The sequence below is a fragment of the Xanthomonas sp. XNM01 genome, from assembly GCF_014851915.1.
In the GTDB taxonomy this organism is placed as follows: Bacteria; Pseudomonadota; Gammaproteobacteria; order Xanthomonadales; family Xanthomonadaceae; genus Pseudoxanthomonas.
Genome location: NZ_JACVAP010000003.1, coordinates 167,080 through 282,422, shown reverse-complemented (window position 1 = coordinate 282,422; position 115,343 = coordinate 167,080). Strand labels below are relative to the sequence as shown.

The 115,343-nt window shown below is 70.0% G+C and carries 93 protein-coding genes, 1 tRNA gene, 1 other RNA gene, 2 pseudogenes and 1 riboswitch (2 of these 98 only partly in view); of the genes and pseudogenes, 79 read left to right on the top strand and 18 right to left on the bottom strand.

The annotated features are described in order from the left end of the window. The 7 genes from IB242_RS12580 to IB242_RS12550 all read left to right on the top strand — a co-directional run. Window positions 1–1,462 carry the 3' portion of a TonB-dependent receptor gene (locus tag IB242_RS12580; RefSeq protein WP_192279809.1) on the top strand. The gene continues 1,676 nt to the left of window position 1, outside the view, so the window shows 1,462 of its 3,138 coding nt (coding positions 1,677–3,138); its start codon lies beyond the left edge, outside the window; the stop codon is at window positions 1,460–1,462. A 102-nt stretch (window positions 1,463–1,564) separates the two neighbouring features. Further along, complete coding sequence (locus tag IB242_RS12575) at window positions 1,565–2,311, top strand: SapC family protein (RefSeq protein WP_192279807.1); 747 nt, start codon at window positions 1,565–1,567, stop codon at window positions 2,309–2,311. Window positions 2,312–2,318: 7 nt separating this feature from the next. Beyond that, a complete protein-coding gene (locus IB242_RS12570) occupies window positions 2,319–3,341 on the top strand; it encodes a cupin-like domain-containing protein (RefSeq protein ID WP_192279805.1) in 1,023 nt (340 codons plus the stop codon). A gap of 94 nt (window positions 3,342–3,435) precedes the next feature. Beyond that, entirely contained in the window at window positions 3,436–5,022 is a 1,587-nt protein-coding gene (locus IB242_RS12565; RefSeq protein ID WP_192279803.1) for a tryptophan halogenase family protein, read from the top strand. Window positions 5,023–5,152: 130 nt separating this feature from the next. Further along, a complete protein-coding gene (locus tag IB242_RS12560; protein ID WP_192279801.1) occupies window positions 5,153–6,412 on the top strand; it encodes a cation:proton antiporter in 1,260 nt (419 codons plus the stop codon). Window positions 6,413–6,492: 80 nt separating this feature from the next. Continuing rightward, window positions 6,493–7,020, top strand: a complete 528-nt coding sequence (def, locus tag IB242_RS12555; RefSeq protein WP_192279799.1) for a peptide deformylase — start codon at window positions 6,493–6,495, stop codon at window positions 7,018–7,020. Between the two features lie 300 nt (window positions 7,021–7,320). Continuing rightward, window positions 7,321–7,971, top strand: a complete 651-nt coding sequence (locus tag IB242_RS12550; protein ID WP_192279797.1) for a DUF3667 domain-containing protein — start codon at window positions 7,321–7,323, stop codon at window positions 7,969–7,971. A gap of 102 nt (window positions 7,972–8,073) precedes the next feature. Here IB242_RS12550 and ettA read toward each other — a convergent pair whose 3' ends face one another. Further along, on the bottom strand, window positions 8,074–9,738 hold the full coding sequence (gene ettA, locus IB242_RS12545; RefSeq protein WP_192279795.1) for an energy-dependent translational throttle protein EttA: 1,665 nt from the start codon (window positions 9,736–9,738) through the stop codon (window positions 8,074–8,076). Window positions 9,739–10,096: 358 nt separating this feature from the next. Here ettA and IB242_RS12540 point away from each other — a divergent pair, with 358 nt between their 5' ends. The 6 genes and pseudogenes from IB242_RS12540 to ribD all read left to right on the top strand — a co-directional run bounded on the left by IB242_RS12540 (window position 10,097) and on the right by ribD (window position 14,864). After that, on the top strand, window positions 10,097–10,609 hold the full coding sequence (locus IB242_RS12540; protein WP_192279793.1) for an RcnB family protein: 513 nt from the start codon (window positions 10,097–10,099) through the stop codon (window positions 10,607–10,609). A gap of 167 nt (window positions 10,610–10,776) precedes the next feature. Further along, entirely contained in the window at window positions 10,777–12,030 is a 1,254-nt protein-coding gene (glyA, locus tag IB242_RS12535) for a serine hydroxymethyltransferase (RefSeq protein WP_192279791.1), read from the top strand. Window positions 12,031–12,113: 83 nt separating this feature from the next. Further along, on the top strand, window positions 12,114–12,611 hold the full coding sequence (locus tag IB242_RS12530) for an energy transducer TonB (RefSeq protein ID WP_192279789.1): 498 nt from the start codon (window positions 12,114–12,116) through the stop codon (window positions 12,609–12,611). A 9-nt stretch (window positions 12,612–12,620) separates the two neighbouring features. Then, window positions 12,621–13,160, top strand: coding sequence for a transcriptional regulator NrdR (nrdR, locus tag IB242_RS12525; protein ID WP_192279787.1), 540 nt, complete (start codon window positions 12,621–12,623; stop codon window positions 13,158–13,160). Between the two features lie 7 nt (window positions 13,161–13,167). Next, window positions 13,168–13,620: pseudogene (locus IB242_RS12520) on the top strand (GNAT family N-acetyltransferase); the annotation flags it as partial. Between the two features lie 152 nt (window positions 13,621–13,772). After that, window positions 13,773–14,864, top strand: coding sequence for a bifunctional diaminohydroxyphosphoribosylaminopyrimidine deaminase/5-amino-6-(5-phosphoribosylamino)uracil reductase RibD (gene ribD / locus IB242_RS12515; protein ID WP_192279783.1), 1,092 nt, complete (start codon window positions 13,773–13,775; stop codon window positions 14,862–14,864). Between the two features lie 141 nt (window positions 14,865–15,005). Here the strand turns inward: ribD and IB242_RS12510 are convergent, their stop codons facing one another. Next, window positions 15,006–15,635, bottom strand: a complete 630-nt coding sequence (locus IB242_RS12510) for a hypothetical protein (protein WP_192279781.1) — start codon at window positions 15,633–15,635, stop codon at window positions 15,006–15,008. 158 nt (window positions 15,636–15,793) lie between these two features. Beyond that, a riboswitch (FMN riboswitch) is annotated at window positions 15,794–15,992 on the top strand. A gap of 161 nt (window positions 15,993–16,153) precedes the next feature. Between IB242_RS12510 and IB242_RS12505 the strand changes: the two genes are divergently transcribed. From IB242_RS12505 to IB242_RS12475, 7 genes are all read left to right on the top strand, one after another. Further along, on the top strand, window positions 16,154–16,774 hold the full coding sequence (locus tag IB242_RS12505; RefSeq protein ID WP_192279779.1) for a riboflavin synthase: 621 nt from the start codon (window positions 16,154–16,156) through the stop codon (window positions 16,772–16,774). Further along, a complete protein-coding gene (gene ribB / locus IB242_RS12500; protein WP_192279777.1) occupies window positions 16,771–17,871 on the top strand; it encodes a 3,4-dihydroxy-2-butanone-4-phosphate synthase in 1,101 nt (366 codons plus the stop codon). Before IB242_RS12505 ends, ribB begins: the two co-directional genes overlap by 4 nt. 79 nt (window positions 17,872–17,950) lie before the next feature. Further along, a complete protein-coding gene (ribH, locus tag IB242_RS12495; protein WP_192279775.1) occupies window positions 17,951–18,418 on the top strand; it encodes a 6,7-dimethyl-8-ribityllumazine synthase in 468 nt (155 codons plus the stop codon). Beyond that, window positions 18,415–18,879, top strand: a complete 465-nt coding sequence (gene nusB / locus IB242_RS12490; RefSeq protein ID WP_192279773.1) for a transcription antitermination factor NusB — start codon at window positions 18,415–18,417, stop codon at window positions 18,877–18,879. Before ribH ends, nusB begins: the two co-directional genes overlap by 4 nt. A 22-nt stretch (window positions 18,880–18,901) precedes the next feature. Beyond that, a complete protein-coding gene (thiL, locus tag IB242_RS12485; RefSeq protein WP_192279771.1) occupies window positions 18,902–19,876 on the top strand; it encodes a thiamine-phosphate kinase in 975 nt (324 codons plus the stop codon). Between the two features lie 100 nt (window positions 19,877–19,976). Further along, a complete protein-coding gene (locus tag IB242_RS12480) occupies window positions 19,977–20,288 on the top strand; it encodes a hypothetical protein (RefSeq protein WP_225540554.1) in 312 nt (103 codons plus the stop codon). A gap of 167 nt (window positions 20,289–20,455) precedes the next feature. Beyond that, window positions 20,456–22,651 (top strand): EAL domain-containing protein, encoded by a 2,196-nt coding sequence (locus IB242_RS12475; RefSeq protein ID WP_192279769.1) that lies wholly within the window; start codon window positions 20,456–20,458, stop codon window positions 22,649–22,651. Between the two features lie 69 nt (window positions 22,652–22,720). Here IB242_RS12475 and IB242_RS12470 read toward each other — a convergent pair whose 3' ends face one another. From IB242_RS12470 to IB242_RS12455, 4 genes are all read right to left on the bottom strand, one after another. Beyond that, complete coding sequence (locus IB242_RS12470) at window positions 22,721–23,887, bottom strand: aminotransferase class I/II-fold pyridoxal phosphate-dependent enzyme (protein ID WP_192279767.1); 1,167 nt, start codon at window positions 23,885–23,887, stop codon at window positions 22,721–22,723. Between the two features lie 424 nt (window positions 23,888–24,311). Further along, a complete protein-coding gene (locus tag IB242_RS12465; protein ID WP_192279765.1) occupies window positions 24,312–25,712 on the bottom strand; it encodes an FAD-linked oxidase C-terminal domain-containing protein in 1,401 nt (466 codons plus the stop codon). Window positions 25,713–25,838: 126 nt separating this feature from the next. Further along, complete coding sequence (locus IB242_RS12460) at window positions 25,839–26,219, bottom strand: YraN family protein (RefSeq protein WP_192279763.1); 381 nt, start codon at window positions 26,217–26,219, stop codon at window positions 25,839–25,841. After that, window positions 26,209–27,870: a penicillin-binding protein activator gene (locus tag IB242_RS12455; RefSeq protein ID WP_225540619.1), complete on the bottom strand. Its 1,662-nt coding sequence runs from the start codon at window positions 27,868–27,870 to the stop codon at window positions 26,209–26,211. Before IB242_RS12455 ends, IB242_RS12460 begins: the two co-directional genes overlap by 11 nt. Window positions 27,871–28,032: 162 nt before the next feature. On the opposite strand from IB242_RS12455, the gene rsmI reads away from it, so the two are divergent. From rsmI to lpxC, 18 genes and pseudogenes are all read left to right on the top strand, one after another. Further along, on the top strand, window positions 28,033–28,887 hold the full coding sequence (gene rsmI, locus IB242_RS12450; RefSeq protein WP_192279759.1) for a 16S rRNA (cytidine(1402)-2'-O)-methyltransferase: 855 nt from the start codon (window positions 28,033–28,035) through the stop codon (window positions 28,885–28,887). 206 nt (window positions 28,888–29,093) lie between these two features. Continuing rightward, entirely contained in the window at window positions 29,094–30,227 is a 1,134-nt protein-coding gene (locus IB242_RS12445; protein ID WP_192279757.1) for a hypothetical protein, read from the top strand. A 42-nt stretch (window positions 30,228–30,269) separates the two neighbouring features. Next, an RNA gene (gene rnpB / locus IB242_RS12440) (RNase P RNA component class A) lies at window positions 30,270–30,621 on the top strand. 379 nt (window positions 30,622–31,000) lie between these two features. Further along, a complete protein-coding gene (gene mraZ / locus IB242_RS12435; protein ID WP_192279755.1) occupies window positions 31,001–31,477 on the top strand; it encodes a division/cell wall cluster transcriptional repressor MraZ in 477 nt (158 codons plus the stop codon). A 14-nt stretch (window positions 31,478–31,491) separates the two neighbouring features. Further along, window positions 31,492–32,442 (top strand): annotated as a pseudogene (gene rsmH / locus IB242_RS12430) (16S rRNA (cytosine(1402)-N(4))-methyltransferase RsmH); the annotation flags it as partial. A gap of 17 nt (window positions 32,443–32,459) precedes the next feature. Further along, on the top strand, window positions 32,460–32,723 hold the full coding sequence (gene ftsL / locus IB242_RS12425; RefSeq protein ID WP_192279754.1) for a cell division protein FtsL: 264 nt from the start codon (window positions 32,460–32,462) through the stop codon (window positions 32,721–32,723). A 47-nt stretch (window positions 32,724–32,770) separates the two neighbouring features. Continuing rightward, on the top strand, window positions 32,771–34,561 hold the full coding sequence (locus tag IB242_RS12420) for a penicillin-binding protein 2 (protein WP_192280551.1): 1,791 nt from the start codon (window positions 32,771–32,773) through the stop codon (window positions 34,559–34,561). After that, window positions 34,558–36,048, top strand: coding sequence for a UDP-N-acetylmuramoyl-L-alanyl-D-glutamate--2,6-diaminopimelate ligase (locus tag IB242_RS12415; protein WP_192279752.1), 1,491 nt, complete (start codon window positions 34,558–34,560; stop codon window positions 36,046–36,048). Before IB242_RS12420 ends, IB242_RS12415 begins: the two co-directional genes overlap by 4 nt. Further along, window positions 36,045–37,439 (top strand): UDP-N-acetylmuramoyl-tripeptide--D-alanyl-D-alanine ligase, encoded by a 1,395-nt coding sequence (gene murF / locus IB242_RS12410; RefSeq protein WP_192279750.1) that lies wholly within the window; start codon window positions 36,045–36,047, stop codon window positions 37,437–37,439. The genes IB242_RS12415 and murF overlap by 4 nt, the downstream gene beginning before the upstream one ends. Then, window positions 37,429–38,514, top strand: a complete 1,086-nt coding sequence (mraY, locus tag IB242_RS12405; RefSeq protein ID WP_192279748.1) for a phospho-N-acetylmuramoyl-pentapeptide-transferase — start codon at window positions 37,429–37,431, stop codon at window positions 38,512–38,514. The genes murF and mraY overlap by 11 nt, the downstream gene beginning before the upstream one ends. Then, window positions 38,514–39,845: a putative lipid II flippase FtsW gene (gene ftsW / locus IB242_RS12400; protein WP_192279746.1), complete on the top strand. Its 1,332-nt coding sequence runs from the start codon at window positions 38,514–38,516 to the stop codon at window positions 39,843–39,845. The genes mraY and ftsW overlap by 1 nt, the downstream gene beginning before the upstream one ends. Then, window positions 39,842–40,963 carry an undecaprenyldiphospho-muramoylpentapeptide beta-N-acetylglucosaminyltransferase gene (murG, locus tag IB242_RS12395; protein WP_192279744.1) on the top strand — a complete coding sequence of 374 codons (1,122 nt, stop codon included), beginning with the start codon at window positions 39,842–39,844 and terminating at the stop codon, window positions 40,961–40,963. Before ftsW ends, murG begins: the two co-directional genes overlap by 4 nt. Then, the gene (gene murC, locus IB242_RS12390; protein WP_192279742.1) at window positions 40,960–42,405 is read left to right on the top strand and encodes a UDP-N-acetylmuramate--L-alanine ligase; all 1,446 of its coding nucleotides are present in this window, start codon (window positions 40,960–40,962) and stop codon (window positions 42,403–42,405) included. The genes murG and murC overlap by 4 nt, the downstream gene beginning before the upstream one ends. Beyond that, a complete protein-coding gene (locus tag IB242_RS12385) occupies window positions 42,402–43,382 on the top strand; it encodes a D-alanine--D-alanine ligase (protein ID WP_192279740.1) in 981 nt (326 codons plus the stop codon). The genes murC and IB242_RS12385 overlap by 4 nt, the downstream gene beginning before the upstream one ends. Then, window positions 43,379–44,152: a cell division protein FtsQ/DivIB gene (locus IB242_RS12380; protein ID WP_192279738.1), complete on the top strand. Its 774-nt coding sequence runs from the start codon at window positions 43,379–43,381 to the stop codon at window positions 44,150–44,152. The genes IB242_RS12385 and IB242_RS12380 overlap by 4 nt, the downstream gene beginning before the upstream one ends. Further along, complete coding sequence (gene ftsA, locus IB242_RS12375; protein ID WP_192279736.1) at window positions 44,149–45,384, top strand: cell division protein FtsA; 1,236 nt, start codon at window positions 44,149–44,151, stop codon at window positions 45,382–45,384. Before IB242_RS12380 ends, ftsA begins: the two co-directional genes overlap by 4 nt. Window positions 45,385–45,556: 172 nt before the next feature. Further along, window positions 45,557–46,789 (top strand): cell division protein FtsZ, encoded by a 1,233-nt coding sequence (gene ftsZ, locus IB242_RS12370; RefSeq protein ID WP_192279734.1) that lies wholly within the window; start codon window positions 45,557–45,559, stop codon window positions 46,787–46,789. 341 nt (window positions 46,790–47,130) lie between these two features. Further along, window positions 47,131–48,042 (top strand): UDP-3-O-acyl-N-acetylglucosamine deacetylase, encoded by a 912-nt coding sequence (gene lpxC, locus IB242_RS12365; protein ID WP_192279732.1) that lies wholly within the window; start codon window positions 47,131–47,133, stop codon window positions 48,040–48,042. Between the two features lie 448 nt (window positions 48,043–48,490). On the opposite strand, the gene IB242_RS12360 is transcribed toward lpxC, so the two are convergent. Beyond that, window positions 48,491–48,973, bottom strand: coding sequence for a DUF721 domain-containing protein (locus IB242_RS12360; RefSeq protein WP_192279730.1), 483 nt, complete (start codon window positions 48,971–48,973; stop codon window positions 48,491–48,493). A 10-nt stretch (window positions 48,974–48,983) separates the two neighbouring features. Between IB242_RS12360 and IB242_RS12355 the strand changes: the two genes are divergently transcribed. The 3 genes from IB242_RS12355 (at window position 48,984) to IB242_RS12345 (ending at window position 54,935) form a co-directional block, all read left to right on the top strand. Next, entirely contained in the window at window positions 48,984–49,925 is a 942-nt protein-coding gene (locus IB242_RS12355; protein ID WP_192279728.1) for a M23 family metallopeptidase, read from the top strand. A 602-nt stretch (window positions 49,926–50,527) separates the two neighbouring features. Beyond that, window positions 50,528–53,263 (top strand): preprotein translocase subunit SecA, encoded by a 2,736-nt coding sequence (gene secA, locus IB242_RS12350; RefSeq protein ID WP_192279726.1) that lies wholly within the window; start codon window positions 50,528–50,530, stop codon window positions 53,261–53,263. Window positions 53,264–53,987: 724 nt separating this feature from the next. Next, window positions 53,988–54,935 (top strand): Nudix family hydrolase, encoded by a 948-nt coding sequence (locus IB242_RS12345; protein WP_192279724.1) that lies wholly within the window; start codon window positions 53,988–53,990, stop codon window positions 54,933–54,935. A 367-nt stretch (window positions 54,936–55,302) separates the two neighbouring features. Here the strand turns inward: IB242_RS12345 and coaE are convergent, their stop codons facing one another. The 3 genes from coaE to IB242_RS12330 all read right to left on the bottom strand — a co-directional run bounded on the left by coaE (window position 55,303) and on the right by IB242_RS12330 (window position 58,354). Then, entirely contained in the window at window positions 55,303–55,932 is a 630-nt protein-coding gene (gene coaE / locus IB242_RS12340; protein ID WP_192279722.1) for a dephospho-CoA kinase, read from the bottom strand. Between the two features lie 276 nt (window positions 55,933–56,208). After that, window positions 56,209–57,072 (bottom strand): A24 family peptidase, encoded by an 864-nt coding sequence (locus IB242_RS12335; RefSeq protein WP_192279720.1) that lies wholly within the window; start codon window positions 57,070–57,072, stop codon window positions 56,209–56,211. Window positions 57,073–57,091: 19 nt separating this feature from the next. After that, on the bottom strand, window positions 57,092–58,354 hold the full coding sequence (locus tag IB242_RS12330) for a type II secretion system F family protein (protein WP_192279718.1): 1,263 nt from the start codon (window positions 58,352–58,354) through the stop codon (window positions 57,092–57,094). A 416-nt stretch (window positions 58,355–58,770) separates the two neighbouring features. Here IB242_RS12330 and IB242_RS12325 point away from each other — a divergent pair, with 416 nt between their 5' ends. The 22 genes from IB242_RS12325 to IB242_RS12220 all read left to right on the top strand — a co-directional run bounded on the left by IB242_RS12325 (window position 58,771) and on the right by IB242_RS12220 (window position 83,055). Next, the gene (locus IB242_RS12325; RefSeq protein WP_192279716.1) at window positions 58,771–59,238 is read left to right on the top strand and encodes a pilin; all 468 of its coding nucleotides are present in this window, start codon (window positions 58,771–58,773) and stop codon (window positions 59,236–59,238) included. An 18-nt stretch (window positions 59,239–59,256) separates the two neighbouring features. Continuing rightward, window positions 59,257–60,780: a sulfatase-like hydrolase/transferase gene (locus IB242_RS12320; protein WP_192279715.1), complete on the top strand. Its 1,524-nt coding sequence runs from the start codon at window positions 59,257–59,259 to the stop codon at window positions 60,778–60,780. Window positions 60,781–60,849: 69 nt separating this feature from the next. Further along, the gene (locus tag IB242_RS12315; RefSeq protein ID WP_192279713.1) at window positions 60,850–62,358 is read left to right on the top strand and encodes a sulfatase-like hydrolase/transferase; all 1,509 of its coding nucleotides are present in this window, start codon (window positions 60,850–60,852) and stop codon (window positions 62,356–62,358) included. A 5-nt stretch (window positions 62,359–62,363) separates the two neighbouring features. Further along, window positions 62,364–63,734 carry a CDP-glycerol glycerophosphotransferase family protein gene (locus IB242_RS12310; protein WP_192279711.1) on the top strand — a complete coding sequence of 457 codons (1,371 nt, stop codon included), beginning with the start codon at window positions 62,364–62,366 and terminating at the stop codon, window positions 63,732–63,734. After that, a complete protein-coding gene (locus tag IB242_RS12305) occupies window positions 63,731–64,429 on the top strand; it encodes a YidC/Oxa1 family membrane protein insertase (RefSeq protein ID WP_192279709.1) in 699 nt (232 codons plus the stop codon). Before IB242_RS12310 ends, IB242_RS12305 begins: the two co-directional genes overlap by 4 nt. Beyond that, window positions 64,417–66,471 carry a hypothetical protein gene (locus IB242_RS12300; RefSeq protein ID WP_192279707.1) on the top strand — a complete coding sequence of 685 codons (2,055 nt, stop codon included), beginning with the start codon at window positions 64,417–64,419 and terminating at the stop codon, window positions 66,469–66,471. The genes IB242_RS12305 and IB242_RS12300 overlap by 13 nt, the downstream gene beginning before the upstream one ends. Window positions 66,472–66,530: 59 nt before the next feature. Beyond that, the gene (locus IB242_RS12295; protein ID WP_192279705.1) at window positions 66,531–66,932 is read left to right on the top strand and encodes a hypothetical protein; all 402 of its coding nucleotides are present in this window, start codon (window positions 66,531–66,533) and stop codon (window positions 66,930–66,932) included. A 164-nt stretch (window positions 66,933–67,096) separates the two neighbouring features. Next, window positions 67,097–69,331: an EAL domain-containing protein gene (locus tag IB242_RS12290; RefSeq protein ID WP_192279703.1), complete on the top strand. Its 2,235-nt coding sequence runs from the start codon at window positions 67,097–67,099 to the stop codon at window positions 69,329–69,331. A gap of 78 nt (window positions 69,332–69,409) precedes the next feature. Further along, complete coding sequence (locus IB242_RS20845) at window positions 69,410–71,251, top strand: ATP-binding protein (protein ID WP_192279701.1); 1,842 nt, start codon at window positions 69,410–69,412, stop codon at window positions 71,249–71,251. 183 nt (window positions 71,252–71,434) lie between these two features. Beyond that, window positions 71,435–73,168: a type IV-A pilus assembly ATPase PilB gene (gene pilB / locus IB242_RS12280; protein WP_192279699.1), complete on the top strand. Its 1,734-nt coding sequence runs from the start codon at window positions 71,435–71,437 to the stop codon at window positions 73,166–73,168. A gap of 696 nt (window positions 73,169–73,864) precedes the next feature. Continuing rightward, a complete protein-coding gene (locus IB242_RS12275; protein ID WP_225540553.1) occupies window positions 73,865–74,341 on the top strand; it encodes a transposase in 477 nt (158 codons plus the stop codon). Window positions 74,342–74,990: 649 nt separating this feature from the next. Continuing rightward, entirely contained in the window at window positions 74,991–75,461 is a 471-nt protein-coding gene (gene ybgC / locus IB242_RS12270) for a tol-pal system-associated acyl-CoA thioesterase (RefSeq protein ID WP_225540551.1), read from the top strand. Next, window positions 75,458–76,234 (top strand): protein TolQ, encoded by a 777-nt coding sequence (gene tolQ, locus IB242_RS12265; protein WP_192279697.1) that lies wholly within the window; start codon window positions 75,458–75,460, stop codon window positions 76,232–76,234. Before ybgC ends, tolQ begins: the two co-directional genes overlap by 4 nt. A 28-nt stretch (window positions 76,235–76,262) precedes the next feature. Next, a complete protein-coding gene (gene tolR / locus IB242_RS12260; RefSeq protein ID WP_192279695.1) occupies window positions 76,263–76,700 on the top strand; it encodes a protein TolR in 438 nt (145 codons plus the stop codon). Continuing rightward, window positions 76,690–77,685: a cell envelope integrity protein TolA gene (gene tolA / locus IB242_RS12255; RefSeq protein ID WP_192280542.1), complete on the top strand. Its 996-nt coding sequence runs from the start codon at window positions 76,690–76,692 to the stop codon at window positions 77,683–77,685. The genes tolR and tolA overlap by 11 nt, the downstream gene beginning before the upstream one ends. Before the next feature lie 74 nt (window positions 77,686–77,759). Then, window positions 77,760–78,128 carry a cell envelope integrity protein TolA gene (locus IB242_RS12250; RefSeq protein ID WP_225540550.1) on the top strand — a complete coding sequence of 123 codons (369 nt, stop codon included), beginning with the start codon at window positions 77,760–77,762 and terminating at the stop codon, window positions 78,126–78,128. A 169-nt stretch (window positions 78,129–78,297) separates the two neighbouring features. Further along, window positions 78,298–79,620 (top strand): Tol-Pal system beta propeller repeat protein TolB, encoded by a 1,323-nt coding sequence (tolB, locus tag IB242_RS12245; RefSeq protein ID WP_192279691.1) that lies wholly within the window; start codon window positions 78,298–78,300, stop codon window positions 79,618–79,620. A 77-nt stretch (window positions 79,621–79,697) separates the two neighbouring features. Further along, on the top strand, window positions 79,698–80,210 hold the full coding sequence (pal, locus tag IB242_RS12240; protein ID WP_192279689.1) for a peptidoglycan-associated lipoprotein Pal: 513 nt from the start codon (window positions 79,698–79,700) through the stop codon (window positions 80,208–80,210). A 5-nt stretch (window positions 80,211–80,215) separates the two neighbouring features. Then, window positions 80,216–81,037 carry a tol-pal system protein YbgF gene (gene ybgF, locus IB242_RS12235; RefSeq protein ID WP_192279687.1) on the top strand — a complete coding sequence of 274 codons (822 nt, stop codon included), beginning with the start codon at window positions 80,216–80,218 and terminating at the stop codon, window positions 81,035–81,037. A 53-nt stretch (window positions 81,038–81,090) separates the two neighbouring features. Then, window positions 81,091–81,750 (top strand): 7-carboxy-7-deazaguanine synthase QueE, encoded by a 660-nt coding sequence (gene queE, locus IB242_RS12230; protein WP_192279685.1) that lies wholly within the window; start codon window positions 81,091–81,093, stop codon window positions 81,748–81,750. 337 nt (window positions 81,751–82,087) lie between these two features. Beyond that, window positions 82,088–82,753 carry a 7-cyano-7-deazaguanine synthase QueC gene (gene queC, locus IB242_RS12225; protein WP_192279683.1) on the top strand — a complete coding sequence of 222 codons (666 nt, stop codon included), beginning with the start codon at window positions 82,088–82,090 and terminating at the stop codon, window positions 82,751–82,753. Between the two features lie 226 nt (window positions 82,754–82,979). Beyond that, window positions 82,980–83,055: transfer RNA gene (locus tag IB242_RS12220), tRNA-Lys, on the top strand. A 371-nt stretch (window positions 83,056–83,426) separates the two neighbouring features. Here IB242_RS12220 and IB242_RS12215 read toward each other — a convergent pair. The 4 genes from IB242_RS12215 to IB242_RS12200 form a co-directional block, all read right to left on the bottom strand. Beyond that, the gene (locus tag IB242_RS12215; protein WP_192279681.1) at window positions 83,427–83,924 is read right to left on the bottom strand and encodes a DUF892 family protein; all 498 of its coding nucleotides are present in this window, start codon (window positions 83,922–83,924) and stop codon (window positions 83,427–83,429) included. Further along, window positions 83,887–84,405 carry a hypothetical protein gene (locus IB242_RS12210; RefSeq protein ID WP_192279679.1) on the bottom strand — a complete coding sequence of 173 codons (519 nt, stop codon included), beginning with the start codon at window positions 84,403–84,405 and terminating at the stop codon, window positions 83,887–83,889. Before IB242_RS12210 ends, IB242_RS12215 begins: the two co-directional genes overlap by 38 nt. A gap of 610 nt (window positions 84,406–85,015) precedes the next feature. Then, window positions 85,016–86,827 carry a DNA helicase RecQ gene (gene recQ / locus IB242_RS12205; protein ID WP_192279678.1) on the bottom strand — a complete coding sequence of 604 codons (1,812 nt, stop codon included), beginning with the start codon at window positions 86,825–86,827 and terminating at the stop codon, window positions 85,016–85,018. Between the two features lie 687 nt (window positions 86,828–87,514). Beyond that, the gene (locus IB242_RS12200; protein WP_192279676.1) at window positions 87,515–88,066 is read right to left on the bottom strand and encodes a Dps family protein; all 552 of its coding nucleotides are present in this window, start codon (window positions 88,064–88,066) and stop codon (window positions 87,515–87,517) included. A 100-nt stretch (window positions 88,067–88,166) separates the two neighbouring features. Here IB242_RS12200 and hrpA point away from each other — a divergent pair, with 100 nt between their 5' ends. Beyond that, window positions 88,167–92,381: an ATP-dependent RNA helicase HrpA gene (gene hrpA / locus IB242_RS12195; protein ID WP_192279674.1), complete on the top strand. Its 4,215-nt coding sequence runs from the start codon at window positions 88,167–88,169 to the stop codon at window positions 92,379–92,381. A gap of 72 nt (window positions 92,382–92,453) precedes the next feature. Here hrpA and IB242_RS12190 read toward each other — a convergent pair whose 3' ends face one another. After that, on the bottom strand, window positions 92,454–93,002 hold the full coding sequence (locus IB242_RS12190; RefSeq protein ID WP_192279672.1) for a hypothetical protein: 549 nt from the start codon (window positions 93,000–93,002) through the stop codon (window positions 92,454–92,456). Window positions 93,003–93,061: 59 nt separating this feature from the next. On the opposite strand from IB242_RS12190, the gene IB242_RS12185 reads away from it, so the two are divergent. The 7 genes from IB242_RS12185 to IB242_RS12155 all read left to right on the top strand — a co-directional run bounded on the left by IB242_RS12185 (window position 93,062) and on the right by IB242_RS12155 (window position 103,728). Beyond that, window positions 93,062–95,242: a bifunctional (p)ppGpp synthetase/guanosine-3',5'-bis(diphosphate) 3'-pyrophosphohydrolase gene (locus IB242_RS12185; protein ID WP_192279670.1), complete on the top strand. Its 2,181-nt coding sequence runs from the start codon at window positions 93,062–93,064 to the stop codon at window positions 95,240–95,242. A 95-nt stretch (window positions 95,243–95,337) separates the two neighbouring features. Continuing rightward, a complete protein-coding gene (locus IB242_RS12180; protein WP_192279668.1) occupies window positions 95,338–97,509 on the top strand; it encodes a bifunctional (p)ppGpp synthetase/guanosine-3',5'-bis(diphosphate) 3'-pyrophosphohydrolase in 2,172 nt (723 codons plus the stop codon). A 548-nt stretch (window positions 97,510–98,057) separates the two neighbouring features. Continuing rightward, complete coding sequence (locus IB242_RS12175; protein WP_192279666.1) at window positions 98,058–98,438, top strand: RidA family protein; 381 nt, start codon at window positions 98,058–98,060, stop codon at window positions 98,436–98,438. 8 nt (window positions 98,439–98,446) lie between these two features. Next, the gene (gene recG, locus IB242_RS12170) at window positions 98,447–100,585 is read left to right on the top strand and encodes an ATP-dependent DNA helicase RecG (protein ID WP_192279664.1); all 2,139 of its coding nucleotides are present in this window, start codon (window positions 98,447–98,449) and stop codon (window positions 100,583–100,585) included. 355 nt (window positions 100,586–100,940) lie between these two features. Continuing rightward, complete coding sequence (locus IB242_RS12165) at window positions 100,941–101,879, top strand: nucleoside hydrolase (protein ID WP_192279662.1); 939 nt, start codon at window positions 100,941–100,943, stop codon at window positions 101,877–101,879. A gap of 87 nt (window positions 101,880–101,966) precedes the next feature. Next, on the top strand, window positions 101,967–102,215 hold the full coding sequence (locus tag IB242_RS12160; protein WP_192279660.1) for a type B 50S ribosomal protein L31: 249 nt from the start codon (window positions 101,967–101,969) through the stop codon (window positions 102,213–102,215). Between the two features lie 241 nt (window positions 102,216–102,456). Then, window positions 102,457–103,728: a citrate synthase gene (locus IB242_RS12155; protein ID WP_192279658.1), complete on the top strand. Its 1,272-nt coding sequence runs from the start codon at window positions 102,457–102,459 to the stop codon at window positions 103,726–103,728. A gap of 77 nt (window positions 103,729–103,805) precedes the next feature. Here IB242_RS12155 and IB242_RS12150 read toward each other — a convergent pair whose 3' ends face one another. From IB242_RS12150 to IB242_RS12140, 3 genes are all read right to left on the bottom strand, one after another. Continuing rightward, window positions 103,806–104,822, bottom strand: a complete 1,017-nt coding sequence (locus tag IB242_RS12150) for an alpha/beta hydrolase (protein WP_192279649.1) — start codon at window positions 104,820–104,822, stop codon at window positions 103,806–103,808. 95 nt (window positions 104,823–104,917) lie between these two features. After that, window positions 104,918–105,562 carry a hypothetical protein gene (locus IB242_RS12145; RefSeq protein WP_192279648.1) on the bottom strand — a complete coding sequence of 215 codons (645 nt, stop codon included), beginning with the start codon at window positions 105,560–105,562 and terminating at the stop codon, window positions 104,918–104,920. Between the two features lie 111 nt (window positions 105,563–105,673). Further along, window positions 105,674–108,133 (bottom strand): penicillin-binding protein 1A, encoded by a 2,460-nt coding sequence (locus IB242_RS12140; protein WP_192279646.1) that lies wholly within the window; start codon window positions 108,131–108,133, stop codon window positions 105,674–105,676. A 221-nt stretch (window positions 108,134–108,354) separates the two neighbouring features. On the opposite strand from IB242_RS12140, the gene IB242_RS12135 reads away from it, so the two are divergent. The 8 genes from IB242_RS12135 to IB242_RS20480 all read left to right on the top strand — a co-directional run. Then, on the top strand, window positions 108,355–109,413 hold the full coding sequence (locus tag IB242_RS12135) for a pilus assembly protein PilM (RefSeq protein ID WP_343237140.1): 1,059 nt from the start codon (window positions 108,355–108,357) through the stop codon (window positions 109,411–109,413). Beyond that, window positions 109,413–110,141: a PilN domain-containing protein gene (locus IB242_RS12130; RefSeq protein WP_192279642.1), complete on the top strand. Its 729-nt coding sequence runs from the start codon at window positions 109,413–109,415 to the stop codon at window positions 110,139–110,141. Before IB242_RS12135 ends, IB242_RS12130 begins: the two co-directional genes overlap by 1 nt. Then, window positions 110,138–110,803, top strand: coding sequence for a type 4a pilus biogenesis protein PilO (gene pilO, locus IB242_RS12125; protein ID WP_192279640.1), 666 nt, complete (start codon window positions 110,138–110,140; stop codon window positions 110,801–110,803). Before IB242_RS12130 ends, pilO begins: the two co-directional genes overlap by 4 nt. A 14-nt stretch (window positions 110,804–110,817) precedes the next feature. Continuing rightward, window positions 110,818–111,351 (top strand): pilus assembly protein PilP, encoded by a 534-nt coding sequence (locus IB242_RS12120; RefSeq protein ID WP_192280539.1) that lies wholly within the window; start codon window positions 110,818–110,820, stop codon window positions 111,349–111,351. Window positions 111,352–111,366: 15 nt separating this feature from the next. Then, entirely contained in the window at window positions 111,367–113,250 is a 1,884-nt protein-coding gene (locus tag IB242_RS12115) for a type IV pilus secretin PilQ family protein (protein ID WP_192279638.1), read from the top strand. Between the two features lie 109 nt (window positions 113,251–113,359). After that, window positions 113,360–114,358, top strand: coding sequence for a MoxR family ATPase (locus IB242_RS12110; protein WP_192279636.1), 999 nt, complete (start codon window positions 113,360–113,362; stop codon window positions 114,356–114,358). Window positions 114,359–114,389: 31 nt separating this feature from the next. Beyond that, window positions 114,390–115,274 carry a DUF58 domain-containing protein gene (locus IB242_RS12105; protein ID WP_192279634.1) on the top strand — a complete coding sequence of 295 codons (885 nt, stop codon included), beginning with the start codon at window positions 114,390–114,392 and terminating at the stop codon, window positions 115,272–115,274. After that, window positions 115,271–115,343, top strand: the start of a protein-coding gene (locus tag IB242_RS20480) for a DUF4381 family protein (protein ID WP_225540548.1). Its footprint extends 377 nt past the window's final position; only the first 73 of its 450 coding nucleotides appear in the window; it begins with the start codon at window positions 115,271–115,273; its stop codon lies off the right edge, out of view. The genes IB242_RS12105 and IB242_RS20480 overlap by 4 nt, the downstream gene beginning before the upstream one ends.

The window sequence follows — 115,343 nt, the reverse complement described above, 5'->3', positions numbered from 1 at the left end:
GATCAACATCGTCGGGCTGTTCGACGACTACAACGCACCGGGCGCGCCGACCCGCGCCTGGATGGGCGACACCACCGCGCTGGCGCAGTGGGCGGTCGATGCCTACGGCGCCAACCTCAGCGTCAACCCGATCAACAACGCCAACAACCTGGTGGAGGAGAAGACCAACTCCGCCTACATGCAGGTGGAGCTGGACGGCACGCTGGGCGGCATGAGCACCAGCACCCGCATCGGCGTGCGTTACGAGACGACCGACCTGACCTCGACGTCGGTCATCGCGGTGCCGAGCGCGATCGAGTGGCAGTCCAACAACGACTTCCGCGTGCTGCCGTCGGATAACCGCCAGACCTTCACCGAAAACCACAGCTACAGCCACATCCTGCCCAACGTCGACTTCAGCGTGGACCTGACCGGCGACATCAAGGCCCGCGCCTCGTTCAGCCAGACCATCGCGCGCGCGCCCTACGGCAACCTGTACGTCGGCGCCACGCCGAACCAGCCCAGCGGTTCGGTGCTGATCAGCGAGGCGGGCCGGGCGACCGGCAACTCCAACTCGCCGAGCCTGGATCCGATCGAGTCGAGCAACCTCGATCTGGCCGTGGAATGGTACTTCGCCGACGCCAGCTACCTGTCGGTGACCTACTGGAACAAGCGCGTCGACAACTTCATCGGCAACACCGTCGTCCGCGAGAACCTGTATGGCCTGACCGACCCGACCTCCGGTCCCGATGCGCAGGCCGCCCTGGCGTTCCTCAACAGCGCCGCCTGCATCGCGCAGGTGACCGCTGCGGGCAACGATGCCGGATCGGCCTGTGCCGCCAACGACACGGCGCTGTTCTCCGCGCTGGCCCTGTACCGCAACGCCGCGGCGACCGGTGGACTGGCGGCCTACAACGGCAGCGGCGCGCAGGTGCAGGCGCTCGAGAACGCCTACGACCTCTACGGCGAAGCCGACGACCCGCTGTACATGTTCAACGTCAACACGCCGATCAACCAGAACAAGGCCAAGCTGCGTGGCTGGGAAATCGGCGGGCAGTACTTCTTCGGCGATACCGGCTTCGGCATCTACGCCAACTACACCATCGTCGATGGCGACGTTGGCTTCGACAACGCGGGCGATCCGAACGTCGACCAGTTCGCGCTGCTGGGCCTGAGCGACACCGCCAACCTGATGCTGATGTACGAGAAGTACGGCTGGTCGGCCCGTCTGGCCTGGAACTGGCGCGACGAGTACCTGATCCTGGCCAACCAGGGCGGCAGCAAGAACCCGTTCTACGTCGAGGACTACTACCAGCTCGACCTGAGCGTGGGTTACGCGTTCAACGACCGCTGGTCGGTGGGCTTCGAGGCGATCAACCTGACCGGTGAGGACGTGCGCTGGCATGCACGCAGCGCCAGCCAGATCGTGCGTCTGGTCGACCAGAGTCCGCGCTACACTCTGGGCGTGCGCTACAAGTTCTGATGCAGTCGCAATGACCGGGGCCGCCCAGCCGGGCGGCCCCGGTGTGATGTTCACCGGCGGCGCGTGCAGGCACGCGTCGCCCTACCGGATACCGCAACACGCATGGCGCGATACGAACTGCTCAACAACGTGGCGCACAAGGATCTGCGCGTCGTCACCCGCTTCGGCCAGGAGTTCGGCGACGCCACCGGCCTGGTCAGCGCGTTTCCCACCGAATTCGCCGAGCTGCAACGCGAGTATCCGATCTTCTTCCGCAAGCCGGCCGGCAGCGACACGTTCGAGTCGGTCGCGCTGCTGGGCTTCGAGCCGGGCGAGAACCTGTTCCTGCAGGATGACCGCTGGAACGCGAGCTACCTGCCGGGCGCGATCGCGCGCGGGCCGTTCCTGATCGGGTTCCAGGAGCAGCAGGTCGATGGCGCGCTGCGCACCGAGCCGGTCATCCATGTCGACCTGGACCATGTCCGCGTCACCACCGATGGCGGCGAGGCGGTGTTCATGCCGCAGGGCGGGCACAGCCCCTACCTGCAGCACATCGTCACCGTGCTGCGCGGCATCAACGACGGCGTCGAGGCGGGCAAGGCGATGTTCGCCATGCTCGAGCGTCATGGGCTGATCCAGCCGGTGAACCTCGAGATCCGTTTCGACGAGAGCAGCACCGCCAACCTCACCGGCCTGTACGGCATCGACCGCGAGCGGCTGGCCGCCCTCGACGCCGAAGCGCTGCACGAGCTGCACCGCGCCGGCTGGCTGGAGGGCGTGTACCTGGTCCTGTCCTCGCTGCACAACATCCGGCGCCTGATCGCCGAGAAGCAGCGCCGCCTGCGCGAGCAGGCCGGGCGCGACGCCTGACCGGGAGATGGGCCTGGCCGGCGCCAGCATCCGCAGCGTCGATGGCAGCAGCCTGCAGGCGCTGCCGCTGGAGGCGCTGCTGGCCGGGGTCGAGCCGGTCGTCCTGCGCGGGCTGGTCCGCGACTGGGATCTGGTCCGCCACGGACGCGATGGCGCCGATGTGGCGATCGCGTACCTGGGAGCGCATTACAACGGCCGTCCGGTGCAGTACTCCCATGGCGGCCCCGAGGTCGCCGGCCGCCCGTTCTACCAGCCCGGCTACACCGCGCTGAACTGCGAGGTGCGGCGCGGCCAGCTCGACCAGGTGATGGAGCAGATCGCCGCGCATGCGGACGATCCGCGACCGCCGACCTTCTACGTGGCCTCGCAGGCGGTCGATGCGATCCTGCCGACGCTGCGCGACGGCAACGACCTGGATCTGGCCGCACTCGGCGTGCAGGCGCCACCGACCATCTGGATCGGCAACCGGGTCACCGCGTCCTGCCACTACGACGCCCCCAACAACATCGCCTGCTGCGCGGTCGGCCAGCGGCGCTTCACGCTGTTTCCGCCGGAGCAGATCGACAACCTCTATCCGGGTCCGCTCGATCCGACGCCGGGCGGGCAGGCGGTCAGCGTGGTCGATTTCGAGGATCCGGATTTCGAGCGGTTCCCGCGCTTCCGCCAGGCGCTGGACGCCGCGCGCAGCGCGACGCTGGAGCCGGGCGACGCGATCTTCATTCCCAGCATGTGGTGGCACCACGTCGAGGCCTTGTCGCCGTTCAACGTGCTGGTCAATTACTGGTGGTCCAGCGTGCCGGCCTGGATGCCGACGCCGATGCATGCGCTGCAGCATGCGCTGTGGACCATCCGCGACCGGCCCGCATCCGAGAAGCAGGCCTGGCGCGCGGTGTTCGACTACTACGTGTTCGGCCCGGCCGACCGCGCGGGTGCGCATCTGCCGGAGGCCGCGCGCGGCGTGCTCGCGACGCTGGACGAGATGGATGCGCGCCGGCTGCGCGCGCTGTTGATCGGACGGCTCAACCGCTGACGCGGCTGGACCGTGCAGGTGCCGCAGGCCGCGGGGGGCGGTCGTCGGCGTGGGGTGGCCAGGCCGCCGTCATGCAGGGAAGGGGAGGAGCAGTGTGACTACCGAAGGCAACAGGGTGCGCAGGGTCGTGATCGCCGGCGGCGGGACCGCAGGCTGGGTGGCCGCGTGCGCATTGACCCACCAGTTCCGCGATCTGCTGGAGATCACGCTGATCGAGTCCGAGCAGATCGGCACGGTCGGCGTCGGCGAATCGACCATCCCGACCATCCGCACGTTCCATCGCCTGCTGGGCATCGACGAGCGCGAGTTCATGAGCGCGGTGGCCGGCAGCTTCAAGCTGTCGATCTCGTTCGAGAACTGGACCCGGCCGGGCGACCGCTATTTCCATCCGTTCGGCTACACCGGCGCCGGCACCTGGTCGTGCGAGTTCCACCATTTCTGGCTCGACAGCCTGCGCCGCGGCATGGACTCGCAGCTGGGCGACTACTGCCTGGAGTCGGTGGCCTCGCGCGGCGACCGCTTCGCGCTGTTCGACCGCGAGGTCGCCGGCGCGCCGCAGTGGTCGCTGCGCTGGGCCCGCAACCCGAATGCACCGGGACGGCCCGAACTCAGCTACGCCTATCACTTCGATGCGGCGCTGTATGCGGCGTTCCTGCGCGGCAAGGCCGAAGGGCGCGGGCTGACCCGGATCGAGGGCAAGGTCCGCGAGGTGCGCCAGCACGCCGATGGCGACATCAGCGCGCTGGTGATGGAGGACGGGCAGGTGGTCGAGGGCGACCTGTTCATCGACTGCACCGGCTTCCGCGGGCTGCTGATCGAGCAGACGCTCAAGACCGGCTACGAGGACTGGAACGACTGGCTGCCCTGCAACCGCGCGGTCGCGCTGCAGACCGAATCGGTCGCACCGGCGGTGCCGTACACGCGTGCGATCGCGCATGAGGCCGGCTGGCGCTGGCACATCGCGCTGCAGCACCGGGTGGGCTGCGGCTGGGTGTTCTCCAGCGCGCACATGTCCGACGACGAAGCGGCGGCCAGGCTCACCGCCGCGGTCGACGCGCCGGTCGTGCGCGAGGCCTGGGTGGTGCCGTTCCGCACCGGGCGCCGGCTAAAGGCCTGGAACCGCAACGTGGTGTCGCTGGGCCTGGCCAGTGGCTTCATCGAGCCGCTGGAATCGACCAGCATCCATCTGACGCTGAGCGCGGTGGCGCGGCTGATCCACCTGTTCCCGCACACCGGCATCGACGCCTCGCTGGTGGACCGCTACAACGAGGTCAGCCGGGCCGAGATGGAGCATGTGCGCGACTTCATCATCCTGCACTACCACCTCAACCAGCGCGACGAGCCGCTGTGGCGCGACTGCCGCGCGATGACGCTGCCCGATGCGCTGGCCCAGCGCATCGCGCTGTTCCGCGACCGTGGCTATGCGTGGCAGGGCGAGGACGAGCTGTTCCGCCTGGATTCGTGGACACACGTGATGCTGGGCCAGGGCGTCAGGCCGAAGGCGCACCACCCGCTGGCGCAGGCGCTCTCGGATGCCGATCTGGAGCGCCTGTTCAGCGCGATCCGGCAGCCGATCGACCAGGCGGTGGCGCAGATGCCGACCCACCAGCAGTTCCTGGAGCGGTATTGTCCGGCCGACCCATCGGTCTGGAGCGGGCGCCGGCGCATGGCGGTCGGCTAGCGCGTGTGGGGTTGCGCGCAGGCCGGGCAGGCCCGCGTGCCGGCACGATCGCGGTGAGCCCGGCGCTGGCGCATGATGGCACCAGCGGCGGCCATCGCCGGGATTTCCCCAGCACCAACGGAGACCGCTCTTGAACGCCACGCTGTTGCTGCTGGTCCAGCTCACGCTGATCCTGACCGTCGCGCGGCTGTGCGGCCTGCTGCTGCGGCGGCTGGGGCAGCCGTCGGTGATCGGCGAGATGACCGCCGGCCTGCTGCTGGGTCCCATCGTGTTCGGGCACTGGATGCCGGACCTGCACGGCACGCTCTTCGCCCGCCCGTCGTTGCCGGCGCTGTCCGGGCTGTCGACGCTGGGCGTCGCGTTGTTCATGTTCATCGTCGGGGTCGAGCTGCGGGCGCCGGAAGGCACACGCGCACAGCTGCGCTCGGCCTTCTCGGTCGGCCTGCTGGGCATCGTGCTGCCGCTGTGTCTGGGCGTGGCGATCGCGCCGGTGCTGTACCCGGCCCTGGCACCGGCGGGCGTGGCGTTCTGGCCATTCGCGCTGTTCATCGCCGCGGCGATGTCGGTCACCGCGTTTCCGGTGCTGGCGCGCATCCTCAAGGACCGGCAGATGACCAACACCGTGCCGGGCCGCCTGGCCCTGAGCGCGGCGGTGATCGACGACGGCTGCGTCTGGGTGTTCCTGGCGCTGGTGCTGAGCCTGGCCAGCGGCGGCCGGAGCGGCGGGGTGATGCTGGCGGTCGTGGGCGCGCTGGCGCTGGTCGCCATCGCCTTCCTCGTGCTCAAGCCCTTCTATGCGCGCCTGCTGCGCCCGGCCGGCCTCGACGGCGAGCCACCACAGGGTTGCCTGGTCTGGATCCTGATCGGCGTGCTGGCGTGTTCGGCGTTCGCCGAGTGGATCGGCCTGCATGCGGTGTTCGGCGCGTTCCTGTTCGGCGTCTGCCTGCCGCGCGACGATCGGCTGCTGCACTTCCTGGCCAAGCGCATCGAGCCGGTCGCGATCGTGCTGCTGATGCCGGTGCTGTTCGCGCTGGCCGGGCAGAACACCACGCTGGAGGCGTTCACCGGCGCAGGTCTCGGCGCCTTCGTGCTGATCCTGCTGGTGGCCGTGCTGGGGAAGGTGGTCGGCTGCGCCACCGGGGCGCGTCTGAACGGGCACGGCTGGCGCGAGAGCCTGTCGGTGGGCGCGCTGATGAACGCACGCGGCCTGATGGAGCTGATCGTGATCAAGATCGGGTTCGACGCGGGACTGATCGGGCCGGAGCTGTTCACCATGCTGTTCGCGATGACTCTGGTGACCACGCTGATGGCCTCGCCGATGCTGAGTCTGTTCTACGGTCAGGGCCGGGGGCGCACGCTGCCGGGCGGCTCGGCGGCCGGTCCGCTGTAGGCCACCGGGTGCGAGAGTGCGGGCGGCGGAGCGCGAGGTGACGCTGCGCGCAACACACCGGAGACGAAGGAGCTGGACGGATGATCCGCAGGATCGTGAGGATGGGCGAACCGGTGCTGCTGCGCCACGCCGACCCGGTCGAGCACTTCGACACAGGCGAACTGCGCGACCTGGTCGAGGACATGTTCCAGACGATAGATCAGGCCGACGGCGTCGGCCTGGCTGCACCGCAGATCGCGCGCAGCCTGCGCCTGATCGTGTTCGGCTTCGAACGCAGTGCCCGCTATCCCGACGCGCCGGAAGTGCCGCGCATCGCGCTGGCCAATCCGCAGGTCACCCCGCTGGACGACGCGATCGAGGAGGGCTGGGAAGGCTGCCTGTCGATCCCCGGTCTGCGCGCGAAGGTGCCGCGCTGGACGCGCATCCGCTACAGCGGCTACGACCCCTCGGGGCGCTGGATCGAGCATGACGCCGAGGGTTTCCACGCGCGCGTGGTCCAGCACGAGGTCGATCACCTGGATGGCATCCTGTACCCGTCGCGGATCCGGGACTTTTCCAGCTTCGGCTTCACCGACGTGCTGTTCCCCGGACTCGACGACGGGCGCTGAGGCCTTGCCCACCCGCGTCCGACGGCCACGTCCCGCGCGAGCGTCCGGGCGGGTGAGCCTGCCGGACGCGACCGCCGGCGGCCCGGGCAACCGGCCGACGGACAGGTGCCGGCTTCCCGGTAAGATGCGCCGCTTGGCAGCCAGGGGATGTCGATGTCGGATGTGAGCGGGTGTGCGGGGTGTGGTCGTGCGGTCGACGTGCCCGGGCAGAAGTTCTGTCCGTCCTGCGGACAGCCCACGCCGGTGCATCGGATCGACTGGCATTTCATGGCGCACGAGCTCGAGCACAGCGTGCTGCACATGGATCGCGGCCTGCTGTACTCGCTGAAGGAACTGATGCTCCGGCCCGGGCGGCTGATGCGCGATTACCTGGAGGGACGCCGGGCGCGCCAGGCCAAGCCGTTCCTGCTGCTGATGGTGAGCGCGGCGGCAATCGTGTTTCTCGGCAAGTATGTCTCCGCGCCATGGGCGATGAGTGCGGGTCTGCAGGCCAGCGATTTCCCGGCCATGGCGACGGATGCACGGACGCAGGCGATGCTGGTGGCAATGGCGGATGCCAACGCGCAGGTGCAGGGTTGGATCGGCCGCAATTTCGCGCTGTCCACGCTGTTGCTGATTCCGCTGGAAGCGCTGGCTTTCCGGATCGCCTTCATCGGCACCCGACGGCTGAACTATCCCGAATGGCTGGTGGTGACGGCCTTCCTGACGGTGCAGACCTTCGTCTTCATGGGCATCGCGCTGCTGCTGCAGCGCTGGGTGCCGGCAGCACCCGGCATCGCGATCGGCGTGGCCCTCTGCTACGGCGTGTACTCGCTGGTCCGCCTGTTCGCAGGGGCGTCGCGGCTGATCAGCACACTGCGCGCAATGGTCGGCTTCGGGCTCTATCTCGTCGCGAGTGCCGTGCTGACGTCCGCGGCGGTGGTCGTGTTGATCAAGCTGCAGCCGGCCTGATCTTCATCGCGGGGTGCGGCCGTTGCAGCGCGAGCCTCGCTGCGGGACGGACGAGCGCCACGAACGAAACGCCCGCCGGATGGCGGGCGTTTCTGCTTCTGCTTACTTCAGCGCCTTGAAGCGCAGGCGCTTCGGGCCGGCATCGTCGCCGAGGCGACGCTTCTTGTCTTCCTCGTACTCGCGGTAGTTGCCCTGGAAGAACTCGACGTGCGAGTCGCCCTCGAAGGCGATGATGTGCGTGGCGATGCGGTCCAGGAACCAGCGGTCGTGCGAAATCACGAAGGTGTTGCCCGGGAACTCCAGCAGCGCATCTTCCAGCGCACGCAGGGTCTCGATGTCCAGATCGTTGGACGGTTCGTCGAGCAGCAGCACGTTGCCGCCCTGCAGCAGGGTCTTGGCCATGTGCAGGCGGCCACGCTCACCACCGGACAGCGAGCCGACCATCTTCTGCTGGTCCTGGCCCTTGAAGTTGAAGCGGCCGATGTAGGCGCGCGACTGGATCTCGATGCCGTTGATGTTGAGGATGTCCAGGCCACCGGCGATTTCCTGGAAGACGTTGTGGTTGCCTTCCAGCTTGTCGCGGCTCTGGTCCACGTAGGACAGCTGCACGGTCGGGCCGATCACGATTTCGCCCGAATCGGGCTTCTCGGCGCCGGTGATCATCTTGAACAGGGTCGACTTGCCGGCGCCGTTCGGGCCGATGATGCCGACGATCGCGCCGGACGGGATCAGCATCGACAGGTTGTCGATCAGCAGACGCTCGCCGAAGCGCTTGGAGACGTTCTTGAACTCGATCACCGAGTTGCCCAGGCGCTCGCCCGGCGGAATGAAGATCTCGTTGGTCTCGTTGCGCTTCTGGTAATCGACCGACTGCAGCTCTTCCAGGCGCGCCAGGCGGGCCTTGCCCTTGGAACGGCCACCCTTGGCGTTCTGCCGCGACCACTCCAGTTCCTTCTGGATCGCCTTCTGGCGGGCCTTTTCCTGGTTGTCTTCCTGCTTGAGGCGCTCGTCCTTCTGGGTCAGCCACTCGGTGTAGTTGCCCTTCCACGGAATGCCGCGGCCGCGGTCGAGCTCGAGGATCCACTCGGCGGCGTTGTCGAGGAAGTAGCGGTCATGGGTGACGGCCACGACGGTGCCGGTGTAGCGGGCCAGGAACTGCTCCAGCCACTCCACGGACTCGGCGTCCAGGTGGTTGGTCGGTTCGTCGAGCAGCAGCATGTCCGGCTTCTGCAGCAGCAGGCGGCACAGCGCGACGCGGCGCTTCTCGCCACCGGACAGATTGGAGATCTTCGCGTCCCACGGCGGCAGGCGCAGCGCGTCGGCGGCCACGTCCAGCTGGTTCTCCAGGGTGTGCGCATCGCCGGCGGCGAGGATCGCCTCCAGGCGCTCCTGTTCCTTGGCCAGCGCGTCGAAGTCCGCGCCTTCCTCGGCGTAGGCGTCGTAGATCTTGTCCAGCGCGGCCTGGGCCTGCAGCACCTCGCCCACGCCTTCCTCGACCGCTTCGCGCACGGTCTGCTCCGGGTTCAGGCGCGGCTCCTGCTCCAGGTAGCCGACCTTGATGCCGGGCTGCGGGCGGGCCTCGCCCTCGAAATCGGTGTCCACGCCGGCCATGATCTTCAGCACGGTCGACTTGCCGGCGCCGTTCAGGCCCAGCAGGCCGATCTTCGCGCCCGGGAAGAAGCTCAGCGAGATGTCCTTGATGATCTGCCGCTTCGGCGGGACCACCTTGGACACGCGGTTCATGGTGTAGATGTATTGCGACGACATGCGGGCTCCGGTGGCGCGTGTCCGACCCGGCCGGGCGGGCCGGCGGGAAGGCAGGTGGGGAAAGCGGCGATTATACCGGGTCGCCAAGGGCGGTTCCGGCAGCGAGGGAGCGCTCCAGACTGTGGCGGCTGTCTCCGATGCCGACGGGGGAAGAGACGGGCAGCAGGGTGTCAGGGGCTCCCCTCGTGCTCGAGGCACGGGACGTCGCGTCCGCGCGCCACGCCTCACGATCGTCAACGCCGGATGAACGCGCGGGCTCCGTCCTGAAAGCGCTCAGGCCTGCAATCGTTTCCAGTCGGAATGGATTCAGGCCGCGAATCGATGATGGGAAGCGTCGTCACCCAGCCGGAGAACTCCCATGCATCTGCGTCGCATCGCTGTCATCACCCTCGCGTCGCTGCTCGCCGCCGGCACCGTCGCGGCCCCGGCGCTGGCCCGCGACCACCATGGCGATCGCGGGCATGATCGCCGCGGCCACCAGCACGACCGGGGCCGGCACGACGACCGCCGCAGCGGCTGGGACCAGCGTCGTGGCGACCGCGGGCGCGACTACCGCGATCACCGCGACCGTCGTGGCGACGACCGCTACTACCACGACCGCCACCGTGGCCATGCGCCGGTGGTGGTCTATCGCCCGGCACCGCCGCGCCCGGTCGTGGTCCACCACCATCATGCGCGCCCGCACCACTGGGCACGCGGCCAGCGCTACCGCGACTACTACCAGGGCCCGGTCTACGTGGTCCACGACTACCCGCGCTACCACCTGCGCCAGCCGCCGCGCGGGTATCACTGGGTCCGCGACGACCGCGGCAACATGCTGATGGTGGCCATCGCCACCGGCATCATCGCCGACCTGCTGCTGCACCACTGAGCGGGAGGCCACGCGGCATCGAGGGAGGGCGCCGGCATCGACCGGCGCCTTTTCGTTTCCGGCGGACCCGGGCCGGCCGCACGCGCCCGTATGGCGCGCCGGCAGGGCCCGGCGGGCGGGAAGCGCTACAATCGCGATCCCCTCAGTCTTCCTGCTTCGGAGCCACGATGTTCCCGCGCGACGCACGTATCGAAGGTTATGACCCTGAACTGGCCGCGGCGATTGCCGCCGAGGTGCAGCGCCAGGAGGATCACGTCGAGCTGATCGCCAGCGAGAACTACGCCAGTCCGCGGGTGATGGAAGCCCAGGGCAGCCAGCTCACCAACAAGTACGCCGAGGGCTACCCGCACAAGCGTTACTACGGTGGCTGCGAGTACGTAGACATCGCCGAACAGCTGGCGATCGACCGCCTGAAGCAGCTGTTCGGCGCCGATTACGCCAACGTGCAGCCGCACAGCGGCTCGCAGGCCAACCAGGCGGTGTATTTCGCGCTGCTGCAGCCGGGCGACACCATCCTGGGCATGAGCCTGGCCCACGGCGGCCACCTGACCCACGGTGCCAAGGTCAATGCCTCGGGCAAGCTGTTCAACGCCGTCCAGTACGGCGTGGACGAGCAGGGCCTGATCGACTATGACGAAGTCGAGCGCCTGGCCCTGGAGCACAAGCCGAAGATGGTCGTGGCCGGGTTCTCGGCCTACTCGCAGCAGATCGACTGGGCGCGCTTCCGCGCCATCGCCGACAAGGTCGGCGCGATCTTCTTCGTCGACATGGCGCATGTGGCCGGTCTGGTCGCCGCCGGCGTCTATCCGAGCCCGATCGAGCACGCGCACGTGGTCACCTCGACCACCCACAAGACCCTGCGCGGCCCGCGCGGCGGCATCATCCTGGCCAAGGGCGCCGGCGAGGAGATCGAGAAGAAGCTGCAGTCGATCGTGTTCCCCGGCATCCAGGGCGGTCCGCTGATGCACGTGATCGCAGCCAAGGCCGTGGCCTTCAAGGAAGCGCTGGAGCCGGAGTTCAAGGCCTACCAGCAGCAGGTGGTCAAGAACGCGCAGGCGATGGCCACCGCGCTGATCGCACGCGGCTACAAGATCGTGTCCGGCGGCACCCAGAACCACCTGATGCTGGTGGACATGATCGGCAAGGACGTGTCCGGCAAGGACGCGGAGGCCGCGCTGGGCAAGGCCCACATCACCGTCAACAAGAACTCGGTGCCCAACGACCCGCGTTCGCCGTTCGTGACCTCGGGCCTGCGCCTGGGCACGCCGGCGGTGACCACCCGAGGCTACACCGAACAGGACTGCACCGACCTGGCGCACTGGATCGCCGACGTGCTCGACGCGCCGACCGACGAGTCGGTGATCGCCGCGGTGCGCGAGAAGGTCGCCGCGCAGTGCAGGAAGTATCCGGTCTACGGCTGACGGCGATGACGGCCCGGCAGATGCTGCAGGCAGGCGCGGCGCCAAACGGCGCACGGCTGCCGGCGGCCTGCCTGGCGGCAGTGATGGCGTTGCCGCTTTCCGCGCAGGAGCAGGGCGGCGCCCTGCTTCTGGAGGGGCCGGTCGCCGGTGATGCGGCGCGTTACGACCAGGCCAGCGGCCGCTGCAGCGCGGGTGCCGAGCAGCTGCTGGAGGCGGCCGACCTGCGTCGTCTCGCTGGCACGTGGTCCACGCCGGCCGCGCGCCCGGGATGCACGGCCGGCGCCAGGCGCCAGGCCACGGGGACGGCCGGATACCCGCGCTGGTTCGCCGAACTCGGCATCTCAGGCAGCGCGCAGGTGCTGGTGATGCTCGAGGCCGACGGCACGGTGGCCGACGTGCATGCGGTCTGCGCCAGTGGCCGGCCATTCGCCGAGGCGGCGGTCCGTACCGCGCGCGTGCTTGAGTACGTGCCCGCGACCTGCGACGGTAGGCCGGTGAGAAGCAGTTTCCTGTTGCCATTCCAGTACGACGCACCACCGCCGCCTCCGCAGCAGCTGCGGACGGCAGGCCTGCCACGCTGAGGCTCCGCCATGCACTGCCCGTTCTGCCAGAACAGCGATACCCGTGTCATCGATTCCCGCGTGTCCGAGGATGGCGCGACGATCCGTCGTCGGCGCGAATGCGAAGCCTGTGGCGAGCGCTTCAGCACGCTGGAGACCATCGAGCTCAAGCTGCCGACCCTGATCAAGGGCGACGGCACCCGCCAGGCCTTCGACGCGCGCAAGCTGCGGATCGGCTTCGACCGCGCGCTGCAGAAGCGCCCGGTGTCCGAGGAGCAGATCGAGGCGGCGGTGCGCTCGGTGGTGCACCAGCTGCGGATGTCCGGCGAGCGCGAGATCCCCTCGATCCGGGTCGGCGAATTCGTGATGGCCGAGCTGCGCAAGCTGGACCACGTGGGCTACGTCCGCTTCGCCTCGGTCTACCGCAGTTTCCAGGACGTGGCCGATTTCCGCGAGGAAATCGAGAAGCTGGAGCGCGGCGACATGCCCGACCCGGATACCCAGCTGCCGCTGCTGGCGGCCGAGGTCGTGCCGATCGGCAAGAAGGCCGACCGCGAGCGCAAGCGCTGACCAGGCCATGCGCATCGCCTGCCTGAGCGCGTGGCCACAGCACGTGGACGCGCTGGCCGCCGCGCATGTGGCCGCGTTCGGCGCACTCGAGCCGGGTTGGGACGCGGCGGCCGCCGCCGCTGAATTGCGCGCGCATCGTGCCGATGGCCTGCCGGCCACGCTGCTGGCGCTGGACCGCGCCGGCGGCTGGCTCGGTTCGGTCAGCCTGCTGCATGAGGACCACCCGCAGATCCGCCAGTACACGCCGTGGCTGGCCAGCCTCTACGTGCAGCCGCAGGCCCGCGCCGAGGGTCTGGGTGCGAGGCTGGTCGGGCAGGCCGTCGCCCGGGCCGCAGAACTCGGCCATCCCTGGCTGCACCTGTACTGCACCGACGACCTGCGCGGGTACTACGCGCGGCTGGGCTGGGACGTCTGCGACCGGGGCGATCTGGGCATGCTGCAGGTCTGGGTGATGCGCGTCGCCTGCGCCGTGCCGGACCTGCATTCCGGCGTGGACGCCGCGTCCAGGCCGGTGGCGCGCATCGGTGCGCGTGCCGGTGCCGGCGCACTGCCGCCCCCTGCCGGCCGTGACCACGGTCAGGGGGACGTCCACCCTGGGTCCGGAGACATCGGATGAGCACCTTCAGCGCCCTCGACCACGCGATGATGGCCCGCGCCCTGGCCCTGGCCGAGCGTGCCGCGTTCACCTCGCGTCCCAATCCGATGGTCGGCTGCGTGGTCGTGCGCGAGGGCGAGGTGGTCGGCGAGGGCTTCCACCAGCGCGCCGGTGGCCCGCATGCCGAGGTGTTCGCGCTGCGGGAGGCGGGCGAGCGCGCGCGCGGCGCCACCGCCTACGTCACCCTCGAACCCTGCGCGCATTTCGGGCGTACGCCACCGTGCGCCGACGCGCTGGTGGCTGCCGGCGTGGCGCGCGTGGTCGCGGCGATGCACGACCCGTTTCCGCAGGTCGATGGCGCCGGCTTCGACCGCCTGCGCGGCGCCGGCATCGTCGCCGAGTCCGGCCTGATGGAGGCGCAGGCACGCGCGCTGAACCGCGGGTTCCTGTCGCGGATCGAGCGCGGACGGCCATGGCTGCGGATCAAGCTGGCCGCCAGCCTGGACGGGCGCACCGCGATGGCCAGCGGCGAGTCGAAATGGATCACCGGCGAGGCCGCGCGTGCCGACGTGCAGCGCTGGCGCGCACGCGCTGGCGCGATCCTCACCGGCGCCGATACCGTGCTGGCCGACGATCCGGCGCTGACCGTGCGCCTGGGCGAGGATGATGAGGTCGTCCCAGCCGTACGCGTGGTGGTCGACTCGCGGCTACGCAGCCTGGCGCGCGCGCGTGTCCGCGATGGCGCCGCGCCGACCCTCTATCTGCATGCGCCGGACGCGACGCCGCCCGATGGCCTGCAGGCCGGGTTCGCGGCGGTGCCGGTGCGCGATGGCCGGCTCGACCTCGCCGCTGCGCTCACCCTGCTGGCCGGACGCGGGATCAACGAGGTGCATACCGAGGCCGGCCCCGGCCTGTGCGGCGCACTGCTGCGCGCGGGGCTGGTCGACGAACTGCTGCTGTACCAGGCGCCGGTGCTGCTGGGCGACGGCGCACGGCCGCTGCTGGCCGGTCTGGGCATCGAACGGATGGACGCGAAGATCGCGCTTGAGACGCTGGAATCGGTGATGGTCGGTGTCGACCGGCGCCTGCTGCTGCGTCCGCGCGGCTGAGCCGGGCTCTGCGCCGACTGGCGCCGCGGCGCTGCGGGCGGAGTCCGGAAGCGGCGGGCCGCCGCGGGCGTCGTCATCCGCAGTGGCCGGCAACGACGACGGGCCCCGCAGGGCCCGTCGCGGACAACGCTGAAGCCGCGATCAGAAGCTGGCGCGGACGCCGGCGCGGTACTGGTTCACGTCCTCGATCACCTCGACCTCGGCAACCAGGCCCCAGGTCGGGGTCAGGTTGACCTGGCCACCCAGCTGACCGACGAACGAGCCGTCCAGGTCGCTGCCGTCGATCCAGCCGCCCTTGATCCACAGCTCGGTGCGGGCCGAGGGCTTGCCACGCAGGCCGACGGTGGCGCGGCCGGCATTGACGTGGTCCTTGTAGCGGCCATCCAGGCCCGGGACGCCGGTGCCCGACAGCTTCTCTTCCAGTTCCAGCCGGGTCCAGGCCAGGTCGGCGGTGAAGTCCATGCGGTCGGTGAACTGCTGGTGGTAGCCGATGCCGAACTCCGGGCGGTCCAGCGTGATCTTAGCGCTGGTGCCGCCGATGCGGTAGGTCTTGGACGCCGTGGCGTAGCTGGCGAACACGTGGACCTGGTCGGCGATGGCGAACGAGCCGCGCAGATAGGCGCCGTCGCCCTTCGGGTCGTTGAGCCAGTCGTCGTTGATCTCGACCTGGTTCCAGCCGCCTTCGACGTAGGTGTAGCTCATGCCGGTCTCGGCAGCGGTCGCGGCAACGGGCAGTGCGGCCAGCAGGGCCGCAGCAAGGAGGGTACGCATGGTTGAAACTCCTGAGTGAAATCCGTATCGCCGGCCCCGTTGCGGGGCGGCACGTACGATCACGTCCTGATCGCGGCGCGCATCTTAACGACGTTTTCACACTTTGGGGAGCCTTCGCGGCGGGTGGTAGAATCCGCGCGCCGGTTCGCCGGCCCAATGAACGTCTTCAGGGCGGGGTGGAATTCCCCACCGGCGGTAGGCGCGGTCCGTTTCCAGGCCGTGCGAGCCCGCGAGCGCCTTCCGGTTGCCGCCGGAAGGGTCAGCAGATCCGGTCCGATGCCGGAGCCGACGGTTGCGGTGCGGCAGTCCGCCATGGCGGGCCGCCGCACCCCAGAGTCCGGATGAAAGAAGACGGCCCGACGGGCGACGCCCTGCGTCGTGCGTGGGCCATGCCTTGCGGCGTTTTTCGCTCACCACTGCGGGAAACGTTCAAATGAAAAGCCTTGTTGTTCCTCGGTCCGGCCGCACCGTCGCGGCGCGTCGTGCCGTCCGCCTCGTCGTTGCGGGGGGGCGCTGACATGTTCACCGGCATCATCGAAGGCGTCGGCCGCCTGGCCGCCGCACAGCCGCTGGGCGGCGATACCCGCTTCACCTTCGAGGTCGGCACGCTGCCGTTCGACGCGGTGCAGCTGGGCGAGAGCATCGCGGTCAACGGCGTCTGCCTGACCGTGATCGCATCCGACGCCACCAGCTTCCAGGCCGATGCGTCCACCGAAACCCTGTCGCTGACCACGCTCGGCTCACTGCAGATCGGCGCCGCACTGAACCTCGAACGCGCGATGCGCCCGACCGACCGCCTTGGCGGGCACCTGGTCAGCGGTCATGTCGACGGCCTCGGCCGCGTGCTGTCCGTGCACGAGGACGCACGCGCGCAGCGCTGGCGGATCAAAGCGCCTACCGCGCTGCTGAAGTACATCGCGAAGAAGGGCTCGATCTGCGTCGACGGCGTCAGCCTGACCGTCAACGAGGTCGATGCCGAAGGCTTCGAGGTCGCGTTGATTCCGCACACCGTCGCGCACACGCGGTTCGCGCAGACCGGCGTCGGCGATGCGGTGAACCTGGAGATCGACCTGGTCGCACGCTACGTCGAGCGCCTGCTTGGCGCGCGTGCCGATGGAAGCGACGAGGTGGCGGCATGAACTTCGCCCCCGTCCCCGAACTGCTGGAAGAGATCCGCCAGGGCCGCATGGTGGTCATCGTCGACGACGAAGACCGCGAGAACGAAGGCGACCTGATCATGGCCGCCGAGCTGGTCAAACCGGCCGACATCAATTTCATGGTCACCCACGGCCGTGGCCTGGTCTGCCTGCCGGTGACCGCCAGCCGTGCCACCCAGCTCGGTCTGGCGCCGATGGTCCGCGCCAACACCGCGCAGTTCCAGACCAACTTCACGGTCAGCATCGAGGCGGCCGAGGGCGTGACCACCGGCATCTCGGCGCACGACCGCGCGCATACGATCCGCACCGCGGTAAAGACCAATGCTCGGCCCGAGGACCTGCACCAGCCGGGCCACATCTTCCCGCTGATCGCCCAGCCCGGCGGCGTGCTGACCCGCGCCGGCCACACCGAGGCCGGCGTCGACCTGGCGATGCTGGCCGGGCTGGAGCCGGCCGGCGTGCTGGTCGAGATCCTCAACCCGGACGGCAGCATGGCCCGCCGCCCGGAGCTGGAGGTGTTCGCGCGCGAGCATGGCCTGAAGATGGGCTCGATCGCCGACCTGATCGCCTACCGCCTGGCCACCGAGCACACCGTCGAGCGCATCGACGCGCGCGAGATCGAGACCGAGTTCGGCCCGTTCCAGCTGGTCACCTACCGCGACAGGATCGCCCACGACCTGCACTTCGCGCTGGTCCGCGGCACCCCGGATGCGCAGACCCCGACCCTGGTCCGGGTCCAGGTCGAGAACCCGCTGGCCGACCTGCTGCACTGGCGGCGCGACGATTTCGGCGTGGCCGGCAGCGACGCGCTGCGGGCGATCGCCGCCGAAGGGCAGGGCGTGATGGTGGTGCTGTCGGCGCCGCGCGACTCCGAGGCCCTGCTGGGCCGCCTGCGCCAGCAGCCGGTCACCCGCCCGCCGGGCAAGGACAAGGACGTGGGCCAGTGGCGCCGCAACGGCGCCGGCGCGCAGATCCTGGCCGAGCTCGGCCTCGGCAAGCTGCGCGTGCTGGGCACGCCGCGCCGGCAGGTCGGCCTGTCCGGCTTCGGCCTGGACGTGGTCGAGTACGTGGCGCCCTGAGCAGGCGTTCATGGTCGCCCGGCCCGCGCCGGGCGGCCCATGCACTAAACTGTGCGATCCCCGAGGACCCCCTGATCCCATGACCCACTACGAAGGCGACCTCCGGCTGCCTGCCGGCGCCCGCATCGCGATCCTGGCCAGCCGCTGGAACGCGCGCATCACCGACACCCTGGTCGCCGGCGCCCGCAAGTGCCTGGCCGACAACGGCGTGGCCGACGATGCGGTCGACGTGGTGCGCCTGCCCGGCGCCTGGGAGCTGCCGGTGGTCGCCCAGCAGCTGGCCGCGGCCGGCAGCCATGCCGCGATCGTCGCGCTGGGCTGCGTGATCCGGGGCGATACCCGGCATTACGAGCACGTCGCCGACCTCTGCGCCGAAGGCCTGATGAGCGTGCAGCTGCAGACCGGCGTGCCGGTGCTCAACGGCGTGCTGGCGGTGGAGCGCTTCGAGGATGCCGAGGCCCGCGCTGGCGGCAGCCACGGCAACAAGGGCGAGGAAGCGGCGCTGGCCGCGCTGGAAATGGTCAATCTGCTGGAGCGTCTGCCATGAATCGTCCGCACCGTCAGCGCACCGGCGTCGATCCGGTCCTGCGCGCCCGCGCCCGTCGCCGCGCGCTGCAGGCGATCTACGCCTGGCAGATCTCCGGCGGCTACGCGCAGCAGGTGATCGCCCAGTTCGCGCATGAGCAGGCGCACGAGATCGCCGACCTCACCTATTTCGAGGACCTCGTCAACGGCGTGCTGACCCATCGCGCCCAGCTCGATGCCGCGCTGCTGCCGCACCTGGACCGTGGCGTGGAAGAAGTCGACGCGATCGAGCGCGCGGTGCTGCGCCTGTCCGCGTACGAGCTGCTGCACCGGATGGACGTGCCGTACCGGGTGGTGATCAACGAGGCGATCGAGATCGCCAAGCGCTTCGGTTCCGAGCACGGCCACACCTACGTCAACGGCGTGCTCGACCGCGCCAGCGCCGAATGGCGCGCCAACGAGATGCGCGCCGCGCGCGGCTGAGCGCACGCCGGCGCCGCGCGCGATGGCCGAATTCGACCTGATCGCGCGGATCCGCGCCCGCGTCGCCAGCCGCGACGACGTGGTGCTGGGCATCGGCGACGATGCGGCGCTGCTGGCGCCGCCGCCCGGTCACCAGCTGGTGGTCACCGCCGACACGCTCAACGACGGCGTGCATTTCCCGTCCGGCACCGCCGCCGCCCACATCGGCTGGAAGGCGCTGGCGGTGAACCTGTCCGACCTGGCCGCGATGGGCGCGCGCCCGGCCTGGTGCACGCTGTCGCTGTCGCTGCCTGCGCCCGACGCGGACTGGGTCGACGGCTTTCTCGATGGGTTCCTCGCGCTGGCCGGCCAGCACGGCATCGCCCTGGTCGGCGGCGACACCACCCGCGGTCCGCTGGCGATCTCGGTGACCGCGATGGGCCTGGTCGAAACCGGCGCGGCACTGCGCCGCGACCGTGCGCGGACCGGCGACGACATCTGGGTCACTGGCACCCTGGGCGATGCGGCCGCCGCGCTGGCGCTGCTGGGGCACCTGCCATGGCCTGCGGAGCTGGCCCATCCGACCGACGCCGCCGCGCGCGCGCTGCAGTGCCGTCTGGACCGGCCAACGCCGCGGGTGGACGCCGGGCGTGCGCTGCTCGGCCTGGCCAGCGCCTGCATCGACGTCTCCGACGGCCTGCTCGCCGACCTGGGCCACATCTGTGCGCGCAGCGGCGTCGCGGCCGTGATCGAACTGGCGGCGCTGCCGGCCTCGCCGGCGCTGGCGCAGCTTCCCGCCGCGGTCCGGCACGGCCTGCAGGCCGGCGGTGGCGACGACTACGAGCTGTGTTTCCTGGCGCCGCCGCGCCTGCGCGACCAGGTCGCGCAGGCGCTGGAACTGGTCGGCGTGCAGGCCACGCGCATCGGCCGCATCGAGGCCGGTAGCGGCGTCGTCGCGCGTGATCCGGACGGCGCTCTCTGGGCCGGGACGCGCGTCGGCTACCAGCATTTCGGCTGAGCTCGCCGGCGCCCCCCGGCGAAGGTCGAAGGTGATGCGCATCACGAACTGTGACAGCATGTGCGCCGGGGCGGACAGCTCCCGACTGGATGCGACGCAGATGGCCGCGGGAGCGGAAACGCGGGTGATGGTGATACGCGCCGATGCGGCGCAGCTGGCGCGGGTCCGGCAGGTGCTCGGGCAGGCGCAGCTGGCCTGCGAGGTGCTCCACGAGCCGACCGACTGCGCGCAGGCGCCGGTCTGCCGCTGGTTCGATCCGGACCAGCTCACTCCGCCGGCGCAGGCGCATGCGGCGCTGGCCGATGCGATCGAGGTGCTGGAACGCAGCAGGCACGCATTCCGCTCGCGCGAGCTGGGCAGTCTGCGGCGGCGCCTGGAGAACGTGCTGCGGGAGTTGTCGGCCGACGACTGACTGGGTGTAATACGCCAGAAAACACGCGGTTCCGGTACGGCCGGAACCGGCTATGCCGGGCAGGACGCAGGGGCCTGCAAGACACAGCGCCACGGTGCGGACGCGATCATCGCGTCCGCACCGTGGCGCTTTCTTTTTGCGCGGCTTCTGCTGCGGGGGACAACGCGATGGACAGCGAAGTGGAGTGGCCGGATCTGTTCGCACAGATCGGGCTGGACCGGGCCGAACTCGAACAGCGGTGCCGCTACCTGGAATGGGATGCCGCCGATGCCGAGCGCCTGCGCGCCGGCGCCGAGGGCATGGAGCAGGCGCATGTGGCCTTCATCGATCGCCTGTACGCCCATCTGTGGCGTTTCGAGACGCCTGCGCGGATCCTGCGCGACGAGGACACGGTTGAGCGCCTCAAGCGCAAGCAGCGCGCCCACTACCGGCGGCTGTGGTCGGGCCCGTACGACGCCGACTATCTGCGCGAACGGCTGCGCGTGGGCATGATCCACGACCAGGCCGGCGTCGACCTGAAGTGGTACCTGGGCGGGTACCGGCTGTACCTGGACAGCGTGCTGCAGCGCAGTTTCGGCACCGTCGGGGAGGCCGCGACCTACCGCAGCCTGCTCAAGGCGGTGTTCCTGGACATGGCGCTGACCATCGATACCTACGGCGCCGCGCAGCGCCGCGCGCTCCAGGCGAGCGAGGCGCGTTACGCGCGCGCGCTGCGGGGCGCCAACGATGGCCTGTGGGAATGGGATGTCGACCACGACCGCCTGTACGTGTCCGACCGCTGGGCGGGCATGCTCGGCCATGCCCGCGAGGCCATCGGCACCTCCAGCGCCGACTGGCATGCGCGCGTGCATCCGGCCGATCTGCCCGACCTGCGTGCGGCCATCGACGCGCATCTGCGCGGCGGCGCGCCCTCGCTCGATCACGAGTACAGGATCCGGCATGCGTCCGGCGAGTACGTGTGGGTGCTGACCCGCGGCGTGGCCGAACGCGAGAACGGCGTACTGCGCATGGCCGGCTCGCAGAGCGACATCGGCGGCCGCAAACGCACCGAGGAACGGCTGCGGCATGCGGCGCGGCACGATCCGCTGACCGGCCTGGCCAACCGCGCGCGGCTGGAAGAACTCCTGCATGGCACCACCCAGCGGCTGGCGCGGCCCGGCGCGCGCGAGGCGGCGCTGCTGTTCATCGATCTGGACCGCTTCAAGCTGATCAACGACAGCCTCGGCCACACCGTCGGCGACCAGGTGCTGGTGGCGGTGGCCGAACGCCTGTCGCGCTGCCTGCGCAAGGGCGATCAGCTGGTGCGGTTCGGCGGCGACGAGTTCGTGGTCCTGCTCGACGATCTGGCGACCCAGTCCGACGCCGAGCACGTGGCCGAGCAGCTGCTCAAGGCCGTGCACCAGCCGCTGCACGTGGACGAGCGCACCCTGGTCATCAGTGCCAGCGTCGGCATCGCGCCGCTGGGCCGCGACGATGGCGCACTCGACGCGCTGCAGGCGGCCGATGCCGCGCTGTATCGGGCCAAGGCGGCGGGCAAGGCGCGCTTCGCACGTTTCAGCGACGAACTGCGCCTGGTCGCGCAGCGCCAGCTGGAGCTGGAGAACGCGCTGGCGCAGGCACTGGAGCGCGGCGAGTTCCAGCTGCACTACCAGCCGATCTGCCGCTGGCGCGAGGGGCGCCTGCAGTGCGACGGCGTCGAGGCGCTGCTGCGCTGGACCCGCGATGGCCAGCCGGTCCCGCCGCAGGAGTTCATCCCGGTGCTGGAGGAGTCCGGCGGCATCGTCGCCGTTGGCGAGTGGGCGCTGGCCGAATCCTGCCGGCAGCTGGCTGCGTGGCAGCGGTCCGGACTGGCCGGCCTGCGCTGCGCGGTCAACCTGTCCGGGCGGCAGCTGCAGCGTGGCGAGTTTCCGGCGCGGGTCGCGTCGATCCTGGCCGGGACGGGGCTGTCGCCATCGAGCCTGGTGCTGGAGATCACCGAAAGCCTGCTGATGCAGGACAGCGCCGACGTGCTGTCCTCGCTGCGCGAACTCGAACGCCTCGGCGTGCGGCTGGCGCTGGACGATTTCGGCAGCGGCTACTCCTCGCTCGGCTACCTGCGCCGTTTCCCGCTGCACATCCTCAAGGTCGACCGCAGCTTCGTCGGCCGCGGCGAGGACGATCCGCAGCAGGATGCGATCCGCCGCGCGATCATCGCGCTCGGCAACAGCCTGGGCCTGGATGTGGTGGCCGAGGGGGTGGAGACGGAGGAGCAGCTGCACGCGCTGGACGCCGAGGGCTGCGCGCTGTTCCAGGGGTACTGGATCGCGCGGCCGATGCCTGCAGACGCGCTGGAGCCGGTGCTGCGCCGGCTGTGTGCGGGCTGATCGAAGGCGGCGCGACGCCGGTCCGCCCGCACGGCGGCGCGCCGGTTTCTTCCCGCGCCGCCGTGGACATCAGGCGTGCCGCTCCAGCGCCCGCGCCATGCGCTCGAGCGCTTCGCGCAGCACCGGCCGCGGCATCGCGAAGTTGATGCGCACGTGCTGTTCGCCGCCCGGGCCGCAGTCGCCGCCATCGGTCAGCGCGACCTGCGCGTGGCGGCGGAAGAACGCGGCCGGCGACCCGTCCAGCCGCAACCCGCTGCAGTCGATCCAGCCCAGGTACGTGCCTTCGGGCGCGATCCAGGACAACGGCGCCAGCCGCGCGGCCAGCATCGTGTCCAGCAGGTCGCGGTTGCCCTGCAGGTAACCGCGCACGTGCGCCAGCCACGCGTCGCCCTGCCGCCAGGCGGCGGTGTGCGCGACCACGCCGGGCGTGGCGGTGCTGTGTCCGGCCAGCAGGCCGATCCGCTGCCAGCGCTGCAGGTCCGGCGCGTGGCTGAAGATCATCTGCGCGCACTTCAGGCCGGCCAGGTTCCAGGCCTTGGACGCCGACACCGCGGTGATCGCCTGCGCCGCCGCCGCGTCGCCCAGCGCGGCATAGGGCATGTGGCGATGGCCGTCGAACACCAGCGGCGCATGGATCTCGTCGGAAAACACGCGCCCGCCGTGACGGCCGACGATGTCGGCCACGCGCGCCAGTTCATCGCGCGTGTAGACCCGGCCCAGCGGATTGTGCGGATTGCACAGGATCAACAGCCGTGCGCCGCCGGCGAATGCGTCCTCGAGTGCGTCCTCGTCCAGCCGCCAGTGCCCGTCGATGCGTCGCATCGGCACCGGGATGGCCGGATTGCCGAGCAGCCGCAGCATCGGCAGGAACGGCATGTAGTTCGGCGTCGGCACCGCGACCGGCGCGCCGGCCGGCAGGTAATGGCGCAGCGCGATCTCCAGCGCGCCGAGCACGTCGGGAACCGCGCGCACCGTGGCCGGATCGACCTCCCAGCCGTGATGGCGCCGCTGCCAGTCGGCGCAGGCCTCGGCCAGCACGCGCAGTGGCGGCGTCGACAGGTAGCCGACATTGCCGGCGTCGATCGAGGCGTGCAGGGCCTGGCGGATCTCCGGCGCCAGGCCGAAGTCCATCTCGGCCACGAAGGCGCCGATGCAGTCGGGGAACGCATTCCATTTCAGCCCACCGCCGGCACGCAGCGTCTCCACGGTGATCGCATCGAAATCCAGCGGGTCCACGCATCCACTCCAGGCCGGCGACGCCGGTGTCAGGGCACAGGGTGGCATGGACCTGGTCGATGCGCAGTGGCCGTGGTCGAAGTTGCGGCGGCTTCGGCTGTCGCGCCGCGCTCGGGATCGCGGCGGCGCGCTCGCGCCATGCCGGCATCCGCGTGCGATGGATGCTGCGTCCTGTCCGGGCACCAGGGCCCCCGCTGGCGCGACCGACCCGATTCCGGTGCCCGCGACCAACGCAGGGCCATCGCGTGCGCTCTGCATCGACGGCATGCCGGTGCGTCAGGCGAGACGGCCGGGCGCAGGTTCCACGCCGCATCCGCGCTGGCCGGTGCACGGGAGACGCAGCGGCGATGTCGCCGGCCGCGTTCGAGCGGACGCCATCAGGACATCGTTGATCGCGGCCATGCGCGGTGGGGCTGAACCCGGGTCAGGCCCGCGGCGGCAGCACCTTGCCCGGGTTGAGGATGCCGTCCGGGTCGAGCGCGGCCTTGACCGCACGCATCGCGGCCAGCGTGGGCGCATCGAACGCCTGGTGCATGTAGTCGCGCTTGGCCACGCCGATGCCATGCTCGCCCGACAGCGTGCCTTCGAGCGCCAGCACCAGCGCGAACAGGCGCGGCAGCGCGGCTTGGGCGCGCGCGGTCTCGGCTGGATCAGTGTCGTCGTACATGATGTTGACGTGCAGGTTGCCGTTGCCGGCGTGGCCGAACACGACGATCGGCAGCGCGGATTCGAGCGACAGCGCCTCCACGCCTGCGACAAGGTCGGGGATGCGCGACACCGGCACCACCACGTCCTCGTTGATCTTGCCGGGTTTGATGGTCCGCAGTGCCGGCGACAGCGCCTTGCGCGCGGCCCACAGGCGGTCGCGCGCGGCGCCGTCGGCGGCCACGTCGAGATCGAGCAGGCCGTCCTGCGCGCCGTCTCCTTCTGCCGCCGTCGCCAGCGCCTGCAGGCTGTCGGGCAGGGTGTCGTGGCTGCCGTCGGCCTCGATCAGCAGCATCGCGCCGGCGTCGGGCACATCGCTGCCGTTGCGGCGGAGCAGGGCGATGGCGCTGGCGTCCATGAACTCCAGCATCGCCGGCGTCGCCGGCTGCGCCATGATCCGCGACACCGCCGCCGCCGCGCTGGCCGCATCCCGGTAGAACGCGCGCAGCCCCGCCTGCGCCTGCGGCCGCGGCGCCAGCTTCAGCGTGGCCTCGACGATGATCGCCAGGGTGCCTTCGCTGCCGACGATCAGGTGGGTCAGGTCGTAGCCGGTGGCGTCCTTGGTCCACGGGCCGCCGCAGCGGATCACGTCGCCGGTGCCGGTGACCGCGACCAGGCCGAGCACGTTGTCGCGGGTGGCGCCGTACTTCACCGCGCGCGGGCCGCCGGCGTTCGTCGCCAGGTTGCCGCCGATGCTGCACAGCGCGGCGCTGGACGGGTCCGGCGGCCAGAATAGCCCGTGCGGCTGCAGCGCCTGCTGCAACTCATCGTTGAGCACGCCGGGCTCGACCACCGCGCAGCGGTCGGCCGGGCGCAGCGCCAGGATCCGGTTCATCCGCGCCAGCGACAGCACCACGCCGCCGTCGAACGGCACCGCCGCCGCGGCGGTGCCGGTGCCCGAGCCGCGCGCGACCAGCGGCACGCGGTGCGCGCGGCATGCGCGGACGATGGCGACCACCTCGTCGACGCTGCGCGGCAGCACCACCGCGTCGGCCAGCGCCCAGCGCCGCGAATCGTCCTCGCCGTAGGCGCGTCGGCTGTCGGCATCGGTGCGCCAGCCATCCGGCCCGAGCAGGGTGGACAGGGTGGAAACGAGGGCGTCGGGCAGCGGCGTCGGCATCGGGCAATTGTAGGCGTGCCGGCCAACTGGCATGCCGGCGGCTGGTTCAGGCTGGCCGGCGGACCTGGGCCGAGCATCGTCCGACCGCGTCCGCATGGCAGCGGCACACCGCGGCCGTGGGCGCGATCAGACGTCGTCGAGGCGGAAGGCGTCGACGATCCAGTCGATACGGGGTGCGTCCGGATCGCCGCTGGCAGCGGCCACGTCGAAACGGCAGGGCGCCAGCGCCAGCGCCGGGTGCGCGGCCAGGTACAGCTGCGCGGCCTGGATCAGGCGCCGGCGCTTGGCCCGGTCGACCGAAGCGGCGCCGCCGCCGAACGTGCGCGAGGCGCGGTAGCGCACCTCGACGAACACCACCGTGCCGCTGCGGTCGTCCTGCATCACCAGGTCGAGTTCGCCACCGCGATAGCCCACATTGCCGGCGAGGAAGCGCAGCCCGGCGCGCTGCAGGTGCTGGCGGGCGGCGGCTTCGATCCGCTGCCCGCGTTCGCGGCGATCAGCCGCCATCGCGCAGCGGCACCGGGGCGCCGCCGCTGAAGGTCGCCCAGGCGGGGCTGCGCAGGATGTTGCCGAAGCCGTCCAGGCGCAGCGTGCCGGTCGCTCCGTCCAGCTTGCCGTCGGCACGCGTCGCCAGCTGTTCGAGGTAGCCGGTGATGCGCCAGGCGTCGTAGCCGAACGCGAACAGGCGTGCCGCCGCACCGCGCGCGGTCGGCACCATCTCGGCCGCCTGCCCGCCCGAAGGCAGGCCGGCGACGCTGCGCGCCGGCCAGGCTTCGGTCGGGAACACGATGCCGTCCAGCACCAGGTCCTCGTCGGCCTTGCCGGTGCCGCTGGTCAGCTGCGAACTGGCGACCCGGGTGCGGCCGGCGAGGCCGGCCAGCGCCAGCTGCGGCACCAGCGCCCGCGCCTGCGGGCCGCGTACGGCCAGGAACACCGCGTCGGCCCCGGCCGCCGAGGCGGCGACCAGCTGGGCGGAGAGGTCGCCGGGCTGTTCGCCGACGTTGATGCTGCCGGCCACGCGGCCACCGCGCTCGGCCAGGCGCTCGCGGAACGCCTGCACGGCACGCTGGCCGTTGTCGTCGTTGCTGCCGATCAGCAGCACGTTGCGGTGCTCGCGCGCGATCAGGTACTCGGCCGCCGCGATGCCGTCGTCTTCCGGCGCCAGCGAGAACATCAGGTGGCCCGGCGGCGGCGTGGCCGCGGCGCGGTTCAGCGCCAGGCTCGGGACGCTGGCCGAGGCCTCGCGGAACACCGCGCCGACCTCGTCGCGACCGAGCGGGCCGACCACGAAGTCGTTGCCTTCCGAGACGGCCTTCGCATACGCGGCGACCGCACCGGCCGGGGTGCCGGCTGTGTCGTAGAAACTGATCTGCGGGCGGGTGCGGCGCTCGCCGTAGTAGCCGGCCAGCAGGCCATCGCGGACCGGGCCGGCGGCCGTGGCGAGCTGGCCGGAGAGCGGCAGCAGCACCGCCAGCTTCACCGGCGGCCGATAGCCGTCGCTGGCGGCCGGCGGCCGGCCGGCGGCGTCGAAGTTCCAGCCTTCGCCCCGGTCGAACGCACGCGGCAGCGGCAGGCCGCGGCGGGCGAGCGCGCGGCCGGCGAAGTTGTAGAGCGGATCGCCGGCCGGCAGCGCGGCGGCGCGTGCGGACAGGGTGGCATCGTCGACCGAGGACAGCAGGCGCTCGATCGCGCGGCGGTTGTCCTCGCGCTGCTGCGCATGCAGCGAGGTGTCCGCGCGTGCGCGCGCGGCGGCGGCGCCGATCACGTCGCCACCGGCTTCCAGGCCCGCCGCGCTGGCCAGCTGCCAGCGCGCCTGCAGCCACACCGGCAACGTGGCGGGATCGCCGACCAGCGTGGCCTGCACGCTGCCCGGCTGCTGCGCGGCGATCGCCTGCTCGGCCTGCATCAGCGACAGGCGCGCGCGGCTGGCGCCGCCGAGCCGACGCGGATCGAACTGGGCAGCCACGGCGCGCGCGCGCGCGGCATCGCCGGCCTCGTGCCAGGCGAAGGCGGCATCGGCCAGCAGGGCATTGCGCTGCTGGCCGGTAGCGGTCGCGGCCAGTGTTTCGAGCTGCTGCGCCGCCTGCCCGGCCTGGCCGCTCTCGAGCAGGGCCAGCGCCGCGGTCTGCTCCGGGGCCTGGACCGTGGAGGTGGCCATGGTCGTGCAGCCGGATGCCAACAGCAGGGCCAGGCCGGGAACCAGCCAGTGGTAGCGGAATGGAAGCCTTGCCTGTCGCGCGTGGGTCTGCATGTGGTCCTCGGTGCCCGGCCGTTCCGGGGAAAGGGCTTACGATTCTACCTTTCCACGGATCCCTGCCTCATGCACGCCCACGCATCCGCCACGCTCCACATCGTCGCCACGCCGATCGGCAACCTGGGCGACCTGTCGCCACGGGCGCAGCAGGTCCTGCGCGAGGTCGCGGCGATCTGCGCCGAGGACACCCGGCGCAGCGCGCAGCTGATGGCGCACTTCGGGATCGGCACGCCGCTGCTGGCCCTGCACGAGCACAACGAGCAGGCGATGGCCGAGCGCCTGGTCGCACGGCTGCAGGCCGGCGAGTCGCTGGCCCTGGTCAGCGACGCGGGCACACCGCTGGTCAGCGACCCCGGCTACCGCCTGGTGCGGGCCGCGCGCGCCGCCGGAATCCGGGTCAGCCCGGTGCCGGGGCCGTCGGCGCTGATCGCCGCGCTCAGCGTGGCCGGGCTGCCCAGCGACCGCTTCGCGTTCGAGGGTTTCCTGCCGGCCAAGGCCTCGGCCCGCCGCGAGCGGCTGCAGGCGCTGGCCGGCGAGCCGCGCACGCTGGTGTTCTACGAGTCCTCGCACCGCATCGCCGAATCGCTGGCCGACCTGCGCGCCGCGTTCGGCGATGCCCGCCCGGCAGTGCTCGCGCGCGAGCTGACCAAACTGTTCGAGACCGTGCTCGACGGCACGCTGGCGCAGCTGCACGCGCAGGTGGAGGCCGACGACAACCAGCGCAAGGGCGAGTTCGTGGTGATCGTGGAGGGTGCGGGCGAGAATGCCGATGCGCAGCTGGCCGAAGGGCGCCGCGTCTACGCACTGCTCAACCGCCACCTGCCCCCGTCGGCCGCGGCCAGGCTCGCCGCCGAGATCACCGGGGCGCCGCGCAAGGCGTTGTACGGCATGGGCAATGCCGAGGCCGATGCCGGGGACTGAGGCGCCTGGCGCGATGCGCGGAAGGCCGGCCCCATCGCGTGGCCGCGCATCCGCCTGACGGGCCGCTGCATCGAGTTCGATGAACCGTGCATCCCCGGTGTTCAGCCGGTCGCTGAGGGCTGCGCCCGGCCTGTCGCGAGCGTGCTGGCGCCTGGACGCTCGGCGTCTGCGCGACAATCGGCGAACGGATGTCGTGGAGGACGCGGATGAAACGGGCCGGATGGATCGCGGCGCTGCTGATGGTTGCGGGAACGGCGCAGGCAGGGGCGCCTGCCGCACTGCGCGAGGCCTGCCGTGCGGGCTCCGGTGCCGAGGCCCGGGAGCTGGAGGACGCGCGCGCGCGCTGCGAGGTCTATCGGCGCAGGGCGGGGCGGTCCGCTCCTGATGCGCTGCTGGCGCTGCTGTATCTGGACCTGATCGACCAGCGGCTGCAGGAGCGGCGCGTGGATGGCGACGGTGCGGCGCGGGCCGGTGTGCCCGCCTTGCCGGACGACCTCGCCCGGCCCTGGCCCATCCGCGAGGCCATGCTGCTGCTGACCCGGGCGGACACCGTCGACGCGGACGCGGCGCGGGTCATCGGGGCGATCCACGCCAGCCGCGCCGGCCGGCGGCTCGACGGCGGCGTGGACTGGGCGGCACTGCAGGTGGGCATGGCGAGCGCGGTGTCGCTGCGCCCGATGTCGATGGATGAAGGCGAGACCGCGGCACTGCGTGCGGTCTGGCCCGAGGTCGAACGCCAGCTGCAGGCCCTTCCCGACGGGTCGGAGCGCGACACCCTGCAGGTGCGTGCCGCGCTGGCGCTTGCGACGCTGCTGGAACGGGGCGACGCCGCAGCCGCGTTCGACGTCCTGATCGATGCCTGGCGCCGCGCCGGCACGCTGCCGGCGGAGCGCCGACAGGCGCAGCGGCGTCTGGCCGATCTGCTGGAAGTCCATCCCGGTCTGGTGGCTGCGCAACGCGCGGCGATCTGGGGCGTGGTCGGCGGCTCGACCGAACCGGCGTTCAAGGATCGGCTGGTGCTCGCCATGGCCCAGGCCGAGGCCGACTGCCTCAATACCGCGGTGCTGTACGACGCGGCCCACCGTTACGCGCAGGCCGCCGCGGCCGCCGATCGCGCCGCGCCCGCGGTGGAACTGCGGGCGCTGGCGGCGCAGGGCGACGCGCCACGTCTGCGCGCGCGGCTGCGGATGCTGGCCTGCCTGTCGGCCAGGCAGCTGCAGCGCAGCGACCCGGACGGGACCCTGGCCGATGCGCTCGCCGGACTGTTTCCTCCGGCGTCGCGCGACCCGGAGCTGGCGGCCTGGCTCGGGCGCATCGAGAGCGGGCTGCGCCAGCCCTGATCCGGCCCGGTCCCCGGCATTACATGCGACAATGCGCGCGGCGGAGCCGGCCAGACAGTCGCGTCGTTCCTTCGGGAACGCCGAGGAAAGTCCGGGCTCCACAGGGCACGGTGCCAGGTAACGCCTGGGCGGCGCGAGTCGACGGAAAGTGCAACAGAAAGATACCGCCTACGTCTTCTCCGGAAGGCCGGCAAGGGTGAAATGGTGCGGTAAGAGCGCACCGCGAGTCCGGTAACGGACCGGCACGGCAAACCCCACCGGGAGCAAGACCAAATAGGGACCTCATGACGCGGCCCGCGTCGGGTCCGGGTAGGTTGCTTGAGCGTCGCGGTGACGCGGCGCCTAGAGGAATGACTGTCCACGACAGAACCCGGCTTATCGGCCGGCTCCGCCACCTCCTTCCCGCATCGGCCGGGTCACCTCCGGGTGGCCCGGCCGATGCGCGCGTGCGTCCTGCGGCCGGTTCCGGCGGGGGTCCGGCCGGATCCGGACCGTAGGGGGCGCGCAGTCCCGGTGCCTTCACGCCCAGCCGGGCGCGCTGGCCGGCATGCCGCCCGGGCTGTGCCAAGAACGGCCTTCACAAGACCTTGATCTCGGAATTTGAGACGAAACAGCAACTTGTGGACAACCCTTGAACTTGTCTGTGAACATCGCTGCAACTCGTTGATCAGGCAGGTGATTTTGGGTCCGCCAGCCTGTTGACAACTCTGTTCGTGAATCCTAAGGTGGGCGCACGAGGGAAAACCGGGATTTTTGTGGTTTTCCGTGGTTGAATGTGTTCCCAACCGGCCGGGTGCAGCAGCGTGTTCCAGGGCGAGACCGCCATCACAGTGGACGACAAGGGGCGATTGGCCGTGCCCACGGCCTACCGCGATCTGGTCGCGCGCGAGTGCGGAAACCGCCTGGTCATCACCTACAACCCGTTCGAGTCCGGCTCGCTGTACCTGTATCCGGAGAAGGTCTGGCAGCGGGTCCGCGACGACGTCAACAAGCTGCCCAGCACCCGTGCCGCGCATCGCGCGCTGCAGTTGAAGCTGGTCGGTGCGGCGACCCCGGTGGAGCTGGACGGCAACGGCCGCATCAGCATCCCGGCCAGCCACCGCAACGCGGTCGGCATCGAGAAGAAGGCCGTGCTGCTGGGCATGGGCGACAAGTTCGAACTGTGGAGCGAGCAGGCGCATCACGCGCAGATCCGTCAGGTGATCACCGACGAGGATCTGAGTGATCACATGCTCGATTTGAAACTGTGACCGGGGGTGACCGGGTGCGCACGCAGGCGCAGGCCGGCCACCCCGCTGACCCCGCGCAGCCGGTGCATGTGCCCGTGTTGTACGCGCCGGTCATCGAGGGGTTGCGGGTGCTCGAGGAAGGTCGCTACCTGGACGGCACGTTCGGGCGCGGCGGCCATGCACGCGGCGTGCTGGAACGACTCGGCCCGGGAGGCCGGCTGCAGGTGATGGACAAGGATCCCGACGCGATCATGGAGGCCGAGCGCAGCTTCGGCGCCGATCCGCGCGTGTCGATCCACCGCGGCAGCTTCGCCACCCTGTCGCAGGTCGCCGGGGCGGGTTCGCTCGACGGCATCCTGCTCGACCTGGGCGTGTCCTCGCCGCAGCTGGACGTGGCCGGTCGCGGCTTCTCGTTCGGCAAGGACGGTCCGCTGGACATGCGCATGGACCCGGACGCCGGCGAGAGCGCGGCGCAGTGGCTGGCGCATGCCGACGAGCGGCAGATCGCCGACGTGCTGTGGACCTACGGCGAGGAAAAGCAGAGCCGCCGCATCGCCCGCGCGATCGTCGCCCGCCGTGCCGAGCAGCCGCTGCTGCGCACCGCGCAGCTGGCCGACCTGATCGCCTCGGTGATGCCGCGCGGCAAGGACAAGATCCATCCGGCCACGCGCAGCTTCCAGGCTATCCGCATCCACATCAACCGCGAGCTGGCCGACCTCGAAGCCGGGCTGGATGCGGCCCTGGCCGCGCTGAAGCCCGGCGGGCGCCTGGCGGTGATCAGCTTCCATTCGCTGGAAGACCGCATCGTCAAGCAGTTCATCAACCGGCACGCCAAGGCGCCGCCGGCCAACCGGCGGCTGCCCGAGGCGCAGGTGTTCGTGCCGGCGCTGTCGGCGATCAGCGGCGCCATCAAGGCCGACGAGGCCGAACTGGCCGTCAATCCGCGCGCGCGCAGCGCGGTGCTGCGGGTGGCCGAGAAGCTGGGCGCGACGGAGCGTGCGGCATGAGCCGCTTCCTGCTCGGCGTGCTGCTGCTGGCCACCGTCGGTTCGGCGCTGGCCGTGGTCTACGAGCGCTACCGGCATCGCCAGCTGTTCGTCGAGCTGACCGGGCTGGAGCGCGACCGCGATGAACTGAACGTCGAGTTCGGCCGACTGCAGCTGGAACAGGCGACCTGGGCCCAGTCCAACCGCATCGACCAGGTCGCACGCGAGCGCCTGGGCATGAAGCTGCCGGAAGCGGACGACATCGTGGTGGTGCGCCCGTGAAGCGCAACGTCCGCGCGCGCCGCAACATCTTCAACCTGCGCAGCCGCATGTCGCTGGTCGCCTGCGCGCTCGGGCTGTGCTCGGTCGCCCTGGTCGGCCGGGCCGCCTACGTGCAGCTGGTCAATGCCGAGTTCTACCAGCGCCAGGGCGAGGCCCGCTTCGTCCGCGAGATCCCGATCGCGACCTCGCGCGGCATGATCACCGACCGCAACGGCGAGCCGGTGGCGGTGTCGACGCCGGTCGAGTCGGTCTGGGGCAATCCGCAGGAGCTGCTGCGCCATCCCGAGCGGCTGCCCGAGCTGGCAAAGGCGCTGGGCGTGGCGCCGGACGAGCTGACCGCGCGCCTGTCGCAGCGGGCCGACAAGGAGTTCGTCTACCTCAAGCGCCGGATCAACCCGGACCAGGCCAAGGCGATCCTCGCCCACGAGGTGCCGGGCGTGTTCTCGCAGCGCGAGTTCCGCCGGTTCTATCCCCAGGGCGATGCGATGGCGCACGTGCTGGGCTTCACCAACATCGACGACCGCGGCCAGGAAGGCCTGGAGCTGGCCTTCGACGAGTGGCTGACCGGCAAGCCGGGCAGCAAGCGCGTGATCCGCGACCGCCACGGTCGGATCGTCGAGAGCATCGAGCTGGTGCGCGCCGCCGAGCCGGGCAAGGACCTGACCCTCAGCATCGACCGGCGCATCCAGTATCTCGCCTACCGCGAACTGCGTGCGGCGCTGGACGAGCACCAGGCGGCGGCCGGCTCGGTGGTGGTGCTGGACGTGGCCACCGGCGAAGTGCTGGCGATGGTCAACCTGCCCAGCTACAACCCCAATTCGCTGGGCGGCGGCAGCACCGACGTGCGCCGCAACCGCGCGGTCACCGACCTGCTCGAGCCGGGCTCGACGATGAAGCCGATCACCATCGCGGCCGCGCTGGAGAAGGGCGTCATCACCCCGACGACCACGTTCAACACCAACCCCGGCTGGATCCCGAACGGGCGTTTCAAGACCAGCGACTTCCGCAACTACGGCGTGCTCGATACCACCGGCATCATCACCAAGAGCTCGAACGTGGGCTCGTCGATGGTGGTGCACAGGCTCGAGGACCGCTATTTCTACGAGTTCATCCGCAACATGGGCTACGGCCGCAGCACCGGCAGCGGCTTCCCGGGCGAGGCGGCGGGGCTGCTGGCCGATCCTGCACGCTGGTCGGGCACCGACAAGCAGGTCATGTCCTACGGCTACAACATGGCGGTGACGCCGATGCAGATCGCGCATGCCTACGCGACGCTCGGCAACCACGGCCGCGCGCTGCCGCCGACTTTCGTCAAGGGCAACGTCGGCGAGGCGCGCCAGGTGCTGTCGCCGAAGGTCGCCGACGAGGTCGTGCGGATGATGCAGACGGTCACCGAGCCGGGCGGCACCGGCACGCGCGCGGCCATCCTGGGTTACCACGTCGCCGGCAAGTCCGGCACCGCGCGCAAGGCCAGCGGCGGCAGCTACGAGCGCCGCTATCTGGCGTTCTTCGCCGGCCTGGTGCCGGTGGACAATCCGCGCTTCGCGATGGCGGTGGTGATCGACGATCCGGATACCTCCAAGGGCGGCTCCACCTACGGCGGCGGCTACGTGTCTGCGCCGGTGTTCCAGCGGGTGATGGACGGCGCGCTGCGGCTGATGGACGTGCCGCCGGACGACATCGAGACCTGGCTGGCCGCGCAGGCGCGCGGCGACGCCAAGCGGCGCGCCTCGATGCCCGAGCTGCCGGCCGCGCTGGACGACCTGGACCACGTGGACGAGAACACCATCGACGCGATCATCCCGCCGGCGATGAGCGGCGGCGGAGCGGCGCCATGAGCCGCAGCATGCCGCTGTCGCGCCTGCTGCCCGACGTCGCGCTGCCGCGCGACGTCGACGTGTCGGGCCTGGTGATGGACAGCCGCGAGCTGCGGCCCGGCGATGCGTTCGTCGCGATCGCCGGCTTCGGCACCCACGGGCTGGCGTTCGCCGACCAGGCCAGGGCGCAGGGCGCGGCCGCGATCCTGTTCGAGCCGCCGGCGCCGGCCGACCATCCCGCGCCGGCCGACGCGATCGCCGTGCCGGGTCTGCGCGCGCGTCTGGGCGCGATGGGCGACCTGTTCCATGGCCATCCCTCGCATGCGATGACGATGGTCGGCGTCACCGGCACCAACGGCAAGACCTCCACCGTGCAGCTGCTGGCCCAGGCCTGGCAGCTGCGTGGCCTGCGTGCCGGCAGCATCGGCACGCTTGGCGCCGGCCTGCACGGGCACGTGGTCCCGACCGGATTCACCACGCCGCTGGTGCTGCGCATGCATGCGCTGCTGGCGGAGATCCGCGATGCCGGCGCGCAGGCGGTGGCGATGGAGGTCAGCTCGCACGCGCTGCACCAGGGCCGCGTCGACGGCGTGCATTACGACGTCGCGGTGTTCACCAACCTCACCCGCGACCACCTCGACTACCACGGCGACATGGCCAGCTACGGCGCGTCCAAGGCGCTGCTGTTCGCCCGTCCGGGCCTGAAGGCCGCGGTGCTGAACCTGGACGATGCGTTCGGCCGCACCCTGCTGGCGCAGCTGCCCGACGGCGTGCGCGGCATCGGTGTCAGTTCGCGCGCGCAGGACGACGCGGTCGTCCGCGCCGGGGCGCTGCGCTTCGATGCTCGCGGCATCGCCTTCGATCTGGTCGTCGACGGCCAGGCCCACCCGGTGGCCTCGCCGCTGCTGGGGCGCTTCAACGTGGACAACCTGCTGGCCGTGGCCGGCACGCTGCACGCGCTGGGCGAGAGCGGGGCGGTGATCGCGGCCACGCTTTCTCACCTGCAGCCGATCGCCGGACGCATGAACCGGCTCGGTGGCGATGGCGAACGTCCGCTGGTGGTGATCGATTACGCCCATACCCCCGATGCGCTCGCCCAGGCCCTGACCAGCCTGCGCGCGCATGCGCAGGCGCGCCTGCTGTGTGTGTTCGGTTGCGGCGGCGACCGCGACCGCGGCAAGCGCCCGCAGATGGCGCAGATCGCCCAGGCCGAAGCGGACCTGGTGATCGTCACCGACGACAATCCGCGCACCGAGGACGGCGATGCGATCGTCGCCGACATCCTGGCCGGCTTCGGCGACCGGGCGGCCGCGGTGGTCGAGCGCGATCGCGCCAGGGCGATCGCCCGCGCGATCGGGCAGGCCGGCCCGCAGGACATCGTCCTGGTGGCCGGCAAGGGCCACGAGCCCTACCAGGAAGTGGCCGGCGTGCGCATGCCGTTCGACGACACCGCCGTGGCCGCGGCCGCGCTGGACGCATGGGGCGCCGCGCCGGGAGGCCGCGCATGAAGCGCCTGCCGCTGTCGTTGATCGCGCACTGGGCCGGCGGCGAGCTGCATGGCGACGACGTGCTGGTCGCCGCCGTCACCCAGGACACCCGCCAGCTCGGCCGCGACAGCCTGTATGTGGCGCTGCGCGGCGAGCGGTTCGACGGGCACGATTTCGCCGCCGATGCGGCCATGCGCGGCGCGGTCGCGCTGCTGGTCGAACGCCTGCTCGATACCCCCCTGCCGCAGGTGCTGGTGGCCGACAGCGAGCGCGCGCTGGCGCGCATCGCCGCCGGCATGCAGCGCGACCGTCGTGCCACGGTGGTGGCCATCACCGGCAGCAACGGCAAGACCAGCGTCAAGACGCTGGTGCTGGAGATCCTGCAGCGCGCCGGCCTGGCCTACGCCAATCCGGGCAACCGCAACAACGAGATCGGCCTGCCGCTGGCGGTGATCGACGCGCCGGACGATGCCGATTTCGCGATCTACGAGATGGGCGCGGGCAAGCCGGGCGACATCGCCTACCTGACCGCGGTGGCCACGCCGGACGTGGCCCTGGTCAACAACATCGCCGCCGCGCACCTGGAGCGCATGGGCAGCCTGCTCGGCGTGGCCGAGACCAAGGGCGCCATCTACGCGGCGCTGCCGGCCGGCGGCGTGGCGGTGGTCAATGCCGACGACGCCTTCGGCGCGTGGTTCGAGCAGCAGGTGATCCGCGCCGCCGACAGCGGCCGGCGGGTGCTGCGGTTCGGGCTGGATGCCAGCGCCGAGGTCACCGCGCGCGACATCGTCACGGTCGAGCAGGGTACGCGCATGACCCTGGTCGCGCCGCAGGGCGAGGTCGAGGTCCTGCTGCAGCTGCCGGGCCGCCACAACGTCTGCAACGCGCTGGCCGCCGCCGCGGTGTCGCTGGGCTGCGGCGTGCCGCTGGCGACCATCGCCGCCGGCCTGGCCGCGGCGCGTCCGGTCGCAGGCCGCCAGGTCGCGCACGCGCTGGCCGACGGCAGCCTGCTGATCGACGACAGCTACAACGCCAACCCCGGCTCGCTGGCCGCGGCGATCGATGCGCTGGCCGCCTCCGGCGACGAGGCCTGGCTGGTGCTCGGCGACATGCGCGAACTCGGCCCCGAGGCGCAGGCGCTGCACGCCGACGCCGGGCACCGCGCACGCGAGGCCGGCATCGCGCGGCTGTACGCGCTGGGCGAGCTCAGCGCCGCCGCGGTGCAGGCGTTCGGCGAGGGCGGCTCGCATCACCACAGCCATGCCGCGCTGGCCGACGCGCTGCGGATGGAACTGGGCACGCCGCGTGGCGAGCGTCGCCGCCGGGTGCTGGTGAAAGGATCGCGTGGCAGCGCGATGGACAGGATCGTGACCGCGCTGCTGGCGCATGGAGATATGACGGATGTTGCTTGAACTGGCGCGCTGGCTGGCAGGGCTGGAGGATTTCTTCGGCCTGTTCGGCTACCTGACCTTCCGCGGCATCCTCGCCGCGTTGACCGCGCTGTTCCTGTCGCTGTGGCTGGGCCCGGCGGTGATCCGCCGGCTGGCCCAGTTCAAGGGTGGCCAGCCGATCCGCACCGACGGCCCGCAGACGCACTTCTCCAAGGCGGGCACCCCGACCATGGGCGGCGCGCTGATCCTGCTCACCGTGCTGCTGTCGGTGCTGCTGTGGGGCGACCTGCGCAACAAGTACGTGTGGACGGTGCTGCTGGTGATGCTGGCGTTCGGCGCGATCGGCTGGTACGACGACTGGATCAAGATCGTCAAGCGCGATCCGAACGGGCTGAAGTCGCGCTGGAAGTACCTGCTGCAGTCGATCTTCGGCCTGGCCGCCGGCCTGTACCTGTTCCTGTACGCCGACGTGCCGGCGGCGACCACGTTCTACCTGCCGCTGTTCAAGTCGATCGCGCTGCCGCTGGCCGGCATCAGCTTCGTGGCCATCGCCTACTTCTGGATCGTCGGCTTCTCCAACGCGGTCAACCTGACCGACGGTCTGGACGGGCTGGCGATCATGCCGACCGTGCTGGTCGCCTGCGGCCTGGGCGTGTTCGCCTATGCCTCGGGCAATGCGGTGTTCTCCACCTACCTGCAGATCCCGCAGGTGCCGGGTGCGGGCGAACTGACCATCATCTGCGCGGCCATCGCCGGCGCCGGGCTGGGCTTCCTGTGGTTCAACACCTACCCGGCGATGGTGTTCATGGGCGACATCGGCGCGCTGGCGCTGGGCGCCGTGCTGGGCACCATCGCCGTGATCGTGCGCCAGGAGCTGGTGCTGGTGATCATGGGCGGCATCTTCGTCATCGAGACGCTGTCGGTGATGATCCAGGTCGCTTCGTTCAAGCTCACCGGCAAGCGTGTGTTCCGGATGGCGCCGATCCACCACCACTTCGAACTGAAGGGCTGGCCCGAGCCGCGCGTGATCGTCCGCTTCTGGATCATCTCGGTGATCCTGGTCCTGGTCGGCCTGGCGACGCTGAAGGTGCGCTGATGAACGACCTGCGCCAGGCCACCCGACTGGATGCCATCGAAGGCCGCTTCGACCCGTGGTTGGTCGGTGCTGCCCTGGCGCTGGCGTGCCTGGGCGTGGTGATGGTCGGCTCCAGCTCGATCGCCATCGGCGAGAACCTGGGCGTGGGCCCGTTCCACTACCTGGTCCGGCACGTGCTGTTCATCGGCATCGGCGTGGTCCTGGCCGCGGTGGTCATGCGCACCGACCTGAAGACCATCGAGCGCCACAACCAGCTGCTGCTGCTGGGCTGCGTGGTGCTGCTGATCCTGCCGTGGCTGCCTGGCCTGGGCGTGAGCGTCAACGGCGCGCGGCGCTGGATCAACATGGGCGTGTCGCGCTTCCAGGTGGTCGAAGCGGTCAAGGTGCTCTACATCGTCTGGCTGTCGAGCTACCTGGCCCGCTTCAGCGACGAGGTCAACACCACCTGGCTGGCGATGATCAAGCCGCTGGGCGTGGCGGTGCTGATGGTGGCGATGCTGCTGGCGCAGCCGGACTTCGGCTCGGCCACGCTGCTGCTGGCCATCACCGCCGGCCTGCTGGTGCTGGGCGGCGCCAACCTGCAGCGGCTGTCGCTGCCGGTCCTGCTGGGCCTGCCGGCGCTGGCCGCGCTGGCGATCTTCGAGCCCTACCGGCTGCGCCGCATCGTCTCGTTCTGGGATCCGTGGCAGGACCAGCTCGGTGCCGGCTACCAGCTGACCAACGCGCTGATGGCGATCGGCCGCGGCGAGTGGCTGGGCGTCGGCTTGGGTGCCTCGGTGCAGAAGCTCAACTACCTGCCCGAAGCGCACACGGACTTCATCTTCTCGGTGATCGCCGAGGAACTGGGGTTCGTCGGCGTCTGCCTGGTCATCGGCCTGTACGCGCTGCTTGTCGGCCGTGCGCTGTACCTGGGCCTGAAGTGCGTGGAGATGCGTCGCCATTTCGCCGGCTACTGCGCGTTCGGCGTCGGCCTGTGGATCGGCATGCAGAGCTTCGTCTCGATCGGCGTCAACCTGGGCGTGCTGCCGACCAAGGGCCTGACCCTGCCGCTGGTGTCGTCCGGCGGCTCCAGCGTGATGATGACCTGCGTGGCCATCGGCCTGCTGCTGCGCGTGTCCTACGAACTCGAACGCGCCGAACGCCAGGTCGCGCTGCTGCGTCCGGAGCAGGGCGCGCCGGCCCCGGCCGCGCCGCAGGCGCCCGCGGAAGGGCCGGCCTACCGGCCGCAGCCGGCCGCCGAGCCGCGCCCGGCGCAGCCGATCGACTCCGCCCTGTCGCTGCGTGGCCGCGGCACCGCACGGGTCGAGCCGACCTTCGGAGGCTACGCATGAGCGCGCACGCAGTGGCGACCACCGGGCAGGGCACGGCGCCGGTCATGATCATGGCCGGCGGTACCGGGGGACACATCTTCCCCGGCCTGGCCGTGGCCCAGGTGCTGCGCGATCGCGGCGTGCCGGTGGTCTGGCTGGGCGCGGCCGGCGCGATGGAAACGCGGCTGGTGCCGCAGCACGGCATCGAGATCGACACGCTGCCGATCGCCGGCGTGCGCGGCAAGGGCGCGCTGGCGCTGCTGGCGGCGCCGCTGCGGCTGCTGACGGCGGTGCGCGCCGCAGCGGCCGTGCTGCGCCGGCGTCGTCCGCGCACGGTGATCGGCTTCGGCGGCTTCGCCTCCGGCCCCGGTGGCCTGGCCGCGCGCCTGGCCGGGCTGCCGTTGCTGGTGCACGAGCAGAACCGGGCGCCGGGCCTGACCAACCGCGTGCTGTCGAAGCTGGCGCAGCGCACGCTGACCGGGTTCCCGGGCAGCTTCGACCATGAGCTGGTGGTCGGCAATCCGGTGCGTGCGGCCATCGCCGCGCTGCCGGCGCCGCAACAGCGCCTGGCCGGCCGCGACGGCGCGCTGCGCCTGCTGGTGCTCGGCGGCAGCCAGGGCGCGCGTGCGCTGAACCTGGCGGTGCCGCAGGCGCTGGCCGCGCTCGGCGATGTCCCGGTCGAAGTGCGTCACCAGTGCGGCGAGAAGCTGCGCGCCGAGGCCGCGCAGGCCTATGCCGACGCCGGCGTCGCTGCCAGCGTCGAGGCTTTCATCGACGACATGGCCGCCGCGTACGCCTGGGCCGATCTGGTCGTGTGCCGCTCCGGCGCCTCGACCCTGGCCGAGCTGTGCGCGGTCGGCATCGGCAGCGTGCTGGTGCCCTTCGCCGCCGCGGTCGACGACCACCAGACCCGCAACGCCGAGTACCTGGTCGAACACGGCGCCGCCCTGCTGCTGAAGCAGGACGCACAGCTGGCCGCGGCGCTGCAGCCGCTGCTGCGCGCGCTGGCCGCCGATCCGCAGCGCCGCCTGCGGATGGCGCAGGCGGCGCGCGGGCTCGCGCTGCCGGCCGCCGCCGCCCACATCGCCGACCTGGTCCTCCAGGCATCCAACGACATCGAGAAGGGAGTTTCCACATGATCCGCCGCCTCAACGACACCGACGACCTGGTGCGCGCGTTCCCGCGCGTGCACTTCGTCGGCATTGGCGGCACCGGCATGAGCGGCATCGCCGAGGTGATGCTGACCCTCGGCTACGAGGTGTCCGGTTCGGACAATGCCGACAACGCCGCGACCCGCCGCCTGGCCCGCCTGGGCGCGCGCGTGATCCGCGGCCACTCGGCCGCCAACGTGCTCGGCACCGACTGCGTGGTGGTGTCCAGCGCGATCCGCGAGGACAACCCGGAGCTGATGGAGGCGCGCAGCCAGCGCATCCCGATCGTGCCGCGCGCGGCGATGCTGGCCGAGCTGATGCGCTTCCGCCGCGGCATCGCCGTGGCCGGCACCCACGGAAAGACCACGACGACCAGCCTGACCGCCGCCGTGCTGAGCGAAGGCGGCCTGGATCCGACCTTCGTGATCGGCGGGCAGCTGCTCGCCGCCGGCGCCAACGCCAAGCTCGGTGGTGGCCAGTGGCTGGTGGCCGAGGCCGACGAGAGCGACGGCAGTTTCCTGCGCCTGAATCCGCTGATGGCGGTGATCACCAACATCGATGCCGATCATCTGGAGAACTACGGCGGCGATTTCTCCCGCCTGCAGTCGGCGTTCGCCGAGTTCCTGCAGCGGCTGCCGTTCTATGGCCTGGCCGTGCTCTGCATCGACGACCCGGAAGTGGCCGCGCTGGCCGCGCAGACCCCGCGCCACGTGATGACCTACGGCACCGCCGAGAACGCCGACGTGCGTGCCGAGGACGTGGTCCAGCACGGCCCGCGCATGCGCTTCACCCTGCGCCTGCCCGAGGGCGCCACCGTGCCGGTGACCCTGGCGCTGCCGGGCCGCCACAACGTGCTCAACGCGCTGGCCGCCGCCGCGGTCGGCTGGCAGCTGGGCGTGTCGCCGGAGAACATTGCCGCCGCGCTGGAGAAGTTTGCCGGCATCGGCCGCCGCTTCAACGACCTGGGCGAGCTGGTCACCCCGACCGGTGCGCGTGCGCGGCTGGTCGACGACTACGGCCACCACCCGAAGGAACTGGCCGCAGTGTTCGCCGCCGCGCGTGGCGGCTGGCCGGACAAGCGCCTGGTGGTCGCGTTCCAGCCGCACCGTTACAGCCGGACCCGCGACCAGTTCGACGCGTTCGCCGCGGTGCTGTCCGAAGCCGACGCGCTGGTGCTGAGCGAGGTCTATCCGGCCGGCGAGGCGCCGATCCCCGGCGCCGATTCGCGCGCGCTGGCGCGTGCGATCCGTGCGCGCGGCCGTTCCGAGCCGGTGGTGGTCAGCCAGGTCGCCGATCTGGCCGAGGTGCTGCCCGACGTGCTGCAGGATGGCGACCTGCTGCTGATGATGGGCGCCGGTGACATCGGCTACGTGGCCCAGCAGCTGGCCGCGCAGGGTTTCGGCGGCAGCGACGCGGAGCAGGACGCATGAACGCGCCCGTCGTTCCCGCGCAGCGTTTCAACGAACCGGCCGTGTTCGGCCGCGTCGCGGTCCTGATGGGCGGCAGCTCCAGCGAGCGTGCCGTTTCGCTCGACTCCGGCCGCAACGTGCTCGAGGCGCTGCGCGCCGGCGGCGTCGACGCGGTCGCCATCGACGGCGTGCCGGCGCTGGTCCACGCGATCGCGCAGGCGCGCGCCGGCCATGGGCCGCGCGTGGACCGCGTGTTCAACATCCTGCACGGCGGCGATGGCGAGAACGGCGTGCTGCAGGGCCTGCTGCAGGCTCTCGGCGTGCCGTTCACCGGCCCCGGCGTGCTCGGTTCGGCGCTGACCCTGGACAAGATCCGCACCAAGCAGGTCTGGCAGTCCGCCGGCCTGCCCACGCCGCGTTTCGTGCGCCTGCCCGCCGGTGGCGACGTGCGCGCGGCGATCGAAACGCTGGGCCTGCCGGTGTTCGTCAAGCCGTCCTGCGAAGGCTCCAGCGTCGGCGTCGCCCGGGTGGTGGATGCGGCCGACATCGCCGCGGCCGAACAGGTCGCGCGCGAGTACGGCGGCGAGATGGTCATCGAGCAGCTGGTCGTGGGCGACGAACTGACCGTCGGTGTGCTCGGCGAAGTCGCGCTGCCGTCGATCCGGATCGTGCCGCGCGGCGCCTGGTACGACTACCACGCCAAGTACGTGGCCGACGACACCCAGTACCTGTGCCCGGGACTGGACGGCGAGGACGAGGCGCGCATCCGTGCGCTGGCGCTGGCCGCCTTCCAGGCCGCCGGCTGCAGCGGCTGGGGCCGCGTCGACGTGATGCGCGACCGTGCCAGCGGCGAGCTGCTGCTGCTCGAGGTCAACACCGCACCGGGCATGACCAGCCACTCGCTGGTGCCCAAGGCGGCGGCCCAGCTGGGCATCGGCTTCGAGGCCCTGTGCTGGCGGATCCTGGAACAGACCCTGCCCGGAGGTGCCGCCGCGTGAGCGCGCTGCTGCGCATCCTGGCCTGGCTGCTCGCGGTGGCGCTGGTCGCGCTGCCGGTCGTGGCCGTGCTCAACGGCTGGGTCGGCGCCGAGCGCTGGCCGCTGTCGCGGCTGCGCGTGACCGGCGAGTTCGAGCGGGTGCCGGCCGAGGCGCTGCGTGCGGTGGTCGCGCCGCACGCACGGCGCGGCTACTTCGCGGTGCGCCTGGACGACGCGCAGCATGCGGTCGAGCGGCTGCCGTGGGTCGAGCGCGCGCAGGTGCGCAAGGCCTGGCCGGACGTGCTGGAGATCCACGTGGTCGAGCATCGTCCGTTCGCGCGCTGGGGCGAGGACCGGCTGCTGTCCGAGCGCGGCCAGCTGTTCCCGCGGCCGGATGGCTCCGACGGCGCGCGCCTGCCGCAGCTGGGTGGCCCCGACGCGCGCAGCGCCGAAGTGGTCGAGCTCTACAACCGCAGCCGCGCGATGTTCATGCCGCTGGGCTACGACGTGGTCGAGCTGGGCATGGATGCGCGCGGCAGCTGGTCGCTGACCCTGGACAACGGACTGCGCGTGGTGGTCGGTCGCGACGACGCGCAGGCCCGGCTGGAACGCTTCGCCCGGCTGCTGCCGCAGCTGCTGACCCAGCAGCAGCGCCAGATCGCGCGCGCCGACCTGCGCTACACCAACGGCTTCGCCCTGATCTGGGGCCAGCCCGATGCCACTTCCTCCACGACCCCGCGCGCGCCTGCCGGCAGCGCGCGGACGCATGCACAACAGGCGAGCAGTACATGAACCGCAAAGGCGACAAGTCCCTCATCGTGGGCCTGGACATCGGCACCTCCAAGGTGGTGGCGCTGGTGGGCGAGTATTCGCCGGGCAACCCGATCGAGGTGATCGGCATCGGCTCGCACGAGTCGCGCGGCCTGAAGAAGGGCGTGGTGGTGGACATCGAGTCCACCGTGCAGTCGATCCAGCGTGCGGTCGAGGAAGCCGAGCTGATGGCCGGCTGCGAGATCCGCTCGGTCTATGCCTCGATCTCCGGCAACCACGTGCAGTGCAAGAACTCGCCCGGCATCGTCCCGATCCGCGACGGCGAGGTCACCTGGTCCGACCTGGACCGCGTGCTCGACGCGGCCAAGGCGGTGGCGATCCCGGCCGACCAGCGCATCCTGCACGCGATCCCGCGCGAGTACGTGCTCGATGATTCGCAGGAAGGCATCCGCAACCCGGTCGGCATGACCGGCGTACGCCTGGAAGTGCATGCGCATCTGGTCACCTGCGCGCAGTCGGCCGCGCAGAACATCACCAAGTGCGTGCAGCGCTGCGGCCTGCAGGTCGACGACCTGATCCTGTCCTCGCTGGCCTCGTCGGTCGCGGTGCTCACCGCCGACGAGCGCGAGCTGGGCGTGGTCCTGGTCGACATGGGCGCCGGCACCACCGACATCGCCGTGTTCATCCAGGGCGCGATCTGCCACACGGCCTCGCTGCCGATCGCCGGCGACCACGTCACCAGCGACATCGCGCACATGCTGCGCACGCCGACCCCGGAAGCCGAGCAGATCAAGGTGCGCTATGCCTGCGCGCTGGCGCAGCTGGCCACCGCCGAGGAGAGCATCCAGGTGCCCAGCGTCGGCGACCGGCCGCCGCGGCGGATGCCGCGCGCCTCGCTGGCGCAGGCGGTGCAGGGCCGCTACGAGGAGATCTTCGAGATGGTCCAGGCCGAGCTGCGCCGCTCCGGGTTCGAGGAGCTGGTGCGCGCGGGCATGGTCCTGACCGGCGGCGCCTCGAAGATGGAGGGCGTGATCGAGCTGGCCGAGGAAATGCTGCAGATGCCGGTGCGCGTGGGCATCCCGCAGCACGTGACCGGGCTGGGCGAGGTGGTGGGCAATCCGGTCCATGCCAGCGGCGTGGGCCTGCTGCTGATGGGCAGCCAGATCGAGCATCCGCGTCGGCCGTCGCTGCCGAGCGGACGGGCGGGCAACTTCTTCAAGAAATTGCGCAACTGGTACCGGGGCGAGTTCTGACCGGAGCAGGGCGGAGTGGAGTGGCAGGCGCCGGTATCCACCGGCGACAGGCGGGAAGGACGTGGTGGCGTGATGCGGTACCAGCGGGTCCTCCCGCGACATGGAAGACGAAAGCAGCAACCAACGAACGCCGGAGCAAAGAAATCCGGCACACATAACGAGGACAACGGACATGGCACATTTCGAACTGATCGAGAAGATGGCTCCGAACGCGGTGATCAAGGTCGTCGGCGTCGGTGGCGGTGGCGGCAACGCGGTCGCGCACATGGTCGGCAGCAGCGTGGATGGCGTTGAGTTCATCACCGCCAATACCGACTCGCAGGCGATCAAGAACTGCGGCGCCAAGCTGCAGCTGCAGCTCGGCGGCAACGTCACCAAGGGCCTGGGCGCAGGCGCCAACCCGGAAGTCGGCCGCCAGGCCGCGCTGGAAGACCGCGAGCAGATCATCGCCGCGCTGGAAGGCGCCGACATGGTGTTCATCACCGCCGGCATGGGCGGTGGCACCGGCACCGGCGCCGCGCCGGTGGTGGCGCAGCTGGCCAAGGAAATGGGCATCCTGACCGTGGCCGTGGTCACCAAGCCGTTCCCGTTCGAAGGCCGCCGCCGCATGCAGGTCGCGCTGAAGGGCATCGAGGAACTGTCGGCGCACTGCGACTCGCTGATCACCATTCCCAACGAGAAGCTGATCACCGTGCTCGGCCGCAACGCCACGATGATCCAGGCGTTCCGCGCCGCCAACGACGTGCTGCAGGGCGCGGTGCAGGGCATCGCCGACCTGATCGTGCGTCCGGGCCTGATCAACGTCGACTTCGCCGACGTGCGCACCGTCATGTCCGAGATGGGCCTGGCGATGATGGGCACCGGTACCGCCCGCGGCGACGACCGCGCGCAGGCCGCGGCCGAGGCGGCGATCCAGAACCCGCTGCTGGACGACGTCAACCTGGCCGGCGCCAACGGCATCCTGGTCAACATCACCGCCGGCCCGGACTTCACCATGGCCGAGTTCGACGAGATCGGCCGCACCGTCGAGGGCTTCGCCTCCGAGGACGCGACCGTGGTGGTCGGCACCGTGCTCGATCCGGACATGCAGGACGAGGTCCGCGTGACCGTCGTGGCGACCGGCCTGAACCGCGCCGTGTCGCGCCAGTCGACCCGCACCGAGCACCGCGCGCCGATCAAGCTGGTCCGCGATGGCACCACCGGCCTGCCGATCGACGATGGTTTCGGCAGCGACCCGGTCTCCAACGCGGTCGGCGGCCTGGGCCTGGGCGGCCTGCGCCGCAGCGCGGCCGGCACCGGCGCGGCGGCTTCCACCTCCACCGCGTCGCCGGCATCGACCGCCTCGGCCGATCTGCCGAACGACTACCTGGACATCCCGGCGTTCCTGCGCCGCCAGGCCGACTGATGCGTGCGGACGCGTGCATGGCCTGACCGGGCCGGCACGCGTCGAACGGTCCGCGATCGTCCGGATCGCGGCCGGTTGTACCCGGGGCGCGTCCTGCCAGGACGCGTGGTGATCCCGGTGTCCGTCGTCCCTTGCTGCCGGGCCCGTCGTGGCCCGGCAGGTTTTCGCCATCCGGCGTGGTTGGCCGGCGCATGCGGACGGGTGCCGACGATGCCGCCACAGCCCGGGAAAACCGCTGGAAACGCCCGCCGTACAAGGTCCGGTGCGGCCGGATTCAGCTGATTGCGTGCTATTCTCACCGCCCTGATGCGCACCCCCTCGCGCACTGTTCCTGCTCCCCGATGACCCGGCAGCGCACCCTCAAGAACACCATCCGCGCCACTGGCGTCGGCCTGCACAGCGGCAACAAGGTCTACATGACCCTGCGGCCCGCGCCGGTCGACCATGGCGTCGTGTTCCGGCGTACCGATCTGGAGCCGGTGGTGGAAGTGCCCGCCGCCGCCAGCTTGGTCACCGAGACCACGCTGTGCACCGGCCTGACCTGCGGCGAGGCCAAGATCCAGACGGTCGAGCACCTGATGTCGGCCACCGCCGGCCTGGGCATCGACAACATGATCGTCGAGTTGTCCTCGGCCGAACTGCCGATCATGGACGGCTCGGCTGGTCCGTTCGTGTTCCTGCTGCAGTCGGCCGGCATCGCCGAGCAGGACGCGCCCAAGCGCTTCATCCGCATCCTCAAGCCGGTCGAAGTACGCGACGGCGACAAGGTCGCCCGCTTTCTTCCGCACGACGGCTACCGGCTGGACTTCACCATCCAGTTCGACCACCCGATGATCCCGGCCAAGCAGTCGCACGTGCGGCTGGATTTCTCGACCGCGGCCTACATCAAGGAAATCTCCCGCGCGCGCACCTTCGGTTTCATGCGCGACCTGGAGTACATGCGCGAGCTCAACCTCGGCCTGGGCGGCTCGATGGACAACGCGATCGTCCTGGACGAGTTCCGCGTGCTCAACGACGACGGCCTGCGCTACACCGACGAGTTCGTGCGCCACAAGATCCTCGATGCCATCGGCGACCTGTATCTGGCCGGTGGGCCGGTGCTCGGCGCCTATGAAGGCTTCAAGTCCGGCCACGCGCTCAACAACAAGCTCGCCCGCGCCCTGCTGGCCGACAGCAGCGCCTGGGAAAAGGTCACCTTCGAGTCCGGCAGCCAGCCGGCGCCGCTGGCCTACGGTTCGCCCGCGCTGGCCTGAGCCTTTCTGGTTCCGCCGATCGGCGGTTCCCGCACGCCGTTCTCTCTACCTCGCCCGGGCGGTCGCACCGCAGGACCGGGCCGTTCCGCTGCCGTCCGTCGGAAGGCAGGCGGACCTTTTGCCCCAGTGGACCCGACGGCAAGCGCACCTGAAACCTGCGCGCGGCATCGGCGTCTGCGCCCCGGCGTGCGCCGGCGACGGCCGGATCGTCGCGAAAATAATCGTTCCACATCAGATGGATAGGCGTGGCGCTGGCGTGCTGCCGGGTGCTCCCGGCCAGCACGTCGGCCGTCGGCTGAATGCGTCAGCAGGTTTTCATGGAGTTTCACGAACCGTGAACCCACCCGCCTCGAATCACGATTCCTAACGGAAAAATAACTTTTCGCTAACGACGTGAGGCCGATGTGAGGATAGGATGCCCCGTCGATTGGCCGCCGCGACCGCAACCCTACGTTGCATCCGGTGCGCCGTCGGACCCCGGAGGGGATGTTCCGGGGACCGGGGAGCCGGCGGTATCGGACTCCTGCAGGGATGCCAGCGCGTCGCGTATGCCTTTGAGCGCGGCCGCCGAGACCGGTTGTTGCGCTGCATGGGTGGTCGGGGAGTGCAGCGGAACGGAGGTCGTCTTGATGACGATCGCAGTGGGGGCCAGTCCGACGGATCGGGCGGCATCGAGGAGATCGGCTTCGGCAAGGCGCAGTCGCGCCCGCCAGACCGGTGAATCGGTGACAAACACGAGCTGTCCACCGGACACGTTGGCGAGTCTGCAATGCGGCGCCAGCCCGGGGGGGAGCAGGGGACGCAACTGCTGGTCCAGCGCATCGAGCCACAGGGCTCGGCGCAGGGGGGCGCCAGTTTCACCTGCGAGCGCGGCTTCGGCTGCCGCTCGCGGAGCAGCCGCCTTGCGGGTGTTGGACTTCGAATAGGGCATACCTGAAAGCATGAGCTACAAATTCATCGTAAGGAACCCACGCGCCGGCCAGGCCAGCGGACTCGGTGGCCGCCTGCGCGCCTGGGCCAGCGATCGACCCGGGCTGGCGCTCGGCGCGGTCCTGGCCACCGGCGTCATGATCGGTTTCGGCGCCAGCGCCGGTGTCGGCATCGCCGGCGCCAGCCACAGCCGGAACCAGCTGGCCGAGCAGAATCGCGAGCTGGAGCAGGCCAGGCGCCAGTCGCAGCTGGAAGTGAATGCACTCGCCGCGCGGCTCGGCGAACTGCAGGCCCAGGCCAACCGGCTCAACGCGCTCGGCGAGCGCCTGACCGAAGCCGGCCAGCTCGAGGATGGCGAGTTCGACTTCCAGACCTCGCCTGGCCAGGGTGGTGCCGGTGCCGCGGTCGACATGCCGATGCACGAACTGACCGAGGGCCTGGACGAGATCGAACGCCAGTTCGCCGCGTCGGGCCGGCAGCTCGGTGTGATGGAATCGCTGCTGTTCGACCGCCAGCTGGAGAACAACGCGATGCCGTCGCGGTCGCCGGTGCGGCGCAGCTACATCACCTCCGGGTTCGGGCGCCGCGCCGATCCGTTCGGGCGCGGTGGGCAGTTCCACAAGGGCATCGACTTCGACGCCAATGTCGGCGATCCGGTGATGTCGGTGGCCGACGGCGTGGTCAGCTATTCCGGCAGCCGCAGCGGCTACGGCAACACCGTCGAGGTCGATCACGGCAACGGCTACGTGACCCGCTACGCGCACAACTCGCGGCTGACCGTGAAGGTGGGCGACCTGGTCCGCTCCGGCCAGCAGATCGCTAAGGCCGGTTCGACCGGCCGCTCGACCGGTGCGCACGTGCACTTCGAGGTGTGGGAGAACGGCAACGTCGTCAACCCGCGCAAGTTCCTCGACGGCGACAAGGCACCGGTGGCGCGTCGCAGTCGCGGCTGAGGTCGCGCTCCCGCCGATCCGCCAGCAAGGCCCGCTCCCGCAAGGTGGCGGGCCTTGTCGTGACAGGGGCGGGGATGGTTCGGAATGGCTGCATCTGCCGGGTACTGCGCGGCGAGGTTCGCCGCGTCGGGGCGTCGTCGTCCGACGCCGGCGGCGCTGCTTCCCCGACGGCGCGGCCCGGGCCCGATGCCACGGGCCGACCGGTCTCGATGGCCGGCAGCCGCCGCCATCCCTGTGACGCGATGTCCGCCGGCAACGCGGGGATGCCAGGGCGCACCACCAGAAGGCGCACCACCAGAATCCGCGGGGACCTGCCCGGCGAGGCAGGAACTGCCTCAGTCCGTGGGCGGCGGCAGTCGTGCATGCGGCATGTCAATGGAAGGCGCCCGGCCCCGGCTGCGGCCCGGCGCGCCGCCCTCACGTCGGCAGCGCTCCGGCCTGCTGCATTGGCCGTTACATCCGCTCACATCGCCAGCCTTGAGAACGGTTCCCCGCGTCCCAAGCTACAATGTCACGTTGCCGCGGAGGGGGACGCGATGCGTCCGCTTCCGTTCGGGGGGCCTGAGGGTCGTCCAGGCGTTCATTCCCAACCGGTTCCCTCGATGATCAACAAACTGCTTACCCGTGTCTTCGGCAGCCGCAACGAACGCCTGCTGCGCCAGCTGGACCGCAGCGTCGCCAGGATCAATGCCCTCGAACCCGAGATGCAGGCCCTGTCGGACGACGCGCTGAAGGCGAAGACGCCGGAGTTCCAGCAGCGCATCGCCGGCGGGGAGCCGCTCGACAAGATCCTGCCCGAAGCGTTCGCGGTCTGCCGCGAGGCCAGCCGCCGCGTGCTCGGCATGCGCCATTACGACGTGCAGCTGATCGGCGGCATGGTCCTGCACCTGGGCAAGATCGCCGAGATGCGCACCGGCGAAGGCAAGACCCTGGTGGCGACGCTGCCGGTGTACCTCAATGCCCTGGAAGGCAAGGGCGTGCACGTGGTCACCGTCAACGACTACCTGGCCCGCCGCGACTCGGCGCAGATGGGCCGGCTGTACAACTGGCTCGGCCTGAGCGTGGACGTGGTCTACCCGGGCATGCCGCACGGCGACAAGCACGCCGCCTACGCCGCCGACATCACCTACGGCACCAACAACGAGTTCGGCTTCGACTATCTGCGCGACAACATGGCGCTGTCCAAGGCCGACCGCTTCCAGCGCGGGCTGCACTACGCGATCGTCGACGAGGTCGACTCGATCCTGATCGATGAAGCCCGCACCCCGCTGATCATTTCCGGCCCGGCCGACGACTCGCCGGAGCTGTACATCCGCGTCAACCGCATCGTCCCGCAGCTCAAGCGCCAGGACGCCGAGGATGGCGAGGGCGACTTCTGGGTCGACGAGAAGGGCAAGCAAGTGCACCTGTCCGAGGCGGGCATGGAGCACGCCGAGGATCTGCTGCGCCAGGCCGGCATCCTGACCGGCGAGGACGCGCTGTACGCAGGCAACAACCTCAGCGTCGTCCATCACCTCAACGCCGCGCTGCGCGCGCACGCGCTGTTCCAGCGCGACGTGGACTACATCGTGCGCGACGGCGAGGTGGTCATCGTCGACGAGTTCACCGGTCGCACGCTGTCCGGTCGCCGCTGGTCCGATGGCCTGCACCAGGCGGTCGAGGCCAAGGAGGGCGTGCCGGTCCAGCGCGAGAACCAGACGCTGGCGTCGATCACCTTCCAGAACCTGTTCCGCATGTACGGCAAGCTGGCCGGCATGACCGGTACGGCCGATACCGAGGCGTTCGAGTTCCAGAGCATCTACGGCCTGGAAGTGGTGGTGATCCCGACCAACCGGCCGACCATCCGCAAGGATTCGCCCGACCAGGTCTTCCTCAACCGCAACGGCAAGTTCAACGCGGTGCTGGCCGACATCCAGGACTGCAACCAGCGTGGCCAGCCGGTGCTGGTGGGTACGACCTCGATCGAAACCTCGGAGATGCTGTCCGAGCACCTGCGCAAGTCCGGCGTGCACCACGAGGTGCTCAACGCCAAGCAGCACGACCGCGAAGCGACCATCGTCGCCAACGCCGGCCGTCCGGGCGCGGTGACCATCGCCACCAACATGGCCGGCCGCGGTACCGACATCGTGCTGGGCGGTTCGCTGGAGACCGAGCTGCACGCGCTGGGCGAGGACGCCACCGACGCGCAGAAGGCCGCGGTCAAGGCCGAATGGCAGAAGCGCCACGATGCGGTCAAGGCCGCCGGCGGCCTGCACATCATCGGCACCGAGCGCCATGAGTCGCGTCGTATCGACAACCAGCTGCGTGGCCGTTCCGGCCGCCAGGGCGATCCGGGTTCGTCCCGCTTCTACCTGTCGCTGGAAGACAACCTGATGCGCATCTTCGCGTCCGACTGGGTGCAGAAGGCGATGCGGATGATGGGCATGAAGGAAGACGACGTCATCGAGGACAAGCTGGTCAGCCGGCAGATCGAGAAAGCGCAGCGCAAGGTCGAGGCCCACAACTTCGACATCCGCAAGAACCTGCTCGACTTCGACGACGTCAACAACGACCAGCGCAAGGTCATCTACGCCCAGCGCGACGAGCTGCTGGACGCCGACTCGGTCAAGGAAAACGTCGACGGCATCCGCGGTGACGTGATCCACGATCTGGTGGTGCGCTTCGTGCCCGAGGAGTCGGTGGACGAGCAGTGGGACCTGCCGGGGCTGGAGGCCACGCTGGCCAGCGAGCTCGGCCTGCAGCTGGACCTGCAGAGCCTGGTCAAGGGCAGCGAGGAGCTGGACTCGGAGCAGATCTCGCAGCGCGTGCAGCAGGCCGTCGACGCGATGTTCGAGCAGAAGGAAGCCCAGCTCGGCGCCGAGACCGCGCGCGCGCTGGAGAAGCACATCATGCTCACCGTGCTCGACCAGGGCTGGAAGGAGCACCTGGCGCGCATGGACTACCTGCGCCAGGGCATCCACCTGCGCGGCTACGCGCAGAAGCAGCCCAAGCAGGAGTACAAGAAGGAAGCCTTCGAGCTGTTCTCGGAGATGCTCAGCGACGTCAAGCGCCAGGTCGTGACCATGCTGGCCCGCGTGCGCATCCGCAGCGAGGAAGAAGTCGCCGCGCTGGAGGCGCAGGAGCGCGCCCAGGCCGAGGCCAAGCTGCGCGCCGCGCAGTTCCAGCACGCCGATTCCGGCGGTTACGGCACCGAGGACGAGGTTGCCGGCATCCAGGGCCAGCAGGCTCCGGCCCAGGTCGCCACGATCCAGCGCGACGAGCCCAAGGTCGGCCGCAACGATCCGTGCCCCTGCGGCAGCGGCAAGAAGTACAAGCACTGCCACGGCCAGCTCGCCTGACCGGCGCCGCGTGACGGGGTGCCCGGTCGCGGCACCCGCCCACGCCATCAGACCCCGCCCGGACAGGGCGGGGTTTTTTGTGTCTTCGTGAGGGTGGCGCGGCGCCGCACGCGAGGGCCTGTGTGCCGCGCCACGCCGGTGTCTTCGTGCCGGATCCATCGTGGCGGCGCTGGTGGGCCGCGATCCAGGCCGGGTGCGGCGCCGGCAACGCAGCTGGCGCGCGGAGCGCTTTCCGTCCCGCGGCCCGCCGTGCGGCTTCTTGCTCTCCATTGTGTAGGAGCCGCCCCAGCGGCAACAGCCATCTGCATCCCGCACCACGCGCGACGGCCGCGGCCAAGCATGCCGTGGCCTGTGCTGATGGCATCGGACAGGATGCGATGACGGTCGTGCCCAACGTGCTCGCACAGAACCGGAAACAGGGGAAATGCGTCTTCCCCTGCAGGAGCCGCCCCAGCGGCGAGCGCCATCGCGTCTGCGCAGCGCGCGCGATGATCGTGCCCGGGGCATGCGGTGCCTCATGTGGCCAGCCCCGGCCGGACCGTCACGATGGCATTCGCCCCGTGCGATCCGGCACGGATCGCCCAGTGCCGCTCGTCGTGCCGCGGACATCGCTTCCTGCCAACAACGGCTTCGGCAGCGGCTTCCGGCGCATGGCCAGCCGCGGTTTTTCCGTCCGCCGGCTGTGCGGTTACCCTAGCGCCACCCTCATTCGCTCCCACGCCACATGGATGTTCCGTTGCGCTCCATCCACGTCGTTGCCGGTGTCATCGTCGATGCACGTGGCCGCATCCTGCTGACCCGCAGGACCGAAGGGCGCGACATGGCCGGGCTGTGGGAATTCCCGGGCGGCAAGCGCGAACCCGGCGAGAGCTCGACCGATGCGTTGATCCGCGAGCTGCGCGAGGAGCTGGGCATCGAGGTCGAGGTTGGCGGGATCCTGATCGAGGTGCCGCAGCGCTACCCGGACAAGCGGCTGCGCCTGGAGGTCCGCGCCATTCCGCGCTGGAAGGGCGCGCCGCGTGGGCGCGAGGGCCAGGCGCTGACGTGGGTCGCGCCGGATCGCCTGACCCGCTACTCGATGCCGCCCGCCGACCTGCCGGTGGTCGCCGTTCTGCGCCAGCCGGATCGCTACCTGGTGACACCGCCTCCGGCCGATGCGGATGCCTGGCTGCAGGGCCTGCGTGCGGCACTCGCGGCAGGCATCACCCGGATCCAGCTGCGCGCCCCAGGCGTGGCGCCTGACGTCTGGTCGGCGCTGGCAGCCGATGCGGTGGCGCTGTGCCGCGCCGCCGGTGCCGAGGTGCTGGTGAACCGCGACATCGCGCTCGCTGCCCGCCTTGGCGCAGGCGTGCACCTGGGCAGCGAACAGCTGGCGACGCTGGACGCCAGGCCCTTGCCCGCCGGCATGCCGGTCGGCGCGTCCTGCCACACGGCAGAAGAGCTGGCCGGCGCGCAGGCCTTGGGCTGCGACTTCGCGGTGCTGGGGCCGCTCAATCCGACCGCCAGCCATCCCGGCGAGGCAGGGATCGGCTGGGAACGCTTCGCTGCCTTGCGCGAACAGGTGTCGCTGCCGCTGTATGCGATCGGTGGACTGTCGCCGGCCGACATCGCGCATGCGCGCGCGCAGGGCGCGCAGGGTATCGCCGCGATCCGCTCGCTCTGGCCGGCGTGATGTTGTCCCGGCGCGTTTCTCCCACGGCAGAACGTGCCTGACGGGAAAGAGTCTGGACCCGGCCCGGAACCGACGACGGCGTCTCCGACGCGGGCCGTGCTGGCCACCGATGGCGACGTGGCCGGGATCGGCAAGCGCGCGGCCGGCCGATGCGCTGGTCGGCATCGTCCGGATCTGACCGGGTTACGGCTGTTTCGGCCCCCTGGCAGCGGCGGTCGGCCGCCGCGTGCAGGAGGAAGGCGCGGCCTTGGGGATCGGTGTTCGTCTGCAGCCTTCACCGCTATCCGCTGACCGTCGACACTGCGGCCGCCGCCGATCAGGACTCCTGTGCCAGGCAGCAGCCATCTGCCACGGCACGCGTGCTGAATCAGCGGGCGTCGGGCGCCAGCGTCGGCACACCGGCGCGGTACAGCGCATCCAGCCGTGCCACCGCCGCGTCCAGGTGGGCCGGATCGCCGTCGTTGACGACCACGTCGTCCGCCAGCGCCAGGCGGTGCTCGCGGCTGGCCTGGGCGTCGATCATGCGCGTGGCGAGGGTGGCATCGACGCCGTCGCGCCGCATCAGGCGCGCATGCTGCAGGGCGACCGGCGCGTCGACCACCACGATCCGGTCCAGCCATGGATACGTCGCACGGCCGCCGGCTTCGGTCAGCAGCGGGATCGCCGCGATCGCATAGGGCGATGCCGCAGCCCGGCAGGCCTGCTCGAGCAGCGTGCGGATCGCAGGGTGGGTGATCGCCTCCAGGTCGCGGCGTGCGGCACTGTCGGAAAAGATGCGTTCGCGCAGCGCGCGCCGGTCCAGGCTGCCGTCTGGCAGCAGGATCGCCGCCCCGAAGCGCTCGGCGATCCGCTGCAGCGCAGGTTGACCCGGCTCGACCACCTGGCGAGCGGCCAGATCCGCATCCGCCACTGCGATGCCCAGCGCTTCGAAGCGACGCGTGACCTCGCTCTTGCCCGAGGCCACGCCGCCTGTGAGTCCGATGATGTAGTCGCTCATGGGGCGATCGACGCAGGGCGGGTCAGTCTATCCGCTGAGCCAGCGGCGAGCGGTCGCCCTGCCCGACGGGCGCTGCGTGAACCACACACCGTCGGCCAACGCGAGGAGCATGCGCCGCGAGGGAGGGGGGCGGATGATCGAGCGTGGGCATGCCCGAAGGGCAGAGGGGGTACAGGCAGGCGACGCCTCAGCGACGGAGGCGACGGCCGGTCGAGGAATGCAGCGCGGCGCCCACCCGCTGGAGGGCGACCGCCGTCGAGACGCGGGGAGCCGCCTTCAGCGCAGCCCCGAGATGCGCATGTACCAGTCGATCATCTGCTCGCCCCAGAAGAAATAGATCCAGCCGGCGATGGCCAGGTAGGGGCCGAACGGAATCGGCGTGGCACGGTCGCGACCCTTCATGGCGAGCCAGACCGAACCGACGATGGCGCCGACCAGCGAGGACATCAGCACGATCGGCAGGATGCTGGTCAGGCCGCACCATGCGCCAAGCGCCGCCAGCAGCTTGAAGTCGCCATGGCCCATGCCTTCCTTGCCGGTGATCTGCTTGAACAGCCACCACACGCTCCACAGCGACACGTAGCCGGCGATCGCGCCGAGCAGTGCGGGCTTGGCCGGCATGTACAGGTTGTCCAGGCTGGCGATCAGGCCCAGCCACATCAGCGGCAGCGTCAGCTGGTCGGGCAGCAGGCGGGTGCGCAGGTCGATGCCCGAGGCGGCGATCAGGAACCAGGTCAGCAGCATCGCGCCGAATCCCTGCCAGCCGAAGCCGAAACGCCACACCGCGGCCACGGTCAGCAGGCAGGTCAGCAGTTCCACCAGCGGGTACTGCACCGAGATCGGCTGGCCGCTGTAGCGCGAGCGGCCGCGCAGCATCACCCAGCTCAGGACCGGGATGTTCTCCCACCACTTGAGGCGGTCGCCGGTGACCGGGTCGTGCGACGGCTCGACCACGATCCCCGGCGGCGGCGGCTCGTACAGCTCGGCCTGCTCGAGGATGTCGCGCGCATCGCGCCGCCACTCCCATTCCAGCCGGCGGGGCAGGCGCAGGATGACGACGTTGAGGAAGCTGCCGACGGCCAGGCCGAGGCCGGCCGCGAGCGGAAAGCCCAGGAGGGGCTGCTGGTCCAGGAATGCCATGCGCTAAAGAATGCCTGCCTCAGATCGTCGCGGCCAGCTTGAAGATGGGCAGGTACATGCCGATCACCATGCCGCCGACCAGAACGCCCAGGATCACCATGATCATCGGCTCGATCAGGCTGCTCAGCGCGTCGACCGCATTGTTCACTTCCTGCTCGTAGTACTCCGCCACCTTGAACAGCATGGTGTCGAGCGCACCGGCTTCCTCGCCAATGGCGGCCATCTGGATGACCATGTGCGGAAACAGGGCGGTCTGCTTCATCGCCAGGTTGACCGGGTAGCCGACCGACACGTCGTCGCGGATGCGCAGCACGGCCTTCTCGTACACGGTATTGCCGGTGGCGCCGGCGACCGATTCCAGCGCCTCCACCAGCGGCACGCCGGCCTTGAAGGTCACCGCCAGGGTGCGGGCGAAGCGGGCGATGGCGCTGTTGTGCATGATCCCGCCGATCACCGGCACCTTCAGGATCACCCGGTCTAGGAAGTGCTGGAAGGGCGGCGAGCGCTTGTAGAAGAAGATGAAGGCGAAGATGCCGCCGCCCAGCACCAGCAGCGCCAGCCACCAGTAGGCGACAGCGATCTTGGAGGCGTTGACGATCAGCATGGTGAACGCCGGCAGGTCCGCGCCGAAGCTCTGAAACGTGGCCTCGAACTGCGGCACCACGAAGATCAGCAGGATCGCGCTGACGATCAGCGCCACCGCGATGGTCATCGCCGGGTAGAACAGCGCCTTCTTGATCTTGCCCTTCAGCGCTTCGGTGTTCTCCTTGTAGTTGGCGATGGTGTCGAGCACCGTCTCCAGCACGCCGGCGGCTTCGCCGGCCCGGACCAGGTTGCGGTAGAGCTCGTCGAACTGGACCGGATGCTTGTTGATCGCCTCGTACAACGAGGAGCCGCCCTCGATGTCCGTGCGGATCTGGTCCACCATCTTCTTCATCCGCGGGTTTTTCTGGCCCCCGCCGATGATTTCCAGGGCGCCCACGATCGGCACGCCGGACTTCATCATCGTCGCCATCTGGCGGCTGAAGAAGGCGATGTCCTTGGCGCTGATGACCTTGCCCGCCGCACCGAACAGCGGCTTGGGTTTGGGCTTGACCACGCCGGGGGTGATCCCCTGCCGGCGCAGCTCGGCGCGCAGCATGTTGGCGTTCTTGGCGGGCTGTTCGCCCTTCATCTTGACGCCGCGCTTGTCGGTGCCTTCCCAGACGAAGGGCACCATCTGGCTGGTGGAACGATCCACCGGCGGCGCGGACTTGCGGACGGCGCTACGGGTCGCGGACATGCTGTGGTCTCCCCGGCCGGCATCCCCGCGCCGGCACATCGACGCATGGTAGCCGGTAATTTGGCGGCGGACACGCGGTGCGATCACAGTCCGTGATACGGGCTTCCATTCCTCAGCGATCAAGGCCGTATGGGCTGAAGTGGTCAGTGCGTGACGATGCTGCCAAAAATTGTCACTTAGTGACGCTGATTGCCTGAATTTCGCCTGAGGTCTCTGTCACATCCCGAATGTGCCCGCCCGCCGGTCGCGGATTCCGGATGATTGGTAGGATGCGCCGCCGGCCGGGTGTCGAAAACCTGGCACGGTCTCTGCGATGGACGGATGTGGCATCCGCCGCATCCCGGCCCGGGTTCCAAGGGGACACGGGGCAGTTCCACCGCAGTGTCCTCCATTCATTACCGCTCTAGGGGAATCACATGAAGAAGCAGCAGGGCTTTACCCTGATCGAACTGATGATCGTCGTCGCGATCATCGCCATCCTGGCCGCGATCGCGCTGCCGGCTTACTCCGACTACACCAAGCGCACCAAGGTGTCCGAAGGCATCCTGGCCGCGTCGGCCTGCCGTACCACCATCACCGAGATCGCGCAGTCGGCCGTCGGCTCGACCCTGCCGGGTGCCGGCGACTGGGGCTGCGAAAGTTCGACCGAGACCACCAAGTACGTTAGCTCGATCGCGACTGACAATGCTGGCGTGATCACGGTGACCCTGCAGAACATCGACACGGCGATCGATGGCGACGTCATCACCCTGATTCCGTATGCCAATGCGACCACCGCGCTGGCCAATGGCGACACCGGCACCCAGATCTACAAGTGGGTCTGTGGCGGCACCGGTACCTCCGTCGAGGCCAAGTTCCTGCCCGGCTCGTGCCGCGGCCAGTAAGTCTTCGCTGTCAGTTGCATGAGAAGCCCCGCGCAAGCGGGGCTTTTTCTTGGGTCGGTGGAGGGAGTGGTGCTGGCTGTCAACCTGGTCCTGGTCGTGCTGGCTGTCTTTGGTCTGCTTGCTCCGCGCAACCGCAGGCAGGTGCTCGTACTGGCTGTGACGCTCGGTCTTGCCGGGCTGCTGTCGCTGACCCACGCTATCGCCGACCATTTCACCGGCGAGGGGATCACCTACGCGGTGCTGGCCCACCTGCAGTACGGCCTGCAGCGCGGCGAGCTGGGCATCATGCGCTTCCCGGCGTTGGTGGCCGCGGTCTGCGCCGCCGGGCTGGCGTACCTGGCCTGGTTGTGGGGGGCGCTGCGCGCCGCCGCCGTGCAGCGCCGCCGGGCACCATCGGCAGGCCTCACCTGGGTCGTCGCGCTGATTGCCCTGGGGCTCTTGCCCCTGCATCCGGCCGCCCTGGAGCTGCGCACGTTGTGGGTGGCGATGTCGATGGACGAAGTCTCGCTGGATCAGGACATGCGCTGGACCGCGAGCCAGGACGTGGCAGGGCCGCCACGGCCCGTGGTGTACGTGTATCTGGAAAGCTACGAGCGCGGCTTCCTCGACGAGCAGCTGTTTCCAGGCGTGGCCCCGCAGTTGCGCGGGCTGGAGCGGGAGGGCCTGACCATCCACGGCATTGCCACCGCACCGTTCATGAACTGGACGATGGGTGGCATGGTCGCCAGCCAGTGCGGGATGGTGATGACACCGCTGGCCGATACCGGCGCAGGCGGGTACCGCCCCGGCGTGCACTGCCTTGGCGACGTGATGCGCGATGCCGGCTACCGGCTCAGCTACATCGGCGGCGCCGACCTGAACTTCTCCGGGAAGGGCCGCTTCTATCGCACCCACGGCTTCGACACCGTCATCGGTGCCGACGAACTCGAGGCCGAACTCGGCGCGTTTCCGAAATCGGACTGGGGCGCCTACGACGACACCGTATTCGCGCGTGCGCGACAGGAGTTCGCACGGCTGGACGCGGCTGGCGGGCCGTTCGGGCTGTTCGTGCTGACCACGGCGACCCATCCACACAGCGGCTATCCCAGTCCGGGCTGTGTCAGTGGAGACTTCGCCAACCCGATGCTCGCCGCGGCGCACTGCAGCGACGGGCAGGCGGTGGCCTTCGTGCGCTGGCTGCAGCAGCAGGGGCGCGACGACCTGCTGATCGTGGTGGCTTCGGATCACCTTCAGGTCGCGGGCGATGCATCGGCGCTGCTCAAGCGCAATCCCCGCCGGGACAATCTGTTCGTGGTGCTTGGGCACGACATCGAACCTCACGTGGTCGCGCGTGCATCGACCATGGTCGACGTCGCGCCGACCGTCGCCTCGCTGCTGGGCCTGGGGGTCGGCGAGATGGCTTTGGGACGTGACCTGCTGGGGCCGGCGCCCACGCTGGCCGAGCACTATGGGCCGGACCGGTTCAATGCGATGATTCCGGCCTGGCGTACCGGGTTCGACGATGCGTCCGCGCGCAGGGGAGCGCCGGTACCGCAGCCATGATGCGCTGAAAGGGAAAGGGAGTCCGGCACGCTGTGCCGGACGGGGATCGGACATCGTGTCGGGGATTGTGTGCACCACCTGCTCTGGGCGCCAGTGCTGGCCGCCATCGCGATCATGGGATTCTGCCTGGCCAGGCGCCGTTCGCCGGCGGTGTTCGTCGTGCTGTGCGCGGTGGTCATGCTGTCCATGCTGCTGTCGCTGTTCTATTTCATCGCCGACCTGTTCACCGCCGAGGGATTGACCAGTGCGGTGGTCTTCCATGTGCTCAATGCGATGGAGACGGACAACGCGATCGGCATGGCCCAGTTCCCGGAACTGGTTGCGTTGGTGATCGGCGCAGGCGGGCTTCTGCTGGTCTGGATGGTGCTGGCCAGGCGCGTCGCATCTGCACCGCAGGAATCCCCCTCGCTGTCATCCTGGCAGACCCTGGTGCTGACGGTGCTTGCGGCCATCGCATTGCCGCTGCACCCGGCGCTGGCCGAGGGGTATCAGTTGTGGCAGGAGCTGGCCCCCCGCAACGAGGACGTGCTGGGCAGGGAGCTGAAGGCGCTGCCTGCCGATGCCGTGCCGCCGCCGCGTCCGCGCTCGCTGGTGTTCATCTACGCCGAAAGCTACGAGCGTGCGTTTCTGGACCAGACCCATTTCCCCGGATTGGCGGACGGGCTGCTGGAACTGGAGCGCGACAGCCTGTCGTTCCGCGGCATCGGCGAGGCGCCGCTGACCGACTGGACCATCGCCGGCATGGTGGCATCGCAGTGCGGGATGCCGCTGGCCACGATCTCGCCGGACATGAGCGATCCCGGGCTGGGACGCACCCGCTTCCTGCCGGGCGCCGGCTGCCTGGGTGACCTGCTCGAGTCCTGGCGCTACCGGTTGGCCTACGTGGGCGGCGCGCGGATGGATTTCGCCGGCAAAGGCGACTTTTACGCGACGCACGGCTTCGACGACATCATCGGCGTGGACGAGATCTCGACGGTGATCGGCGAGGGATTCGCGCGCTCCAAGTGGGGCGCCTACGATGCCGATGTGTTCTCGGCGGCGATGAGCAAGTTCCGCGGACTCAACGCAGGGCCCGAGCCCTTCGCCCTGTTCCTGCTGACTACCGGCACGCATCCACCGGGCGGTTACCCCAGCCCCGCCTGCCAGGGCACGGTGCGCTATGGCGATGGCGCCAACAACATGCTGAACGCTGCCGACTGCTCGGATGGGGAACTGGCGGCATTCGTGCGCGGGATCGAGGCAGAGGCGCGCGACGACGTGGTGGTGGTGATCGCTTCCGACCACCTCCAGCGTGCGTCGGGGGCCTCGTCGCAGTTCAACGCACGCGGCCTGGCGCGGGAAAACCTGCTGCTGATCCGCGGTGCCGGGCGCAGCGGCGCCGTCCAGCGCGACGCCAGCACGATGGACATCGCGCCCACGATCGCATCGGTGCTGGGCGGCGACGTGCAGGAAATCGGCCTGGGCCGGAACCTGCTGGGCGAGGCACCGACCCTGACCGAGCGTTATGGACGGAAGGACTTCCACGCCATGGTGCAGTCGTGGCGGGTCGGGCTCTGGCGCGCCTGGCAATCGGACTGAAGCAGATGACCGGCACGCATGCGACGGCACGCGATGGCGTGCGTCCGGACCCGCCAGGGGCGTCGCGGCCGCTGCCGCGTGTTCTGAGGATCTCGCTGGCGCTTGCTCTGGTGGCCCACGCGCTGCCGGCGTTCGCCTACATCGACCCGGGAACCGGCAGCGCGCTGTTCTATGTGGTGACCGGCCTCGTAGTCTCGGTGTACTTCGCACTGCGCGGGGCGTACTACCGCGCGATCGAACTGCTGTTCTCGCTGCGCCGTCGGGACCAGGCTTGCGGCATCGCGGTTCACTCGGAGGATCCGCGCTACGAGACCACCTTCCTGCCAGTACTCAGGCGGCTGGCGGGGCGGGGCGTCGAGGTCACCTACTTCACGATGTACCCGCGCGGCGACGCCTTCGAGCCGCTGCCTGCCGGGATCGCGCACCGCGAGATCGCGCCTGGACTGGTGGGCTATGCGCACCTGAACCACATCGAGGCGGTCGTGATGGCGACCACGACGCCGCAACTGGACGTGATGACCTTCCGGCGCTCGAGGCGCGTTCGTCACTACGCGATGGTGCAGCACGCCCTGGGTGAATGCCGCTACGTGCGGCCCTTCGCGTACGACTACTACGATTCGGTCCTCTGCTGCGGACCGGTGCTGCGCGAGAACATCCGCAGGATGGAGGCGCTTCGCGGGCTGCCTCCGAAGGAGTTGCGCGAGGCCGGAGTCCCCCACTACGAGGTGTTGCTGGAGAACGCGCAGGCGACGTCCGACGGCACAGGCAGGCCGGTGGTGCTGGTCGCGCCCAGCTGGGGTCCACTGGGGATGTTCGCGGCCCTGGGCACGCAGTTCATCCAGGCGCTGGCGCAGCGGTATCACGTCATCGTCAGGCCTCATCCGCAGATGGGGATCTCGCAGCCCGACCTGCATGCGCAGGTACTCGCGCTGGCGGATGTCGAGATAGATACCGCTCTGGTGCCGTCGGCCGCGATGGCCAGAGCGGACCTGCTGCTGAGCGACATCTCCGGCATCGTCTACGAGTTCGCCTTCATCCACCGGCGTCCCGTGATCGTGGTCGACCGTAGGATGGAACTGGGTGGACTGGAGGGGGAGTTGCTTGGCGGGGACAGCGAACTGCGCCAGGCATGCGCGGATTTCATCGTGTCGATCGACCCTGCCGCGATCGGCGATGTCGCCTCGCTTGTCGAACGGACGTTGTCGTCGGTGACGCCGGGACGCATCGCCGATGTCCGCGATGCGCTGGTGTATCGCTTCGCCGATGGCGGTGCAGCGGTCGCGGCGCATCTGCTGGAGATCCATCAGCGCGAGGCCGGGCGTGCCGTCGCCAGCGCTGCCTCCGGCCCGGGTATCGGCGGGGAGCGGCCGGCATGATCGAGGTGCTCGACATCCTGCTGCTGCAGCCGCTGCTGGTGATCTACCAGGCGATTTTCGATTTCTGGCGCGACGTCGGCTCCAACCTGGGCCTGGGTCTGGGCGTCGGCGGGCGGATCATCCTGTTCAGCATCACCATCAACCTGTTGCTGTTGCCGCTGTATCGGGAGATGGAGCTGCGGCTGGCGCGCGGCCGGGAAAAGCGCGAGCGTGTCGCTCGTGACGTTGCCCGGATGAAGGCGCATTTCCGTGGTCGGGAGCGCTACTTCTACATTCGTACGGTGCACAGGCAGCACCGCCATCATCCGCTGCAGGCGTTGCTGTCCTCCGCGGACCTGTTCGTCCAGATCCTGGTGTTCGCGACGGTCTACCGTTTTCTTTCCGCGGACGGGCTCCTGGATGGCGCAGCCTTCGGCCAGATCGACGACCTGTCGCTGCCGGACGGTCTGCTCGGTGGCGTCAATGTACTGCCGCTGCTGATGACGGCGATCAATGCGGTGGTCGTGTTCGGCTATGTGCGCGACCGCACGCGCAGGGCGCAGGGCATCGCGCTGTCGCTGCTGTTCCTCGTGCTGCTGTATGCCAGTCCGGCAGGCCTGGTGCTCTACTGGACGATCAACAACCTCTGGTCGCTGCTGCGCAACATGGTCGTCCGGATGCAGGAAACGAAGAGGGCGCCGCTTTGGATGTCCTGATCGTGTTCGTGGCCGGGCTGGCGACCTTCCTCGCTGTGTTCCACGTCGGCAGAAGGATGCTGTCCCGTACCGGTGCGGTGGCCGTGGTGGCCGCGTGGGCGGCTGTCGGCCTGGCGCTTTGCGCGGCATCGCTCCTGGTGGTCGTGTCGCCCTGGATGCCGGCCGTCCTGGCAGCTGCCGCAGCGGTCGCCGCGGGATCGGTCTTCGGCCCGGAACTGGGCGGGTTGACCCCCCAGTTGCAGCGGTGTCGGCTGCCGCTTTATCTGCTCTCGGTGTCCGGCGTGGCCGTGCTGGTATTCGTCGCGATTCCGGTGACCACCTTCCTCACGTCGCCCGGCGAGCTGGACATCCATCTGCGGCGGTTGCTGGAGGTCAATGCGCGCGACGTCATGGTCACGGTCTATGCCGGAGCGGCGGTGTATCTGCTGGCTGGCCGGGCCGCATACCGCACGGTGCTTTCCCTCGTCGCGACGGGGGGCTTTCTGCTGTCCTGGATCTACGCGTTCGTGTTGCCGTTCGGTTACCCGTTGATGTCCGGGCTGGCGTTCGAACAGCTGCCGATCGCCAGGCACGTGCTGCTCTGGCGGTCGGTCGCGGACCTGGCCGTGGTAGTGGTGGTCGCTGGTTGTCTGTGCTGGCTGCTGCGTCGGCGATCGCCCCGGGCGCTGCTTGCGGCGTTGGTGCTGGCCAATGTCTCGGTCGTGATCGCAACAGGTGTCAGCCTGACCAGGGAGCGCTCGGACGAAGCGGGCGAGGCGGCAGGTGCTGACGCGCCGGCGCCGATCGTCCTGTCCTCCGTGCGGCCGAATACGCTGGTCGTGTTTCTCGACCGGTTCATGGGCTCCTATGTCGAATCCATCCTTGCAGCCGATCCGGCGTTGGCGTCACGCCTCAACGGGTTCGTCTGGTATCCCCGAGCGGTGTCGGGCGGCGAGAACTCGATCGCCGGCGTGCATCCGATGCTGGGCGGGTACGACTACCTCCCGTCGGAAATGAATGCGCGCGGGCGACCATTGCGGGATCTCTCCGTCGAGGCGTTCTCGATTCTTCCACGCAATTTCGCCGACCGCGGATATCGGGTCAGCATGGTCGGGCCCCGCGGCATGGGCTTCACCATGTTGGGTGACTGCACGATGCTGGACGTGAACGGAGCGCGCTGCTCGCACATTCCCGCGTCCATCTCGCATCGCAAGGCCGTGGAGATGAAGTTCCCGCTCAACGCGCTGGCAGAGTCGAACTATGCCGATCTTCTGGTGCTGCTGGCTTCGATGCGCATCGCGCCCTATGCGCTCAAGGAGATCATTCTCGCGAAGGGGCCATGGCAGCCTTTCCTGGATCATTCTGCCGGCACCACGTTCCGTGAATGGGCACAGCTGGAGGCGCTCGGCGAACTGACCACGGTGGATGAGGGGGCATCCGGATTCAACTTCGTGTCGAACATCCTGCCCCACGAGCCCTACTTCATGGGGGGCGACTGCGTTCCGTTGACGACCAGGCCGGTGATCGGAAAGCAGGAGCTCGCGCGGACGGGGCATCGCAGCCAGTTCTCCTACCAGCATGCGCTGGCTGCGCGCTGTGCACTGGAGTCGATCGGGCGCTACATGGAGCGGCTCGAAATGTTGGACGTCTACGACAATACACGGATCGTCATCGTGTCCGACCACGGCATCGTCGGCGACGTGCAGGATGGCTCCACACGTGCGGTTGCCGGTGGCACGACGGAGAACGCCTATGTCAGCCTGCGCCCGCTGATACTGGTCAAGGAGATTGGCGCTAGCGGCCAGTTGCGGGTTTCCGAGCAGTTCATGCCCAATGCGGAGGTGCCGCGGCTGGTATGCGAGGACATCGGCGGATGCACCAATCCGTACCTGGGAGGGCGCCCAATTGCCGCGCTGGGCCGGGACGATCCGTTCCCGGTTGCCAGGGTGCCCTGGCAGTTCAGTGCACAGCAGCCCGATGCCTTCGTGCTCAAGGAGCGTCTGTTGCTGCGCGGGCGGGACCCGTTCGACCGCAATGGCTGGACGGTCCAGGACGACAGGTGAGTGGGGGCGGGAGACCCAGCCCGGGACCTCTTCGATGCGGAATTGTGGAGCATGGACGAATGAACGCAGTGACGGGTGTTTCCATTGAGCTGGTTCCTGTTGACCGGCTGCGCCATATCGAGGGCTTTAGCCGGCGCCGCGTCGAGTGGCTGGTGCGCAAGATCGAGGCCGAGGCGATCTGGAACAAGCCGGTGGCGCTCGATACCGAGCACGATCTGGTGCTCGACGGTCAGCATCGGATGGAGGCGGCCAGGCTTCTTGGTCTGCTCCGCATCCCAGCAGTCCGGTACGCGTATGAGAGAGTCGAGGTCTGGAGCCTGCGCCCGAACCACGTCTTCGATTGGCGGCTGGTCACCAAGCGTGCGCTGGCCGGGCAGCCGTACCCGTACAAGACGGTCAAGCACGCGTTCCCTGCCGGTGGACTGCCGGCCTGCGCCTATCCGATTGCTGCCCTGCGCTGATCGCATGCAACTGTGTTCAGATCCCGACCAGGTCATGCTGCACCGCAGCCACCGTGGGTCCTGAAGCATTGAGCCCCTTCACCTGAAACCCGGCCGGTCTTGTTGTACGCTCACCAGCGCACGTGTCGTTGACGGGGATGAATTCCCAAGCCGGGGGGCAGGACATGAGCCGGAGTGCTCAGACGGGCGATGACGGGTTGTTCGATTTCCAGCCGGAAGTCGAGCCCGGGACAGAAGGTGGTGAGGTCGGCCTGACCGTTCTCAGCGTGGACGACGATGCGTCGTTCCAGCGTTCGCTGCGGATGGCGCTGGAGGGATTCCGTTTCCAGGAGCAGCCGGTGCGGCTGATCACGGCCGGGTCGGCGGCCGAGGCAGAGCAACTGCTGGCGCAGACGCCGGACGTCTCGGCGATGCTGCTGGACGTGGTCATGGAGACCGACGATGCCGGCCTGCGGCTGGTGCGCAGCGTGCGTGAGCAGCTGGGCAACGCCGAGGTGCGGATCGTGCTGGTCACCGGCCAGCCCGGCACCGCGCCGCGGCAGCAGACCCTGGAACAGCTGGACATCAGCGAGTACTGGCTCAAGACCGACCTGTACCGCGAGCGCCTGCAGGGCATTCTCACCGGCAACCTGCGCACCTGGCGCGAGATTCACGCGCTCGGCCGGGCCAAGCGCGGGCTGCAGCAGATCGTCCAGGCCGGGCACCAGCTGGCGGGCCTGCGCGATCTGCATGCGTATTCGCAGCACATGCTGCACGAGCTGGCGCAGTTGCTGCAGGTGCAGCCCGAGGGGCTGGTCTGCGTGCGCGCCGACGGTCCGGCCGCACCGCCACTGCAGGCGCGTCTGGTCGGTGCCGGTGGCCGTTTCGCCGAACTGTTGATGCAGTGCCTGCAGGATGTGGACGACCCGCTGGTGCGCCGGCTGCTGGTCGAGGCGCTGACCCGGCACGATTCGATCGAGACACCGGAAAGCCAGGTGCTGTTCTTCGATGGCGGCGAGCTTGCGCCGCCGGCCGCTGTGTACCTGGCCACCGGGCGCCTGCTGGACGCGGAGGAGCGCGAGCTGCTGCGCGTGTTCGCCACCCATGCCAACGCCGGGCTGGTCAACGTGGATCTGGCAGCGCGGCTGGACCGCATCGCCTACCAGGACAGCCTGCTCGGCATTCCCAACGGCAATGCGCTGCAGCGCGACCTGGCCTCGCTGCTGGCCGAGCCGACGCCGCGTGGCAGCAGCGTGATGTTCCTGGAGCTGGACCAGTACGCGCAGAGCAGCCTGACCCTCGGGCCGGAGCAGGGCGACCTGCTGCTGCTGCAGATGGCGGACCGGCTGCGCGGGCTGTACCCGGCGCCGTGCCGGATCGCGCGGCTGCACGACGGCGTGTTCGCGGTGCTGGGGCCACGCACGATGCTCGGCGAGGAGCCGTTCGCCGCGCTCGGGCACGAAGGCGGCGAGATGCCGCTGCCGTTGCTGGGCATCCGGGGCGCGCTGGTTGAGCTGGATGTCTACGACGGGACCGCGCGCGGTGCGATCGATGCCGGGCTGACCCTGTTGCGCCGCGCCCACGCGATCGGTGCGCATGCGCTGCAGCGCTACGACGCGACCATGGAGCACGAGCACGGCCAGCGCTTCCTGCTGTCGCGCGCGCTCTACCGCGCGGTGCAGGCCGGGCGGATCGAGATCGCGCTGCAGGCGCAGGTGTCGCTGGAGCATGGGCGCATCATCGGCGCCGAGGCGCTGGCGCGCTGGACCGGCGACGATGGCAGGCCTGTGTCGCCGGCCGAGTTCATCCCGGTGGCAGAGGCCAGTGGCCTGATCGTGCCGCTGGGCCAGCAGGTGGTGGAGCAGGCCTGCCAGGCGCTGCGTGCAATGGCCGACGCCGGCTTTCCCGGGCTGACCCTTGCGGTCAACGTGTCGCCGCTGCAGCTGCGCCGGCGCGAGTTCGCCGACGAGCTCGCCGCGGTCCTTGCCCGGCACGGCATCGCACCGGCGCAGCTGGAGATCGAGATCACCGAACAGGCGGTGATGAGCGACTTCCAGGACGGGCGCGAGATGCTGCACCGGCTGCGGGCGATGGGCTTCCCGGTGGCGGTGGACGATTTCGGTACCGGCTATTCGTCGCTGCGCTACGTGCAGTCGCTGCCGGTGACCCGGCTCAAGCTGGACCGCGATTTCACCGACGAGATCGGCAGCGGCAGCCGGGAACGCAGCGTGGCCGACATGATCGTGGCGCTGGGCCGCCGGCTGGGGCTGGAGGTGCTCGCCGAAGGCGTGGAAACCCATGCCCAGGCCGAGTGGCTGCGTGCGCATGGGTGCCACAGCGCGCAGGGCTTCCTGTTCGCGCGGCCCGAGCCGCTGGCGGCCTTCATCGCACGGTTGCACGACCAGGCCGGGGGGCGCTGACCCGTGTCCAAGCGTGCGCGGCGCCGACGCGAGGCGTGGCGCGATTCCTGGGCGGCCTTCCGCAGCCAGCCTCGGCGCGTGGGCCTTGTGGCCGTGCCGTGGCTGCTGAGCCTGCTCATCGGCTTTCCGCTGTTGTGGGCCGAAGTCGACCACGCCCTGCGGCGCCCGGCCCAGCAGGCTGGACGCGATGCGGTGGGCTACACCTCGCAGACCCTGCTGCGCTGGATGAACCGGTTGCGCGATGACGCCCGGTTCCTGGCCGACCTGACCCCGCGGCTGGCCGAGGCCGGCGCCGGCCCGGACGCGCCGTTGGTCGATACCTACGTGAGCTTCCTGCAGGCCGGGCGCAACTATCACAAGGTGCGCTGGATCGACGCCGCCGGCTGGGAACGGCTGCGGATCGACCAGCAGGACGGGACCGTGCTCCGCACCCCGGAGAACGCTCTGCAGGACAAGAGCGCGCGCCCGTTCTTCCATGAGGGGCTGATGCTCGAGCCGGGCCAGGTGCATCTGTCGCCGCTCGATCTGAACGTGGAATCGGAGCGGATCGAGTATCCGCCGCGTCCCACGCTGCGTGCGTCCTCGCCGTTCGTGCGCGCCGACGGCAGCCGCGGCCTGGTGGTGGTCAACATCCACGGCGAGGTGCTGCTGCAGCGACTGCGCGAACAGGCGCAGCAGGGCGGCTTCACCGTCTATCTGGTGCATCCGGGCGGCTACTGGCTGATGGGTCCGCGTCCGGAAGATGCCTGGGGCTGGCAGCTGGGTCGGCCCGAACGCAACGTCGCCGACATGGACCCGCAGCTGTGGCAGGCGATGCAGCGCAGCCCGGTCGGACGCTGGCAGGACTGGACCTTCTCCACCCTGGAAGCGGCATGGGGCGATGCCGAGGGCGACCTGCTCGACCATGCCGACCCCACGCTGGGCAAGCTGCGCCTGCTTGTCCGCTACGACGCCCCGTCCGGCCTGCGCTGGAAGGTGATCCTGCTGGTGCTCACGGTGGGCGTGATCGTGATCGCGGCGCTGGTGGTGTCGCGGCTGGCGCGCGGCATGGCCCGCGAGGCCGCCTTCATCCGGCGCCTGCGCGAGACCAACCACGCGCTGGGCACCGCCAACCGGCGGCTGCAGACGGTGCAGGAAGGGCTGGCGCGGGCCGAGCGCCTGTCCTCGCTCGGCCTGATGGTGGCCGGCGTGGCGCATGAGATGAACACCCCGCTGGGTAGCGCGCATCTGGCGCTCAGCGCCGCGCGGCACGGGGTGGAGGAGCTGGAGAAGCAGCTGGTGGCCGGGCTGCGCCGCTCGGATCTGGAACGCTTCCTGGCCAATGCCGCGCCGGCCATCGCCCAGGCCGAGAACGAAGTGCGCCGGGCGGCGGCGCTGGTCCGCCGCTTCAAGCAGGTCGCGGTGGACCGCGCGTCGCTCGAGCATCGCCCGTTCGATCTGGCCGAGATCGTGCTGGATGCCGATCCGCGCCTGCGGCGCGGCGAGCTCGAGGACGACATCGCGCTGGTGCTGGACCTGGAGAGCGGCCTGTTGATGGACAGCTATCCCGGGCCGCTGGAACAGGTGGTGTCCAACCTGTTGTCCAACGCGCTGGCGCATGCCTGGCCGCAGGGTGGACCGGGACGGATCCGGATCCGCGCGGCCGCCGATGGCAGCGACCATGTCCGCATCGAGGTCGACGACGACGGGCGTGGGATCCCGGCCGAGGATCTGCCGCGGATCTTCGAGCCGTTCTTCACGACCCGCCGCAACCGTGGCGGCACCGGGCTGGGGCTGCACATCGTCCACCAGATCGTGACCGAGGTGCTGGGAGGCACCATCGAGGTCCGCAGCCGCACCTCGGACACTGGAGGCGGGCGCGGGACGCGCTTCGTGGTGCGACTGCCGCGGGTCGGGCCGGAGCGCACGCCCCTGTCGTAACGCACGGGCGGGCGCATGCGTGGCGATCACGCGGCGGCTGGGTGGTGCCGTCTCCGATGCTGCGCGAACCGGCGACGCGCAGGGGCTGGTGCAGCACGTCGGCCGAGCACGGTGCATGCGGCGGCATGCCGCTTCCCGCGGCGCTTTGCGTTATCGTTTGCACCGGACTGTCCAGGGGCCACCATGAACGCTGTCGTTTCCGCAAACCTGATCGGCATCACCGGTATCGCCCGGAGGCTGGTCATGGATGGTGCGCTGGACGAGGCGGCCGCCCGCGCCGCGATGGCCCAGGCGACCGAGGCCAAGGTGCCGCTGGCCCAGTGGATCGCCGAGAAGAAGCTGGTCGGCGCCGCGCAGCTGACCGCGGCCAATGCGATCGAGTTCGGCATGCCGGTGCTCGATGCCAGCGCCTTCGACGCCAGCCACAACGCGATGAAGCTGGTCAGCGAGGAACTGCTGCAGAAGCACCAGGTGCTGCCGCTGTTCAAGCGCGGCAGCAAGCTGTTCGTCGGTACCAGCAACCCGACCCAGACCGCGGCGCTGGCCGAGATCCAGTTCCACACCAACCTGGTGGTCGAGCCGATCCTGGTCGACGAGGACCAGATCCGCCGCACCCTGGAGCAGTGGCAGAACGTCGGCGGCCAGCTCGGCAACGCGCTGGGCGACGACGACGAAGACGGCATGGGCGACCTCGAGATCGCCGCCGGCGACGAGGAAGGCGGCAGCGAGTCGGGCATCGACGCCAAGGGCGACGACACCCCGGTGGTCAAGTTCGTCAACAAGGTGCTGGTCGACGCGATCCGCCGCGGCGCCTCGGACATCCACTTCGAGCCCTACGAGACCGACTACCGGGTGCGCCTGCGCATCGACGGCATCCTCAAGACGGTGGCGCGCGCGCCGGTCAAGCTCAGCCCGCGCATCGCCGCACGCCTGAAGGTCATGGCGCAGCTGGACATCGCCGAGAAGCGAGTGCCGCAGGACGGCCGCATCAAGCTCAACCTGTCCAAGACCAAGCAGATCGACTTCCGCGTCAGCACGTTGCCGACCCTGTTCGGCGAGAAGGTGGTGCTGCGTATCCTCGACGGCAGTGCGGCCAAGCTGGGCATCGACAAGCTCGGCTATGAGCCCGACCAGCAGACGCTGTTCCTGGACGCGATCCAGAAGCCCTACGGCATGGTCCTGGTCACCGGCCCGACCGGCTCGGGCAAGACGGTGTCGCTGTACACCGCGCTGGGCATCCTCAACGACGACCAGCGCAACATCTCCACGGTCGAGGATCCGGTCGAAATCCGCCTGCCGGGCGTCAACCAGGTCCAGCAGAACACCAAGCGCGGCATGACCTTCGCGGCCGCACTGCGCAGCTTCCTGCGCCAGGATCCGGACATCATCATGGTCGGCGAAATCCGCGACCTGGAAACCGCCGAGATCGCGGTCAAGGCCGCGCAGACCGGCCACATGGTGCTGTCGACCCTGCATACCAACGACGCGCCGCAGACCATCGCGCGCCTGATGAACATGGGCATCGCCCCGTACAACATCACCAGCTCGGTCACCCTGGTGATCGCGCAGCGCCTCGCGCGCCGCCTGTGCGGCAAGTGCAAGCGCCCGACCGAACTGCCCGAGAACGCGTTGCTGGCCGAGGGCTTCACCGCGGCCGAGATCAAGGCCGGCTTCACCCTCTACGAGGCGGTGGGCTGCGACGAATGCACCGAAGGCTACAAGGGCCGTACCGGCATCTACCAGGTGATGCCGATGAGCGAGCAGATCCAGAGCATCGTGCTGGAAGGCGGCAACGCGATCCAGATCGCGGAAGTCGCCCAGAAGGCCGGCATCCGGGACCTGCGCCAGTCGGCGCTGATGAAGGCCCGCAACGGCATCACCAGCCTGGCCGAGATCAACCGCGTCACCAAGGATTGATCGGTCGCCGTCGCGCGACGTTGGGCCAATGCGTGTGCACTGCAGGCTGAGGCCGCCGCTCCTGCACGTGCGGCAGCATCTAAGCCGGCCCCGCGTCGGCAGTCCGGTGGCTGGCCGGGGTGGCCAGTCCGGACGTGCTTCTGCAAGACCGACGCGCAAGGGCCGGTGCGGGGCTCGCATGGTGTTCCATCGCTCTCGCTGCGTGGTCTCCGTAGCCGTGTCTTCGGCGGGAAACCCGCGTTTGTCGGGGCGTGGCGCCTGTCATGCGAAGGCGCTTGCAGGCGACCACCCCGCAGCAGTCCATGACGGGCGGGACGGTGTCGCTGCCGTCACGGCGTTCGGTCTGTTTGCGATGGCCGGTCACCGGTACGCCCGATCCTGAAAACGCTGAAGGGCTGATGCGAGAAGGGCGTGCCTGCACGCGACCCAGGCGTCGCCTGCGACGTACATGCACGGGCATCCCTCCCGCCGCGCTGGCCGCAGCTGAGCCGTGCATCGCGGGCAAGCGGATCCTCACGGGCGTCGGTTCGCTGACGAAGCGGGGTGCTGCAGCTGGTCGATGACATCGAGCCGCGGAGACGCGTGCTGTTCCGACAGGAGCTCAGGGCGTTCTGACGCGATCGGCCACGATGTCCGAACCGCCTGCGCGGCATGTTCCGCTGACGCCGGCATGCGCGATGTTGACAGCATGCAGGCATGGACATGCATACCTCGCAGCGATTCGACAGCCTTTCCCGACGCCGCGGCGCCCGTCGTGTCGTGCCTGGCGAGGTCCATCATCTGATCGTGGGAACCCTCGGCCAGGCTGCCTGGTTCTCTGACTTCCACGTGGGCTGCGTGGCGGTGCGGGCGTTCCGGGAGCCGGCGCTGCTGGGTGACGCGGAGCTGCTGGCCTGGGTCTTGATGCCGGATCATTGCCACTGGCTGCTGCGTGCAGGCCGGCAGATGCCGGTCGAGAAGGCGGCTTCGCGGATGAAGTCGGCCAGCGCAGCCCAGGTCAACCGGGTCCTGTCGCGTGCCGGCGCACTCTGGGAGCCTGCATTCCGCGATCGCGCGCTGGGTGCGGAGGAGAATGTCCGCGACGTGGCGCGCGCGATCGTCGCCAATCCCCTGCGGGCGGGTCTGAGCGATCGCCTCGGCGACTATCCGTTCTGGGATTGCATCTGGCTGTAGCGCGATCGCTCGCACGCGAAAGCCGCGCACCCGCGACAAGCTCGGGCCACGATGCGGGGGTTCCCATTTTTCCTTTCGGGGCGGAATCGCCGGGGGACACACCCGTCGCAACATGGCCTGCAGGCTGCATCCGGCGACCTGTGGGCGGCTTGCGCCCATCACCATCCGTACCGCTCGGACGCCGCGAGGCATGACGGCCATTCCTCCGGCACTTCCAGAAGACAGGAGACGCGGGTCTCGCCAACGACTGTTGCGGCTACCGGCTTCGGAAACCGGAGCGGGCCGATCTGCAGCCTCCGGCCATCCGCGATGGCCTGCCGTATCCGCGAGGGAAGGCGCCTCCCGACACCGCCACGGCGATCTCCGGGAGCTGACTGCTGCCAGATAGCGGCGAGGCAAGGCGGGGGCCTGCCGCCGCATTGAAGGCAGGTTGCCGGCCGTGCGGGTGTCGGCGGTCGGCGCCGGGCGTGTCTCGTTCCGCCAGGCCGCCCTCGCAGCCGGGGTTGTCACTTCGATCGGATCGCTTTCGAAGATCGCCCCGGGTGGTCCGGCCACTCCCTGCGGGTCGTCGACAGCCCGGTCATCCGGCATCGGCTAGGGTGGCCGCGCCGTTGGTGGCGGGGGCTGGTCGAGCGCCGCGCAAGCCTGCATGCTTGCGGCCCCTCATTGCCGCGGCCAGCCGATGTTCAGCATTCCGATACGCGTCTACTGGGAAGATACCGATGCGGGTGGCGTCGTCTACCACGCGCGCTACGTGGCGTTCCTGGAACGGGCGCGCAGCGACTGGATGCGCGGCCTCGGGTATGGGCAGCAGGCCATGCGGGATGCGCACGGGCTGGTGTTCGCGGTCCATTCCATGCGGATGGACTTCCTGAAGCCGGCGCGCCTGGACGACCTGCTGGACGCCACGGTCGAGGTCCGCCGGGTCGGCCGGGCCAGCATCGTCTTCGACCAGCGCATCGTGCGCGGCGGGGAACTGCTGCTGACCGCCGAGGTCAAGATCGCTGCACTGCGTGCGGTCGATTTCCGTCCGGGGGCGATCGAGGAAGGGCTGTACACCGAATTGAAGGCGCTGGTTTCCAGCGCGGGCACGGAACACGACAAGAGGAACAACGGATGACCGGATCGATCCTGGCCCTGGTGGCCACCGTGGTGCAGGCACTGCCGGAGGAGGCCGCAGCCACGGCCGCCGGTGCCGCCGCGACCGCGGCCCACGGCGGCATCAACTATCTGGACCTGATGCTGCGCGCCAGCCTGCCGGTCAAGCTGATCGTGCTGCTGCTGCTCGCCGGTTCGCTGATCAGCTGGGTGATCATTTTCCGCAAGGCCGGCAGCTTCAAGCGCGCCGACCAGGCGGCGGACGACTTCGAGAACCGGTTCTGGTCCGGTGCCGACCTGGGCAAGCTGTACGCGTCCGCCAGCGACCGCAACCGTGCCGTCGACGGGCTGGAGGCGATCTTCGAGGGCGGCTTCCGCGAGTACACCCGCCTGCGCGAGAAGCGCCGCCTGGATGGTCGCGCCCAGCTCGAGGGTGCGCAGCGCGCGATGCGCGTGGCCTACACCCGTGAGGTCGGCCTGCTCGAGCGCAACCTGGAGCTGCTGGCCAACATCGGTTCGACCGCGCCGTACGTCGGCCTGGTCGGCACCGTGTTCGGCATCATGGTGACCATGCACGACATGGTGAACCAGGGCCAGCAGGTCGGCATCGCCGCCGTCGCCCCGGGCATCTCCGAGGCGCTGTTCGCCACCGCGATCGGCCTGTTCGTCGCGATCCCGGCCGTGTGGGCCTACAACCGCTTCACCAGCCGCGTCGAGCGCCTGTCGCAACGCTACGAAAGCTTCGCCGACGAGTTCAGCTCGATCCTGCAGCGCCAGACCGGCGTCGACGAGTGAGCCGGGTGCGAGCCGACAGGAGCCGCCGATGAGCATGACCCTGATGCGCCACAAGCGCCGCAAGCTCAAGTCCGAAATCAACGTCGTGCCGTACATCGACGTGATGCTGGTGCTGCTGATCATCTTCATGGTCACCGCGCCGCTGCTGAGCTTGAGCGTGGACGTGGACCTGCCCGAGTCGACCGCGCGCGCGGTCGAGAACAAGCGCGATCCGGTGGTGGTGACCGTGGACGCCGATGGCCGCTACACGCTGACCCTGCAGGGCGGCAAGGCCGAGCCGATCGACGCGACCGAGCTGACCGCGCGCCTGGGCGCCTTCATCGCCCAGAACAAGGACACCCCCGTGTTCGTGGCCGCCCCGGGCGGTACCGAGTACCAGCGGGTGATGGACACGATGGTGATGGTGCAGCAGGCCGGCGTGCCGCGCGTCAGCCTGATGAGCCAGCCGGGTGGCAATGCACGCTGACCTCGACCAACGCCACGGCCCCGACCGTGAGCCGGGACTGGCCGGATCCTTCGCGCTGGCGCTGGGCCTGCATGTCCTGATCGCGCTGCTGTTCTGGGTCGCCTGGTGGTGGTCGCCGCAGCGGCACGTGGAGCCGGCTGCCGGTTCGCCGGTGATCGAGGCCTCGCTGGTGATGTCGGCCTCGGACATCCGTGCCGCGCAGCAGGCGGCCGAGAACGCGCCCAAGCCCGAGGTCGAGCCGGAGCCACTGCCAACGCCGATCACCGAGACCGCGCCCGAGGAGACCGTGCCGCCGCCGCAGCCGGTTCCCACCCCGCGCCCGCAGGACGCGCCGACCGCGCCGCAGCAGAAGGCACAGGAGTTCATCCCCGAGCCGGACACCCAGGACCAGGACCGTGCCCGGCGCGATGCGATCGCCAAGGAGACGGCCGAGAAGGAACAGGAGGAGCGTCGCCGCCAGGAGCAGGTCGACCTGACCGAGCGTGAGCGCCAGCGCGAAGCCGAGAACCAGCGCCGGCTGGCCGCGCAGGCCGAGGCTGCCGAACGCGAGAAGAAGCTGGCCGAGATCCGGCGCCAGCGCGAGCAGGCCGCCCGCCAGGCCCGCCAGGCCGAGGAGCGCCTGCAGCAGCTGCAGCAGGCCCAGCAGCGGCAGCAGCCGGCCCAGCCCACCCAGGGCACGCCGGGGCAGGGCGGCACCAGCGACGATCTCACCGCCAAGTACGCGGCGGCGATCCAGCAGGCCGTGCTGAACCAGTGGGTCCGTCCGGAGACCGTGCCGCTGGGCCAGCGCTGCCGGGTCAGCATCCGCCAGCTGCCCGGTGGTGATGTCATGTCGGTCGAGGTGCAGCCAGGCTGCCCGTTCGACGAAGCCGGCCGCCGCTCGCTGGAGAACGCCGTGCTGCGCGCCAAGCCGCTGCCGTACCGGGGCTTTGAAAGCGTGTTCCAGCGCAACCTGACCCTGAACTTCGAGGCGCAGGACCGCTGAGTCCGGTGTGCATGCCGCGGCGCGGTGCCGCGGTACGTACGGCTGCTCCCGTGCCCCCCATGGAAGGACCCGCCATGTCGATCCGCCTGTTTTCCGCCGCTGCCCTTGCCCTCGCCACGCTTGCGGCCGGCCCTGTCCGTGCCGATGACGCGGATGCCGCCCGGGAGCGGGCCCGCTACGGCGACGCCCTGCGTGAGGCGATCCGCGCGCAATGGCTGCGGCCGGACACGGTCGCTGCGGGGACGTCCTGCCGCGTCCGCATCCGGCAACTGCCGGGCGGCGACGTGCTGGACGCCGAGGTGATGCCGGACTGCGGCTTCGACCCGGTCGGCCAGCGTTCGTTGCAGGCAGCCGTGCTGCGTGCCCAGCCGCTGCCCTATGCCGGCTTCGAGCGCGTGTTCTCGCGTGAGCTGGTCGTGACCTTCACGACCGACGACCACTGAGCACGGGCGCCGGCGCGCCGTTCCGCGGCGGGGCGATCCGTCCGTCGGATGCCCGTCGCGCCGCTCGGCGGGTATGCGCGACGTTCACGTCCTTTTCGTTCATGATTGCGAAAACATTCACGCGTGGCCTGCTATCCATTGTCGGCCACTGGACTGCGACCGAGAGCCCATGAAGACCCCTTTGCGCTGGCTTGCCCTGCTTGTGTTCCTGCTGTTGCCCGTGCTTGCCAGTGCGCAGCAGCAGGGTCTGGAGATCGACATCATCGGCGGCAACGCGTCGGCCCTGCCGATCACGGTGGTGCCGATGCCGTACCAGGGCAGCGCCGGTGCGCCGCAGACCGATGTCGCCAAGGTCGTGCGCGACGATCTGGCCCGTTCCGGTCAGTTCCGTACGCTTCCTGAAGCGCAGATCGTCGAGCGCCCGACCCGCGGCGGCGAGATCCAGTACCCGACCTGGCGCCAGCTGCGCCAGGACTACATCGTAGTCGGCCGCGTGCTGGACGCCGGCGATGGCAGCTATCGGGTCGAGTACGAACTGTTCGACGTGGCCAAGGGCGAGCGTCTGCTCGGCCTGGCGATGACCGCCCGCGCCAACGCCATGCGCGACGTCGCCCACCAGATCGCCGATGCGATCTACGAGAAGATCCTCGGCGTGCGCGGCGCGTTCTGGACCCGCATCGCCTACGTCACCGCCAACGGCAGCGGCAACCAGATGCGCTACGCGCTGGTGGTCGCCGACGCCGACGGCTACAGCCCGCAGACCGTGGTGCGCTCGGCCGAGCCGCTGCTGTCGCCGGCCTGGAGCCCGGACGGCCGCAAGCTGGCCTACGTCAGCTTCGAGCGCGGCAACTCGGCCATCTACATCCAGGACATCGCCACCGGTGCCCGCGAGATGGTCTCCAGCTTCCGCGGCATCAACAGCGCGCCGTCGTTCTCGCCGGACGGCCGCCGCCTGGCGCTGGCCCTGTCGCGCAGCGGCAACCCGGAAATCTACGTGATGGACCTGGGCAGCAAGCAGCTGACCCAGCTGACCAACCACTTCGCGATCGATACCGAGCCGACCTGGAGCGCGGACGGCAGCACCATCTATTTCACCTCCGACCGGGGTGGGCGTCCGCAGATCTACCAAGTGCCCTCCAGCGGCGGCAGCGCCAGCCGGGTGACCTTCCAGGGCAACTACAACGCCAAGGCCAGCGTCTCCGAGGACGGCAAGAAGATCGCCGTCGCCCAGGGCAGCGGCAACACCTACCGGATCGCGATCATGGACAGCAGCCTGGGCTCGCCGCGCTGGAGCACGGTCTCGACCGGCCAGCTCGACGAATCGCCCAGTTTCGCCCCCAACGGCAGCATGCTGCTGTATGCGGGGCGCGAGGGTGGGCGCGGGGTGCTGTACGCGGTGTCGGCCGACGCCCGGGTCAGGCAGCGGCTGGTGTCGCCGGACGGCGGCGATGTCCGCGAACCGGCGTGGTCGCCCTACCGCAGCGCACGTTGATTTTGAGTTAAATGCGGTAACATTCGCGTTCGTCAACCCAACCCCGCTCCACCCTGCACGCATCAAAAGGAATGATCATGAACAAGACCACCCGAGTTCTGCTGGTTTCGATGCTGTCCGTGGCCGTTCTGGCCGGCTGCTCCAAGAAGGTGAAGGAGGAGCCGGCCGCTCCGACCCCGACCCCGGCTCCGACCACCACCGCTCCGACCACCAGCGGCGTCTACACCGCTGCCGACCTGGACACCGATGCCTGCCTGCGCCAGCGCGTCGTGTACTTCGATTTCGACCAGGACAGCCTGAAGCCGGAGTTCCAGGCCATCGTCGCCTGCCACGCCAAGTTCCTGCGTGACGTCCCGAGCTCGCGCCTGACCCTGCAGGGCAACGCCGACGAGCGCGGTTCGCGCGCCTACAACCAGGCCCTGGGCGAGCGTCGCGGCAATGCCGTGTCGTCGGCGCTGCAGGCTGCCGGCGGTTCGGCCAGCCAGCAGACCGTGGTCAGCTACGGCGAAGAGCGTCCGGTCTGCACCGAGTCGGGCGAGTCCTGCTGGGCGCAGAACCGTCGCGTCGAGCTGGTCTACACCGCTCGCTGATCGTGATGAAGTCTTCCGGACTCGTTCGGATGCTGGTCGTGGCGGCCCTCGTGGCCGCCACGCCCGTGCATGCCTATGCGCAGCAGCGGCTGAGTCTGGCCGACCGCGTGACCCGTCTCGAGCTGCAGGGCGACAACAGCCAGGCCAACGCCGACCTGCTCAACCAGCTCAACCAGCTGCGGGCCGAGGTTGTGTCGCTGCGGCAGGCCGTCGAGCAACTCCAGCATGAGAAGCAGCAGCTCCAGCAGAGCGCCCGCGACCAGTACCTCGATCTGGATGGGCGCCTGAACCGTCTCGAGAGCGGTGGCGCTCCGGCACTTCCCGCTCCTCCGGACCTCTCGGCCGCACCGGTGCCTCGTGCACCTGCGCCGGTTGCCGCTCCGGCCGCGACCGAGGCTCCGCCCAGCGTGCACGGTGACCCGGGCTCGCTGGCGCAGGCAGGCGACGAACGTGCCGCCTACGATGCCGCCTTCAAGGTGATGAGCAGCGGCAACTACAAGCAGGCGGTCCAGCAGTTCGAGGCCTTCATGGCCCAATACCCCAACGGTATCTATGCGCCCAATGCGCTGTACTGGCTGGGGCAGAGCTACTACCTGACAAGCCGTTACGCGGAGGCCGAGCAGCAGTTCGAGGCCGTCGTCGCGCGTTACCCCACCCATCCCAAAGCCGCCGACTCGATGCTCAAGCTCGGTCTGGCCCAGATGGAAACCGGCAAGCCCGAACTGGCCGAGCGCACGCTCGTCGAGGTCGGCAGCCGTTATCCCGGAACCGAGGCCGCCCGCATCGCCGGCGATCGCCTGGGTTCGCTGTCGCGCCGCAGCTACTGAGCCACGGCGCACGCCAGGCCTGCGTCAGCGCCGGCATCCACTCCAGTGTCCACATGAACGCCTCCGTGCCGCAGCAGCGCCTGCGGCTGACCGAAATCTTCCTGTCGCTGCAGGGCGAAGCCAATGCGGCCGGCTGGCCGACCGTGTTCGTGCGCCTGACCGGCTGCCCGTTGCGTTGCCAGTATTGCGACACCGCGTACGCCTTCCATGGCGGGCAGTGGTGGGAGATCGACGACATCCTGGCCGAGGTCGCCCGGCACGGCGTGCGCCACGTCTGCGTGACCGGCGGCGAGCCGCTGGCGCAGAAGCGCTGCCTGCAGCTGCTCGAACGCCTGTGCGATGCCGGCTACGACGTCTCGCTGGAGACCTCCGGCGCGCTCGACATCGCCGGCGTCGACCCGCGCGTCTCGCGCGTGGTCGACCTGAAGACGCCCGGATCGGCCGAGATGGACCGCAACCGGCTGGAGAACATCCCGCTGCTCACCGCCCGCGACCAGGTCAAGTTCGTGCTGTGTGGACGGGCGGACTACGAGTGGGCGCGCGACATGGTCGCCACCCACGCGCTCGCCGAGCGGTGCGACGTCTTGTTCTCGCCCAGCAAGAGCGAGGTCGCGCCGCGCGATCTGGCCGACTGGATCGTCGCCGATCGCCTGCCGGTGCGCTTCCAGATGCAGCTGCACAAGCTGCTGTGGAACGACGAGCCCGGACGCTGAGTCCGGACGGTCTGCCGTCCGGCGGCCGTGCATCGCAGGCAACGAGGGGCGCGCATCGTCATCGACGACCGGAGCGGAACCATTGCTTCCTGGGGCGCCGCAGACGATCCGCTGCCTGCACGCGCCGACAGGCCGAGGCTGTCACGTTCGATCCGGCCAGCAACCGGCTGGCCAGGGCCGTCGACCGGCGCGTCCCCGCAGACCCGGCACGGATCCGCGCCACGCGCGCTTCCGCCCCGGAGGGCGCGCGTCCTGCGCGCGCGTACCCCAGCGTGGTCAGGCCCTGCCCGGACCAGTGGCGCCTACAATGGGCGCCCCCACAGCCGCAGCAACCGTCATGAAGAAAGCCGTCGTCCTGGTGTCCGGAGGCATGGATTCCGCCGTCGTCCTGGCCATCGCCCGCGAGCAGGGCTTCCAGGCCTATGCATTGAGCGTGCGCTACGGCCAGCGCCATACCTCCGAGCTGGAGGCGGCGGACCGGGTGTCGCTGGCGCTGGGCGCCGCCGAACACAAGACGGTGCACGTGGATCTGCGCAGCATCGGTGGCTCGGCGCTGACCGCCGACATCGACGTGCCCGATGCCGGCGGCGAAGGCATCCCGGTGACCTACGTGCCGGCGCGCAACACGATCATGCTGTCGATCGCGCTGGGCTGGGCGGAAGTGCTCGGTGCCGCCGACATCTTCTGCGGGGTCAACGCGGTGGATTACTCCGGCTATCCCGATTGCCGGCCGGAGTTCATCGAGGCGTTCGAGCGCCTGGCCAACCTGGCGACCAAGGCCGGGGTGGAAGGCGCCGGGCTGCGGGTGCAGGCGCCGCTGCTGCGGATGAGCAAGGCCGACATCGTGCGCGAGGGTGTGCGTCTGGGCGTGGATTTCGGCCAGACCGTGTCCTGCTATCGCGCCGACGCCGAAGGGCGCGCCTGTGGTCACTGCGATGCATGCCGCCTGCGTGCGGCCGGTTTCGCCGACGCCGATGTGTCCGATCCGACCCGCTACGTCTGATCGGGCGGCTGCATGCCGGCGCGCTGCCTGATCGCGTGAAGCCCTGCTGCGTGCTCCAACCGAATCGGGCGTGAGCGGTATCGGTACGCAGTCTGGCGGCCTCGCGGCGGTCGCGGACAGATGCGCGATCCGCGTCGATGCGCCGTCCTGCAACGACCGCCGCGTTGGTCGCCAACGGACCTGATGGGGTAGAATGCGCGCCCGGCCTCGCGCCGGCGCTGTCTGTGGGCCGTTAGCTCAGTCGGTAGAGCATCGGACTTTTAATCCGCTGGTCGATGGTTCGAATCCATCACGGCCCACCATCTCGAGTCATCCTGTGCCCTTGGGTGTCGGGGCTTCCAGAAAAGCGAAAGGGCGCCAGACGGCGCCCTTCGGCGTTCCAGGCCTTGTACCCTGCGAGGACAGCCTGGGTCGGTCCGATGCCTCCCGGCCCTGACATCATCGGCGTCGTGGCTGCGCAAGGCTTCAGTCCCGCATCCCCCCGCACTTCTGCACCGCGACGGGTGATTCCGGCGATGCGTGCTCGGACAGGAAAAACGCCCGTTCAGAGCGTTTTCCCGCCTGCTTTCTTCGTCCTGCCTTGCGGTCACACGCCGCGCTCCGCACTCTTCTGCCATTGCGTCCAGGCGGTCCAGCCGCTGGCATCGGCTGCCTTCGCGTCGATGGGCGTCGATCAGGCTGCGTGCATGCTGGCGTGCTGCGGACTTCCAGCAGCGAGTCGCGCAAGCCGTTCGTCGGCAGCGGTCTTCTCGTCGAGGTTGTGCAGCAGGGCGGGCAGGACGTCGCGATAGTCCAGGCGCCTGGCCAGGGTGACCACGATGCCGTGGGCGGCGACCTGATGCCGGATCAGCCGTTGGATGCCGGCCAGCAGCGCGATGTCACGCAGGCTTCCCGGATCGATGACGTCGACGATGTCGCGCAGGTCCTCCACCATCGCCTCGATCGCCGCGCAGCGCCCGCGGCGCGGCCAGACGTCCAGCGTTTCGATCACCTGGTCGATACGATCGACATGCGCACCGGCTTCGGCGATATGGATCGCGAGGGATTCGGCCAGGCGTGCGTCATGCACCGACCCTGCCAGGCGCGGGAGGTCGCGCATGAGCCGCTTTTCGGCGTTGTAGATGTCCGAGAGTTCATGGATGAACAATTCCTGCAGGCTCGTGATTGGCATGGGCTGCTCCTTGCATGGCCAGGAAATCATCCTCCTGCGATCCGGGCGGCTGTGCAAACGGCGTCAGCCATTCCAGGAGCGCGCGCTGCAGATCCAGCGCCGACGCGCAGCCGGACAGCAGGTCCGGCATGTCGGCATGCGTCACGCACGCCACCAGCGTCTGGTAGGTCCGGATCTCCAGCAGTTCGAGCTGGCGCCAGCGCGAGATCAGCCAGGCGCCGGAGCGGGCGAAGACGGGTGGGCAACCGGCGGCGGCATCGGTCGGGGGCAGGGCGGCGGCAACGCCGAGCGCACGCCGGTGCCGCTGCAGCAGCGCCTGCTGCGCGCGGGTTTCCACCGCATGCAGTTCGGCGCGGTCGCGCAGGCGGCAGTCGAGCAGCGGGCAGTCGCCGATCACCCCGAGCAGGGCGATGATGTCCGTCTGGAGGCCGCAGAGACTGTCCAGTTTCCGGGCCAGGGTGAGGTGGGTCGCGATGCTCATGTCCGTCATGTGCATGGCCGGCCTGGCGGTGGCCAAGTCAGCGCCTCCTGGAGCGTGGCAGGCAGTGTGGTTCATTGCTGGTAAAGACGCCCTTCACGCCTCGGCATCCACAGGTCCGTCGGTGATACGGGCACCGGAGGTTGGAATCGTCGCCGAGTCGCCGCCCGGTCCCTCGGCGCCCATTCCGTCTCTACGCCGGGAGGTGGGGGCTGTGCCGCCGCGGACGCTTCGGAGGCCGCCTCGGACGCAGGGCGGCGGGGACAGGAAGCGCGCCCCTGCCTGCTCTGTCGCGGGAGCGTCTCCGGTTGACGCCTGCCTGACGCGGCGGCGTGCAACATCCGCCTGTCACATCGCATGGCGCGCGGCGTGCTCGCTCCGTCCGACGGTTGCAGAAGCCAGAAGGCAGGAATCACTCGCATCCGCCGCAGTCGCGCAACGCGACGAAGGCGGCCGATGCTTTCGACGCGACCACGGGCCGGCAGGTCGATTGATCGTTTCCGCTTCGGTTTCGCGGTAGTTCAATCAATGGCGCTGCAAGGCCGTGGCGTCTGACGGCGTTCGGGGGGAGGCCCTGCCGGCCGGTGCAAGGGAATGTGCCGGCCGGTGGTGCTCAGCCTTCTTCGCGGATGATCTCCAGCACCTCGCCACCGTAACGCGCCAGCTTGCTGCCGCCGAGGCCGCCGACGCGGGCCAGTTCGCTCAGCGAGGCCGGGCGCAGTTGGGCGATGTCGCGCAGGGTGCGGTCGTGGAAGATCACATAGGCCGGGATGCTCTGCTCGCGTGCGGCTTGGGCGCGCCACTGGCGCAACGCATCGAACAGCGCACGGTCGCCGGCATCGACCTGCAGGGTGCTGTCGCTGCGGCGCTCGCCGCCGCTGCGTCCACGCTCACGCGTGCGCGGGGGATCGCGGCGCAGTTCCAGGATGCGCTCGCCGCGCAGCACCGGGCGTGCGGCCTCGGTTAGGCGCAGGCTGCCGTGGCCTTCGGCATCGACTTCCAGCAGGCCGCCGACCACCAGCTGGCGGAACACGCTGCGCCATGCGGTCGCGTCCAGGTCCTTGCCGACGCCGTACGTCGACAGCGTGTGGTGGCCGAACTGGCGGATCTTGTCGTTGTCGGCGCCGCGCAGCACGTCGACCAGGTGCCCGGCGCCGAAGCGCTGACCGCTGCGGTAGACGCAGCTCAAGGCCTTCTGCGCGGCTTCGGTTGCGTCCCAGGTGGTGACCGGCTGCAGGCAGTTGTCGCAGTTGCCGCACGGCGTGGGGTAGACCTCGCCGAACGAGGCCAGCAACGCCTGGCGGCGGCAGCCGGCCGACTCGCAGTAGCCGAGCAGCTGGTCGAGCTTGTGCCGTTCCAGCCGCTTGCGTTCCTCGCTGGCCTCGCCCTGTTCGATCATCTGCCGCAGCAGCACCACGTCGCCCAGGCCATAGGCCATCCACGCCTCGGCAGGCTCGCCGTCGCGGCCGGCACGACCGGTTTCCTGGTAATAGCCCTCCATCGACTTGGGCAGGTCCAGGTGGGCGACGAAGCGCACGTCGGGCTTGTCGATGCCCATGCCGAAGGCGATGGTCGCGGCCATCACGATGCCGTCCTCGCGCAGGAAGCGGCGCTGGTTGGCAGCGCGGACCTCGGCCGGCAGGCCGGCGTGGTACGGCAGGGCGTTGATGCCCTGGCCGGACAGGAACTCGGCGGTCTCCTCGACCTTGCGCCGCGACAGGCAGTAGACGATGCCCGACTCGTCGCGATGCCCGGACAGGAAATCCAGCAGCTGCCGGCGCGGGTTGTCCTTGTGCGCGACCGCGTAGCGGATGTTGGGTCGGTCGAAAGAGCTGGCGAAGCGGCGCGCGTCCTGCAGGCTCAGGCGCTCGGCGATCTCGCGCTGGGTCGGCGGGTCGGCGGTGGCGGTCAGCGCGATCCGCGGCACCTGCGGCCAGCGCTCGTGCAGCACCGTCAGCTCACGGTACTCGGGGCGGAAATCGTGGCCCCACTGCGACACGCAGTGCGCTTCGTCGATCGCGAACAGGGCGATGTTGCTGCGGTCGAGCAGGGACAGGAAGCGCGGGGTCAGCAGGCGCTCGGGGGCGACGTAGAGCAGGTCCAGCCCGGTGTCGAGCAGGTCGCGCTCGACCTGGCGCGCGGTCTCCGCGTCCAGCGTGGAATTGAGGTAGGCGGCGCGCACGCCGAGCTGGTGCAGGGCTTCGACCTGGTCCTGCATCAGTGCGATCAGCGGCGACACGACGATGCCGACGCCGTCGCGCAGCAGCGCGGGCACCTGGTAGCACAGCGACTTGCCGCCGCCGGTGGGCATCAACACCAGGGCGTCGTGGCCGGCGGCGACGTGCTCGACGATGGCGGCCTGTTCGCCGCGGAACGCGGCATGGCCGAAGGTGGACGTGAGGACGTCCAGGGCATGCGAAGACATCCGCACAGGATACCCGCTGCGACGCGACCGGGCTGCCGGGCGGGGCGGGATGAGTCGTTACGGCGTGCGCGTGCTTGCTTGCGCGGGCGGGGCGGGCACCCCGCGTGCGCCGTGGTGTTTCCCGGCCCGGCGTGGTCTGCCCGTGCGATGGCGCGCTGCGGAGTCTTGACGGTTCAGGAGCCGTGGAGCGCGGCGATCTGCAACGCCCGGATCGGACGGGTCGATACCCGCCGTTGCCGGTGGGTATTCCGGCCGTGTCGCGCTGTGCCGGGAGTACGCATGCCGCCCGCCGCATTGCACCCGGGTGCAACCGCCTATTCCCGATCAATCAGCGATCGACTGTCGATGCAGGATGCGAGGTTGGACGCGCCGGGATGGGAGACCGCGTCGGGAGAGTCGACAGGAAGCACCCTACCGAACCCAGCACACAGCGTGTCGCGCCGATCCGCGAGCCCGACAGGAGCGGCCCCCGCTGTCGCTGCGACGGGCAACAGGCGGCTCCCCGGAATGGACGGCAGCATGCGAACGAAGGCATGTTCCCGGGTGTCGCCGGTTGGCGGTCCGGCGGTGCTCACCCGCATTCACCAGGCCAGAAGGCGGCCAGGCGCTGCCGCTCCGCGCCCGAAACGGAAAACGCCGGCACAGGGCCGGCGTCTCCGTTCGATCGATCGGCTTGCCGGCCGGCCGTCACTCCAGCAGCGAGCGCAGCATCCACGCGTACTTCTCGTGGGTCTGCAGGCGCTGGGTCAGCAGGTCGACCGAGGGATCGTCGCCGGCGTCGTCGGCGATCTTCAGCACGCCGCGCGCGGTCCGGCAGACGGCTTCGTTGCCGGCGACCAGCTGCTGGACCATGCCCTTCCAGTCCGGCACGCCGTCGGCGCCCGACTCCTCGCGGATCGACGACAACCGCACGAACTCGCCGTACGAGCCCGGCGCGTTGAAGCCCAGCGCGCGGATGCGCTCGGCGACCTCGTCCAGCGCGGTCCACTGCTCGGTGTACTGGGTCTCGAACATCGTATGCAGCGAGTTGAACATCGGACCGGTCACGTTCCAGTGGAAGTTGTGGGTCTTCAGGTACAGGGTGTAGGCGTCGGCGAGGAAGCGCGAGAGCCCCTCGGCGATCTCCTTGCGGTCGGTGGCGCTGATGCCGATGTCGATCCGCGCGGTGGAGGCCACCGGATCCAGCGTCTTCTTCGCCGGTTTGGCGGGCTTGCTCTTGTCGGTCTTGGTCTTGGCCATGGAACGCTCCTTGGAATGTGCAATCACAGGCACGATATGGGGCTCAGGCAGGAGACAATAAAGTACTCCGCGTCATCCGATGTTTCACACGGTCCCATAGATGAATCCGATTCCCGATGCCCTCCGCCAGGCACTCGACGCCGGCCGCCGCGGCATCGACCAGGCCCTGACCCGCGACCGCGGCCGCCTGCACGGCCTGTGGTCGCGCTGGCGTGGCCGTGCCGACGATGCCGGCCTGCGTGCCGCCTTCGAGCAGGCGCTGCAGGCCTCGGTCGCCCAGCGCCAGGCGCGCGCGCAGTCGCTGCCGGCGGTCACCCTGGACGAAGCGCTGCCGATCACCGCCGAAGCCGAGCGCATCGTCGCCCTGATCCGCGACCACCAGGTGGTGGTGCTGGCCGGCGAGACCGGCTCGGGCAAGACCACCCAGCTGCCCAAGCTGTGCCTGGCCGCAGGACGTGGCGCTGCCGGCATGATCGGCTGCACCCAGCCGCGCCGGATCGCGGCCCGGTCGGTGGCCGCGCGCGTGGCCGAAGAGCTGAAGGTGCCGCTGGGCGGCGTGGTCGGCTTCCAGGTGCGCTTCAACGACCAGGTCGGCGCGGATACCCGGATCAAGTTCATGACCGACGGCATCCTGCTGGCCGAGACCGGCTCGGACCGCTGGCTGTCGGACTACGACACGATCATCGTCGACGAGGCGCACGAACGCAGCCTCAACATCGACTTCCTGCTCGGTTACCTCAAGCAGCTGCTGGTGCGGCGCCCCGACCTGAAGCTGATCGTGACCTCGGCCACGATCGACACCGCGCGCTTTTCCGCCCATTTCGGCAACGCGCCGGTGGTCGAGGTCGAGGGCCGGACCTTCCCGGTCGAAGTGCGCTACCGGCCCGACGAGGCCGGCGACGCCGAGGCGGCTCCGCCCGTCGCGCCACGTCCGCCGAGCCGCGGCCGGCGCAACGACGATGCCGTGCCCGCCCGCGGCGAACGCACGATGAGCGAGGCGATCGTCGCCGCCGTCGACGAGATCACCGGCGAGGATCCGCGCGGCGACATCCTCGTGTTCCTGCCGGGCGAACGCGAGATCCGCGACGCGCACCAGGCGCTGGAGCGGCGCAAGTATCGCGCGACCGAGGTGCTGCCGCTGTACGCGCGGCTGTCGGCGCGCGACCAGGACCGGGTGTTCCAGCCCGGCCCGCAGCGGCGCATCGTGCTGACCACCAACGTGGCCGAAACCTCGCTGACCGTGCCGCGGATCCGCTACGTGGTCGATCCGGGCACCGCCCGGGTCAAGCGCTACAGCCCGCGGCAGAAGTTGGACCGCCTGCACATCGAGCCGGTCAGCCAGGCCAGCGCCAACCAGCGCAAGGGCCGCTGCGGCCGCGTCGCCGAGGGCGTCTGCTACCGGCTGTACGACGAAGCCGATTTCCTGGCCCGGCCGGAGTTCACCGACCCCGAGATCCGCCGCTCCAGCCTGGCCGGGGTGATCCTGCGGATGCTGCAGCTGGGCCTGGGCCGGATCGAGGACTTCCCGTTCCTGGAAGCGCCGGACGAGCGCGCGATCGCCGACGGCTGGCAGCAGCTGCTGGAACTGGGCGCGATCGACGAACAGCGAAAGCTGACCGCGGTCGGCCGGCAGATGGCGCGGTTGCCGGTGGACGTGAAGCTGGCGCGGATGCTGGTGGCCGCGCAGCAGCATGGCTGCCTGCGCGAGATGATCGTGATCGCCGCCTTCCTCGGCATCCAGGATCCGCGCGAGCGTCCACCGGAGGCGCGCGAAGCCGCCGACAACGCGCATGCCGCGTTCGCCGATGCGCGTTCGGAGTTCATCGGGATCCTGCGCCTGTGGGAGGCCTACCGGCAGGCGCACGAGGACCTGACCCAGTCGAAGCTGCGTGACTGGTGCGGCCGGAACTTCCTCGGTTTCCTGCGCATGCGCGAATGGCGCGAACTGCATCGCCAGCTGCGCCTGCTGTGCGCCGAACTGGGCTGGCAGGAGGCGCCGGCCGATGGCGGCCTGCTGGCCGCGCTGCTGGCGGCCGGTCCGCCGCCGCGCGAGGCGGGCGCGCAGCAGCAGAACCGGCCGAGCCGCGGTGAACTGCATCGTGCGGCACGTCTGGCGCGGGATGGCAAGGAGACGGGGGCGGCTTCGCCTCCGGCGCAGTCGGCGCAGAAGGCCGAGGCCAGGCGCGGCGGCGAGCCTCGCGCCAGCGAGCCGGCGCCCTCCATCAACGACCGCGCCCGCGCCGCCGCCTACCAGGCGCTGCATCGCGCGCTGATCGCCGGCCTGCCGACCCAGGTCGGCCATCGCACCGAGAAGGGCGACTACCAGGGTCCGCGCCAGCGTCGCTACCAGCTGTTCCCCGGCTCGGCGCTGGCCCGCAAGCCGCCGCCGTGGGTGCTGTCGGCCAATCTGCTGGACACGCAGAAGGTCTGGGGCATGACCAATGCCGCGATCGAGCCGGACTGGGTGATCGCCGAGGTGCCGCACCTGCTGGCCCGCAAGCACTTCGATCCGCGCTGGTCGCGCGCGCAGGGCAGCGTGATCGCGTCCGAGCAGATCAGCCTGTTCGGCCTGGTGCTGGCGCCGAAGAAGCCGGTGCAGTACGGCAAGATCGACCCGCCCGGCGCGCACGACGTGTTCGTGCGCCAGGCGCTGGTCAGCGGCGAGATCGATACCCGCAGCGGCTTCGTCGCCGACAACCTGGCCACGCTGGAACAGGCGCGCGAGGAAGAAGCCAAGCTGCGCCGCGCCGGCCTGGTCGCCGACGAGGACTGGCAGGCGCGCTGGTACCTGGACCGGGTGCCACCGCAGATCCATTCCACGGCCGGGCTCGACGCCTGGCACAAGGCGCTGCCGCCCGAGAAACGCAAGGTGTTGCGCTGGACCGTGCTCGACCTGCTGCCCGGCGAGGGCAGCGAGGCCGACCTGTTCCCGAAGTACTTCGTGCTTGGCGACGCGCGGCTGCCGCTGCACTACCGCTTCGAGCCGGGCGCGACCGACGACGGCGTGACCCTGGAAGTGCCGCTGCCGCTGCTGAACGCGCTGGATCCGGCGCGGCTGAGCTGGCTGGCGCCGGGCTTCGTCGCCGACAAGGCATCGGCGCTGATCCGCGGCTTGCCCAAGGCGATGCGGCGCAACTACGTGCCCGCGCCGGACTTCGGGCGCGCGTTCTTCGAGGCCTATCCGCAGCCCAGCGCCGATGCGCTGCCGGGCGAGCTGGCGCGCTTCCTGACCCGCGCCACCGGCGCGGTGGTCGCGCCGACCGATTTCGACGAGGCGGCGCTGGAGCCGCATCTGCGGATGAACCTGCGCCTGCGCGAGCTGCCCGAGCGTGGCGGCAAGGTCCTGGCCGAGTCGCGCGATCTGGAGGCGCTGCGCGCCGGTTTCGGCGATCTGGCCGGCGAGGCCTTCGCGGTACGCGCCGGGCGCGCGCTGGCCGCGGAAGGCCTGCGTGCGTTCCCGGCGGAGCCGATTCCCGACCAGGTCACCGGCGAAGCCGGCGTGCCCGGCTGGCCGGCGCTGGTCGATGCCGGCGAAACCGCGGCGCTGCGCGTGTTCGCCGACCGCGCGCAGGCGCGTGCGGCGCATCCGGATGGCGTGCGCCGGCTGCTGCGGATCGCGCTGGCCGACAAGGCGCGGCAATCACGCAAGCAGCTGCCGATGTCGCCCAAGCTCGGCCTGCTGTACGCGGCGATCGAGCAGTTCGGCACCGGCCCGGACGCCAAGGCGAAGGAGAAGGAACAGCTGCGCGCCGATCTGGTCGACGCGGCCTTGAATGCCGTGCTGTCCACCGGTGTTGACGACATCCGCGACCCGGGCGCATTCGCGCGCTTGACCGAGGTCGCCGGCAAGCGTCTGTTCGCCGAGGCGATGGAGCGGCTGACCCTGGCCGAGCAGATCCTGGCCGCGGTGGCCGAGCTCAAGCCGAAGCTGGAATCGAAGCTGATGGGCTGGGCCAGCGGCAACCTCGACGACCTGCGCACCCAGCTCGACGGGTTGGTGCATCCGGGTTTCCTCGGGCATACCCCGGCCGACGCGCTGGCGCAGTTCCCGCGCTGGCTGAAGGCGATGCAGTTGCGCGCCGAGCGCACACTGCGCGATCCGGCCCGCGACCAGGCGCGGATGCTGGAGCTCAAGCCCTTCGCCGATGCGCTGGCGCTGGCGGTGAAGCGCGGCGTCGCCGACACGCCCGACTGGCAGGCGCTGCGCTGGGATCTGGAAGAGCTGCGGGTGTCGCTGTTCGCGCAGGAACTGGGCTCGCGCGGCGGCGTGTCGCCGAAGAAGCTGGCGCAGCGGCTGGCGGTGCTTCAAGGCTGACCTGCCTGCCGGCGTGTCCCGGGGGACCGGGAGCGCGCGGCAGGCTGGAGCCGCCGCGCGCCTGCAAAATGCCTACTTGATCCGGCGAACCTTGGCAGCGGTGTTGAACCCCTTGATCCGCATGTACCAGGCGCCCAGCAGGCCCGGCCTGATCGAGACTTCGGCATCGCTGCGGCGTGCACCGTCGAGTCGGGCCGCATCCACCTGTTCCCAGACCTGGCCGTTGGCCAGCGTGTACTGGCGTCCCTTCGCGAAACCGGTGAACTGACCAGGCAGGACGCTCTCGATCGGCTCGTCGGAGCCGAAGTCGAGAAAGCCCCTGTTCTTCTGCACGACTTCCTGCCGGCCTTCCTCGCGTGCCTGTTCGCGGATGCGTTCCAGCGCGTCCGCGTCGGTGGACACCGGAGCCGAGCCAACAGTGGCGGTGCCTGCGTTGCGCGTGGCGATCCAACGCTCCAGCGCGGCCAGTTCGGTGGCGCTGAGCTTGTCCAGGCCGGCGGCACGGAACTCCTCGGCGCTCATCTGCGTGCGCAGCGGAGCAGTCTCCTGCGCATGGGCGCCGGTGATCGACAGGGCGACCGCCAGTGCCAGCGTGCCCAGCGTGATGGGAAGACGACGCATGCTTGTTCCTCGGGTCGCGGGGCCGCTAGTGTAGTCCCATCCATTGGTGACGAACGCCCGTGTCCTCCGTATTTCCAGATGGTCTGAACGCGCTGCTGCAGGGCGACCTGGCCCGGGTGTTGCCGCCTGCCCTGCGCGAGCTGCTGCTGGCCGCATGGGGAGCCGAAGGCACCGACCGCACGCAGCGGCTGCCATGGTCGGCGATGGCCGGCACCCAGGAAGCGCTGGCCCGGCTGGCCGCCGACGAGTCGGCCTGCGTGGCCGCGCTGCTGTACGACCTGCCGGGTCTGCGTGCGGCGGTGGCGGCCGAGGTCGCCACCCGGCTGCCCGCGGTTCCCGACCTGCTCGATGGACAGGATGCGGCCGACCAGGTGTGGGCGCTGCATGCCGGGCGCGAGGCCGGGCGCAATGGCGAGGGACTGCGTCGGCTGCTGCTGGCGATCATCCACGACCTGCGCGTGGTGCCGGTGCTGCTGGCGCGGCAGCTGGCCAGGATGCGCGAGTCCGAGCGGCTGCCCGACGAGGAGCGCCGCGCGCTGGCCCAGCTGACCCGCGACATCCATGCGCCGCTGGCCAACCGGCTGGGCATCTGGCAGCTGAAGTGGGAGCTGGAGGATCTGGCGTTCCGCCATCTGGAGCCGGAGACCTATCGCCGCATCGCCCGCGAGGTGGACGAGAGCCGCGACGACCGCGAGCGCTACATCGAGGCGGTGAAGGCCGAGCTGGGCCGCACCCTGGCAGGGCAGGGGCTGGCGGCGGACATCAGCGGTCGGCCGAAACACATCTACAGCATCTGGCGGAAGATGCAGAAGAAGCGGCTGGGCATCGACCAGCTCTACGACCTGCGCGCGGTCCGGGTGATGGTCGATGATGTCGCCTCCTGCTATGTGGTGCTTGGCGTGGTCCACGCGCTGTGGGTGCCGGTGCCCGGCGAGTTCGACGACTACATCGCCCGGCCCAAGCCCAACGGCTACGCCTCGCTGCACACCGCCGTGGTCGGCCCGGAAGGACGCACGCTGGAAGTGCAGATCCGCACCCGCGACATGCACGAACAGGCCGAGCTCGGCGTGGCCGCGCACTGGCGCTACAAGGAGACCGGCGGCAGCGCGGCCGGCAAGGGCGCCGGCAAGGCGTTCGAGCGCAAGATCGCGTGGATGCGGCAACTGCTGGAGCACGCGGCCGAGGGCGGGCGCGAGGGCGAGACGCTGGCCGGCGCGCTCGACGCCGAACTGGTCGAGGAGCGGGTCTATGCGCTGACGCCCAAGGGCGAGGTCGTCGACCTGCCGCAGGGCGCCACGCCGCTGGACTTCGCCTATCACGTGCACACGATGGTCGGGCACCGCTACAAGGGGGCGAAGGTCAACGGCCGGATCGTGCCGCTGGGGTATCGCCTGCGGACCGGCGACCGGGTCGAGATCATGACCGGCAAGGAGCCCGATCCGCGACGCGACTGGCTGTTGCCGGCCAACGGCTGCCTCGCCAGTGCGCGCTCGCGCGACAAGGTGCGGGCCTGGTTCCACAAGCTGGACCGCTCGCGCAACGTGCAGGCTGGCCGCGAACTGCTGGAGCGCGAGCTCAAGCGGGTCGGGCTGCATCATGCCGATCTGGCGCCGGTCGCCCGGAAGTTCCATGCCGAGAGCATCGACGACCTCTACATCCAGGTCGCGCTGGGCGATGTCGGCCCCAACCAGGTCGGTCGCGCGCTGCATGAGCTCGAACGCGCCGCCGCGCCGCCGCCGGCGGCCGCCAACGTGGCCGTGTCGCGGCCCACGCCGCGGCACGCGCGGCGCAGGGTCGATGCCGGCTTCACCGTGCAGGGCGTCGGCAACCTGCTGGTGCAGCTGGCGCGCTGCTGCCAGCCGGTCTCCGGCGAGCCGATCGCCGGTTATCTGACCCGCACCCGCGGCGTCACCGTCCACCGCGCCGACTGCGCGGCCTTCATGCGCCTGGCCGCCTCGCACCCGCAGCGGATCCTGCCGGTGGAGTGGGGCAGCGGCGGTGGTGGCTACGAGGTCGACGTGGCCGTCAGCGGCATCGACCGCAAGTGGCTGCTCAAGGACGTGACCACGCTGATCGCGCAGGAGGATGCCCACGTCAGCGACATCCGCAGCGACCTGCGTCCGGACGGGCGGCTGCAGCTGAAGCTGCGGTTGCGCGTGTCCGACTACGGGCAGCTGTCGACGCTGCTGGGCAAGCTCGATGCGCTGCCCGGGGTCGAGCGCGCGCAGCGGCTGGGATGATTTCCGGTGAAAGAGTCGCGCATCCGCTGGAAAGGCATGTTGCGGCGCAATGCGCAAGGTTTGATGCGCGCAGCCCCCTGGCATAGTCTTCGCGCATGAACCCAGGCCATTCCGCCCAGGCGATCGCCGATACGCCGCTGCCCGCCAGCGAGCCGGTGCCGGACTATGTCCTGGAACTCGAGCGTGCCGCGTCCTACCTGCCTCGCGAGCAGATGCCGCTGCTGCGCGAGGCGTGGCGGGTCGGCGCCGCCGCGCATGCGGGGCAGACCCGCAAGTCCGGCGAGCCGTACATCACCCATCCGGTCGCGGTGGCCTGCGTGCTCGCCGAGCTCGGCCTGGACGTGGAAACCCTGATCGCGGCGATCCTGCACGACACCATCGAGGACACGCCGCTGACCAGCGAGGAGCTGGCCGCCCGCTTCGGCGAGGACGTGGCCGAGCTGGTCGACGGGGTCACCAAGCTGGACAAGCTCAAGTTCCGCGACCGCCAGGAGGCGGCGGCCGAGAGCTTCCGCAAGATGCTGCTGGCGATGTCGCGCGACCTGCGCGTGATCATGATCAAGCTCGCCGACCGGCTGCACAACATGCGCACGCTGGGCGCGCAGAGCGCCGAGGCCCGCATCCGCATCGCCCGCGAGACGCTGGACATCTACGCACCGATCGCGCAGCGGCTGGGCATGAGCCTGGTCAAGTCCGAGCTGCAGAACCTCGGCTTCCGCGCGATGCATCCCTGGCGGCACCGGATCATCGAGAAGCACATCCGCAGCCAGCCGGTGGTGCGGCGCGAGTCGCTGGCCCAGGTCGAGGTGCAGCTGTCGCAGGGGCTGGCCCGCGAGCACCTGGAACACCGGCTGGTCGGCCGGATCAAGACCCCGTGGAGCATCTACAACAAGATGCGCGGCGAGGGCAAAAGCTTCGACCAGGTGATGGACGTGTTCGGCTTCCGCGTCGTGGTCCGCAGCGTCGCCGAGTGCTACCACTCGCTGGGCGCGGTGCACGCGCAGTTCAAGCCGCTGGACGGGCGCTTCCGCGACTTCATCGCGATCCCCAAGGCCAACGGCTACCAGTCGCTGCACACGGTGCTGTTCGGGCCCTACGGCTCGCCGATCGAGGTCCAGATCCGCACCGAGGAGATGGACCTGATCGCCGAGCGCGGCGTGGCCGCGCACTGGTCCTACAAGCATGGTGGCGAGAGCCCGAACAGCGCGCAGAGCCGTGCGCACGCGTGGATCGTCGAACTGATCGAATCGCAGCGCGCGGCCGGGTCGTCGCTGGAGTTCCTGGAGAACGTCAAGGTCGACCTGTTCCCGGACGAGGTCTACCTGTTCACGCCGAAGGGGCGGATCATGTCCCTGCCGCGCAACTCGACCGCGCTGGATTTCGCCTATGCGGTGCATACCGATGTCGGCAACCAGGCGGTCGCCGCGCGCGTGGACCGCAAGCTGGTGCCGCTGAAGACCAAGCTCACCAGCGGGCAGACGGTGGAGATCATCACCGCGCGCTCGGCGGCGCCCAAGCCGCAGTGGCTGGAGTTCGTGGTCACCAGCAAGGCCCGCACCGCGATCCGCCACCAGCTCAAGCAGCTCGAACACGAGGATGCGGTGCAGCTGGGGCATCGGATGCTGGACCGTGCGCTGGAGGCGATGGGCAGCTCGCTCGAACGCCTGCCGCCGCGCCGGCTGGAGGCGTTCCTGACCGAACACCGCTTCGCCCGGCTCGAGGTGTTCCTGGCCGAGGTCGCGCTGGGCAACTGGATGCCGAGCCAGGCCGCGCAGGCGCTGATGGCCTATGCCGAGCTGCGGGGTGGCCCGCATTCCAGGCATTCGCAGGAAAAGATCCTGATCAACGGCACCGAAGGCGGCGTGGTCAGCTTCGCCAACTGCTGCCAGCCCATTCCCGGCGACGAGATCATGGGCTACCACACCGCCGGCAAGGGCGTGGTGGTGCACCGGCTGGACTGTCCGAACCTGGCCGAGTTCCGCAAGTCGCCGGAGCGCTGGGTGCCGATCGACTGGGATCCGAACGTGGCCGGCGACTACGACACCTCGCTGATCGTCGACGTCGAGAACCACACCGGCGTGCTCGCGCAGCTGGCTGCCGCGGTGGCGCAGAGCCACTCCAACATCGAGCGCGTGGACTACCTGGACCGCGACATGAACGCCGCGCAGCTGCGCTTTGCCATCCAGGTGCGCGACCGCACCCATCTGGCCGAGGTCATCCGCCGTCTGCGCCGGCTCAACGTCGTGCAGGGCGTGCGCCGGCAGTAGGCCTGCTGGCGGCTGCGGCCGCACCCGGCGCGTGCTGCGAACCCGGCAGGTGCCCCGGCACCGATCATGCCCTCGCTGCCATGCAACACACATCCCGCCGCTGCCGGGGCGCTGCGGCAACGCGGCGGATCGGCATGCATGCGCCGGCCGGACCGGCGTGGTCCAGCCGCGACGTTTCCGCCGTTCGGTTCAGGGCGCGGGGCGGATGCCGGGAAGTCCGCGCGATGTGCGCCACTCGCAGCATGGCCGTTCGTCCTTGGCAGCGGCCTCCGCCGCCTGCGTCCGCTTCTGCGTCACCGTGTCCGTCGGACTGTCCGTGATGGCGTCCGCGTCTTGAGTCGTCACCGCGGCTGGTCCGCTGCCGAGTGGTCCTCGTGCAGCCCGGTGCCGCCTGCCAGCGGCTGGGACGGGCACGGACGAGGGCTGGTCGATCGGCGACCGCCGGTTGCCGATGGTCTTCACTGCGCCGGGCAATGGCGGATCCGGCAGCGGGGTGCGGACGCGAGCCGGTAGAATCACGCCACACGTCCCACCGCAGGAAAATGCGAATGTCCCAGATCGTCCAGACCGACCGCGCACCCGCCGCCATCGGCCCGTACTCGCAGGCCGTGTGCGCCGGCAACACCGTCTACTTCTCCGGCCAGATCCCGCTGGTGCCGGCCACCGGCGAGGTCGTCGAGGGCGACATCACCGCGCAGGCGCGGCAGGCGTTCGACAACCTCACCGCGGTGGCCGAGGCGGCCGGCGGCTCGCTCGACAAGGTCGTGCGCCTGGGCCTGTACCTGACCGACCTCGGCCAGTTCGCCGCGGTCAACGCGGTGATGCAGGAGTACTTCAAGGCACCGTTCCCGGCCCGTTCCACCATCGGCGTGTCGGCCCTGCCCAAGGGCGTGGCGTTCGAGGTCGATGCGGTGATGGTGCTGGACTGACCGGCACGGTGGCACGCGGCCGTTCCGTCGTGGTGGCCCTGGCCGATGCCGGGGCCACGCCGCTGACCGTGCTGCGCGGGGTCGGGACGGCGCTGGCCGACAAGCTCGCCACACGCGGGCTGTGCACGCTGCAGGACCTGTGGCTGCACCTGCCGCTGCGCTACGAGGACCGCACCCGGCTGACCCCCGTGGCCGACCTGCGGCCCGGCGTTCCCGCCCAGGTCGAAGGCCGGGTCGAGGCGGTCGAGCGCGGCTTCCGATATCGGCCGGTGCTGCGCGTGGCGATCGGTGATGGGTCCCACGCGACCGTGGTCCTGCGGTTCTTCCACTTCCGTGCCGCCCAGGCCGCGCAGTTCCGGCCGGGCGTGCGCCTGCGTTGTTTCGGTACGCCGCGGCCCGGCCAGCACGGGTTGGAGATCGTCCACCCCAGCTACAGCGTGCTGCGCGACGACGAGGCCGTGGTGCTGGGCGAATCGCTCGACCCGGTGTATCCGGCGGTCGAGGGCGTCGGGCCGACGAGCCTGCGCAAGCTGATCGGGCAGGCGCTGGACCAGCTGCCCGATGCCGCATCCCTGGAACTGCTGCCGTCGTCTTTGGCGGCGACCGCCGGGCTGCCCGGCCTGCGCGAGGCGCTGCTGACGCTGCACCGGCCCGGTCCGGAGATCGATCTGGCGGCGTTGTCGGCCGGGACGCACCCTGCGCAGCGGCGGCTGGCGCTGGAAGAGCTGCTTGCGCACCACCTAAGCCTGCGGCGGCAGCGCCTGGCCCAGCAGCAGCTGCGCGCGCGCGCGTTGCGCGGACGCGGTGCGCTGGCGAAACGATTACTGGAACAGCTGCCGTTCGCGCTGACCGGCGCACAGCGGCGCGTGTTCGACCAGGTCCGCGAGGATCTGGCCGTGGGTTCGCCGATGCAGCGGCTGGTGCAGGGCGATGTCGGCTCGGGCAAGACCGTGGTCGCCGCGCTGGCGGCGACGCTGGCGGTGGAGCAGGGCTGCCAGGTGGCGCTGGCCGCGCCGACCGAACTGCTGGCCGAGCAGCATCACGTCAACCTCAAGGCCTGGCTGGAGCCGCTGGGCGTGCGCGTGGCCTGGCTGGCGGGCAAGGTTACCGGCAAGGCGCGCCGGCAGGTGCTTGAAGAGGTGGCGTCGGGCACCGCGCAGGTCGTCGTCGGCACCCACGCGCTGATGCAGGACGGCGTGGCCTTCCACGATCTGGCGCTGGTGATCGTCGACGAGCAGCACCGCTTTGGGGTGCAGCAGCGGCTGGCGCTGCGCGACAAGGGGCCGCGGGACGGACGTGTGCCGCACCAGCTGGTGATGACGGCCACGCCGATCCCGCGCACGCTGGCGATGACCGCCTATGCCGATCTGGATGTCAGTGCGATCGACGAGCTGCCGCCCGGTCGCACGCCGGTGCAGACCGTGGTGGTCAGCGTCGACCGGCGACCGGAACTGATCGAGCGGATCCGCGGCGCCTGCGCCGAAGGACGCCAGGCCTACTGGGTGTGCACCCTGATCGAAGAGGCCGAGGACGACGGCAAGCCGGGGCAGGGCCTGCGCCTGCAGGCGCAGGCGGCCGAGCGCGCATTCGAGCTGCTGACCCAGCAGTTGCCGGATGTCCGCGTCGGCCTGGTCCACGGGCGCATGAAGGCGGCCGAGAAGCAGGCGGCGATGCTGGCGTTCAAGCAGGGCGACATCGGGTTGCTGGTGGCCACGACGGTGATCGAGGTCGGCGTCGACGTGCCCAACGCCTCGCTGATGATCATCGAGAACGCCGAGCGGCTGGGCCTGTCGCAGCTGCATCAGCTGCGCGGCCGGGTCGGGCGTGGCGCGGCGGCGTCCAGCTGCGTACTGCTCTATCAGCCGCCGCTGTCGGCGCTGGCCCGACAGCGGCTGGACGTGCTGCGCCAGACCGGCGACGGCTTCCTGATCGCCGAGAAGGACCTGCAGCTGCGCGGCCCCGGTGAACTGCTCGGCACCCGCCAGACCGGCCTGGCCGCGTTCCGCATCGCCGATCTCGCGCGCGATGCCGGCCTGCTGCCGCAGGTGCATGCACTGGCCGATCGGCTGCTGGAGCGTGCGCCCGGGACGGTCGATGCGATCGTCGCCCGCTGGATCGGTGGCGCATCGCGCTACGCGGCGGCCTGACGCCGGCGGCGCTGTCAGCCGCGGTATCCGGCGTTCGATGACGTGATGGCCCGGTGTGGTGATGGATCGGGCCTGCCGCGCCATTCGAGCGTTCCGCGGTGGAACGCGTGGCGAATGGCGCATCCGCTGCGCGGCCGGCGCCCGCGACGCTCCCCCGGGGACGGTGCATGTCGCGGCGGTTCCGATCGCCGGCACGACGCCAGCGCGCCACAGCGGCCCCGCCGCGCAGGCGTGTCTGCAACATCCGGCGACGCCGGCGGTCGGCGACGCGCGACGCGTTGGCCGTGCTTCCGTTCGTCGGCGTGCGGTGACAGACTCGACGACCGACGACATGACGAAGACAGACGAGAAGCGAATGAGCAAGATTCCGCTGCTGATCGATACCGACCCGGGCGTGGACGACGCGCTTGCCCTGCTGATGGCGTTCCACTCCGACGCGCACGACCTGCTCGGGCTGACCATCGCCGCCGGCAACGTGGGGCTGGACCACACGGTGCGCAATGCGTTGAAGCTGTGCGAGGTCGCGGGTCGCGGCGACGTGCCGGTGTTCGCCGGCTGCCCGGGCCCGCTGGTGCACCAGCCGCGCGAGGATGCCGCGCATGTGCATGGTCGCGACGGCTTCGGCGATGTGAACTACACGCCGGCGGCGCTGGCCGCGGCCGACGAACATGCGGCGCACGCGATCCTGCGCCTGTCGCACGAACATGCCGGCCGGCTGCTGCTGGTCGCGCTGGGCCCGTTGACCAACATCGCCCTGGCGCTGCGCCTGGACCCGACCCTGCCGCAGCGCGTCGCGCGCTTCGTGGTGATGGGCGGCGCGGTCAGCGCGCACGGCAACATCACCCCGACCGCCGAATTCAATGTCGGTTTCGATCCGGAAGCCGCGCACGTGGTGTTCGAGGCCTTCCCGCACATCGACCTGGCGGACTGGGAGGCGACCATCGCGCACGGTTTCCACCACCGCGAGGTCGAGCAGTGGCTGAAGGCCGACTCGCCGCGGGCCCGCTTCTACGAGGAGATCTCGCGCCAGACCCGGCTGTGGTCGGAGGACCGGCGTGGCGAGTACTGGCATTCGGCCGACTCGCTGGCGATGGCCTACGCGCTCGAGCCGGACGGCGCCACCGAACTGCTGGAGCGCCCGCTGGTGGTGGAGACCGAGGGGCGTTTCACCCGGGGCATGACGGTGGTCGACTGGAACCGGCAGACCGGCACGGCCGACAACGTGCGCATCCTGATGCGCTACGACCAGGCGCGCTTCGAGGCCCGGGTCCAGGCGGCGCTTGCGGCCGTCTGAGGGCGCCAGGCCCCCGGCTTGCGCCGGGGGCGGCCAGCCGGGTAGAATGCGCGGCTCTGTCCTCCTCACTGATACGGTGTGACCGCCATGAAGGCCGACATCCATCCCGATTACCGCGAAGTCGTCTTCCACGACGTGACCTCCGATTTCAAGTTCCTGACCCGCTCGACCATGGCAGGCGGCTCCAAGGAAACCGTGAAGTGGGAAGACGGCAACGAATACCCGCTGGTCAAGATCGAAATCTCCTCGGCCTCGCACCCGTTCTACACGGGCAAGCACAAGGTCGTGGACACCAGCGGCCGCATCGACAAGTTCCAGCGCCGTTACGCTCGCTGAGCGGACGGTGTTGCGCGGCCCGTACGCGGGTCGCATGACGATGTGCCGGAACGGCCGCGCTCGCGCGGCCGTTTTGTCGTGCGCGGCATTCCTGCGCGTCATCTACGACTTCTGGCCGAGGGACCTGCGATTGCGCCCTGTGCGATAATTGTCGGGATCCGTGGCTGATGCCGTGGACTCCCTCCCGCGAACCGCCAGGCGAACAGCCGGCGGCGCTTACCCCTTCAGAGGAGCGTACATCGTGTCCACTCTCGATCAGGTCACGCTGAATGCCGGTGACAAGTCGGTTGCCCTGCCGGTGATCAAACCCACCCTCGGCAACGACTGCGTCGACATTTCCAAGCTGACCAAGGAAACCGGCCTTTTCACCTACGATTCCGGTTTCACCGCGACCGCCAGCTGCAAGTCGGCCATCACCTACATCGACGGCGACAAGGGCGTGCTGCTGTACCGCGGTTACCCCATCGAGCAGCTGTCGGAGAAGTCCAGCTACGTCGAAGTGGTCTACCTGCTGATCAACGGCGAGCGTCCGAGCGCCGAGCAGCTGAAGGCCTTCAATGAAGAGCTGGCCGCCGAGGCCGATGTCGACGCATCGATCAACACCCTGATCGCCAGCTTCGCCAGGGATGCCCACCCGATGGCCATCCTGGCTGCCGCCATCGCGCAGCTCTCGGCCATCTATCACGACGCGCTGGACCTGTCCGACGCCGAACAGCGCCGCCAGGCCGCCGTGCGCCTGATCGCCAAGGTGCCGACGCTGTCGGCGCTGATCTACCGCCATGGCAAGGGCCTGCCGGCCAACAAGCCGGACACCTCGCTGGATTACGTCAGCCGCTTCCTGAAGCAGACCTTCGAGTCGGCCGACGGCCAGTACGAGCTGAACCAGGACGTGGTCAAGGCGCTGGACCTGCTGTTCATCCTGCACGCCGATCACGAGCAGAACGCCTCGACCTCGACCGTGCGTCTGGTCGGTTCGACCGGCGCCAACCCGTATGCCTCGGTCGCCGCCGGCGTCACCGCGCTGTGGGGTCCGGCCCACGGTGGTGCCAACGAAGCCGTGCTGAAGATGCTCGAGGAGATCGGCAGCGCCGACAACGTCGAGTCCGCCGTCGTCAAGGCCAAGGACAAGACCTCCGGCTTCCGCCTGATGGGCTTCGGCCACCGCGTGTACAAGAACTTCGACCCGCGCGCCAAGGTCATCGGCGAGATGACCAGCAAGGTGCTCAAGCAGCTCGGCATCCAGGATCCGCTGCTGGACGTGGCGGTGAAGCTGGAGCAGGCCGCGCTGCAGGACGAGTACTTCGTCGCACGCAAGCTGTACCCGAACGTCGACTTCTACAGCGGCATCATCTACAAGGCGCTGCAGATCCCGACCGAGATGTTCACCGTGATGTTCGCCCTGGGCCGGACCTCCGGCTGGGTCGCGCACTGGCTGGAGCAGCAGGTCGATCCGGAAATGAAGATCGGTCGTCCGCGCCAGGTCTACACCGGCTCGCCGGTCCGCGACTACTGAGCACGGCGTGATGCCCCGGCGGCCTTGCCGCTGGTGCGTCGGTGACGAGAGCCCCGCTTCGGCGGGGCTTTCGCGTTTCAGGCCGGGTGTGACGCGTCTTCGCTGCGCATGGGATCCGCCATCTGCCGCGCGACGATGTCGGCGACGAAGCCGGCGAGTGCATGCTGCAGCCGGGTCACGCCGGGCTGCTCGACGGGAAAGTGCCCGCAGCCATCGAGCAGTACGAGGCGCTTGTCGCAGCGCAGGCGATCGAAGGCCAGCCGGCTGGCGTCGACGCTGGTCCAGCTGTCCAGCGCCGGATGCGCCAGCAGCACCGGGCAGCGGTCGAAGCGTTCGGGCTCGATCGCGGGCGTGGCGCTGAACAAGGAGCGCAGCAGGCGCATCGGCACGTGGTTGCCACCGCCGAGGCGGTCGTTGCGGACCAGTGCGTTGAGTTCGGGCTGGCGCGACATCCGCTCCATCCGGGTGAACCAGCGGATCGGCAGGCGCAGCCGGGTCAGCGGGCCGGGCAGTGCCTGCAGCAGCGGCAGGCCCGCGTGCAGCAGCAGCCGGTTGCGGGCCAGTTCGCGGCGGACGCGCGGTTCGCGCGGGTCTGCCAGCGTGGTCGCGACCAGGCCGGCGACCTGCGGCGTGCGTGCCGCGCACAGACAGGCCAGCCAGCCGCCGATGCTCATGCCGAACAGCAGGATCGGGCGCGCGCTGCGTGCATGCTCGCGTTCAACCAGATGCAGCAGCAGTGCGGTCCACGCGTCGTAGTCGGCCAGGGACGAGGGTGCGGCGGTCAGTCCGTAGCCGGGCAGGTCCGGGGCAAGCACCTCGCAGCCAAGCGAGGCCATGAAGCGGCCGAGCGGCGCGAACAGGCGGCCATACCCGCCAGCGCCGTGGACCAGGATCACCGTGGCCCGCGGCGTGCCGTTGGCGCGGTGATGGTCCACATGGACGGACAGCGAACGCCAGACGACGTGCTCCTCGTCGATCGGGTCGTCGTCGCCGATGCGCCAGGCAGGCGGAAAGTGCGGCTGGTAACGGCGCCAGTGGCTGCGTTCCGGTCCCGCATTCCGGTCGGCATACGACGCAGGCAGGGTGTGTTTCATCAGGGGTGAAGCATGCCACCTGGTTGTCCGCGCAGGGGCGTGGCGGCGCACTGCGTCGTCGGGCGTGGCGGTGCCCGGGGCGGAACATGGAAGCGTCAACCGGCCAGGTAGCTGTCGACGTCCTCGTCGGCGAGCAGCGTGCTCAGCTGGGAGACGGTGGCGCGTGCCATCGGCTTCTCGTCGATCTGCGACAACGGTGCCTGGCGCAGCGCATCGTAGGGCAGGACCAGCAGGTCGAAGCCGAGCTCCTCGGCACTGAACACCCAGACCGGGACGTCATCGCTGCGGTGGCGGTCGAGGCGCACGCGGCGGGTGTGCGGCTCGGCCGGAATGCCGTGCTCGTCCAGAAAGCGCTGGACCGCGTCGGGATCGTCGCTGTGCAGGTGCAGCTGCACCGGTGAGGTGGTGTCGGCGGTGCCATCCAGCACCGGACCGACCAGGCGCGGCGAGAAGGGGCGCAGGAACTCCATCGCGCGCAGCGCGGCCTCGCGCCGGCGGCGCAGGCCATGCGCGTGGCCCGTGCCCGAGAACAGGCGCTGGCGTTCGCGCAGCGCATCCTCGATCTCCCGGTTGCGGGGCAGGGATGCGTCGTCGTGGATGCCCAGGCGACTGGCGGCCTTGAGCTTGGCCTGGTGGTAGTCGCGGATGCCGCCTTCGGCCATCAGCCGGGCGGCTTCGTTGGCGAGCTGGTGGCGCCGTTCGCGGATCCGCGTCTGCGCATGCAGGGGGGCGCGGTGCATGGTCATTCCCCGGTTCGACCTGGGCTCGAATCTAGCGCATCGATGTGACGCGTCGATCAACGCGGTCAACGGCATCGGCTGCGCGCCGGTCGTGCCGGCGCGCAGCGGGGATCAGAAGATGTCGAAGGCCGCGTCGTCGTGCTGGTCCGGGCCGAGGAAATCGAAGGAGTTCTGCATGCGGTCCAGGTCCTCGACCTTGACGTACTCGGCGATGCCGCCGCCCTCGGTGGACATCCTGCCGGAGGCGTCCACATAGACCCGGGTCATGCCGGCCGGCGGTTCGTTGGCGGCGATCGGCTGGCCTTCCAGTGCCACCCGCATGTAGTCGATCCAGATCGGCAATGCGGCGCGTCCGCCGTACTCGCGGTAGCCGAGCGAGCGGAAATCGTCGCGGCCGACCCACACGGTGGTGACCAGCGAGCCGCCGAAGCCGGAGAACCAGGCATCGCGGTGGTCGTTGGTCGAGCCGGTCTTGCCGCCGACGTCCTCGCGACCCAGCGACTTGGCCGCGGCGCCGGTGCCGCGCTGGACCACGTCGCGCATCATCGAGACCAGCTGGTAGGCGTTGCGCTCGTCGATCGCGCGCGGTGCGATGCGCGCGTCGGCCGCTGCCAGCGGGGCGGTTTCCGCCGGCGCCGTTGCGGCCTCCGGGACCGGTGCGGGCTGCGCCGGTGCGGCCGCGCCGAAGTTGAAGCCGTCGACCACCTGCGGCACCGACGCCTGGGCCTGGCCACCGACGGTGGCGCAGGTGCGGCAGGCCATCGCCGGGTTCTCCTTGAACAGCACGCTGCCGTCGCGGTCGCGGACCTCGTCGATGAACCAGGTGTCGACCCGCGAGCCGCCGTTGGCGAACACCGCGTAGCCGCGCGCGACCGACAGCGGCGTCAGCGACGCGGTGCCGAGCGACATCGACAGGTTGGGCGGCAGTTCGGCCTCGTCGAAACCGAACTGGGTGATGTAGGTGCGGGCGAAGTCGACGCCGATGGTGTCCAGCATGCGCACCGACACCAGGTTGCGCGACTGCACCAGCGCTTCGCGCAGGCGCATCGGGCCGCGGAAGCCGCCACCATCGTTCTGCGGCGACCAGGTGTTGCCGCGGCGGTCGCGGAACACCACTGGCGCGTCGAGCACGATCGAGGCCGGGTTGAAGCCCTTCTCGAACGCGGCCGCGTAGACGAACGGCTTGAAGCTCGAACCGGGCTGGCGGCGCGCCTGGGTGGCGCGGTTGAACTTGTTGCCGGCGAAGCTGTAGCCGCCGACCAGGGCGCGCAGCGCGCCGCTGTCCGCATCGAGCGACACCAGCGCGGCCTGTCCGCGCGGCACCTGCTCCAGGACGAACTCGCCCTCCTTCTCGCCGGCCATCACCCGGACCACGTCGCCGCGCTTGAGCAGGGTGGCGGGGGTCTTGCCGGTCCACTTGGACGCGGCCGCCGGCAGCTCGACGCTGCGGCCACTGGCCAGCACCACGCGGACCCCACCGGCGTCGCCGGAGGGGCCGGCCACGATCGCCGGCAGCAGGTCGGCCTGGGTCGAGATGCCGGCCAGGGCGCGGGCCAGGGTGGCGTCGTCGGCGTCGGCGGCCAGTTCGACCTGCTGCTCGACCCCGTGCCAGCCATGGCGATGGTCGTACAGGCGCAGGCCGTCGCGGGCCGCCTTGTCGGCGGCCGCCTGCATCGTCGCGTCGATGGTGGTGGTCACCCGGTAGCCGCGGGTCAGCGCCTCCGGCCCGTAGCGGGCGATCATTTCCTGGCGGACCATCTCGGCTACGTACGGCGCCGGCGCCTCCAGATGCGGCTCATGCGGGGCGGCGTGCATCGGCACGGCCTTGGCCGCGGCCGCCTCGGCCGGGGTCACGAAACCCAGCTCGGCCATCCGGTCCAGGATGTAGTCGCGCCGGATCCTGGCCCGCTCCGGATTGCTGATCGGATTGCCGCTGGAGGGGAACTTGGGGATGCCGGCCAGCGAGGCCATCTCGTCCAGGTCCAGCTGGTCCAGGGTCTTGCCGTAATAGAACTCGGCCGCCGCGGCCACGCCGTAGGCGCGGTTGCCGAAGAAGCTCTTGTTGAGATAGAGCGCCAGGATCTCGTCCTTGCTCAGCTCCTTCTCCATCTCCACCGCCAGCAGCATCTCGGCCAGCTTGCGCTTGAGCTTCACTTCCGGGCTCAGGTAGATCTGCCTGGCCACCTGCTGGGTGATGGTCGAGCCGCCGGGCACGCGCAGGCTGCGGTGCTTGAGCATCAGCCAGAACGCACGACCGGTGCCGCGGTAGTCGATGCCGCCGTGCTCGTAGAAGCGCGCGTCCTCGATCGCCAGGAACGCCTGGCGCAGGCGCTGGGGCACATCCTCGATCTGGACCGGGTAGCGTCGGCTCTCGCCGAACACCGCCATCAGCTTGCCGTCGGAGGCATGCACGTACAGCGGCTCCTGCAGTTCGACCTCGCGCAGGGCGGCGACGTCGGGCAGGTCGGCCGAGACGATGTAGTACAGGGTGCCAAGGCCGATCGCGGCGATTAGGGCCAGGCCGGCAGACGCGATCAGCGCCCAGCGCAGCAGGCGGCGGAAACGGGGCATCGAGAGGGTGTCCGATTGCAGATTTCGCGGTCGCAGAGTATAGATGACGCCGGGGCGCGGCTGGGGGCGGCCCCCCGGGGAGGATCTTCTTCACACGCAATGGCTTACTCGTGACGGGCATCGCAGCCCGGCAGCAGGGGTGTTGCGGTTCCTGAAGGGATCGTTATTTAATGCGCGGGCACAGGTAATACCTACAAGTGCCCGTCGGCAGGGGAGAAACCGTGGGGCTCATCCCGAAAAGCCAGGCGCCGTTGATCGGCGTCGACATCAGCTCGACTGCGGTCAAGCTGTTGCAGTTGTCGCGTAGCGGAAACCGCTACCGCGTCGATCACTACGCTGTCGAACCGCTGCCGCCCAACGCGGTGGTGGAGAAGAACATCGTCGAGGTCGAGGCGGTGGGCGAAGCCATCCGCCGCGCCGTGACCCGCTCCGGCACCAGGGCCCGCAATGCGGCGGCCGCGGTCGCAGGGTCGGCGGTGATCACCAAGATCATCCCGATGCCGGCCGATCTGGACGAGAACGACATGGAAGCCCAGGTCGAGCTCGAGGCGGTCAACTACATTCCTTATCCGATCGACGAAGTGAACCTCGATTTCGAGGTGCTCGGCCCGATCGCGACCAATCCCGACTCGGTCCACGTGCTGCTGGCGGCGTCGCGTTCGGAGAACGTCGAGCTGCGCCAGTCGGCGCTGGAACTGGGCGGACTGGTGGCCAAGGTGATGGACGTGGAGGCCTTCGCGGTCGAGAACGCCTTCGCCCTGATCGCCGACGAGCTGCCGGTGGGCCGCGACGGCGTGATCGCCCTGGTCGACATCGGCGCGACCATGACCACGCTCAACGTGCTCCGCGGCGGGCGCAGCCTGTACAGCCGCGAGCAGGTGTTCGGCGGCAAGCAGCTGACCGACGAGGTCATGCGCCGCTACGGGCTGACCTACGAGGAGGCCGGCCAGGCCAAGCGCCAGGGCGGCCTGCCCGAGAGCTACGAGATCGAGGTCCTCGAGCCGTTCAAGGAGGCCACGGTCCAGCAGATCAGCCGCCTGCTGCAGTTCTTCTACGCCGGCAGCGAGTTCAACCGGGTCGACCAGATCGTGCTGGCCGGCGGCTGCGCCGCGATCGGCGGGTTGCCGGAAATGGTGGAGGAGCAGCTCGGCGTGCCGACCCAGGTCGCCAATCCGCTGGCGCAGATGACCCTGGGTCCGAAGGTCCAGGCGCATGCGCTGGCCCAGGACGCGCCGGCGCTGATGATCGCGACCGGCCTGGCCCTGAGGAGTTTCGACTGATGGCCCGGATCAATCTTCTGCCGTGGCGCGCCGAGCGCCGCAAGCAGCGCCAGCGTGATTTCTACGGGATGCTCGGCGCGGCCGCGCTCGGCGGCGTGCTGCTGTCGTTCCTGATCTGGTTCCACTACGACCGCGAGATCAGCGGCCAGCAGGACCGCAACCGGTTCATCGAAGCCGAGATCGCCAAGGTCAAGAAGCAGAACGAGGAGATCAAGGAGCTCGACGCCAAGAAGGACCGGCTGCTCGCCCGCAAGAAGGTCATCGAGGAACTGCAGGCCAACCGGTCGCAGATGGTGCACCTGTTCGACTCGCTGGTGCGCACCATTCCCGATGGCGTGGTCCTGACCTCGCTCAAGCAGGAGGGCGAGATCCTCACCCTGTCCGGCACCGCCCAGTCCAACGCCCGGGTCAGCGCCTACATGCGCACGCTCGAGGTGTCCGGCTGGATGACCCAGCCCGATCTGTCGATCATCGAGGCACGCCGCGACGACAAGGCCGCCGCCGCAGGCGCCACGCGCTCGCTGCCCTACAACTTCATTCTGAAGGTCAAGCTGGCCAATCCGGCCGCGGACGGTGAAACGGTTCCGGAGCTGCCTGCAGAGGCCGCACCGACGGCCGACGCACAGCCGACCCCGGCCGCGCAGGTGGAGGCGTCCGTTCCCGCGCAGGGCGACGCCGCACCGGCCGCCAACGCGGCGGCGGGTCAGGACCAGGGGACGGCGCCATGAGCAAGAAATTCAAAGTCAGCGAGCTGGATTTCAACAACATCGGTGGCTGGCCGCAGCAGGCCAAGGTCGTGTTCTGCGTGCTGCTGGCGGCCTTCATCCTGCTGATGGCCTGGCTGCTGCTGATCCGTGGCCAGCGCGAGGAGCTGGAGCGGCTCGAGCAGCAGGAGTCGAGCCTGCGCAGTACCTTCGAGACCGAGCAGGGCAAGGCCGCCAACCTGGAGCCGCTGCGCCAGCAGCTGGCGCAGATGGAGCAGGTGCTGCAGCAGATGCTGCGCCAGCTGCCCAGTCGTACCGAAATGCCGGACCTGATCATCGACATCTCGCAGACCGCGCTGTCCAGCGGCTTGGCCAACGAGCTGTTCCAGCCGGGCCCGGAGACGCCGAAGGAGTTCTACGCGGAGAAGCCGATCGCGCTGCGCATGGTCGGCAATTACCACCAGTTCGGCGCGTTCGTCAGCGGCGTCGCTTCGCTGCCGCGCGTGGTGATCCTGACCATGCACGACATCTCGCTCAAGCCGAAGGACGGGCGTGGCATCGGCCGTGGGGGCGCGCTGGAGCTGTCCGGTACGGTCAAGACCTACCGTTACCTGGACGAGACCGAGATCGCCGAGCAGGAAGCAGTGGTCGCGGAAGCCGCGAAGAAGGCCAGGGGGCGCAAATGAGCAGCACATCGAGCATGCGTGGCGCCGGCTCGCGCGGTCTGGTCGTGGTCCTGATGGCGCTGTCGCTGGCCGCCTGCGGCCGTGGCGTGACCAGCACGCCGGGCAATGCACCGAACCTGGAGAAATGGGTGGCCGACGTGCGTGCGCGTCCGGCGCCGCCGCTGGAGCCGCTGCCGGTGATGCAGCAGTTCGAGACCTTCGAGTATGCGGCGCAGGACATCCGCGATCCGTTCAGCGAAGGCTGGAACAACCCGGATTCCGGTACCGGCCTGCGGCCGGACCCGAACCGGCGCAAGGAGCCGCTCGAGCAGTATCCGCTCGACAGCCTGGACATGGTCGGCACGATCGGCGGTGGCGCCAGCCTGGTGGCGCTGGTGATGGCGCCGGACAAGGTGACCCACCGGATCCGGCCTGGCGCCTACCTGGGGCAGAGCGACGGGCGCGTCACCTCGGTGCGGGAAGACCGTATCGAACTGGTTGAACTGGTTCCGGATGGCGCGGGGGGGTGGCTGGAACGTCCGGCTTCGATCGCGCTCGATGAACAATGATTAGGGGATAGCACGATGACTTTTTCCAATGTCCAGCGCCCGTGCATCCGTCGGCGCCCCGTGGCCCTGACGGCCTGCTGCCTCGGGATCGCGCTCGCACTGGCGGCCGGGACCGCCCTGGCCGCCACGCCGGCAGCGACGTCCTCGGTCCAGGCACCTGCCAGGGCCAGCGTCGCCCATATCGACTTCAAGCGCGGCGATGGCGGCGCGGGTCGGCTGGTGCTGCGCTTCGACGGCGAAGGCGCTGCGCCCGATCTGCGCAACCAGAACGGCAGCGTCGTGGTCGACGTCGCCAATGCCAGCCTGCCGGCCGACCTGCAGCGCCCGCTCAACGTGAGCGATTTCGCCACGCCGGTGCAGCGGATCGAGGCCAAGCCCTATGGCGGCGGCGCGCAGCTGGTGCTGAGCACCCGCGGCGAGGTCGAGTCGCTGGCCTACCAGAGCGGCAACGAGTACGTGGTCGAGATCACGCCGCGCGTCGGTCAGCCGGCAGTCGGTGCGGTCAACCAGTCGACGGTCGCCAGCGCGCAGGCGCGGGTCGCCGATCGCGGTTACAGCGGGCGCCCGGTGACCTTCAACTTCCAGGACGTGCCTGTGCGCACGGTCCTGCAGCTGATCGCCGAGGAATCCAACCTCAACGTGGTCGCTTCAGACACGGTCCAGGGCAACGTGACGTTGCGCCTGGTCAACGTGCCGTGGGACCAGGCGCTGGACATCGTGCTGCGCGCCAAGGGCCTGGACAAGCGCCGCGATGGCAGCGTGGTCTGGGTGGCCCCGCAGCCGGAGCTGGCCTCGTTCGAGAAGGCGCGCGAGGACGCGCGTATCGACCTGGAGAACCGGGTCGACCTGACCACCGATTACATCCAGATCAACTACCACTCCGCCGCGGCGATCTTCAAGGCGCTGACCGAGGCCAAGGGCATCGGCGGCAGTGGCGGCGGCAGTGGTGGCGGTGGCAGCGGACAGAACGAGAACGGTTTCCTGTCGCCGCGCGGCCGCCTGGTCGCCGACGAGCGCACCAACACGCTGATGATCAGCGACATCCCGAAGAAGGTCGCGCAGATGCGCGAGCTCATCAACGTGATCGACCGCCCGGTCGACCAGGTGCTGATCGAGAGCCGCATCGTGATCGCGACCGATACCTTTGCACGCGATCTCGGTGCGAAGTTCGGCGTCGCCGGCCGCAACAGCTGGAACAACGGCGACAACCGCGGTGCGCTCAGTGGTTCGCTGGCCAACAACGCCACGATCATCAACGACGGCGAGACCAAGGTTCCCACCGGCCTGAACTTCAATCTACCGGCGACCACGTCGAGCGGCCTGGCGCCGGGCGCACTGGCGTACACCCTGCTGGGCGCCAACTTCGCGATCGACCTGGAACTGTCCGCGCTGCAGCAGGAAGGCCGTGGCGAGGTGCTGTCCAACCCGCGCGTGGTCACCTCCAACCAGCGTGAGGCGATCATCCGCCAGGGTCGCGAGGTCGGCTACGTGACCCTGAGCGGTGGCGGTACGACGGCCGTGCCCACTCCCAACGTGCAGTTCAAGGACGTGGTGCTCGAGCTCAAGGTCACCCCGACCATCACCAGCGACGACCGCGTGTTCATGGCCGTGCACGTGACCAAGGACGAGGTGCTGCGCTACATCGACACCAGCATCGGCCAGGTGCCCGAGATCGCCACCCGCGAGATCAACACCGCGGTGCTGGTCGACGACGGCCAGACCGTGGTGATCGGCGGCGTCTACGAGTTCACCGACGCCAACAGCGTGGCCAAGGTGCCGTTCCTGGGCGACGTGCCGTTCCTGGGCGCGCTGTTCCGCAAGAAGAGCCGCAGCAAGGACAAGGCCGAACTGCTGATCTTCCTGACCCCGAAGGTGATGCGGGTCGAGAAGCGGGCCTGACCGGCCGCGATGCGCACGATGAACGGGGCCTTCGGGCCCCGTTCCTTTTTCCGCGAGCGGGGGTGCGGGTCGGGAACCGCACGACGTCCGGATCGGTCAGAATCCGGACATGGACACGACGCCACCACCGACCGGCAACGGTCATCTGCATGCCGCCTTCCTGGCCCTCAGCAGCCAGCTCTCCGCCACCATCGTCGGCCAGTCGGCCCTGGTCGAACGGCTCCTGATCGCGCTGCTGGCCGACGGCCATCTGCTGGTCGAGGGCGCGCCCGGGCTGGCCAAGACCACCGCGATCCGCGCGCTGGCCGCGCACGTCGAGGCCGATTTCGCCCGGGTCCAGTTCACCCCCGACCTGTTGCCGGCCGACCTGACCGGTACCGAGGTCTGGCGCCCGCAGGAGGGGCGGTTCGAGTTCCAGCCCGGCCCGGTGTTCCATCCGCTGCTGCTGGCCGACGAGATCAACCGCGCGCCGGCCAAGGTGCAGTCGGCACTGCTGGAGGCGATGGGCGAGCGCCAGGTCACGGTCGGCCGGCAGACCTATGCGCTGCCGCCGCTGTTCCTGGTCATGGCCACCCAGAATCCGATCGAGCAGGAGGGCACGTTCCCGCTGCCCGAGGCGCAGCTTGACCGCTTCCTGATGCACGTGCGCATCGGCTACCCGGAGGCCGAGGTCGAGACCGAGATCCTGCGCCTGGCGCGCGAACGCGCGCGCAACACCCTGCACGCGCCGCCCGCACCCGAACGGCGGATGCCGCAGGAGGACGTGTTCGCCGCGCGCGAGCAGGTGCTGGACCTGCATGTCGCGCCTGCGCTGGAGCGCTATCTGGTCGAGATCGTGCTCGCCTCGCGCGACGCCGGGCGCTACGACGCCGCGCTGGCGCGTCGCATCGCCTGGGGTGCCAGTCCGCGCGGCTCGATCGCGCTGGAGCGCTGCGCGCGGGCGCGCGCCTGGCTGGCCGGTCGCGACTACGCGACACCCGAGGACGTGCGTGCGGTCGCGCCGGACGTGCTGCGCCACCGCGTGCTGCCCAGCTACGAGGCCATGGCCGAAGGCTGGGACGGCGAGCGTCTGGTCAACGCGCTGCTGGAACGGGTGCCGCCACCGTGACCGTCCGCCGCGCCCGCGCGACGCTCCACCCATGAACGAGGGCATCGTCCCCAGCCTGGCCGAACTGGTGGCCCTGCGCGGCAGCGGGCGGCCACCGGCGGTCCTGCGTGGCCGCCATGGCGTGCATGGTCCGGCCCCGTCGCCGCTGCGTGGCCGTGGCATGGAGTACGCGGAGTCCCGCGAGTACGTGGCCGGCGACGACGTGCGCCGGATGGACTGGCGTCTGACCGCGCGCACCGGCCGGGCGCATACCAAGTTGTTCCAGGCCGAGCGCGAGCGGATCACGCTGCTGGCCTGCGATGTGGCGCCGTCGCTGTACTTCGGTACCCGGGTCCGGTTCAAGTCGGCGCAGGCCGCGCGTGCCGGTGCAGTGGCGGTCTGGACCGCGCTGCGTGCCGGCGACCGGGTCGGAGCGTTGCGTGGCGGCGACGAACCGGCGGTGCCGCCGGCCTCGGGCGTGCGCGGGGCGATGCGCGTGCTCGACGCGCTGGCGCGCTGGTACGCCGCATCGCCGCCGGACGATGGCGGGCTCGGGCTGACCCTGGAGCGCGCACAGCGATTGCTGCGGCCGGGTGCGCGTCTGGTGGTGCTTGCCGATCCGGCCAGTGCGGTTGCGATTCCGCAGACCCGATGGACCGCACTGGCCCGGCACCATGAAACCACGCTGGTGATGCTGCGCGACGCACTGGAAACCGCGCCACCGCGCCGTGGCCTGGCGTTCCGCTCGACGGCCGGGCGGGTCGAACTGGCGCTGGCCGATCCCGACGTGCGCGAGCGCTGGGACGCCGCGTTCGTCGCTCCCGCCGAGACCCTGGGCGCGCGCCTGCCGGCCGCAGGCGTGCGCGTGCGCTCGCTGTGGACCGACGAAGCCAGCGATGCCTGGCTGCAGCCGCTGCCGACCGGTGACGCGGCATGAGCGCGGCCAGCCTGCCGCTGCGCGATGTGCAGCTGCCGCCGCCGCCCGGCTGGTGGCCGCCGGCGCCCG

What these genes read in the sequence shown, in the direction of transcription:
- mraY (WP_192279748.1), top strand. Translation starts at nt 37,429, where the DNA reads ATGTTGCTTGAACTGGCGCGCTGGCTGGCAGGGCTGGAGGATTTCTTC.
- tolR (WP_192279695.1), top strand. Translation starts at nt 76,263, where the DNA reads ATGAGCATGACCCTGATGCGCCACAAGCGCCGCAAGCTCAAGTCCGAA.
- IB242_RS12570 (WP_192279805.1), top strand. Translation starts at nt 2,319, where the DNA reads ATGGGCCTGGCCGGCGCCAGCATCCGCAGCGTCGATGGCAGCAGCCTG.
- ribH (WP_192279775.1), top strand. Translation starts at nt 17,951, where the DNA reads ATGACCCACTACGAAGGCGACCTCCGGCTGCCTGCCGGCGCCCGCATC.
- mraZ (WP_192279755.1), top strand. Translation starts at nt 31,001, where the DNA reads ATGTGTTCCCAACCGGCCGGGTGCAGCAGCGTGTTCCAGGGCGAGACC.
- IB242_RS12115 (WP_192279638.1), top strand. Translation starts at nt 111,367, where the DNA reads ATGACTTTTTCCAATGTCCAGCGCCCGTGCATCCGTCGGCGCCCCGTG.
- ribB (WP_192279777.1), top strand. Translation starts at nt 16,771, where the DNA reads ATGAACTTCGCCCCCGTCCCCGAACTGCTGGAAGAGATCCGCCAGGGC.
- IB242_RS12575 (WP_192279807.1), top strand. Translation starts at nt 1,565, where the DNA reads ATGGCGCGATACGAACTGCTCAACAACGTGGCGCACAAGGATCTGCGC.
- IB242_RS12305 (WP_192279709.1), top strand. Translation starts at nt 63,731, where the DNA reads ATGATCGAGGTGCTCGACATCCTGCTGCTGCAGCCGCTGCTGGTGATC.
- IB242_RS12460 (WP_192279763.1), bottom strand. Translation starts at nt 26,219, where the DNA reads ATGGCGGCTGATCGCCGCGAACGCGGGCAGCGGATCGAAGCCGCCGCC.
- IB242_RS12325 (WP_192279716.1), top strand. Translation starts at nt 58,771, where the DNA reads ATGAAGAAGCAGCAGGGCTTTACCCTGATCGAACTGATGATCGTCGTC.
- glyA (WP_192279791.1), top strand. Translation starts at nt 10,777, where the DNA reads ATGTTCCCGCGCGACGCACGTATCGAAGGTTATGACCCTGAACTGGCC.
- IB242_RS12175 (WP_192279666.1), top strand. Translation starts at nt 98,058, where the DNA reads ATGTCCCAGATCGTCCAGACCGACCGCGCACCCGCCGCCATCGGCCCG.
- IB242_RS12180 (WP_192279668.1), top strand. Translation starts at nt 95,338, where the DNA reads ATGAACCCAGGCCATTCCGCCCAGGCGATCGCCGATACGCCGCTGCCC.
- ftsA (WP_192279736.1), top strand. Translation starts at nt 44,149, where the DNA reads ATGAACCGCAAAGGCGACAAGTCCCTCATCGTGGGCCTGGACATCGGC.
- tolQ (WP_192279697.1), top strand. Translation starts at nt 75,458, where the DNA reads ATGACCGGATCGATCCTGGCCCTGGTGGCCACCGTGGTGCAGGCACTG.
- hrpA (WP_192279674.1), top strand. Translation starts at nt 88,167, where the DNA reads ATGAATCCGATTCCCGATGCCCTCCGCCAGGCACTCGACGCCGGCCGC.
- IB242_RS12160 (WP_192279660.1), top strand. Translation starts at nt 101,967, where the DNA reads ATGAAGGCCGACATCCATCCCGATTACCGCGAAGTCGTCTTCCACGAC.
- secA (WP_192279726.1), top strand. Translation starts at nt 50,528, where the DNA reads ATGATCAACAAACTGCTTACCCGTGTCTTCGGCAGCCGCAACGAACGC.
- IB242_RS12360 (WP_192279730.1), bottom strand. Translation starts at nt 48,973, where the DNA reads ATGCCCTATTCGAAGTCCAACACCCGCAAGGCGGCTGCTCCGCGAGCG.
- IB242_RS12510 (WP_192279781.1), bottom strand. Translation starts at nt 15,635, where the DNA reads ATGCGTACCCTCCTTGCTGCGGCCCTGCTGGCCGCACTGCCCGTTGCC.
- IB242_RS12190 (WP_192279672.1), bottom strand. Translation starts at nt 93,002, where the DNA reads ATGCGTCGTCTTCCCATCACGCTGGGCACGCTGGCACTGGCGGTCGCC.
- IB242_RS12335 (WP_192279720.1), bottom strand. Translation starts at nt 57,072, where the DNA reads ATGGCATTCCTGGACCAGCAGCCCCTCCTGGGCTTTCCGCTCGCGGCC.
- tolA (WP_192280542.1), top strand. Translation starts at nt 76,690, where the DNA reads ATGCACGCTGACCTCGACCAACGCCACGGCCCCGACCGTGAGCCGGGA.
- ftsZ (WP_192279734.1), top strand. Translation starts at nt 45,557, where the DNA reads ATGGCACATTTCGAACTGATCGAGAAGATGGCTCCGAACGCGGTGATC.
- queC (WP_192279683.1), top strand. Translation starts at nt 82,088, where the DNA reads ATGAAGAAAGCCGTCGTCCTGGTGTCCGGAGGCATGGATTCCGCCGTC.
- ybgC (WP_225540551.1), top strand. Translation starts at nt 74,991, where the DNA reads ATGCTTGCGGCCCCTCATTGCCGCGGCCAGCCGATGTTCAGCATTCCG.
- ettA (WP_192279795.1), bottom strand. Translation starts at nt 9,738, where the DNA reads ATGTCGTCGCAATACATCTACACCATGAACCGCGTGTCCAAGGTGGTC.
- IB242_RS12415 (WP_192279752.1), top strand. Translation starts at nt 34,558, where the DNA reads ATGAGCCGCAGCATGCCGCTGTCGCGCCTGCTGCCCGACGTCGCGCTG.
- IB242_RS12320 (WP_192279715.1), top strand. Translation starts at nt 59,257, where the DNA reads ATGAGAAGCCCCGCGCAAGCGGGGCTTTTTCTTGGGTCGGTGGAGGGA.
- IB242_RS12295 (WP_192279705.1), top strand. Translation starts at nt 66,531, where the DNA reads ATGAACGCAGTGACGGGTGTTTCCATTGAGCTGGTTCCTGTTGACCGG.
- IB242_RS12145 (WP_192279648.1), bottom strand. Translation starts at nt 105,562, where the DNA reads ATGCACCGCGCCCCCCTGCATGCGCAGACGCGGATCCGCGAACGGCGC.
- IB242_RS12210 (WP_192279679.1), bottom strand. Translation starts at nt 84,405, where the DNA reads ATGAGCATCGCGACCCACCTCACCCTGGCCCGGAAACTGGACAGTCTC.
- murC (WP_192279742.1), top strand. Translation starts at nt 40,960, where the DNA reads ATGATCCGCCGCCTCAACGACACCGACGACCTGGTGCGCGCGTTCCCG.
- IB242_RS12540 (WP_192279793.1), top strand. Translation starts at nt 10,097, where the DNA reads ATGCATCTGCGTCGCATCGCTGTCATCACCCTCGCGTCGCTGCTCGCC.
- IB242_RS12150 (WP_192279649.1), bottom strand. Translation starts at nt 104,822, where the DNA reads ATGAAACACACCCTGCCTGCGTCGTATGCCGACCGGAATGCGGGACCG.
- IB242_RS12345 (WP_192279724.1), top strand. Translation starts at nt 53,988, where the DNA reads ATGGATGTTCCGTTGCGCTCCATCCACGTCGTTGCCGGTGTCATCGTC.
- nrdR (WP_192279787.1), top strand. Translation starts at nt 12,621, where the DNA reads ATGCACTGCCCGTTCTGCCAGAACAGCGATACCCGTGTCATCGATTCC.
- IB242_RS12550 (WP_192279797.1), top strand. Translation starts at nt 7,321, where the DNA reads ATGGATCGCGGCCTGCTGTACTCGCTGAAGGAACTGATGCTCCGGCCC.
- IB242_RS12105 (WP_192279634.1), top strand. Translation starts at nt 114,390, where the DNA reads ATGAACGAGGGCATCGTCCCCAGCCTGGCCGAACTGGTGGCCCTGCGC.
- IB242_RS12290 (WP_192279703.1), top strand. Translation starts at nt 67,097, where the DNA reads ATGAGCCGGAGTGCTCAGACGGGCGATGACGGGTTGTTCGATTTCCAG.
- murF (WP_192279750.1), top strand. Translation starts at nt 36,045, where the DNA reads ATGAAGCGCCTGCCGCTGTCGTTGATCGCGCACTGGGCCGGCGGCGAG.
- queE (WP_192279685.1), top strand. Translation starts at nt 81,091, where the DNA reads ATGAACGCCTCCGTGCCGCAGCAGCGCCTGCGGCTGACCGAAATCTTC.
- recQ (WP_192279678.1), bottom strand. Translation starts at nt 86,827, where the DNA reads ATGTCTTCGCATGCCCTGGACGTCCTCACGTCCACCTTCGGCCATGCC.
- tolB (WP_192279691.1), top strand. Translation starts at nt 78,298, where the DNA reads ATGAAGACCCCTTTGCGCTGGCTTGCCCTGCTTGTGTTCCTGCTGTTG.
- IB242_RS12200 (WP_192279676.1), bottom strand. Translation starts at nt 88,066, where the DNA reads ATGGCCAAGACCAAGACCGACAAGAGCAAGCCCGCCAAACCGGCGAAG.
- IB242_RS12445 (WP_192279757.1), top strand. Translation starts at nt 29,094, where the DNA reads ATGAAACGGGCCGGATGGATCGCGGCGCTGCTGATGGTTGCGGGAACG.
- pilB (WP_192279699.1), top strand. Translation starts at nt 71,435, where the DNA reads ATGAACGCTGTCGTTTCCGCAAACCTGATCGGCATCACCGGTATCGCC.
- IB242_RS12480 (WP_225540554.1), top strand. Translation starts at nt 19,977, where the DNA reads ATGGCCGCGGGAGCGGAAACGCGGGTGATGGTGATACGCGCCGATGCG.
- nusB (WP_192279773.1), top strand. Translation starts at nt 18,415, where the DNA reads ATGAATCGTCCGCACCGTCAGCGCACCGGCGTCGATCCGGTCCTGCGC.
- IB242_RS12140 (WP_192279646.1), bottom strand. Translation starts at nt 108,133, where the DNA reads ATGCCCCGTTTCCGCCGCCTGCTGCGCTGGGCGCTGATCGCGTCTGCC.
- IB242_RS12465 (WP_192279765.1), bottom strand. Translation starts at nt 25,712, where the DNA reads ATGCCGACGCCGCTGCCCGACGCCCTCGTTTCCACCCTGTCCACCCTG.
- ribD (WP_192279783.1), top strand. Translation starts at nt 13,773, where the DNA reads ATGAGCACCTTCAGCGCCCTCGACCACGCGATGATGGCCCGCGCCCTG.
- IB242_RS12120 (WP_192280539.1), top strand. Translation starts at nt 110,818, where the DNA reads ATGCGTGGCGCCGGCTCGCGCGGTCTGGTCGTGGTCCTGATGGCGCTG.
- rsmI (WP_192279759.1), top strand. Translation starts at nt 28,033, where the DNA reads ATGCACGCCCACGCATCCGCCACGCTCCACATCGTCGCCACGCCGATC.
- lpxC (WP_192279732.1), top strand. Translation starts at nt 47,131, where the DNA reads ATGACCCGGCAGCGCACCCTCAAGAACACCATCCGCGCCACTGGCGTC.
- coaE (WP_192279722.1), bottom strand. Translation starts at nt 55,932, where the DNA reads ATGAGCGACTACATCATCGGACTCACAGGCGGCGTGGCCTCGGGCAAG.
- ftsW (WP_192279746.1), top strand. Translation starts at nt 38,514, where the DNA reads ATGAACGACCTGCGCCAGGCCACCCGACTGGATGCCATCGAAGGCCGC.
- IB242_RS12310 (WP_192279711.1), top strand. Translation starts at nt 62,364, where the DNA reads ATGACCGGCACGCATGCGACGGCACGCGATGGCGTGCGTCCGGACCCG.
- IB242_RS12530 (WP_192279789.1), top strand. Translation starts at nt 12,114, where the DNA reads ATGGCGTTGCCGCTTTCCGCGCAGGAGCAGGGCGGCGCCCTGCTTCTG.
- pilO (WP_192279640.1), top strand. Translation starts at nt 110,138, where the DNA reads ATGAGCAAGAAATTCAAAGTCAGCGAGCTGGATTTCAACAACATCGGT.
- IB242_RS12455 (WP_225540619.1), bottom strand. Translation starts at nt 27,870, where the DNA reads ATGGCCACCTCCACGGTCCAGGCCCCGGAGCAGACCGCGGCGCTGGCC.
- IB242_RS12505 (WP_192279779.1), top strand. Translation starts at nt 16,154, where the DNA reads ATGTTCACCGGCATCATCGAAGGCGTCGGCCGCCTGGCCGCCGCACAG.
- IB242_RS12330 (WP_192279718.1), bottom strand. Translation starts at nt 58,354, where the DNA reads ATGTCCGCGACCCGTAGCGCCGTCCGCAAGTCCGCGCCGCCGGTGGAT.
- ftsL (WP_192279754.1), top strand. Translation starts at nt 32,460, where the DNA reads ATGAGCCGCTTCCTGCTCGGCGTGCTGCTGCTGGCCACCGTCGGTTCG.
- IB242_RS12420 (WP_192280551.1), top strand. Translation starts at nt 32,771, where the DNA reads ATGTCGCTGGTCGCCTGCGCGCTCGGGCTGTGCTCGGTCGCCCTGGTC.
- IB242_RS12475 (WP_192279769.1), top strand. Translation starts at nt 20,456, where the DNA reads ATGGACAGCGAAGTGGAGTGGCCGGATCTGTTCGCACAGATCGGGCTG.
- thiL (WP_192279771.1), top strand. Translation starts at nt 18,902, where the DNA reads ATGGCCGAATTCGACCTGATCGCGCGGATCCGCGCCCGCGTCGCCAGC.
- def (WP_192279799.1), top strand. Translation starts at nt 6,493, where the DNA reads ATGATCCGCAGGATCGTGAGGATGGGCGAACCGGTGCTGCTGCGCCAC.
- IB242_RS12165 (WP_192279662.1), top strand. Translation starts at nt 100,941, where the DNA reads ATGAGCAAGATTCCGCTGCTGATCGATACCGACCCGGGCGTGGACGAC.
- IB242_RS12250 (WP_225540550.1), top strand. Translation starts at nt 77,760, where the DNA reads ATGTCGATCCGCCTGTTTTCCGCCGCTGCCCTTGCCCTCGCCACGCTT.
- ybgF (WP_192279687.1), top strand. Translation starts at nt 80,216, where the DNA reads ATGAAGTCTTCCGGACTCGTTCGGATGCTGGTCGTGGCGGCCCTCGTG.
- murG (WP_192279744.1), top strand. Translation starts at nt 39,842, where the DNA reads ATGAGCGCGCACGCAGTGGCGACCACCGGGCAGGGCACGGCGCCGGTC.
- IB242_RS12110 (WP_192279636.1), top strand. Translation starts at nt 113,360, where the DNA reads ATGGACACGACGCCACCACCGACCGGCAACGGTCATCTGCATGCCGCC.
- IB242_RS12275 (WP_225540553.1), top strand. Translation starts at nt 73,865, where the DNA reads ATGGACATGCATACCTCGCAGCGATTCGACAGCCTTTCCCGACGCCGC.
- IB242_RS12130 (WP_192279642.1), top strand. Translation starts at nt 109,413, where the DNA reads ATGGCCCGGATCAATCTTCTGCCGTGGCGCGCCGAGCGCCGCAAGCAG.
- IB242_RS12215 (WP_192279681.1), bottom strand. Translation starts at nt 83,924, where the DNA reads ATGCCAATCACGAGCCTGCAGGAATTGTTCATCCATGAACTCTCGGAC.
- pal (WP_192279689.1), top strand. Translation starts at nt 79,698, where the DNA reads ATGAACAAGACCACCCGAGTTCTGCTGGTTTCGATGCTGTCCGTGGCC.
- IB242_RS12355 (WP_192279728.1), top strand. Translation starts at nt 48,984, where the DNA reads ATGAGCTACAAATTCATCGTAAGGAACCCACGCGCCGGCCAGGCCAGC.
- IB242_RS12385 (WP_192279740.1), top strand. Translation starts at nt 42,402, where the DNA reads ATGAACGCGCCCGTCGTTCCCGCGCAGCGTTTCAACGAACCGGCCGTG.